The 113,628-nt window shown below is 70.8% G+C and carries 100 protein-coding genes and 1 pseudogene (1 of these 101 cut by a window edge); 33 read left to right on the forward strand and 68 right to left on the reverse strand.

Going from position 1 to position 113,628, the window contains the following annotated elements; translation table 11 throughout:
* The 5 genes and pseudogenes from ACWC2B_RS06715 to ACWC2B_RS06735 form a co-directional block, all read right to left on the reverse strand.
* Positions 1-10, reverse strand: the 5' portion of a protein-coding gene (locus tag ACWC2B_RS06715) for a hypothetical protein (RefSeq protein WP_450715351.1). 278 nt of this gene lie to the left of the window's left edge; 10 of the gene's 288 nt are visible here — the first part of the coding sequence; the start codon lies at positions 8-10; its stop codon lies beyond the left edge, outside the window.
* Positions 11-515: 505 nt separating this feature from the next.
* A pseudogene (locus tag ACWC2B_RS06720) lies at positions 516-1,275 on the reverse strand (helix-turn-helix domain-containing protein); the annotation flags it as partial.
* 27 nt (positions 1,276-1,302) lie between these two features.
* A complete protein-coding gene (locus ACWC2B_RS06725; RefSeq protein WP_450715352.1) occupies positions 1,303-1,635 on the reverse strand; it encodes a glyoxalase superfamily protein in 333 nt (110 codons plus the stop codon).
* A 282-nt stretch (positions 1,636-1,917) separates the two neighbouring features.
* On the reverse strand, positions 1,918-3,120 hold the full coding sequence (locus ACWC2B_RS06730; RefSeq protein ID WP_450715353.1) for an MBL fold metallo-hydrolase: 1,203 nt from the start codon (positions 3,118-3,120) through the stop codon (positions 1,918-1,920).
* Positions 3,121-3,241: 121 nt separating this feature from the next.
* On the reverse strand, positions 3,242-3,691 hold the full coding sequence (locus ACWC2B_RS06735) for a PPOX class F420-dependent oxidoreductase (protein WP_450715354.1): 450 nt from the start codon (positions 3,689-3,691) through the stop codon (positions 3,242-3,244).
* Positions 3,692-3,761: 70 nt separating this feature from the next.
* Between ACWC2B_RS06735 and ACWC2B_RS06740 the strand changes: the two genes are divergently transcribed.
* The 6 genes from ACWC2B_RS06740 (at position 3,762) to ACWC2B_RS06765 (ending at position 8,866) form a co-directional block, all read left to right on the forward strand.
* A complete protein-coding gene (locus ACWC2B_RS06740; protein WP_450715355.1) occupies positions 3,762-4,382 on the forward strand; it encodes a GNAT family N-acetyltransferase in 621 nt (206 codons plus the stop codon).
* Between the two features lie 26 nt (positions 4,383-4,408).
* Positions 4,409-4,615, forward strand: a complete 207-nt coding sequence (locus ACWC2B_RS06745; RefSeq protein ID WP_450715356.1) for a hypothetical protein — start codon at positions 4,409-4,411, stop codon at positions 4,613-4,615.
* A gap of 204 nt (positions 4,616-4,819) precedes the next feature.
* Positions 4,820-5,641: a polysaccharide deacetylase family protein gene (locus ACWC2B_RS06750; RefSeq protein WP_450715357.1), complete on the forward strand. Its 822-nt coding sequence runs from the start codon at positions 4,820-4,822 to the stop codon at positions 5,639-5,641.
* 36 nt (positions 5,642-5,677) lie between these two features.
* Positions 5,678-6,097 (forward strand): hypothetical protein, encoded by a 420-nt coding sequence (locus ACWC2B_RS06755; RefSeq protein WP_450715358.1) that lies wholly within the window; start codon positions 5,678-5,680, stop codon positions 6,095-6,097.
* Positions 6,098-6,427: 330 nt separating this feature from the next.
* Positions 6,428-7,699 carry a phosphatase PAP2 family protein gene (locus ACWC2B_RS06760; protein ID WP_450715359.1) on the forward strand — a complete coding sequence of 424 codons (1,272 nt, stop codon included), beginning with the start codon at positions 6,428-6,430 and terminating at the stop codon, positions 7,697-7,699.
* Positions 7,700-7,888: 189 nt separating this feature from the next.
* Positions 7,889-8,866: an NAD-dependent epimerase/dehydratase family protein gene (locus ACWC2B_RS06765; protein WP_450715565.1), complete on the forward strand. Its 978-nt coding sequence runs from the start codon at positions 7,889-7,891 to the stop codon at positions 8,864-8,866.
* Positions 8,867-8,998: 132 nt separating this feature from the next.
* Here ACWC2B_RS06765 and ACWC2B_RS06770 read toward each other — a convergent pair whose 3' ends face one another.
* A complete protein-coding gene (locus ACWC2B_RS06770; RefSeq protein WP_053724115.1) occupies positions 8,999-9,790 on the reverse strand; it encodes an SGNH/GDSL hydrolase family protein in 792 nt (263 codons plus the stop codon).
* A 215-nt stretch (positions 9,791-10,005) separates the two neighbouring features.
* Here ACWC2B_RS06770 and ACWC2B_RS06775 point away from each other — a divergent pair, with 215 nt between their 5' ends.
* Positions 10,006-11,184 carry an erythromycin esterase family protein gene (locus tag ACWC2B_RS06775; RefSeq protein WP_450715360.1) on the forward strand — a complete coding sequence of 393 codons (1,179 nt, stop codon included), beginning with the start codon at positions 10,006-10,008 and terminating at the stop codon, positions 11,182-11,184.
* Positions 11,185-11,239: 55 nt separating this feature from the next.
* Here the strand turns inward: ACWC2B_RS06775 and ACWC2B_RS06780 are convergent, their stop codons facing one another.
* The 7 genes from ACWC2B_RS06780 to ACWC2B_RS06810 all read right to left on the reverse strand — a co-directional run bounded on the left by ACWC2B_RS06780 (position 11,240) and on the right by ACWC2B_RS06810 (position 21,382).
* Positions 11,240-12,478: a S53 family peptidase gene (locus ACWC2B_RS06780; RefSeq protein WP_450715361.1), complete on the reverse strand. Its 1,239-nt coding sequence runs from the start codon at positions 12,476-12,478 to the stop codon at positions 11,240-11,242.
* Positions 12,479-12,801: 323 nt separating this feature from the next.
* Positions 12,802-13,773 carry a patatin-like phospholipase family protein gene (locus ACWC2B_RS06785; RefSeq protein WP_450715362.1) on the reverse strand — a complete coding sequence of 324 codons (972 nt, stop codon included), beginning with the start codon at positions 13,771-13,773 and terminating at the stop codon, positions 12,802-12,804.
* A gap of 13 nt (positions 13,774-13,786) precedes the next feature.
* Entirely contained in the window at positions 13,787-15,601 is a 1,815-nt protein-coding gene (locus ACWC2B_RS06790) for a peroxidase family protein (RefSeq protein ID WP_450715363.1), read from the reverse strand.
* Positions 15,598-17,514: a GMC family oxidoreductase gene (locus tag ACWC2B_RS06795; RefSeq protein ID WP_450715364.1), complete on the reverse strand. Its 1,917-nt coding sequence runs from the start codon at positions 17,512-17,514 to the stop codon at positions 15,598-15,600. The genes ACWC2B_RS06790 and ACWC2B_RS06795 overlap by 4 nt, the downstream gene beginning before the upstream one ends.
* The gene (locus tag ACWC2B_RS06800) at positions 17,511-17,927 is read right to left on the reverse strand and encodes a hypothetical protein (protein WP_450715365.1); all 417 of its coding nucleotides are present in this window, start codon (positions 17,925-17,927) and stop codon (positions 17,511-17,513) included. Before ACWC2B_RS06800 ends, ACWC2B_RS06795 begins: the two co-directional genes overlap by 4 nt.
* A 63-nt stretch (positions 17,928-17,990) precedes the next feature.
* On the reverse strand, positions 17,991-19,019 hold the full coding sequence (locus ACWC2B_RS06805) for a hypothetical protein (protein WP_450715366.1): 1,029 nt from the start codon (positions 19,017-19,019) through the stop codon (positions 17,991-17,993).
* A 269-nt stretch (positions 19,020-19,288) separates the two neighbouring features.
* The gene (locus ACWC2B_RS06810; RefSeq protein ID WP_450715367.1) at positions 19,289-21,382 is read right to left on the reverse strand and encodes an alpha-galactosidase; all 2,094 of its coding nucleotides are present in this window, start codon (positions 21,380-21,382) and stop codon (positions 19,289-19,291) included.
* Between the two features lie 160 nt (positions 21,383-21,542).
* On the opposite strand from ACWC2B_RS06810, the gene ACWC2B_RS06815 reads away from it, so the two are divergent.
* A complete protein-coding gene (locus ACWC2B_RS06815; protein ID WP_450715368.1) occupies positions 21,543-22,358 on the forward strand; it encodes a tyrosine-protein phosphatase in 816 nt (271 codons plus the stop codon).
* Positions 22,359-22,374: 16 nt separating this feature from the next.
* Here the strand turns inward: ACWC2B_RS06815 and ACWC2B_RS06820 are convergent, their stop codons facing one another.
* The 19 genes from ACWC2B_RS06820 to ACWC2B_RS06910 form a co-directional block, all read right to left on the reverse strand.
* Positions 22,375-22,542, reverse strand: coding sequence for a DUF6126 family protein (locus tag ACWC2B_RS06820; protein ID WP_450715369.1), 168 nt, complete (start codon positions 22,540-22,542; stop codon positions 22,375-22,377).
* Between the two features lie 15 nt (positions 22,543-22,557).
* Positions 22,558-23,151, reverse strand: coding sequence for a helix-turn-helix domain-containing protein (locus tag ACWC2B_RS06825; protein WP_450715370.1), 594 nt, complete (start codon positions 23,149-23,151; stop codon positions 22,558-22,560).
* A gap of 88 nt (positions 23,152-23,239) precedes the next feature.
* Complete coding sequence (locus ACWC2B_RS06830) at positions 23,240-24,706, reverse strand: aspartate aminotransferase family protein (RefSeq protein ID WP_450715371.1); 1,467 nt, start codon at positions 24,704-24,706, stop codon at positions 23,240-23,242.
* Positions 24,703-26,619 carry a 1-deoxy-D-xylulose-5-phosphate synthase gene (gene dxs / locus ACWC2B_RS06835; RefSeq protein WP_450715372.1) on the reverse strand — a complete coding sequence of 639 codons (1,917 nt, stop codon included), beginning with the start codon at positions 26,617-26,619 and terminating at the stop codon, positions 24,703-24,705. The genes ACWC2B_RS06830 and dxs overlap by 4 nt, the downstream gene beginning before the upstream one ends.
* A 50-nt stretch (positions 26,620-26,669) precedes the next feature.
* Positions 26,670-27,836, reverse strand: coding sequence for a flavodoxin-dependent (E)-4-hydroxy-3-methylbut-2-enyl-diphosphate synthase (gene ispG, locus ACWC2B_RS06840; RefSeq protein WP_450715373.1), 1,167 nt, complete (start codon positions 27,834-27,836; stop codon positions 26,670-26,672).
* Between the two features lie 4 nt (positions 27,837-27,840).
* Entirely contained in the window at positions 27,841-28,863 is a 1,023-nt protein-coding gene (hpnH, locus tag ACWC2B_RS06845) for an adenosyl-hopene transferase HpnH (RefSeq protein ID WP_450715374.1), read from the reverse strand.
* A 5-nt stretch (positions 28,864-28,868) separates the two neighbouring features.
* Positions 28,869-29,513 (reverse strand): phosphorylase family protein, encoded by a 645-nt coding sequence (locus ACWC2B_RS06850; RefSeq protein ID WP_450715375.1) that lies wholly within the window; start codon positions 29,511-29,513, stop codon positions 28,869-28,871.
* The gene (gene shc / locus ACWC2B_RS06855) at positions 29,513-31,507 is read right to left on the reverse strand and encodes a squalene--hopene cyclase (RefSeq protein ID WP_450715376.1); all 1,995 of its coding nucleotides are present in this window, start codon (positions 31,505-31,507) and stop codon (positions 29,513-29,515) included. The genes ACWC2B_RS06850 and shc overlap by 1 nt, the downstream gene beginning before the upstream one ends.
* Positions 31,508-31,614: 107 nt before the next feature.
* On the reverse strand, positions 31,615-32,724 hold the full coding sequence (locus ACWC2B_RS06860; protein WP_450715377.1) for a polyprenyl synthetase family protein: 1,110 nt from the start codon (positions 32,722-32,724) through the stop codon (positions 31,615-31,617).
* Positions 32,721-34,103 (reverse strand): hydroxysqualene dehydroxylase HpnE, encoded by a 1,383-nt coding sequence (gene hpnE, locus ACWC2B_RS06865; RefSeq protein WP_450715378.1) that lies wholly within the window; start codon positions 34,101-34,103, stop codon positions 32,721-32,723. Before hpnE ends, ACWC2B_RS06860 begins: the two co-directional genes overlap by 4 nt.
* A gap of 136 nt (positions 34,104-34,239) precedes the next feature.
* Positions 34,240-35,160 carry a presqualene diphosphate synthase HpnD gene (gene hpnD / locus ACWC2B_RS06870; RefSeq protein ID WP_450715379.1) on the reverse strand — a complete coding sequence of 307 codons (921 nt, stop codon included), beginning with the start codon at positions 35,158-35,160 and terminating at the stop codon, positions 34,240-34,242.
* Positions 35,161-35,186: 26 nt separating this feature from the next.
* Positions 35,187-36,080 (reverse strand): squalene synthase HpnC, encoded by an 894-nt coding sequence (hpnC, locus tag ACWC2B_RS06875; RefSeq protein ID WP_450715380.1) that lies wholly within the window; start codon positions 36,078-36,080, stop codon positions 35,187-35,189.
* A 419-nt stretch (positions 36,081-36,499) separates the two neighbouring features.
* On the reverse strand, positions 36,500-37,306 hold the full coding sequence (locus ACWC2B_RS06880; protein ID WP_450715381.1) for an ABC transporter ATP-binding protein: 807 nt from the start codon (positions 37,304-37,306) through the stop codon (positions 36,500-36,502).
* On the reverse strand, positions 37,299-38,180 hold the full coding sequence (locus ACWC2B_RS06885) for an ABC transporter permease (RefSeq protein WP_450715382.1): 882 nt from the start codon (positions 38,178-38,180) through the stop codon (positions 37,299-37,301). The genes ACWC2B_RS06880 and ACWC2B_RS06885 overlap by 8 nt, the downstream gene beginning before the upstream one ends.
* A gap of 55 nt (positions 38,181-38,235) precedes the next feature.
* A complete protein-coding gene (locus tag ACWC2B_RS06890) occupies positions 38,236-39,108 on the reverse strand; it encodes a glycosyltransferase family 2 protein (RefSeq protein ID WP_450715566.1) in 873 nt (290 codons plus the stop codon).
* A gap of 8 nt (positions 39,109-39,116) precedes the next feature.
* A complete protein-coding gene (locus ACWC2B_RS06895; protein ID WP_450715383.1) occupies positions 39,117-39,896 on the reverse strand; it encodes a CDP-alcohol phosphatidyltransferase family protein in 780 nt (259 codons plus the stop codon).
* A complete protein-coding gene (locus ACWC2B_RS06900; protein ID WP_450715384.1) occupies positions 39,874-40,935 on the reverse strand; it encodes an iron-containing alcohol dehydrogenase family protein in 1,062 nt (353 codons plus the stop codon). The genes ACWC2B_RS06895 and ACWC2B_RS06900 overlap by 23 nt, the downstream gene beginning before the upstream one ends.
* Entirely contained in the window at positions 40,923-41,660 is a 738-nt protein-coding gene (locus ACWC2B_RS06905; RefSeq protein ID WP_450715385.1) for a phosphocholine cytidylyltransferase family protein, read from the reverse strand. The genes ACWC2B_RS06900 and ACWC2B_RS06905 overlap by 13 nt, the downstream gene beginning before the upstream one ends.
* On the reverse strand, positions 41,657-43,462 hold the full coding sequence (locus ACWC2B_RS06910; RefSeq protein WP_450715567.1) for a DUF5941 domain-containing protein: 1,806 nt from the start codon (positions 43,460-43,462) through the stop codon (positions 41,657-41,659). Before ACWC2B_RS06910 ends, ACWC2B_RS06905 begins: the two co-directional genes overlap by 4 nt.
* 411 nt (positions 43,463-43,873) lie before the next feature.
* Here ACWC2B_RS06910 and ACWC2B_RS06915 point away from each other — a divergent pair, with 411 nt between their 5' ends.
* Both ACWC2B_RS06915 and idi read left to right on the forward strand, forming a co-directional pair.
* A complete protein-coding gene (locus ACWC2B_RS06915; protein ID WP_450715386.1) occupies positions 43,874-44,815 on the forward strand; it encodes a cation diffusion facilitator family transporter in 942 nt (313 codons plus the stop codon).
* Between the two features lie 115 nt (positions 44,816-44,930).
* Positions 44,931-45,533, forward strand: a complete 603-nt coding sequence (idi, locus tag ACWC2B_RS06920; protein ID WP_450715387.1) for an isopentenyl-diphosphate Delta-isomerase — start codon at positions 44,931-44,933, stop codon at positions 45,531-45,533.
* Here idi and ACWC2B_RS06925 read toward each other — a convergent pair.
* Positions 45,508-46,008 (reverse strand): ATP-binding protein, encoded by a 501-nt coding sequence (locus tag ACWC2B_RS06925; RefSeq protein WP_450715388.1) that lies wholly within the window; start codon positions 46,006-46,008, stop codon positions 45,508-45,510. The genes idi and ACWC2B_RS06925 overlap by 26 nt on opposite strands.
* Before the next feature lie 136 nt (positions 46,009-46,144).
* Positions 46,145-46,822 carry an HdeD family acid-resistance protein gene (locus tag ACWC2B_RS06930; RefSeq protein ID WP_450715389.1) on the reverse strand — a complete coding sequence of 226 codons (678 nt, stop codon included), beginning with the start codon at positions 46,820-46,822 and terminating at the stop codon, positions 46,145-46,147.
* Positions 46,823-46,899: 77 nt separating this feature from the next.
* On the opposite strand from ACWC2B_RS06930, the gene ACWC2B_RS06935 reads away from it, so the two are divergent.
* On the forward strand, positions 46,900-47,667 hold the full coding sequence (locus tag ACWC2B_RS06935) for an enoyl-CoA hydratase/isomerase family protein (RefSeq protein ID WP_450715390.1): 768 nt from the start codon (positions 46,900-46,902) through the stop codon (positions 47,665-47,667).
* Here ACWC2B_RS06935 and ACWC2B_RS06940 read toward each other — a convergent pair.
* Together ACWC2B_RS06940 and ACWC2B_RS06945 are read right to left on the reverse strand one after the other, a co-directional pair.
* The gene (locus tag ACWC2B_RS06940; RefSeq protein ID WP_450715391.1) at positions 47,639-48,277 is read right to left on the reverse strand and encodes a DJ-1/PfpI family protein; all 639 of its coding nucleotides are present in this window, start codon (positions 48,275-48,277) and stop codon (positions 47,639-47,641) included. The genes ACWC2B_RS06935 and ACWC2B_RS06940 overlap by 29 nt on opposite strands.
* Before the next feature lie 22 nt (positions 48,278-48,299).
* Positions 48,300-49,262, reverse strand: a complete 963-nt coding sequence (locus tag ACWC2B_RS06945) for a GlxA family transcriptional regulator (protein ID WP_450715392.1) — start codon at positions 49,260-49,262, stop codon at positions 48,300-48,302.
* Between the two features lie 122 nt (positions 49,263-49,384).
* Here ACWC2B_RS06945 and ACWC2B_RS06950 point away from each other — a divergent pair, with 122 nt between their 5' ends.
* Entirely contained in the window at positions 49,385-50,248 is an 864-nt protein-coding gene (locus ACWC2B_RS06950) for an SCO6745 family protein (RefSeq protein ID WP_450715393.1), read from the forward strand.
* 66 nt (positions 50,249-50,314) lie between these two features.
* Entirely contained in the window at positions 50,315-52,753 is a 2,439-nt protein-coding gene (locus ACWC2B_RS06955) for a Tex family protein (RefSeq protein ID WP_450715394.1), read from the forward strand.
* Positions 52,754-52,928: 175 nt separating this feature from the next.
* Here ACWC2B_RS06955 and ACWC2B_RS06960 read toward each other — a convergent pair whose 3' ends face one another.
* Positions 52,929-54,566: an ABC-F family ATP-binding cassette domain-containing protein gene (locus ACWC2B_RS06960; RefSeq protein WP_450715395.1), complete on the reverse strand. Its 1,638-nt coding sequence runs from the start codon at positions 54,564-54,566 to the stop codon at positions 52,929-52,931.
* A gap of 195 nt (positions 54,567-54,761) precedes the next feature.
* On the opposite strand from ACWC2B_RS06960, the gene ACWC2B_RS06965 reads away from it, so the two are divergent.
* On the forward strand, positions 54,762-55,535 hold the full coding sequence (locus ACWC2B_RS06965; RefSeq protein ID WP_450715396.1) for a thioesterase II family protein: 774 nt from the start codon (positions 54,762-54,764) through the stop codon (positions 55,533-55,535).
* Between the two features lie 86 nt (positions 55,536-55,621).
* Positions 55,622-56,548: an FAD-dependent oxidoreductase gene (locus tag ACWC2B_RS06970; protein WP_450715397.1), complete on the forward strand. Its 927-nt coding sequence runs from the start codon at positions 55,622-55,624 to the stop codon at positions 56,546-56,548.
* 1 nt (position 56,549) lies between these two features.
* Here the strand turns inward: ACWC2B_RS06970 and ACWC2B_RS06975 are convergent, their stop codons facing one another.
* Both ACWC2B_RS06975 and ACWC2B_RS06980 read right to left on the reverse strand, forming a co-directional pair.
* Positions 56,550-57,827, reverse strand: a complete 1,278-nt coding sequence (locus ACWC2B_RS06975; RefSeq protein ID WP_450715398.1) for a M14 family metallopeptidase — start codon at positions 57,825-57,827, stop codon at positions 56,550-56,552.
* A complete protein-coding gene (locus tag ACWC2B_RS06980; RefSeq protein WP_450715399.1) occupies positions 57,824-59,818 on the reverse strand; it encodes a Xaa-Pro dipeptidyl-peptidase in 1,995 nt (664 codons plus the stop codon). The genes ACWC2B_RS06975 and ACWC2B_RS06980 overlap by 4 nt, the downstream gene beginning before the upstream one ends.
* A gap of 213 nt (positions 59,819-60,031) precedes the next feature.
* Between ACWC2B_RS06980 and ACWC2B_RS06985 the strand changes: the two genes are divergently transcribed.
* Together ACWC2B_RS06985 and ACWC2B_RS06990 are read left to right on the forward strand one after the other, a co-directional pair.
* Positions 60,032-61,573, forward strand: coding sequence for a M1 family metallopeptidase (locus ACWC2B_RS06985; protein WP_450715568.1), 1,542 nt, complete (start codon positions 60,032-60,034; stop codon positions 61,571-61,573).
* A gap of 358 nt (positions 61,574-61,931) precedes the next feature.
* A complete protein-coding gene (locus ACWC2B_RS06990) occupies positions 61,932-62,957 on the forward strand; it encodes a LacI family DNA-binding transcriptional regulator (protein WP_450715400.1) in 1,026 nt (341 codons plus the stop codon).
* Between the two features lie 70 nt (positions 62,958-63,027).
* On the opposite strand, the gene ACWC2B_RS06995 is transcribed toward ACWC2B_RS06990, so the two are convergent.
* Together ACWC2B_RS06995 and ACWC2B_RS07000 are read right to left on the reverse strand one after the other, a co-directional pair.
* A complete protein-coding gene (locus ACWC2B_RS06995) occupies positions 63,028-63,891 on the reverse strand; it encodes an oxygenase MpaB family protein (RefSeq protein WP_450715401.1) in 864 nt (287 codons plus the stop codon).
* Between the two features lie 389 nt (positions 63,892-64,280).
* Positions 64,281-64,754 (reverse strand): F0F1 ATP synthase subunit B family protein, encoded by a 474-nt coding sequence (locus ACWC2B_RS07000; RefSeq protein WP_450715402.1) that lies wholly within the window; start codon positions 64,752-64,754, stop codon positions 64,281-64,283.
* A 173-nt stretch (positions 64,755-64,927) separates the two neighbouring features.
* Between ACWC2B_RS07000 and sph the strand changes: the two genes are divergently transcribed.
* Entirely contained in the window at positions 64,928-65,914 is a 987-nt protein-coding gene (gene sph, locus ACWC2B_RS07005; protein WP_450715403.1) for a sphingomyelin phosphodiesterase, read from the forward strand.
* A gap of 191 nt (positions 65,915-66,105) precedes the next feature.
* Here sph and ACWC2B_RS07010 read toward each other — a convergent pair whose 3' ends face one another.
* From ACWC2B_RS07010 to ACWC2B_RS07020, 3 genes are all read right to left on the reverse strand, one after another.
* Positions 66,106-66,288: a hypothetical protein gene (locus ACWC2B_RS07010; RefSeq protein WP_450715404.1), complete on the reverse strand. Its 183-nt coding sequence runs from the start codon at positions 66,286-66,288 to the stop codon at positions 66,106-66,108.
* Positions 66,285-66,590 carry a DUF6247 family protein gene (locus ACWC2B_RS07015; protein WP_450715569.1) on the reverse strand — a complete coding sequence of 102 codons (306 nt, stop codon included), beginning with the start codon at positions 66,588-66,590 and terminating at the stop codon, positions 66,285-66,287. Before ACWC2B_RS07015 ends, ACWC2B_RS07010 begins: the two co-directional genes overlap by 4 nt.
* 76 nt (positions 66,591-66,666) lie before the next feature.
* The gene (locus ACWC2B_RS07020; RefSeq protein ID WP_450715405.1) at positions 66,667-67,077 is read right to left on the reverse strand and encodes a hypothetical protein; all 411 of its coding nucleotides are present in this window, start codon (positions 67,075-67,077) and stop codon (positions 66,667-66,669) included.
* Between the two features lie 200 nt (positions 67,078-67,277).
* Between ACWC2B_RS07020 and ACWC2B_RS07025 the strand changes: the two genes are divergently transcribed.
* A complete protein-coding gene (locus ACWC2B_RS07025) occupies positions 67,278-68,027 on the forward strand; it encodes a MerR family transcriptional regulator (RefSeq protein ID WP_450715406.1) in 750 nt (249 codons plus the stop codon).
* A gap of 129 nt (positions 68,028-68,156) precedes the next feature.
* On the opposite strand, the gene ACWC2B_RS07030 is transcribed toward ACWC2B_RS07025, so the two are convergent.
* From ACWC2B_RS07030 to ACWC2B_RS07045, 4 genes are all read right to left on the reverse strand, one after another.
* Positions 68,157-70,343, reverse strand: a complete 2,187-nt coding sequence (locus ACWC2B_RS07030) for a 3-hydroxyacyl-CoA dehydrogenase NAD-binding domain-containing protein (protein WP_450715407.1) — start codon at positions 70,341-70,343, stop codon at positions 68,157-68,159.
* A 39-nt stretch (positions 70,344-70,382) separates the two neighbouring features.
* A complete protein-coding gene (locus tag ACWC2B_RS07035; protein ID WP_450715408.1) occupies positions 70,383-71,597 on the reverse strand; it encodes an acetyl-CoA C-acetyltransferase in 1,215 nt (404 codons plus the stop codon).
* A gap of 74 nt (positions 71,598-71,671) precedes the next feature.
* The gene (locus ACWC2B_RS07040; protein WP_450715409.1) at positions 71,672-72,814 is read right to left on the reverse strand and encodes an acyl-CoA dehydrogenase family protein; all 1,143 of its coding nucleotides are present in this window, start codon (positions 72,812-72,814) and stop codon (positions 71,672-71,674) included.
* Between the two features lies 1 nt (position 72,815).
* A complete protein-coding gene (locus ACWC2B_RS07045) occupies positions 72,816-73,964 on the reverse strand; it encodes a CaiB/BaiF CoA transferase family protein (protein ID WP_450715410.1) in 1,149 nt (382 codons plus the stop codon).
* Between the two features lie 272 nt (positions 73,965-74,236).
* On the opposite strand from ACWC2B_RS07045, the gene ACWC2B_RS07050 reads away from it, so the two are divergent.
* A complete protein-coding gene (locus ACWC2B_RS07050; RefSeq protein WP_450715411.1) occupies positions 74,237-75,418 on the forward strand; it encodes a saccharopine dehydrogenase family protein in 1,182 nt (393 codons plus the stop codon).
* A gap of 15 nt (positions 75,419-75,433) precedes the next feature.
* On the opposite strand, the gene ACWC2B_RS07055 is transcribed toward ACWC2B_RS07050, so the two are convergent.
* Complete coding sequence (locus ACWC2B_RS07055; RefSeq protein ID WP_450715412.1) at positions 75,434-76,135, reverse strand: endonuclease V; 702 nt, start codon at positions 76,133-76,135, stop codon at positions 75,434-75,436.
* A gap of 157 nt (positions 76,136-76,292) precedes the next feature.
* On the opposite strand from ACWC2B_RS07055, the gene ACWC2B_RS07060 reads away from it, so the two are divergent.
* The gene (locus ACWC2B_RS07060) at positions 76,293-76,712 is read left to right on the forward strand and encodes a GNAT family N-acetyltransferase (RefSeq protein WP_450715413.1); all 420 of its coding nucleotides are present in this window, start codon (positions 76,293-76,295) and stop codon (positions 76,710-76,712) included.
* A gap of 50 nt (positions 76,713-76,762) precedes the next feature.
* Positions 76,763-77,062, forward strand: a complete 300-nt coding sequence (locus ACWC2B_RS07065; protein WP_450715414.1) for a YciI family protein — start codon at positions 76,763-76,765, stop codon at positions 77,060-77,062.
* Here the strand turns inward: ACWC2B_RS07065 and ACWC2B_RS07070 are convergent.
* Positions 77,059-78,132, reverse strand: coding sequence for a WD40/YVTN/BNR-like repeat-containing protein (locus tag ACWC2B_RS07070; RefSeq protein ID WP_450715415.1), 1,074 nt, complete (start codon positions 78,130-78,132; stop codon positions 77,059-77,061). The two genes, ACWC2B_RS07065 and ACWC2B_RS07070, sit on opposite strands and share 4 nt — an antisense overlap.
* Before the next feature lie 346 nt (positions 78,133-78,478).
* On the opposite strand from ACWC2B_RS07070, the gene ACWC2B_RS07075 reads away from it, so the two are divergent.
* The 3 genes from ACWC2B_RS07075 to ACWC2B_RS07085 all read left to right on the forward strand — a co-directional run bounded on the left by ACWC2B_RS07075 (position 78,479) and on the right by ACWC2B_RS07085 (position 82,132).
* Complete coding sequence (locus ACWC2B_RS07075; protein ID WP_450715416.1) at positions 78,479-78,895, forward strand: SsgA family sporulation/cell division regulator; 417 nt, start codon at positions 78,479-78,481, stop codon at positions 78,893-78,895.
* 357 nt (positions 78,896-79,252) lie between these two features.
* Positions 79,253-80,893 carry an ABC-F family ATP-binding cassette domain-containing protein gene (locus tag ACWC2B_RS07080; protein ID WP_450715417.1) on the forward strand — a complete coding sequence of 547 codons (1,641 nt, stop codon included), beginning with the start codon at positions 79,253-79,255 and terminating at the stop codon, positions 80,891-80,893.
* A gap of 270 nt (positions 80,894-81,163) precedes the next feature.
* Positions 81,164-82,132 (forward strand): acyl-ACP desaturase, encoded by a 969-nt coding sequence (locus ACWC2B_RS07085; protein ID WP_450715418.1) that lies wholly within the window; start codon positions 81,164-81,166, stop codon positions 82,130-82,132.
* 57 nt (positions 82,133-82,189) lie between these two features.
* Here the strand turns inward: ACWC2B_RS07085 and ACWC2B_RS07090 are convergent, their stop codons facing one another.
* From ACWC2B_RS07090 to ACWC2B_RS07100, 3 genes are all read right to left on the reverse strand, one after another.
* Complete coding sequence (locus ACWC2B_RS07090; RefSeq protein ID WP_450715570.1) at positions 82,190-83,761, reverse strand: GMC family oxidoreductase; 1,572 nt, start codon at positions 83,759-83,761, stop codon at positions 82,190-82,192.
* Between the two features lie 256 nt (positions 83,762-84,017).
* Entirely contained in the window at positions 84,018-84,269 is a 252-nt protein-coding gene (locus ACWC2B_RS07095; RefSeq protein WP_398880258.1) for a WhiB family transcriptional regulator, read from the reverse strand.
* Between the two features lie 195 nt (positions 84,270-84,464).
* Positions 84,465-85,256 carry a VOC family protein gene (locus ACWC2B_RS07100; protein ID WP_450715419.1) on the reverse strand — a complete coding sequence of 264 codons (792 nt, stop codon included), beginning with the start codon at positions 85,254-85,256 and terminating at the stop codon, positions 84,465-84,467.
* A gap of 329 nt (positions 85,257-85,585) precedes the next feature.
* On the opposite strand from ACWC2B_RS07100, the gene ACWC2B_RS07105 reads away from it, so the two are divergent.
* Positions 85,586-86,638, forward strand: coding sequence for an SIS domain-containing protein (locus ACWC2B_RS07105; RefSeq protein WP_450715420.1), 1,053 nt, complete (start codon positions 85,586-85,588; stop codon positions 86,636-86,638).
* A 24-nt stretch (positions 86,639-86,662) separates the two neighbouring features.
* On the opposite strand, the gene ligD is transcribed toward ACWC2B_RS07105, so the two are convergent.
* Positions 86,663-87,679, reverse strand: coding sequence for a non-homologous end-joining DNA ligase (gene ligD / locus ACWC2B_RS07110; protein WP_450715421.1), 1,017 nt, complete (start codon positions 87,677-87,679; stop codon positions 86,663-86,665).
* Between the two features lie 55 nt (positions 87,680-87,734).
* On the opposite strand from ligD, the gene ACWC2B_RS07115 reads away from it, so the two are divergent.
* Entirely contained in the window at positions 87,735-88,811 is a 1,077-nt protein-coding gene (locus tag ACWC2B_RS07115) for an ATP-dependent DNA ligase (protein ID WP_450715422.1), read from the forward strand.
* Here ACWC2B_RS07115 and ACWC2B_RS07120 read toward each other — a convergent pair.
* From ACWC2B_RS07120 to ACWC2B_RS07185, 14 genes are all read right to left on the reverse strand, one after another.
* Entirely contained in the window at positions 88,797-89,963 is a 1,167-nt protein-coding gene (locus tag ACWC2B_RS07120) for a lytic transglycosylase domain-containing protein (RefSeq protein ID WP_450715571.1), read from the reverse strand. The genes ACWC2B_RS07115 and ACWC2B_RS07120 overlap by 15 nt on opposite strands.
* Before the next feature lie 20 nt (positions 89,964-89,983).
* Positions 89,984-90,817, reverse strand: a complete 834-nt coding sequence (locus tag ACWC2B_RS07125) for a hypothetical protein (protein ID WP_450715423.1) — start codon at positions 90,815-90,817, stop codon at positions 89,984-89,986.
* A gap of 36 nt (positions 90,818-90,853) precedes the next feature.
* Positions 90,854-91,381: a nuclear transport factor 2 family protein gene (locus ACWC2B_RS07130; RefSeq protein ID WP_450715424.1), complete on the reverse strand. Its 528-nt coding sequence runs from the start codon at positions 91,379-91,381 to the stop codon at positions 90,854-90,856.
* 46 nt (positions 91,382-91,427) lie between these two features.
* Positions 91,428-92,162, reverse strand: a complete 735-nt coding sequence (locus tag ACWC2B_RS07135) for a hypothetical protein (RefSeq protein ID WP_450715425.1) — start codon at positions 92,160-92,162, stop codon at positions 91,428-91,430.
* 25 nt (positions 92,163-92,187) lie between these two features.
* Positions 92,188-92,694, reverse strand: a complete 507-nt coding sequence (locus ACWC2B_RS07140) for a hypothetical protein (protein ID WP_450715426.1) — start codon at positions 92,692-92,694, stop codon at positions 92,188-92,190.
* Positions 92,691-93,983: an MCE family protein gene (locus tag ACWC2B_RS07145; RefSeq protein WP_450715427.1), complete on the reverse strand. Its 1,293-nt coding sequence runs from the start codon at positions 93,981-93,983 to the stop codon at positions 92,691-92,693. The genes ACWC2B_RS07140 and ACWC2B_RS07145 overlap by 4 nt, the downstream gene beginning before the upstream one ends.
* Positions 93,983-95,110, reverse strand: coding sequence for an MCE family protein (locus ACWC2B_RS07150; RefSeq protein ID WP_450715428.1), 1,128 nt, complete (start codon positions 95,108-95,110; stop codon positions 93,983-93,985). Before ACWC2B_RS07150 ends, ACWC2B_RS07145 begins: the two co-directional genes overlap by 1 nt.
* Positions 95,107-96,279, reverse strand: coding sequence for an MCE family protein (locus tag ACWC2B_RS07155; RefSeq protein WP_450715429.1), 1,173 nt, complete (start codon positions 96,277-96,279; stop codon positions 95,107-95,109). The genes ACWC2B_RS07150 and ACWC2B_RS07155 overlap by 4 nt, the downstream gene beginning before the upstream one ends.
* On the reverse strand, positions 96,276-97,280 hold the full coding sequence (locus tag ACWC2B_RS07160) for an MCE family protein (RefSeq protein ID WP_450715430.1): 1,005 nt from the start codon (positions 97,278-97,280) through the stop codon (positions 96,276-96,278). Before ACWC2B_RS07160 ends, ACWC2B_RS07155 begins: the two co-directional genes overlap by 4 nt.
* A gap of 191 nt (positions 97,281-97,471) precedes the next feature.
* Entirely contained in the window at positions 97,472-98,503 is a 1,032-nt protein-coding gene (locus ACWC2B_RS07165; RefSeq protein ID WP_450715431.1) for an MCE family protein, read from the reverse strand.
* Positions 98,500-99,753 carry an MCE family protein gene (locus ACWC2B_RS07170; RefSeq protein WP_450715432.1) on the reverse strand — a complete coding sequence of 418 codons (1,254 nt, stop codon included), beginning with the start codon at positions 99,751-99,753 and terminating at the stop codon, positions 98,500-98,502. The genes ACWC2B_RS07165 and ACWC2B_RS07170 overlap by 4 nt, the downstream gene beginning before the upstream one ends.
* Positions 99,750-100,553 (reverse strand): MlaE family ABC transporter permease, encoded by an 804-nt coding sequence (locus ACWC2B_RS07175; protein ID WP_450715433.1) that lies wholly within the window; start codon positions 100,551-100,553, stop codon positions 99,750-99,752. The genes ACWC2B_RS07170 and ACWC2B_RS07175 overlap by 4 nt, the downstream gene beginning before the upstream one ends.
* A gap of 4 nt (positions 100,554-100,557) precedes the next feature.
* On the reverse strand, positions 100,558-101,265 hold the full coding sequence (locus tag ACWC2B_RS07180) for an MlaE family ABC transporter permease (protein WP_450715572.1): 708 nt from the start codon (positions 101,263-101,265) through the stop codon (positions 100,558-100,560).
* Positions 101,266-101,399: 134 nt separating this feature from the next.
* Entirely contained in the window at positions 101,400-102,386 is a 987-nt protein-coding gene (locus ACWC2B_RS07185; protein ID WP_450715434.1) for an ABC transporter ATP-binding protein, read from the reverse strand.
* Between the two features lie 779 nt (positions 102,387-103,165).
* On the opposite strand from ACWC2B_RS07185, the gene ACWC2B_RS07190 reads away from it, so the two are divergent.
* From ACWC2B_RS07190 to ACWC2B_RS07215, 6 genes are all read left to right on the forward strand, one after another.
* Positions 103,166-103,798 (forward strand): hypothetical protein, encoded by a 633-nt coding sequence (locus tag ACWC2B_RS07190; protein ID WP_450715435.1) that lies wholly within the window; start codon positions 103,166-103,168, stop codon positions 103,796-103,798.
* Positions 103,799-103,926: 128 nt separating this feature from the next.
* Entirely contained in the window at positions 103,927-105,456 is a 1,530-nt protein-coding gene (locus tag ACWC2B_RS07195; RefSeq protein ID WP_450715436.1) for a DUF6801 domain-containing protein, read from the forward strand.
* Positions 105,457-105,586: 130 nt separating this feature from the next.
* Complete coding sequence (locus ACWC2B_RS07200) at positions 105,587-106,540, forward strand: hypothetical protein (protein WP_450715437.1); 954 nt, start codon at positions 105,587-105,589, stop codon at positions 106,538-106,540.
* Positions 106,541-106,768: 228 nt separating this feature from the next.
* A complete protein-coding gene (locus ACWC2B_RS07205) occupies positions 106,769-107,977 on the forward strand; it encodes a PucR family transcriptional regulator (RefSeq protein ID WP_450715438.1) in 1,209 nt (402 codons plus the stop codon).
* 165 nt (positions 107,978-108,142) lie between these two features.
* A complete protein-coding gene (locus ACWC2B_RS07210; RefSeq protein ID WP_450715439.1) occupies positions 108,143-112,078 on the forward strand; it encodes a Pls/PosA family non-ribosomal peptide synthetase in 3,936 nt (1,311 codons plus the stop codon).
* Complete coding sequence (locus tag ACWC2B_RS07215; RefSeq protein ID WP_450715440.1) at positions 112,075-113,493, forward strand: M1 family metallopeptidase; 1,419 nt, start codon at positions 112,075-112,077, stop codon at positions 113,491-113,493. The genes ACWC2B_RS07210 and ACWC2B_RS07215 overlap by 4 nt, the downstream gene beginning before the upstream one ends.
* The last annotated feature ends 135 nt before the right edge of the window (positions 113,494-113,628 follow it).

Consider the following 113,628-nt stretch of genomic DNA (forward strand, 5'->3'; position numbering starts at 1 on the left):
GCTCGTTCATTTCATCTCCGTTGGAGTGACTGGATGCGACCCGTGATAGATCGATTCCTTACGACCACGGAACTTAATACGCAATACTTACAAACCGTCCGATAACACGCCGAGTGTCGCCATACTGCTGAGGAAGCACCGTGAAGGCGTAACGCCCCCTGTTCGTCAAGCGCAGAGGCATCCAAGGCACGCCACCACCGCGCGCCTTGGATGCCTTTCTGCGTTCTACCGGTTCACATCATCGAGCAACGTCTGGATCTGACCGAGGTCCGCGATCAGGTATGAGCGGGATCCGGACCCGTTACGGAAGACCAGACACCATAGATCGTCCCGGTTGAGCAGGATCCGAGAAAGCCACGCCGTGGTGGGTCCCAATCGGAGTTTCCCTCCCTCCTGGCCTGCCTCGTAGATCACTCGGTCGATGACCTCTTCCACGTATCCCACATCGCCACGCACAACCTCCCGCCCTTGCAGCTCAACTCCCAGGGTCCTGCTGTCGTAGCGCCTCAACTCAGGCCGTAGAGCTTGTCCTTGCCCAGGTCGTAGGCGGCGAAGAGGTGCCGGACCCCGTGCGGGCGGGTGCAGGTCGCCCGCCGTCGGGGCCGGGGCTCGCGGTCGGGGTCCTTGTGTCGTCCGCCGCGCTCGGCCCACTGCCGTCCGGGGTGGGGCTGGAGGTTGAGCGGGCCGAACTCGTCCAGGCAGAAGATGACTTCGGGTTCGCCTTTTCGGGTATGACCTCGCCGTCGGCGATCGCGTAGAGGTGCTCGGCGCGGGCCTTCTTGGCGGCATAGTCCGGGTTCGTGGGAGGTCTTCCAGGTCTCTATGCGTTGAAAGGACACGCCCTCCTCGCGGAGCAGGACCCGAAGGCCCTCGTGGCTGATGTCGTCGACCACCCCCTCGGCGACCAGAAAGTCGGCCAGCTTGGCCAGGCTCCAGGCCGAAAAGGGCAGGCCGTGCTCAGCCGGCTTGGACTTGGCGATCTTCTTGATCTCCCGGCGCTCGGGCAGCGTGAAGGTCCTGGGCCGGCCGCCCTTGTACTTCGGGTAGAGCGAATCGAAGCCGTCGGTATGGAAGTTGTGGATCACATCCCGGACCCGATCGGGGCTGGTGAACGTCACCTCGACGATCTTCGCCACGGGCATGCCCTGCGCCGCCAGCAGCACCATCTGGGCCCGCCGCCAGGGTCACCACCGACCCGCTGCCTCTGCGGATGATCCGCAGCAGGCGCTGCCCCTCGTCGTCATCGATCTCGCGGACGCGTACTCGCTCAGCCACTTCCCTGCCGCGCACTGCCGGCGAGTGTCATTCCGTCGGCGTGCCGATCCGCAACCGGTTGCCGTCAGGGTCACGCAGCTCGATCTCACGCGCCCACGGAGCGTCCTTCGCCTGCACACCGAACTCGGAGGCGATGGCCTCGACATCGCGAACGCGGAGGTAGACCAACGTGTCGGGGCGGGCGTCGCCCTTGTGCTCCGACAAGAACAACCGCACCCCGCCCCGGGCGACCTCGACGAACGTGGGAAGCCCCGGTTCGAAGCGGTGTTCCCACTGCTTGGCGAAGCCAAGTCGCTCGTACCACGCGACCGCCGCCGCAGCGTCCTCGACGCGAAGAATGGGGATGGCTTCCTCGTCCATGGAGCCATCTTCGCAGACCGGGCCAACACGCGACTCTACTGATCTTTCATTCCTCGACCTTCACTCGTCGCATAGCGCTGCGTCTTGCGGCCCCACGAACCGAGTGCGAACAACGATGCGCGACGGCCCTGTTGTAACAGGCAAGGGTGTGAACTGCTGACACCGCTCGTTCGCTGTAGGTCTGGGCGGACCATCAACCGTTCGTACGAGCCGGTCACGCTCCTCACTGGTCATGTCGTTCCATAACCGCGCCACCTCATCGAGACCGCTCATGGCGCGACGTCACCTATCCCCAACAAGGTCAAGGTCGGCCTCTGAAGTGGTAGCCCGTGGGGTGAGCGCGCGGGCAGCGCTGCGCCAAGGATGGGCAATCGGCGCCGACACCGCTCGCCACCAAGCCTCGGCCGGCACCTCCCCAGCGGGCTCAAAAGGCTCGCCGGGCCGAGGAGTCGCTACGGCCTGCCCAACTTCCTGTGCTGCGTCCAGGGTCCACTCACCGGGTTCGGCCCACGCGTGCGGGGCGAGGTTGAAGGTTCCCCAGTGGATCGGCATGATCACGCCGTGCGGCCTGCCGCCCTGGAGGTCGAGGTGAGCGCGCAGGCCCTCGGCCGGAGTCATGTGAATGTCGGGCCAGAATTCGCTGTAGGCACCGATCTGGATCATCGTGGCGTCGAACGGGCCGTGCTCCGCGCCGATGTCCTTGAAGCCGCCGAAGTAGCCCGTGTCACCGCTGTGGTAGATCCGGTGCTCGGGGCCGGCCACCGCCCAGGACGCCCACAGGGTGTGCTGCTGGTTGCGCAGGCCGCGGCCGCAGAAGTGGCGGGCCGGGGTCGCGGTGAGGGCGAGCCCGTTGACCTTGACGGACTCGTTCCAGTCCAGCTCGTGGAGGCGGTCGGCGGGCACGCCCCAGTGTTCCAGGTGGGCGCCGACGCCGAGCGGCACCGCGAACACCGTGCCGGTTCCGGCCAGGGCGCGGATGGTGGGCAGGTCGAGGTGGTCGTAGTGGTCGTGGGAGATGACGACGACGTCCACCGGACCCAGCGCGGCCAGCGGCAGCGGGACGGGGTGCAGCCGCTTGGGTCCGGCGAAGGCGAAGGGGGAGCAGCGCTCGCCCCACACCGGGTCGAAGAGGACCCGCCGCCCGTCGATCTCGGCGAGCACGCTCGAATGGCCCATCCAGGTGAGCCGCAGCCCGGTGGGCGGCGGCTTCGCGATGTCGGCGAGGGTGGTCGGGTGGACCGGGATGGTGCCGGTGGGGGCGCGGCGTACGCGCTGCTCCTTCGCGAAGAACTGCTTCGCGAACTCCAGGGTCGAGCCCGATGGCCGGGTCCGCGCGCCCTCGGGGTTCTGGAACACGCCGTCCGCGAAGTTCGGCGAGCGGCGGATGCGAGCCATCCGCTCCCCCGCCGGGTCGGCGCCGAACGCGTCGGGCCGCAGCTCACGGAGTCTCGAACGAAGGGGAAGCAGGGAACCAGGGCCGGTCACGGCACCTCCTGGGGCTCGGGGTATTTCCATATTGTGCGACTGTTGCGGCCGCTGTGCTGGGAGCGTCACGGGCGGCCGCGGGCCGGCCGGGCCCCCGGCCGGCCCGCGGCCGCGGGACCGGTCAGGCCCCGCCCTGGCGCGGCTGGCCGTACGCCCGCTCCACGCGCAGCCGCAGCACGAGGCGCCGGTCACGGACCATGACGTTGCGGTACTCGTCCCAGTCGGGGTGCTCGCCGCGCACTTCCCGGTACAGGGCGACCAGTTCCTCGACCGTCTCGTCGTACGGGTCGGCGGCGACCGGCGTCAGGTCGGCGGTGCCCTCGGCCACCGTCCACGCCCAGCGGTCCTCGCTGGTCACGTGATAGCTCGCGCGGGGGTCACGGCGCAGGTTCCTGGTCTTGGCCCGGTCGTCGGTGAGCGAGACCTTGATGACGCCCTCGTCCGGGTAGTAGGCGTGGTTCACGTTGGAGAGCTGGGGCCGCCCGTCCCGTTTCAGGGTGACCAGGACGCCGCCGTCCTGCTCGGCGACCAGTTTCAGGAGCGCTTCCTGGGGTGCCTCGAATGCCGTCATGGCTGTGGAACGTGGATATGGGCGGCCGGATTCCCCGGAGCCGCCCGGCGGCGCCTGCCATGATGCGGGGATGATCACTCCGATACCTCCCGTGGTGCCCGCCGGCCGGATGGCCCGGCAGCAGCAGCCCTCCTTCGTCCTGCCCGGCGGACGTGAGCTGCGCCCCTGGCGGGAGTCCGACGCGAACGTTCTGGTGGCCTCGTGCCTGGATCCGGAGATCGTGAAGTGGAACCGCCCCGAGGCGCTGACGCCGGACACCGCCCGCGAGAAGATCGCCCGCTGGGGGCAGCGCTGGACCGAGGAGGCCTCGGCGATCTGGGCGATCTCGCGGCGCGAGGACGACCAGGCGGTGGGCCTGATCGGGCTCGGCGATCTCGATCTGCGGGGCGGCAGCGCGGAGTTCCTGTACTGGCTGCTTCCGTCCGGCCGGGGCAGGGGCGCCGTCCTCGACGCCACGCTGCGGGTCAGCCGGTGGGCGCTGGAGGAGCTCGGGCTGCACCGGTTGCGGATCTGCCACTCGGTGGGGAACCCGGCCTCGTGCCGGGTGGCGCAGCGGGCCGGGTTCGCCCTGGAGGGCACGATGCGCAGCGCCCTGCTGCACGCCGACGGCTGGCACGACGAGCATCTGCACGCCCGGGTGGCGGGCGACCCCTGGCCTGACGGGGCCGACCTCAACGGGCTCCCGTACTGACTCGTCGTTCCGTTGGGGTGTGCCGCATGCCCGTTCCTCTCGTCGTGCCCTCCTGGACCGATCACGTCACCGGCCGCCGCGGCCACCTCGTCCTACACCGCCTGATGCGCGGCGCGTCCAGCGGCTGCCCGCGCATCAGGCCTACGGGACGACCGCCGCGCGAGGCCGCCTACGCGCTCGCCGCCGCGACGCTGCCCGTGATCACGGAAGGGTCCGGTGGTACGTGCCGCTGATGGGCCCGGCTCCGCAGCGTCTCCCGCGCATCCCCGCAGGCCCGGACAGGTCCGGCTCGCCCCCGCCCCGGGGGCGCCCATCCCATTCCGGCCGCCTCCCACCTAACTATGCACTCGATGTATACACCTAGCGTATAGTCCGGCGGAGATCCTCAGCAGAAGGTCGTCGCGAACGGGAATCCCACCGTCGAGGAGAGCACCGCCATGCTCAAAAACAGCTCACGCCTGTCCAAGAACAGCTCGCGGCGCATCCGGTCCCGGGCCGCCGCATACCTGGTCGCGGCCGCCGCACTGTCCTTGGCCCTGACCGGCTGCGGCCAGGACTCCACCTCCCCCAAGGAGGCGCGCGGGCAGGCCGACGTCAAGTCCACCCACGCCGAGGCACACCTCAAGGCCGCCGGTACCGCGAACCCCGTGGACTGCGCCAAGGCCAAGTGCATCGCCCTGACCTTCGACGCCGGGCCAGGGCCGCACACGCCTCAACTCCTGGACATCCTCAAGGAGAAGAAGGTCCGCGCCACCTTCTTCCTGCTCGGCAAGAACCACGTGGACACCCACCCGGACACCGTCCGCGGGGCCGCCGCCGAGGGCCACGAGATCGCCAACCACACCTGGACGCACCGCCGCCTCGATCAGCTGAAGCCGTCCGAGATCCGCACCGAACTGGGCCGCACCCAGCAGGCGATCAAGGCTCTGACCGGCCACGAGCCGACGCTGATGCGCCCGCCTCAGGGCCGCACCGACGGCGAGGTCAAAGACGTCACCAAGGAGCTCGGCCTCTCCCAGGTCCTGTGGAGCGCCACCGCCAAGGATTACGCGACCACCGACAGCGCCGTCATCCGAAAGCGGATACTCGACCAGGCAGGCCGCGACGGCATCATCCTGCTGCACGACATCTACGACGGCACCGTGCCCGCCGTCCCCGGCATCATCGACGAGCTCAAGAAGCGCGGATACACCTTCGTGACCGTCCCGCAGCTGCTCGCGCCCGGCACCGCGGAGCCGGGCACCGTCTACCGGCCGTGACAGTCGAGCACGTACGCCCATGTGTAGGGTCGGCCCATGGCCAGAGTGCGGTTGGGCGTGGCGGAGTGGCGCGAGGAGATGCCGCGAGCCGCGGTCGAGCAGATCGAGGCGCGCGGGGTCGCCGCCGCGCGAATCCCAGACGTCGCCGCTTCGCCGGGCGTGAGCAACTCCCTTGTCCTGTACCCCTTCTCGATGGAGTCGACGGACTCGACGGCGGAGTGGCTGGTCGCGCGTTGGAAGACCGCCCCGACCGAGGTCATAGCCGAGGGCGCGACGGCCTGCGAGTTCGGCTGCGCGGGCCCGGCATGGCGCCTGGCCGCCCTCCTCGACGGACCGGCCGTGCCGATGAGCCCGTACCCGGGCTCGCTGTCGCGGGCAGCCACCCCGGCGGGGGCGGAAGACGTGGCGGCCCGCGAACTGGCCGTGTACCGCGCCGAGTTGACGGCAGCCCGCTGAACACGGTCATCCGGAGCCCCGCTCCCACCGCCGGACTCCCTCTCGCCCGGCACGCGGCAGCGCGTGCGCTCTGCGGGGATGCCGCGCGGGATCGCCCGGCGACGGTGCCACTCAAGACCAGCGAAACCCACGCACACCCCCCTCCGATAACATGATCCGACTCAGATTGATCGCCCGCAGCGTCCACCCTTCACGGAAACCATGCAATCGACCACGAAGAGTGACTCGCTTAGTCAACGTCTCACAAATCGGCGTCCAAACAAATCGGCCAAACCATTGATATCGCGAATAAATAGCAGAGTTACAGTTGCATGGCGTCAACCCCGGGTGATGCTGTGGGCCGCGGCAGGAGTGGTGGCCCTCGGATTCCTCATCGCGCTGGAAATTGCCGCCCATCATTACGGCCTGCCCGGGCCGATGACCAACCAGGCGAAAGAGGTGATACTCCCTCCGAAATCGGGACCGCTGCTGTACGCCAGTATGGCGTTGATGATGGTGGTGCTCACCTGGCGGGAACGGTTCATCGCCATCGGTGCCGCGATCGGCATCGACGTCATCTTCTTTCTGGTGCGGTGGGCGATCGACGCCAAGATGATGTTCGGCAACGGAGCGTTGTGGGTGATGCTCGGCTGCGCCGTCATCGCCGTCACGCGCCGCACCGGCCGGGAACGCATGCTGCTCCTGAAGGGCGTCGGCCTCGGCCTCCTGCTGGTGGCGGGCCGCAAGACCGGCGACACCTGGCTGCTCATCACGTCGAAGACCCGCCCGACGGTCCTCGACCAGTACGTGGCGACCGCCGATCACGCGCTGGGCGACCCGTCCTGGGTGGCGGGCCGCATCGTCAACGCCACCGGCTCGATCGGCGCGCACGTCCTCGACTACGTCTACATTCAGCTCGCCGTGGCCGCGGTCATCGTCGCGCTGTACCAGTTGCGCAACGTGGCGGCCGAGCGGCGCTTCCCGGCCCACCACCTGGTGCGCACCTTCCTGGTGATCGGCCTTCTCGGGCCGGCCATCTACATGATCTTCCCCGTGGTCGGGCCGATCTTCGCCTACGGCGCCGACGGCGGGCATTTCGCGGTGGCCAACCTGTGGCCGAACACCCCGCCGGGCGGTGGTGCTCCGCACCACATGGGATTCAATGAATTCACCCCGCGCAATTGCATGCCCAGCCTGCATACGGCATGGGCCACCACCATCTTCATTCATTCCCGCAAGGGCCCGCTCATTCTGCGGTTCGCGGGCGCTTTCTGGCTGATCGCCACGCTCGGCGCGACGCTGGGATTCGGTTATCACTACGGCACGGACATCATCGCGGGCGTGGTGTTCGCGCTCACGATCGAGGCGGCTCTGCGTTCGCTCGCACGCGGCTGGGACCGGTCCGGAATCCAGCTGGTCGCTTACGGCACGATCGTTTTCGCCGCGCTCCTGGTGTCCTATCGCTATCTGTCGGTGGAGATGGCCGATCATCCGTGGGTGTTCGGCCCCCTCCTCATGCTGGCGATGATCTCGGTAATCTACGGCTTCGTACGGACGACCAGACTGTGGGAGCCACAGGTCGCACCGGCACGGCAACCGGAGCTGCAACCCGAACTCGTCTGAGTCATCGTGCGGCAGGTGGTGGGCCGAGCGCTTACCGCCAGGGGACGGGAAGCTGAACGTGTACCGGCGAATACCTTCACTGTGCCGCGGGGCACGGTGAAGGTTCCCGGTTCACGGGATTACGCCCAGAGCAAGCAAGCGTTCCCCGCCCCTCCCCCAGCGGGCAGAGTGGCGATCATGAGACTGCTGATGCTGGGTGGAACGGAATTTGTCGGCCGGGCCGTCACCGAGGCGGCGCTGGCGCGCGGGCACGAGGTGACGGTCTTCCACCGGGGGCGGCACGAACCACCTGCCGGGGTGGTCTCGCTGCACGGCGACCGCACCGCCCCGGAAGGTCTCGCGGCGCTCGCGGACGGCGAGTGGGACATGGTCGTCGACACGTGGTCGCACGCCCCGGCCGCCGTCCGCGATGCGGCCCGGCTGCTCGCCGGACGGGCCGGGCGGTACGTGTACGTGTCGAGCCGCTCGGTGTACCCCGAGACGGCGCCGGCCGACGCGGGCGAGGACGGGCCGCTCGTGGACGGCTCCGCCGACGAGGCGGGCGAGGTGGCCTATCCGCAGGCCAAGCGCGGCGGCGAGCTGGCCGCGATCCGCGAATTCGGCGCGGACCGGGCCCTGTTGGTGCGTGCCGGGCTGATCCTCGGCCCGTGGGAGAACATCGGCCGGCTGCCCTGGTGGCTGAACCGTGCCGCGCGCGGCGGTGACATGCTCGCCCCGGGCCCGCGCGATCTGGGCATCCAGTACATCGACTGCCGCGATCTCGCGGAGTGGACCCTGGACGCCGCCGAGGCCGGCCTCAGCGGCCCGTACAACATCGTGAGTCCGCCGGGGCACGCCACCATGGGCACGCTCCTCGAAGCCTGCGTGCGGGTCACGGGCGACCGGGCCGTGCTGCGCTGGACCGACCCCGAGCCGATCCTCGCCGCCGGGATCGAGCCGTGGCTGCAACTGCCGGTGTGGCTACCGCCGGGCGAACAGCACGACAGGATCCACGGCTCGGCGGTGGCGAAGGCGGTCGGAGCCGGGTTGCGGTGCCGCCCCGTCGAGGAGACGGTCGCCGACACCTGGGCCTGGCTCGGCTCGATCGGCGGGACCGCGCCCCAGCGCCCCGACCGCCCCCGGGTCGGCCTCGACCCGCAAACCGAGGCGAAGGTGCTGGCCCGCTGACCGGCCCAACGCGACAAAGCCGGCCCCGCCGGGCCCCGGCGCAGCCCGTCGGGGCCGGTCGGCTGATCGCCGACGTCACCCAACAGGCCTGACAGCACCGCTCAGTGACGGTCCGTCAGGCCTGACGGTTCGTCAGAGCGGCAGCAGGTCCGGGCGCTTGGCCGAGACCTCGTCGCCCGAGGACTCGCCGCGCAGTCGCCGACCGATCCACGGCACCAGGTACTCGCGCGCCCAGTGGATGTCGTCGCGCCGCACCTCCAGGGTGCCCCGCGGCGGCAGCGGGGGCCACGGCTGGTCCGGGTCGGCCGGGACGTCGAGCCCGAGCACCTGGGCGGCGCGCAGCGCGACCCGGGTGTGCCCCTCGGCGGAGAGGTGCAGCCGGTCGCCGTCCCAGGCCCGCCGGTCCTGCACGGACTTGAGCGACCACAGGTCGAGCACCGGGCAGTCGTAGCGGTCCGCGATGGCCCGCACATGCCCGTTGTACGTGGCGATCTTGCCCCGCAGATGGCGGAGCAGCGTAACGCCCCGGGTGTCGAAGCCCGTGGTCACCATGACGGTGCCGACGGCCGGCTTCAGGTCGGCGAGGGCCCGCTCGAAGCGTTCGGCCACCTCGTCGGGGTCCGTGCCGGGCCGGATGATGTCGTTGCCTCCCGCGCAGAAGCTCACCAGGTCGGGCGCGAGCTCCTTGGCCCTGGGCACCTGGTCCTCGACGATCTGGTCGAGGAGCTTGCCCCGGACCGCGAGGTTGGCGTAGCGGAAGGACCCCTCCGGCCGCTGGTCTGCGAGTAGCACGGCGAACCGGTCCGCCCAGCCGACGAACGTCCCGTCCGGGCCGGGGTCGCCGACGCCCTCCGTGAAGCTGTCGCCGATCGCCGTGTACGACCCGAACGTGCCGCTGCTGAATGATCTCGAATCGTCTGCCACGAGTGCATATCTTTCACCCACGCAAGTGACCTACGCCACCGTAGGGAGGGGTTGACGGGGGGTGATATAGACCACCCGGTCAGTTTCCCAGGTCCGGGAATAGGCCAGGAGCACACCCACAACTGCCCCTCGGGGCTCGGACGTTCACGCCGCACGGGCACCGGGGCACAACAGCCCTTGACCTCAATCGCACTTCAGGTCGCAGGCTGAGCGGCATGACGAACGACAGCGCGCTTTCCCAGGCCTCCCTCCCTTCCCTTCCCCTCTCCGACGCCTCGCTCGACGAGCTGGCCGACAGGCTCGCCCACTCGGCGACGATCGTCGGCATCGGGGAGTCCACGCGCTTCTCCCGGGAGACCTTCGGCGTACGCGACCAGCTGTTCCGCCGGCTGGTCCGCCACCACGGGTTCCGGGCACTCGCCGTACAGGACAGCGCCGGTGTCGGCGCCGAGCTCGACCGGTACGTGCTCGGCGGCGAGGGCTCGGCCGCGGCCGCGCTCGACCACGCCTGGCGCCCCCAGCGCACCGTCGAGCTGGCCGTATCCCTTGAGTGGATCAGGGAGTTCAACCGGGACCACCCGCACGATCCCGTACGGATCTTCGGCGTGAAGCCCGCTCAGGCGGGGCCGGAGGATTACGACGCCGTCCTGGACCACGCCCGCGGGTCGGCTCCCGAGCGCCTTGCGGAGTTGGCGGCCCACCTGGACCCGATCCGGACCGCTCACCGGACCGATGAGCACGTCCAGCGCGCCCGGGGAATCCACCCGGGACGCCCTTTCGCCGAGCATGCCCGCGACGCGCTCGCGCTGCTCGGGTCGCTGCCCGGCGTCGGCGCGCACGACGACGTCCTGGCGCGGATGCGGCTGATCGTGGACTTCCATGAGCACAGCGTCGCCGGTCGGGGAAACTACGCGGGCGAGGCCGGTGAATGGGCCGATGTCATCGGCGACTTCCAGCGTCGGACCGGCCTGCGTACGGTCTACTGGGACGGCATCGCGCACACGTCGGCGGCCGAGACCGTTCTGGGCATGGCGCCCGAGCGCGGTCCGCAGCCCACCGTCGGCAGTGTGCTGCGGGGGCGCTACGGCGCCCGATACGTGTCCGTGGCCATCGGCTTCCACCACGGGGACCTGGGTTCCGTCGCCGTCCCGGAACCGGCCGGTGACCTGATCGACGCGCGGCTCGGGGAGGTGGAGCTGCCCGCGCACTGGCTGGACCTGCGTCTCGACGCCGTCCGCGGCCCATGGGACGGCCCGGCGAAGGCCCGTGTCATCAGCGGCGTCTACGACCCGTCCCGCGACGCCACCGGGTACCTCGCGGTCGACTCCCTGGCCGACGCCTTCGACGTACTCGTTCACATCCGCCAGGCGTCCCCGGTCCACTGGCTGCCGTGACGCCCAGAACGGCCGAAGGGGCCGCCGCGATGCGACGGCCCCCAGGGGAACCGGGTCAGCCCTTGAAGGCCGCGGTGCCGTTCGGGGTGCCGAGGCCGGTCGGGCCGTCGTAGCCCGTGCCCGCCTTGCACAGGTAGTCGCCGCAGCTGCCGTTGGCGCCGGAGGTGACGTCGTTCAGCGAGCCGGTGTGGGCGTAGGGGAAGGACGAGGGAGTGGAGTTCGCGCCGGGTGCGCCGGCGAGGGCGTACACGCTCGCGATGATCGGCGAGGAGGCGCTGGTGCCGCCGTAGACGTTCCAGCCGTTGGCCTGGTAACTGTCGTACACGGCAAGGCCGGTGGCCGGGTCGGCGACCGCGGAGACATCCGCGACGGCCCGCTTGGCGCAGCCGGTGTCCTTCTGCCAGGAGGGCTTCGGGTCGTACGCCGAGCAGCCGGAACCGGCGCCGCTGCCACCGGAGCTGGAGCCCCACACCGACTCGGACCAGCCGCGCGTGCTGCTGTCCTTCTTCAGCGAGGTGCCGCCGACGGCGGTGACGTACTGCGAGGCCGCCGGGTACTCGACGCCGTAGCCACTGTCACCGGAGGAGACGGTGATCGCGACGCCCGGGTGGTTGAAGTACTTGCTGTCCGCGGCGGTGTCGGCGGATTCCTCGCCGCCGCCGTAGCTGTTGGAGACGAACTTCGCGCCCAGGGTCACGGCACGGTTCACCGCGGCGCCGAGGTCGTCCATGTTAGCGGACTTGGCCTCGACGAGCAGGATGTGGCACTGCGGGCAGGCGGCGCTGACCATGTCGACGTCGAGCGAGATCTCACCGGCCCAACCCGCGTCCGCCGTCGGGTAGTTGGTGCCGCCGTCCTGGTCGACCTTCTTGAAGCAGCCGTTGGCGGTGGTGCAGGCGGGGAGCCCGTACTGCGAGCGGTAGGTGGCCAGGTCCGACTCCGCGTTCGGGTCGTCCTGCGCGTCGACGATGGCCACCGTCGCGCCGGCACCGCCGTCGGCCGGCAGGTTGTAGGCCTTCTGCAGGTCGGCGGGGCCGAGGCCGGAGGGGGCGGCGTCGGCGGTGATGCCTCTGTGCTGCTTGACGTCCGTACGTTCAAGGGCGAGGCAGTGCATCTGGCCCGGCTTGGCCGTCGCGCACACCTGCTTGACGTTGGAGGCGGGGTCGTCGGCCTGCTGGGCGGCGGCTGTGGGGGCCGCGGCGAGCAGACCGCCGGTGACGAGCGCGAGCAGGGAAAGCAGCGCGGGAGCGCCGCCGGCTCGTTGTCCGAACCTGGAGGTTCGTATGTGCTGCACGGTTCTTCCTCCATGGGGGGATCGTCCTGCCCTGGGACGGACGGGACGCGAAGAAACGTCGAGTGCATGACAAAGTGACGTTTGGGGACTGCCACCACGAGGAGTGGGGGCAGTCATGAACGTACCGACAGACAACACCGGTTGACAGGCGCCCCAAGGCAAAGGCTGTCTATTGCCTATGTGCGCAAGTGTGCCCCGCGTGAGGGAGCGGTGAAGAGATCAGGTCCGGCGGTCACACCACGTCCCGCTCATGGACGAACCCCCCATCTCTTTACGGGAGATGAGGGGTCGCTTCCCACTATGGCACTCAATTCGGTCGTGCGTCAGCCCTTCCAGCGTCCGAGGAATTCACCGGCCGCCTTGCGGCCCTGTTCCACGACCGCGTCCCGGGCCTCCGCGTCGATGCGGAAGTCGGTGATGCCGACGCCCGTGCAGTCCACCTCCACCGTGCGCTCCCGCACCCCGGGCCGGTCGAGCGACGTCTGGTCGCGGCCGACCAGGGCCGTCGTGACGACCTGTTCGAGGAGCGCCAGCGGCGGCCACATGACGCGCGCGGCGAGCGGCGCCAGGTTGGCGATCCCGGCCGGCAGATCGGGGATGATCCGCACGCCGAAGGTCGGCCAGCGCGACTTCTTGCCGTCCCTGCGGTCGAAGATGTCGACCGCGAAGTTGGACAGGATGCCGCCGTCCACGATCACCGAGGACTCCTTGGTGACCGGGTTGGTCAGGGCGCACGGCCGGAAGTAGAACGGGATGGACAGCGAGCAGCGGACGGCGTCCGCGACCTTCTGCTCCTCGGCCTTCAGCCCGAACAGGTGGTAGTCCCAGGGCAGTCGGAGCAGCCTGCCGCGCGTGACGTCGGTGGCGAGCACGACCAGTTTGTACTTCTGGTCGTCGGCCAGGTCGGCGTCGGCGCCCGGGTCGTCGGTGCGCAGATCGGCGAAGGTGGTGACGCCGAGTTCGGCGAGCTCCTCCTCGATCCACTCCCTGATCCAGTCACCGCGGTACGCGCCCCGCATGCCGAGCAGGGCCATGCCCTCGCTCACCAGCGGCACCCCGGGCGGCTGGCGGTCCGGGATGCGGCTCAGGTCGAGCCGGTCCATGATGCCGCGCAGTTCCTTGGCACCCACCCCGGCGGCGACCAGCGCCGCCGCGATGGCTCCCACGGAGGTGCCGGCGGCACGCGGGAAGGTGTAGCCGTCCTCCAGGAGGCGGATGACGGCGCCCGCTGATCCCAGGCCCCGTACGCCGCCGCCTTCGAGGACGACGTCGGCCTTGCGTTCACCGTTGGTCATCGCGGCGCCCCCTTCACTCCTGTCCGGCGACGTTCCACGGCGCGAACGCGTTCTTGAGTCCGGTGAGCGCGGTGCGCAGTTCGGGGTGGTGGCGCAACAGCACGCTCATCATGCTGTTGTCGTCGATCCACTTCAGGCCCGCCTTCGAGTACACCTCGGGGGTGTAGTACTCGGTGAAGAAGCGGTCGCTGTTGAGGCGCCGGGACGCCATCAGGATGAAGATGCGGAAGGCGGTGTCGCTGAACGCGAATCCCTTGGGGAGCTTCTCGGCGAACATGCCGACCGACAGGTCGACCTTCTCGATGTCGCCCTCGTACACCTTCATGATCTGCTTCGCCCACCGCGGGTTGTCGGTCAGGTCGTCGAAGCGCTCGGCGGGCTTCATGCGCAGCAGTCGGCGGAACTCGTTGTAGCGGGGGACGCCGAGTTCGCGGGAGCGCAGGATGTCGGTGGCGGCGAGGTCCTGGAGGTGGCCGTCGGGGCGCTCGTATTCCTGGAGGAACTTCGGGAAGTTGTGCAGGGTGACGAGCCCCGGGGGGAGCGTACCGAAGCTGTAGAGGAGGTCGGTGGTGGAGATGGAGCCGAGCACCTTGAGGGCTTCGGGGCCCGCGATGTCGCGGAACGAGGCGTTGCGCAGGGTGGTGTTGTCGTTGGCGGCGCGCAGTTCCCAGTCGTCGCGGATCAGCGGGTGCATCCGGTAGACGGCGGCGAACTCCTCGGTCAGCGCGTACGGCACGCCGTAGTGGTCGGTCTCGCCGCCCGGGATGCCGCTGATGACCTCGGACTTGCTGATCCGGCCGAACAGGTCGTGGACCCGTTCCCCGGCCAGGCCCCACCAGTTGGTGTGCAGCGCGGTGACGGTGGTGGGGTGGCTGATGACGGCGGGGGTCCACTCCACCGTGTGGATCTTGGCGAGGAGGGCGGCGTTGATCAGCCGGCCACGCTCGAAGAGCTCCTCGTCGTCCCACCCGGGGTAGGCGGCGTGCAGGTGGTCGCAGATCGCGTTGTGCTCGCGGGTGAACAGGCTCTGCATCAGGGCGAGTCCGAGCCAGAAGCCGGGCACGCGCGAGGGGTCCCGGGCGGGGTCGGAGGGGAAGGGCATCCGCTCGTCGTCCCACAGGTGGAGCTTGCCGAGCTGGCCGGTGCGCATGGCGCGCTGCTCGTCCTCGGTGCTGCCGTAGATCTGGGAGGCGTCCCACCAGTGCGAGAAGACGTTGATCCGGGTGTCGGGGGTGCCGGCCGGGGCGTGCGGATCGCGGGTGGGGTCGTCCATGGTCCGCATGATCTGCATGGGCCGCTCGGGCCACGGGTCGTCGTCCATCAGCGGCACGGTCCAGGGCCGGTCGGAGACTCCGGTGCCGTGGCTGAACCAGTCGCGGACCATGAACTGGAGCCAGGCGGCGACCAGGGAGTTGACCGAGTCGGCCGAGATGAAGGTGTCGCGGGTGAGCAGTTCGCGGCTGACCTTGCGCGGGTTGGGCTCGGAGAGCACGTCGGCGGGGCTGACCGGGGGGATCTTGTCGAGCGGGATGTTGCGGCCGAAGCGGGTGCCCGCCATGCCCATGCGAGGCTGGCCGAGGTCGTTGTAGCTGCCGTCGGCCGTGCGGTTGACCTTGAACGAGTCCTTGGGCGGGACCGGTTCGGGCACGTTCACCGCGGGGATCTTGTTGGTGTCGTGCAGGTTCTCCTGGCGGTAGCGGACGCGCAGTCCGAGGAGGGTGCCGAGGCCGAGCGGCAGCGGCAGTTTGTCCCAGCCGATCCTGGCGTCCAGGAAGTCCGCGATGCCTACGACGATTCGCCACGGCAACGAGGTGCGGTACGAGCTCATCGGTTCCCCCCTTGGGGCTGTCCTTGGGGCAGTGGTGGTGGCGCGTCGGCGAGGATCACGTCGCTCGCCTTCTCGCTGATCATGTAGATCGGGGTGGCGATGAAGAAGCCGGGGATGCGCGGGAAGACGGAGGCGTCCACGATGCGCAGCCGGTCGACGCCGCGGACCCGGAACCGGCTGTCGACGACGGCCGCGGGGTCCCCGTCGGCGCCCATCGGGCAGCTGCACGAGGCGTGGTGCCCCCAGGCCTCGTCCTGCACCCAACTCCGCACCTGGTCACGGGAGTTGATGTCCTTCCCGGGCCAGAGCTCCTCGCTGATCGAGTCCCCCGCACGGCGGTTCATGCCGCGGACGAATTCGACGGCATCCGTCATCGCCTCCAGGTCGACGCCGTCCTTGTCGGTGCCTTCGGCGAAGTAGTGGAAGTTCACCACGGGGGTGTCGCGCGGGTCGGCCGAGCGGAGCCGCACCGCTCCCCCGCTGTTGTGGGTGTGCGCCTTGAGGATCGCCCAGGTGAACCGGTCCTTGTGGCGCAGGTTCTCCTTGGAGTAACCGGGGTAGTAGCCGCGGAAGTCGGCGGGGAACCCGAACAGGAACAGGTCGGGTGCGTCCAGGCCGGGCCGTGACTTGCGGGTGATCCCGACGACCGAGCCGTTGCTGGTGTAGAGCCCCTCTCCGCGCTGCCAGGCCCGGTAGCAGCGGTCGGGGGTGGCACCCGGCTCCGGCGCGTGGAAGGTGCAGTCCTTGACGATCGGGAATTCCTTCGCCATGCGGCTGACGACGCCCACCTCGTAGCGGTCCTGGAGGTTGCCGCCGACGCCCTGGAGGTCGAGGCGTACGGGGATGCCGTGCCGCTCCAGCTCCTGGCGCGGCCCGATGCCGGAGAGCATGAGCAGCTGCGGGGTGTTGAAGGCGCCCGCGCACAGGATCACCTCGCGGCGGGCCGCCAGCCTTACCAGGGGCGGGAGTTGGGGCTCGTACGAGGCCGCCGGGTCGGCGCGGTAGGCGCGTGCGGTGTCGATGAACTCCACTCCGGCTGCCGCTCCCGCGTCGTCGAGGAGCACGCGGGTGACGAGGACGTCGGTGCGGACGGTCAGGTTGTCGGGGTGTGTGGTGCGGGCCGCCCGGATGCGTTCGCGGGCCGCGCTGCGCCTGCCCCGGTCGGTCGACAGCGGGATCTGCCACAGCCCTTCGAGGCCCAGGGTCTGCACCCGCCAGTCGTTGGGGTCGACGGCCGCGCCCAGGCCTTCGAGGGGTGAGAGCGGGCGGCCGAGGAAGTCGGCCAACTCGCCCTCGGCGGCGGTGAGGATGACCTTGAGGAGCTGCTTGTCCTGGACAATCAGGGCCGGGTCGGCGAGATGGGTGGGCAGCCAGCCGTCGAAGCCGTGCCTTGAGCGGTTCAGATACCGGTCGGAGACGAACGGAAGCGCCTTGAGGACCGCGGCGAGGAGTGGATTGGCGGGCAGCCGCTTGGGCCGGGGGCGGTAGCCGCAGCGCTCGATGCGCTCGAAGTAGCCGCGCATGGCCTCGGCCCGCCAGGACTGGTCGCCGGTCGCCTCGGCGATGGCGTCCCAGTCCCGGTTGTAGGGGTAGACCGTGATCATCGCGTGGTGTGCGGTGCAGCCACCGACGGCGCCCGCCCGCGGATAGAGGATGCCCTTGCCCGCGACCGCTTTGGTGTCGCGCTGGTGCTGCTCCTCGTTCGCGTAGTGGCGTACGTAGTAGTTCCAGCACTGGACCGGGTCCTCGGAGGCGTCCCCGTGGAAGGCGGGCACCAGGTAGTTGTCGTTCTCGTGCTCGCCGCCCGCGTCGATGAGGAGGACCTTCATGCCGGCCTCGGCCAGGTTCGCGGCGAGCGGGCCGCCTCCCGCCCCCGCGCCGACCACGATGTAGTCGTAGTCCGCGCCCGTCACTTCTTCTCCCTGGCCCCGTCGCCCAGCGCGCTGACGGCGAGCGCGGTGTTGGTCGCGGAGATCAACGTGGTCATCGCCGCGGTACGGGGCGGCAGCAGGCCCTTGATGCCGAGCATGGCGGCGGTCAGGGTGTCGGAGGCGTGGATGAGGACGCCCTCGCGGAGGTCCTGCTCCAGGCGTTCGCCGCGGTTGGTGAGCAGGTCGAGGCCGAGCAGGATGGTGCGGATCCCGAAGAGCCGGAAAGCGTACACGGCCGCGGGATTGGGTTCGGAGTCGCGGTCGAGGCGGTGGATGAGCAGGGCGGGCGCGATGAGGCCGGCCGCCCCGTTCAGGAGCCGGATCCCGGCGAGGCCGTACAGGGCCGCGGGCCGGGCGGTGCTGGTCGCTGCGGCCGATGCGCGTTTCTTCGGCATGGTCCACTCCCATCGAGGCGGAACGAGTCGTTGGCGGGGCGGCTCGGCGCGGGGCTTGGGCCCCTACTCCTGGCCGAGCCTGCGGGCGCTGCTCGCCCCGTAGGCCAAGTCGCGCGAACGGTTGAGGTTGCCGAGCGGCCGGAAGGCGTCCGTGGTGCGCCACGGCGTGAAGACGAGCTGCTCGACGCGGCGGGTGACGGCGGCGGCTTCGTTGGAGTCGAGGTCCTGGCGCGGGATGGTGAGCGTCGCGACGGGCACCGGCGGCGCCACGTCCTCGGGCCACTCCACCGAGGCGTTCTCCACCGGCGTGGTGGCCTCGTCCACGAAGCGCTGCAGGCACAGCTCGTACACGACGTCCCGCTCGCGCAGCCGGGCCGCGAGCTCGGTGCGCAGCCGGTGCTGGTCGGAGCGGTCGGGCTTCGGAGCCGGGGGCCCGCCGGGGCTGGGCCGCAGCTGGTACTGGACGGGGCCCGCGTCGCCCCACAGGATCGGGGCCTGGCTCCAGTACCGCTCCTGGGAGAGGCTGCCGATCTTGCGCGAGACGGCCTTCTGGAGGGTCTTGCGCATCCGGGTCGCGGCCGGCCTGCCGACCGCGCGCGGCAGCTTCACCAGGAAGCGGTAGGCGACCTGCGCGGTGCCGCTCGCACCCGCCATGACCTCGGAGAACTCGACGAACTCGCGGGCGTTGGCGGCGTGCGACGCGGGGATGTTGAGCATGAGGAGGTCGTGCCGTTCGTCGTCATCGACGACGATGCGCACGGCGATGCCCCGCAGGTCCTGCGCGGCGTCGGCGGCCGGCACTCCGGCCGCGTTCGAGTACCGCACGATGGCCGGGTACTCGGCGCCCGGCTGGACGAAGCCCTCGCGCAGGCTCAGGGGCAGATCGGTGTGGAAGCGCACCCGGGCGTTCTCGACCGCGATGGTCGTCTTGGCGTGGAACGCCCGGTCGGGGCCCGGTAGTCGACCGGTCTCCTGGTTGATGCGCTGGATCCGTACGATGCGCTGGGCGAGCTCCTCGAAGACCTTCCGCTCGGCCTCCGGGCTTCCTCCCTCGTACTGCTCGTACTTCTCGTGCTGCCAGGGATCGGTCATGGTCCGGCTCCTCCCAACCGTGGGCGGGGAGCAGCGACGCTACTCGGCACCGGGTGGGGCGGGATATGCCAGTTTCGGGCCTGTTGTTCGATCTCGGGCCGCTATTTGCATCGGCGTACAACAACCGGGACCGGCGCTGGCGGCCGGGGCGCGATGGGCTCCGGCCGTCCCGCGAGGTGGTCGGAGGCATCACCTTTACGCCTCAACTGCCCCACAGACCAAGGGGGTTGATGGCCGAGTCCAGTCATGCGGGGCACATGAGAGCGCTCTCATGCCCTGCGCAGCCGGAACACGGCCGCATCCAGGTCCCCGCGAAGCCCGGTGGCGAGCCCCCGATGGAGCAGCACGGCCCCGCTGTATACGGTCCCGGTCTCCGGGCACGCGTAGGAGGCGGCCGGATCGAGCCCGCGCAGCCTGACGGCGGGCGGCGGCTCCCCGTAGTGCTGGGCCTGGAGCCAGGCCAGTACGACGCTGTCGTCGCCCCGCGTGTACTGGACCGCGCCGAGACCGCCGCCGGGCGCCCGCAGCCGGTACTGGGCGCCGAGTTGCACGACCGGTCTGATCTCCTTGTACAGCGCCACCCAGTCGCGGGCCTCGGCGAGTTCGGCCGGGCTCCAGCGGGTCAGGTCGCCGCCCACGCCGAGCACCCCGGCCATCGCGCTCACGAAGCGGAAGCGGAGGCTGCTGACGCGCCCGTTGAGCTGGGTGTTGGGACTGTCGGTCACCCAGGCGGCCATGACCCGGGCGGGGTGCAGCTGGCTGAAGCCGTGCTGGATGGCGAGCCGGTCGAGGGGGTCGGTGTTGTCGGAGGTCCACACCTGGTCGGTGCGGGAGAGCACCCCGAGGTCGATGCGTCCTCCGCCGCCCGAGCAGGACTCGAAGGCGACGTGGGGGTGGGCGGCGCGCAGCCGGTCCACCAGCGCGTAGAACGCGTGCACATGCTCGACCCACAGCTTCTGCGGATACGGCTCCCCGGGCCAGCCGGCATCGGTGAAGCAGCGGTTGAAGTCCCACTTCACATAGTCGATCGGGGCGCTGGAGAGCAGCCCGTCCAGCTGCTCCCACAGATGATCCTGTACATCCTTGCGGGCGAGGTTGAGGACGAGCTGGTTGCGGAACTCGGTGCGGGCGCGGCCGGGCTGGAACTGCACCCAGTCGGGGTGGGCGCGGTAGAGGTCGCTGTCAGGGTTGACCATTTCGGGCTCGACCCAGATCCCGAACTGCATGCCCAGGCCGTGCACTTCGTCGGCCAGCGGCTTCAACCCACCGGGAAAGCGGGTGGAGTTGGGAATCCAGTCGCCGAGCCCGGCGGCGTCGTGGGTGCGCGCGCCGAACCAGCCGTCGTCGACCACGAACAGCTCGACGCCCATGTCGGCGGCCCGCCGGGCGAGGGCGCGCTGCTGGTCCTCGGAGATGTCGAAGAGGGTGGCCTCCCACGAGTTGTACAGCACCGGCCGCGGCTGCCCGGCGCGCGGGATCACATGGGCCAGCTGCCAGGCGTGCCACTGCCGGCTCGCTCCCCCGAACCCGGCGCCGCTCCACAGCCCGGCGAACACGGGCGAGGTGTACGACTCGCCGGGCGGGAGCAGCATGAGCCCCGAATCGTCGTATCCCGCACCGCCGTTGATCTGCACCCGGCCGTCGGGCAGGTGGTGGACGGCGATGCGCCAGGACCCCGACCAGCCGAGCGCGCAGCCGTACACCTCACCGCTCTCCTCGGTCGCGGTGCCGTCCGCGTCGAGGGCGACCCAGGGCAGGTGCTGGTGTCCGGTGTGCCCGCGCCGGCTGCCGAGCACCTTCTCACCGGGGGTGAGATCGGAGCGTACGAGACGGGACTCGGCGGCCCAGCGGCCGTGCAGCTGGGAGAGCCGCCACCCGTCGCGCTCGGGCAGTGTCCAGGTGGCGGCGTCCGCGCGCAGCAACTCCATTGCGCCGTCGGCCCCTTGGTGGCTTGCGGTCACCCAGCGCTCGACGACGTCGAAGCCGTCCCGCATCCGGTAGTGCAGGGTGAGCCCGAGGCCGTTCACGGGGTCGGTGAAGCGCAGCCGCAGTTCGTCGCCGTCGACGTCCGAGCCCGTGAAGTCCCAGGCCGTGCCCCGCGCCTCACCTGCCCTTACGGAGAGCGCGGGGCGCACGAAGCGGGGTCCCCCTTCCACCGGGTACTCCTCCAGTCCGTCCGTGCGGGACTCGAAGGGCCAGTGGGGTGCGAGTGGCTCGCGGGACAGGGCTGTCGCGGCTTCCATCGGGATCCGGGGGCCCCAGTGGAGGTGCAGCAGCTCGTCCTGGTCCGTGAGGTGCAGCGCATAGCTGCTGGTCCGCCCGGAAAGCAGCCAAAGGCGTCCGTTGTCACCGATCTCAATCATCCCGACCCCCAGATCCGCACATGTACGCACATGATCGGGGTGGGGAGCCACCCTGGGCAAGCCTGTGCGGCACACAGGAAGATGGTTGCCCCAGGAACGCATGTCGTATCGTCGACAGACGCGCAGGCCGCGCCATCAAGGATCGACGTCAGGAGTCCCCGTGACCCAGCAGATTCCACAGGTCCCCGCGACAGAGCCCGAGCTTTCGGGGGTGCGCAACTTCCGTGACGTGGGCGGGTTGCCGACCGTGGACGGGCTGCGGGTACGCGCCGGGCGGCTCTTCCGCAGCGGGCACCTCGCCCACGCCACCGAGGCGGACGCGGCCTACCTCTCCACCCTGGGCCTGCACACCGTCTTCGACTTCCGCAACGCCGGGGACCAGAAGCTGGAGGGGCCGGACATCGCGCTGCCGGGTGTGCGCAACGTCAACATCCCGATGACGGATCCGGCCGACGGGGCCGAGTTCTGGAAGATGGTCCGCGACGGCGACCTCGACGATCTGCGCTCCGCGCTGTCGGGGACCAAGGGCGCGGACCGGATGATCCACGTGTACCGCGAGATCATCACCCAGCGCACCGCCGAGCACAGCCGGGTGCTGCACGCGCTCGCCGAGGACAGCGTCCCCGCGCTGATGCACTGCGCCGCGGGCAAGGACCGGGCGGGCCTGTCGATCGCGGTGGCGCTGCTCGCGGTCGGCGTCGAGCGGGACGCCATCGAGGCGGACTACCTCAAGTCCAACGACCCGCACCGCCGCTACAAGGTGCGTCGCACCAGCACGTCCGCGGATGCGATGTCGCCCGAGGTGATGGAGCTCCTGAGCCCCCTCTTCGATGCCCGCGCGAGCTATCTGCACGCCGCGTTCGACGCCGTCGAGGAGACCTGGGGCACCACCGACCGCTACTTCTCCGAGGGTCTGAAGCTGGCTCCCGAGACCCGCGAGCGCCTGCGCGACCGGCTCCTGGACGGCGCGGTCTGAGCGACCGGAGCGGGCGCTAGTTCCCACCCACCTCGAAGAGCAGGTAGAGGAAGCCCGCGAAGAGGTGGCCGGCGACGAGGTAGGCGAAGAGCCGCACGACCAGGCCCCTGGGGAACTTGGTCTCCGCGGTCTCCTCGATGTTCTTGCGGGGCGCCGTCGCGGGCGCGCTCTCGTGCTCGGACATGTCGGGTCCGTCCTCTCAGCTGTGCGGGTGGTGCGGATGCGGATCGGGGCTCTGCAGCAGGGTGTGCACGAAGAGGAACTCGGCTCCGCCGTGCGAGGCGGCGGAGATCCGGTGCGGGGTGAGCGAGTCGAAGTGCGCGCTGTCGCCCGGGTCGAGTTCATGGGTGGCGTCCCCGAGACTGAGCCGGAGCCGCCCGGTCAGGACGTAGAGCCACTCCTCACCGGGGTGGACCCGGACGAGTTCGCGCTGGGTGCCGTACGGGACCTCGACGCGCAGCGCCTGCATGGCGCGGCCCGGGCCGCCGGTCTGGTGGTACGTCCAGCCGTCGGCCTCGCGCGGTGCGGCCCGTCCGGCCCGGATCACGGGCTCGCGCTCGGGCGGCATCTCACCGAGCAGCTCGGAAACCGTCGTACCGTAGATGCGGGCGAGCCCCAGCAGCATCGGCAGCGAGGGCTGGCGGGCGCCCGTTTCCAGCCGGGAGAGGTGCGCGGGCGAGAGGCCGGCTCGCTGGGCGGCGGCCTCCAGGGTGAGACCGCGGCGGCGGCGCAGTTCGCGCAGCCGCGTGGCGACGCCCGGGAGCGCCGCGACATCGTCGGCAGGAGTGCTCATGCACTCCATTCAGACAGGCCCTTGCCTCAGGGGCAAACTTTTTGCCTCTGAGGCAAAAACGCTGAGTCTTATCGGCCGGCGACAGCTCTTACCGGTTGGCGACCGCCTGCTTCACCAGGGTCCGGCCGAAGTCCCACATGAGTCCGCCCCCGCCGTGTGCGTCGTCCATGACGGCGGTGAACGCCCCGACGAACCGGTCGACCTCGCGCTCGGTGATGGTCAGCGGCGGAATCAGCTTGATCACTTCCAGGTGGTCGCCGGAGACCTGGGTGAGGATCCGGTGCTTCTGGAGCAGCGGCACGACGACCATCTGCGCGAAGAGGCCCTTGCGGGCGGCCTGGAGCATGGTCCAACGGCCGCGCAGCTTCAGCGAGTTGGGCCGGCCGAACTCGATGCCGATCATGAGGCCGCGGCCGCGTACGTCCGAGAGGAGCTCGTATCGGTCGGTCAGGGCGGCGAGCCGGGTGCGCAGCAGGTCGCCGACGGTGCGCGCGTTCTCGACGATCCCCTCGTCCTCCATGACCGCGAGCACGGCGAGCCCGGCCGCCATCGCCTGGGCGTTGGAGCCGAAGCTGGCCGAGTGGACCAGGACCCGGTCCATCGACGAGTAGACCTTCTTGAAGATCCACTCCTTGCCGAGGGTGGCGCCGACCGGCACATAGCCGCCCGAGAGCGCCTTCGCGACGCACACCAGGTCCGGTTCGACGCCCTGGTCGTGCTGGTAGGCGTAGAAGTCGCCGGTACGGCCGAGGCCCGTCTGCACCTCGTCGGCGATGAGCAGGGCCTTGTGCCGGCGCAGGAGGTCCTGCGCGGCGAGCAGATAGCCGGGCGGCGCCTCGTGGACGCCCTTGCCCTGGATCGGCTCGACGATGAGGGCGGCTACGTCGCCGCGCCTCAACTCCCTTTCCAGGGCGGCCAGATCACCGAGCGGCAGCGCCGTGTCGGGCAGCAGCGGGGCGAAGCCGTCGCGGAAGCCGGACTCCCCGTTGACCGAGAGCGAGCCCGTCGTCAGGCCGTGGAAGGCGTGCGAGCAGTACAGGATCCTGGGCTTTCCGGTGGCGTACCGGGCGAACTTGAGGGCGGTCTCGACGGCCTCGGTGCCGCTGTTGCCGAAGAACACCCGGTCCAGGTGCGGGCTGTGCGCGAGGAGCTTCTCGGCGAGCAGGCCGGGGAGCGGCTGGCAGTCGAACCGGGTCAGGTCCGCGAGCGAGGCGTCCAGGACGTCGTGCAGGGCCTTGCGGACGACGGGGTGGTGGCGGCCGAGGCCCATCACGCCGAAGCCCGCGAGCATGTCGAGGTAGTCGTTGCCCTCGGAGTCCCAGAAGTAGGCGCCTTCGGCCCGCTCGTAGACCTTGTCGAAGCCGATGGTGTGCAGCATCCGCGGGAGTTGGTGGTTGAGGTATCTGGTGTGCAGTTCGTAGCGTTCGGCCCCGCGCTCGGCGAGGAGCCGCGTCAGGTCGAAGCCCTTGCCCTGAGGGGCTTCGGGGGTCGGTACTGCGAACCCGTCGGCCTCGGGATCGGGTGCTGCGAAGCCCTGCGGCTCACCGTCGGTCATGCGTCGTTCTCCTTCTCGGCCGCCGCGGCGGCTTCCTCCGTGGCCGCGAGGGCGGCGCCGATCCGTCCCGCCACCTCCACCGGGGTGAGCCCGATGTCGGCGAGCACCTCGCCGCGCTTGGCGTGCGCGAGGAACTGTTCGGGGATGCCGAAGCCGCGCAGCGGCACATCCACTCCGGCGTCCCGCAGGGCCTGTCCGACGGCCCAACCGACGCCGCCGGTGCGGATGTTGTCCTCGACCACGGCGACCAGGCGGTGCCGCGCGGCCAGCGGGGCGAGCTGTTCGTCGACGGGTTTGACCCAGCGCGGGTCGACGACGGTACATCTGATGCCGCGCCCGGCGAGCAGCTCGGCGGCCTGGAGACATACCGGCGCGAGCACCCCGACCGCGACGAGCAGCACGTCGGCGGCTTCGTCCCGGCTGTCCCGACGCAGCACGTCCATGCCGCCGATCCTGGCCACGGCCGGGATGTCGGGCCCGACGGACTCCTTGGGGAAACGCAGCACCGTCGGCGCGTCGTCGACGTCCACAGCCTCGCGCAGTTGGGCCCGCAACTGGCCGGCGTCGCGCGGCGCGGCGATCCTCAGCCCGGGCACGACCTGGAGCATCGACAGGTCCCACATGCCGTTGTGGGAGGGCCCGTCGACGCCGGTCACCCCGGCCCGGTCGAGGACGAACGTCACCCCGCACCTGTGCAGCGCGACATCCATCAGGACCTGGTCGAAGGCCCGGTTGAGGAAGGTCGCGTACACGGCGACGACCGGGTGCAGGCCGCCGGTGGCGAGCCCGGCCGCGGAGACCGCCGCGTGCTGCTCGGCGATCCCGACGTCCCACACCCGGTCCGGGAAGCGCTCGGCGAACCTGCTGAGGCCCGTCGGGTGCAGCATGGCGGCGGTGATGGCGACGATGTCCGGCCGCTCGGCGCCCAGTTGGACGAGCTCGTCGCCGAACACGGCGGTCCAGGAAGGCCCGTTGGACGGAGCCAGCGGTTCACATGTCAAGGGGTCCATCGCGTTGACCGTGTGGAACCGGTCCGCCTCGTCGTCCAGGGCGGGCTGATAGCCGCGGCCCTTCTCGGTCAGGCAGTGCACGAGTACCGGCCCGTGGAAGCGCTGTGCCCGCCGCAGCGCCGATTCGACGGCCTCGGTGCTGTGCCCGTCGATGGGTCCGACGTACTTCAGACCGAGGTCCTCGAACATGCCCTGCGGGGCGAACGCGTCCTTGAAGCCCTTCTTCGCGCCGTGCAGCGACTCGTACAGGGGCCGCCCTACGACGGGGGTGTGCTGGAGCACGTCCTTGCCCCAGGCCAGGATCCGCTCGTAGCCGTCCGTGGTGCGCAGGGTGGCCAGGTGGTTGGCGAGCCCGCCGATGGTCGGCCCGTACGAGCGCTCGTTGTCGTTGACGACGATGATCAGCGGGCGGTCCCGGGCGGCGGCGATGTTGTTGAGCGCCTCCCAGGCCATGCCGCCGGTGAGCGCGCCGTCCCCGATGACGGCGACGACGTGGCCGTCCCGGCCGAGCACCTCGTTGGCCTTGGCGAGCCCGTCCGCCCAGCCGAGCACGGTGGAGGCGTGGCTGTTCTCGATGACATCGTGCTCGGACTCGGCGCGCGAGGGATAGCCGGAAAGGCCGCCCTTGGTGCGCAGCTTCGAGAAGTCCTGCCGCCCGGTGAGCAGTTTGTGTACGTAGCTCTGGTGCCCGGTGTCCCACAGGATGCGGTCGACCGGCGATTCAAAGGCCCGGTGCAGGGCGATGGAGAGCTCCACCACCCCCAGATTGGGCCCCAGATGGCCCCCGGTGCGCGCCACCGCCTGGATCAGGAACTCCCTTATTTCCTGGGCGAGTTCACCGAGTTCGGCCTGGTTCAGCGTTCGCAGGTCTTGCGGCCCCCGGATGTTCTCCAAGATCGTCATGCTCGGGCCCCCTCTTCCGAATCCTGTTCAGCCCACCATCACGCTCATGTTCAACGCACGGCGACGTCGGGCCGCCCCGACGTGATGCCGTCCTTCTCCATCTGCTCCGCGATCTTCATCGCCTCGTCGATCAGCGTCTCCACGATCTTCGACTCCGGGACCGTCTTGATGACCTCGCCCTTCACGAAGATCTGCCCCTTGCCGTTGCCCGACGCCACACCCAGATCGGCCTCACGCGCCTCGCCCGGACCGTTCACCACACAGCCCATCACCGCCACGCGCAGCGGAACCTCCATGCCCTCCAGACCCGCCGTGACCTCCTCGGCCAGCTTGTACACATCCACCTGGGCGCGCCCGCACGAAGGACACGACACGATCTCCAGCCGGCGCTGCCGCAGATTCAGCGACTCCAGGATCTGGATACCGACCTTGATCTCCTCGGCGGGAGGCGCGGACAGCGAGACCCGGATGGTGTCACCGATGCCCTCGGCGAGCAGCGCGCCGAAGGCCACCGCCGACTTGATCGTGCCCTGGAAGGCCGGGCCCGCCTCGGTCACCCCCAGGTGCAGCGGGTAGTCGCACTGCGCGGCCAGCTGACGGTAGGCGTTCACCATCACGACCGGATCGTTGTGCTTCACCGAGATCTTGATGTCGCGGAAGCCGTGCTCCTCGAAGAGGGACGCCTCCCACAGCGCAGACTCGACCAGCGCCTCCGGCGTCGCCCTGCCGTACTTCTTCAGCAGCCGCGCGTCCAGCGAGCCCGCGTTCACACCGATCCGGATCGGCGTGCCCGCGTCCTTCGCCGCAAGCGCGATCTCCTTGACCTTGTCGTCGAACTGCTTGATGTTGCCCGGATTCACCCGCACCGCCGCACACCCCGCGTCGATCGCCGCGAACACGTACTTCGGCTGGAAGTGAATGTCCGCGATCACCGGGATCTGCGACTTCCGCGCGATCGTCGCCAGCGCATCGGCATCGTCCTGCGTCGGACACGCCACCCGCACGATCTGACAGCCGGACGCCGTCAACTCGGCGATCTGCTGCAACGTCGCACCGATGTCCGACGTCCTCGTCGTGGTCATGGACTGCACCGAGACGGGTGCGTCCCCGCCGACCGCCACCGAACCGACCTGGATGCGCCGCGAGGGGCGGCGCACCGCCAGCGGCCGGGCCGGCAGCGCGGGGAGCCCCAGGGAGACCGGCTCTCCGAGGCTCACGACATCACCCGCGGTTTCCCTGGACGGTCTCGCGGACCGCCCGGAGCGACTCCTTCAGCGACCCCATGGTGGCGAGCACGGCGGTCGGCTCGTAGCCGCAGTGCGCCATGCAGTTCGCGCACCGGTCGTCCTTGCCGCGGCCGTACTTGTCCCAGTCGGTCTCCTCGACGAGCTGCCGGTACGTCGGCACGTACCCGTCGCTCATCAGGTAGCAGGGCCGCTGCCAGCCGAAGAGCGAGTAGTTGGGGATCGCCCACGCCGTGCACGGGAAGTCGGCCTTGCCCTCCAGGAAGTCCAGGAAGAGCGGCGAGTGGTTGAGCCGCCAGCGCGCCCGGTTGCCGCCGGCGAACGCCTTCTTGAAGAGCTCCCTGGTCTGCTCGACGCCCAGGAAGTGCTCCTGGTCGGGTGCCTTCTCGTAGGCGTACGCGGGCGAGATCATCATCTCGTCGACCTTGAGGTCGTCGTTGAGGAAGTTGAGCACCTCGATGATGGTCTGCGGGGTGTCGGTGTTGAAGAAGGTCGAGTTGGTGGTGACCCGGAAGCCCTGCCGCTTGGCCTCCTTGATCGCCTCCACGGCCTCGTCGAACACGCCCTCCTTCGCCACCGACTCGTCGTGCCGCTCGCGCAGCCCGTCGATGTGCACGGCGAAGGCGAAGTACGGCGACGGCTTGAACTTCTCCAGCTTCTTGCGCATCAGGAGCGCGTTGGTGCACAGGAAGACGTACTTCCTCTTTGCCACCAACTGCCGCACGATCTCATCGATCTGAGGGTGCATCAGCGGCTCGCCGCCCGCGATGGAGACCATCGGCGCACCGGATTCCAGGACCGCTCCGACGGCCTGCGCCACCGGCATCCGCTGCTTCAGGATCCCGGCCGGATGCTGGATCTTTCCGCAGCCCTCGCATTTCAGGTTGCAGGCGAAGAGCGGTTCCAGCTCAACGATCAGCGGGAACTTCTCACGCCTGCGCAACTTCTGTTCAAAGAGATAGGTCCCGACCCTGATGGACTGACGAAGCGGCATGGCCATCTGGCTCACCTCCTGGGGAGCAGCAAAGAACGGTGCCATTCAAAGAAAGCGGGAAGGACGGCACGAAGAACGCGGAAGGCTGATATTCCACCGCGCACCGTGCCAATCCGGACGAGTTCATGTTCTGGAGCGTCCACGACCACCCGGACGGCCGCAACCGGGCGCGATCCGGCCTGCTGGGCGGCCCACAGGGTGGCGGCGGACTCCATGTCCACCGCGATCGCCCCGGTCGCCCTCAGATCGGCCCGCTCGGGGCCCCGTACGACGTGGTCGGACCCGGTGAGCGGTCCGGTGTGGACGGTGCGGCCCGGCAGTGCCTCGGCGAGCGCCTTGGCCAGCACCTCGGTGTCGGTGCACACCGTGGTGCCCCGCGGGTCGCGGGTTTCCTCGGCGACGACCAGGTCCCCGGGGTGCATCCCGGGGACGAGGCCGGCGCAGAAGCCTGAGGCGATGACCGCCGCGTCGCGCATCCGGTCCGCGCCGAGCGTCTGGACGACGGCGCGCTCGGCGGCCTTGGGGCCCATGCCGCTGCGCAGCACGGTGACGGGCCCCGCCGAGTCGCCGCGGGCGCCGCGCAGCGCGAGCCGTTCGATGGTGAGTGCACAGGCGATCACCATCGGCACGGGCTGCGGGGCCTGGGGTGTGTCCATCAACTCCCCTTGGTGCCGCTGGGGGAGAACGGTTCTCCATGGACGTAGCGGCCGAGCGCGGTCAGCGGGAAGACCTGCCGGTAGAGGTGGTAGTTGATCGAGAAGTCCCGGGGGAACCCCGTGCCGGTGAAGTACGGCTCGTCCCAGGAGCCGTCCTCGCGCTGGGTCTCGGCGAGCCAGGCGATGCCGCGCTCGGCGGCCTTGCCGTCCCGCTCCCCCGCCGCGAGCAGCGCGAGCAGCGCCCAGGCGGTCTGCGAGGCGGTGGAGGGGCCGCGGCCCATCCATTCGGTCTCGCCGTACGAGCGCAGGTCCTCGCCCCAGCCGCCGTCGTCGTTCTGCACGGATTCCAGCCAGCCGACCGCGCGGCGGATCGCGGGGTGTGAGGCGGGGATCCCGGCTGCGGTCAGCGCCGGCACCACCGACCCTGTGCCGTATACGTAGTTGACGCCCCAGCGCCCGAACCAGGCGCCGTTCGCCTCCTGTTCGGCGAGCAGCCACTCGATGCCGCGCCGGGTGCGCGGATCGTGCGACTTTCCCTCGTAGGCGAGCATCTCCACGACGTGCGCGGTGACGTCGGCCGACGGCGGGTCGATGACCTCGCCGAAGTCGCAGAAGGGCAGCCGGTCGGGGAAGGCGCTGGTGTTGTCGGCGTCGAACGCACCCCAGGCTCCGTTCTTCGACTGCATGCCGAGGCTCCAGCGCACCCCCCGGGCGATCGCCGCATCGACCCGCTCCTGCCGCGGGTGCTTGACGCGGCGCAGCGCCAGGATCACCTCGGCGGTGTCGTCGATGTCGGGGTAGTTGTCGTTGTGGAACTCGAACGCCCAGCCACCCGGCGGGAGTTGAGGACGACGCACGGCCCAGTCGCCGGGCCGGGCGATCTCCTCGTCGAGCATCCAGTCGGCGGCCTTGACGAGGGCGGGGTGGTCGGCCGGTACGCCCGCGTCGGCGAGGGCGATGGCGGCCAGGCAGGTGTCCCACACCGGGGACTGGCAGGCCTCGATCATCCGGGCCCCGTCCTCGCGCCACACGGCGAACCGGTCCAAGGACTCCAACCCGGCCCGCATGACGGGGTGTTGGAGGTCGTAGCCGAGCAGGTGCAGGGCGATCACCGAGTACACGGCGGGGGGCTGGATGCCGCCCCAGCAGCCGTCGTTCTCCTGGCGTTCGATGATCCAGCGGGCGGCGCTGCGCATCGCGGTCCGGCGCAGTTTGCGGGGGGCCACCTTGTGGTAGGCGTGCAGCACCTTGTCCAGCCGCTGGAACGCGCCGTTCCAACTCGCCACCGGAGCAAGGGGTTTGACCGGATTGGGCCGTCGGGCGTCGGTGTGCAGCTCATCCAGCGCGAACGGTGCGGGCCGTACCGGCCGCTTGGCCGAGACCACCGTGAGCGGCACGATGGTCTGCCGGGCCCAGCAGCCGAAGTCGTAGATGTTGAGCGGGACCCACTTGGGCAGGAAGATCAGCTCGGGCGGCAGCTCGGGAAGGTCGTCCCACTTCCACCAGCCGAACAGGGCGAGCCAGATGCGGGTGAAGACCCGGGCGGCGGCGATCCCGCCCTGTGCTCTGATCCAGGCGGAGGCGCGGGCCATGTGCGCGTCCTCGGGCCGGTCTCCGGCCAGCCTGAGCGCGACGTACGCCTCGATGGTGGTGGACAGCTCTCCGGGTCCGCCGTAGAAGGTGGCCCAGGTTCCGTCGTCGCGCTGCTCGCCCCGGATGAAGAGGGCGGCCGCCCGGAGGGTCTTCTCGTCCTGGATCCCGAGGAACTGACGCAGCAGCAGGTCCTCGGCGTCCATGGTGACGTTGGTCTCCAGGTCGCCCTTCCACCAGCCCTGGGCGTCCTGCCTCGCCAGCAGGTGCTCGACGCCGCGTTCGGCGGCCTGCCGGGCGGCGTCGAGTACCGCGTCCGCGCCGGGGGTGACCCCGGTTGTTGCACTGGCCGCGGCGGCCCGGGGGCGCGGGGCCCCGGTGCTTCCGTCGGTCGTCGCTGTCATGGCTTCCCCTTCGTGCAGTAGCTACTTCTGCTGTGCTGGGGTCTCCGTCGGAGCGGGCCCGGTCTCCCGGGCCCTTCCGGCGACTGCGAGTCATATGGGAATGGTGATCATCTCTTTCGGACGACGACGAAGTCCGCCAGCGCCGTGAGCTGCGCGCGGACCTTTTCCGGCATGTCGACGGCGCCGAGCGCCTCGATCGCGATGGTGTGCTGCCTGCGGGCCTCCTGGGAGGTCCACTCGCGGCCGCCGGCCTCCTCGATCAGGGCGGCGCGGGTGGCGAACTCCGCCTCGGAGAAGCTGTCGAAGTCATTGCTCTTGGCGTCCGCGGCGAGCAGTTCGCCGAGCCGGGTGGAGGCCGGGCCGCCCGCGGCGAGCGCGGCGACGACCGGCAGCGACTTCTTGCGCTGGCGCAGGTCGCTCCAGGTCTGCTTGCCCGTGGCGTCCGGGTCGCCCCAGATGCCGAGCAGGTCGTCGACGGCCTGGAAGGCGAGCCCGAGGTGGTAGCCGTACGCCTCAAGGGTGTCGGCAGTGCGGTCGTCGGCGCCGCCGAGGACCGCGCCGATGGAGACGGCGCAGGCGAGCAGCGCGCCCGTCTTGTTGCCCTCCATCTCCAGGCACTCCTCGACGGTGACCCGCTCGCGGTGCTCGTAGGAGATGTCCTGGGCCTGACCGTCGATCAACTTCCTTGTGGCGGTGGTGAGTCGGCGGGTGGCGCGGCCCGCCTCGACCGTACCGAGCTCCAGGAGGACCTCGTTGGCGAGGGCGAACAGGGCGTCGCCGACGAGGATCGCCTGCGCCGGGCCGTGCACCTTCCACACCGTGTCGCGGTGGCGGCGCTGCTCGTCGCCGTCCATGAGGTCGTCGTGCAGGAGCGAGAAGTTGTGCACGAGCTCCACGGCGACCGCCCCCGGCACCCCTACCTCGGCACTGGCGCCCGCCGCCTCGGCGGAGAGCAGGGCGAGCGCGGGCCTGATGGCCTTGCCGCCGTCGCCGGCCGCCGGGCGGCCCTGGGCGTCGATCCACCCGAAGTGGTAGGCGGCGACGGTATCCATGGGAGCCGCGAGCCGGTCGACGGCAGCGCGCAGCTCCGGAGTCGACAGCGCGCGCCCCCGCTCCAGCAGGGCGGTGACGTCCACGGTGTCCACAGCCGGATTCGCCGAAGCCGAAGGCACAGTCGGCACAGTCTCTCCTCTTGTTCCAGTACTGCTAACAGTCATGCCGCCTCCTGAAGCGGATGAACATGGGGGCGGCCGAGGGTGGAGAGAGCGGCGCCGGCGGCGCTGAATCCGCTGCGCACGGCGCTCTCCATGGTCGCGGGCCAGCCGGTCGCGGTCCACGCGCCGGCCAGGTACAGGCCGTCAGCGCGGGTCCGCGCCGACGGCCGCAGCCGTCCGACGCCGGGGGTGGGGGCGAACGTCGCTGTCCGCTCCCGGGTGACGAAGAAGTCGAGGATCCCGGCGCCGCGCGCCGCGGGCAACAGCTTTTCCAGCTCCGGGAGATAGCGCGCGCGCAGTTCGGCCACGGGCAGGTCGATCTCGTCCTCGGCGGCCGACTGGGAGACGGCCAGATACTGCCCGTGGCCCCGGAGTCCCGAGGAGTCCGTCCGGTCGAAGACCCACTGCACCGGGCTGCCGAGCGCCGCGAAGAAGGGCTGCCGCAGGACCTTGCGGTCGTAGACGACATGGACGTTGAGGATCGGCGCGGTGCCGATGTCGAGCAGCTTGCCCGGATCCTCAAGCGCGCCGTCGGGCAGCAGATCGTAGGTCTCCCTCTGCGGTACGGCGAGCACGACGACCTCGGCGTCCAGCGTCTCGCCGGGCACCTCGACCTGCCAACTGCCGTCGCCCGTACGGGAGATGGCCTCGGCCTTGGTGCGCGTCTCGGTGCGCACCCCCGCCGAGTCGAGGGCCTTGCGGGCCAGCGTGTCGTGCAGTTCGCCGAGCGGCACGCGGGCCCAGCCGATGTCGGCGGCGCCCGGCTCGGAGAGCAGCCCGGTCTTGAAGACCATGGCGGCCAGGCCGAGCGAGGCGTGCGGCGCGGTGGCGTTCAGGGTCGCGACGCCCACCAGGTCCCACAGGGCCTCGATGGTGCGGTCCGACTGGCCGTGCCGGCCGAGCCAGGTCGCGAAGTCCACGCCGTCCAGGGCCGGGTCGGCCGGGTCGAGCTTCTTGAGCGCGAGCGCGGCGCGCCCGACGGAGGCCCGCTCGGCGAGCGACAGGTGCGGGTAAGTCGCCAGGCTCCGGGCCAGGTGCAGCGGTACGGGCAGCGCGTCGCGGCGCAGTCGGCCGAGCCGGGGGCCCCTGGGGTGCGCCACGTCGAGGACGGGGACGTCCAACTTGGCCTGGACCGGGGCGAGTTCGGCCCCGCCGACGCGATCGAGGAACCACCGGTAGGCGGTGCAGCAGCGCAGGTAGACGTGCTGGCCGTTGTCCACGGTGAGGTCGCCGCGCCGGAAGGAGAACGCGAGACCGCCCAGGCGCGGGCGGCCTTCGACGAGGGTCACGTCCAGGCCCGCGTCGGCGAGTTCGAGCGCCGCGGTGATTCCGGCGAGTCCACCGCCGATCACCACCGCGCGTTTGGGCTGCGCGTCGTTCATGCGCCCTCCCCTTCGGCCGCGCCGGCGCACTGCGCACGGCTGGCAGATGCAGTCAGGGACGCATCAAAGCGCCGGGAAGTTGCACGTCGGGCCTGCGTAATGGTCCTCAGCCCTTCGTCCGGGTGCGCGTGGTGCATCAGGCGCGCCTCCTGGCGGTCTGCCGGGACACATGCCGCGTGTCGAGACCGGACAGTCCGCGTACCGCGACGTACGCCTTCTCCCGTCCGGGCAGCGAGACGCGCCCGCGCAGCACCGCTTCCGGATCGCGCTCGATGCGGTCGAGCAGGCGCCGGTAGATGCCGGCCATGGCGGCGACGCAGGCGCCGCTGCGCCGGTCCAGCATGGGAAGCAGCCGGTAGCCCTCGGCGAACAGGGCCCGCGCGCGCCGCACTTCGAAGTGGACGAGCCCGGCGAAGTCGGAGCCGGGCGGCGGCACGGGGCCGTTGAAACCCGTCGAGCAGCCGAACTTGGCGAGGTCGTCGGAGGGCAGATAGGTGCGCCCGTTTCCGGCGTCCTCGCGAACGTCCCTGAGGATGTTGGTGAGTTGGAGCGCGAGCCCCAGCGTGTCGGCGTACTCCCCGGCGCGCTCGATGCCCGGCGCGCCCGGCTGTGTGCCGAACACGCCCAACGAGAGCCGGCCGATGGCGCCCGCGACACACCGGCAGTAGACCTTCAGGTCGTCCCAGGTCTCGTAGCTCTCGCCGTGGACGTCCATGAGGACGCCGTCGATGAGTTCGTCGAGCCCGCCGAGCGGGATCGGGAACCGGCGCGCCGCGTCCGCGAGCGCGACCGCCACCGGGTCGGTGTCGTCCTCGTCGACCCCGCCGTCGCGGATGCGCCCGAGCAGCGCCCGGGTCTCCTCCAGGCGCGACTGCTTGGCGTCGTCGGCCAGCGTGCCGTCGCCGATGTCGTCGACCCGGCGCGAGAACGCGTACAGCGCCGACATCGCCTGCCGCTTGTCGGCCGGCAGCAGCCTGATGCCGTACGCGAAATTGCGCGCCTGCTGCCCGGTCACGGCCTCGCAATAGCTGTATGCGGCCTGTACCGGTGCGGACATGGGTGTCTGTGCCTCCACTGTCCGGCTCACCCCTCTCTACGCGCTCTTCGCAAGACGGCTCCCACCTCGCGCATCAGCCTTGCCTTGGTGGGCTTGGGCGGTCCCGGGAGTACGTCGTGGCCGGCGGCAGCGACCGCGTCGAGCGCGGCGCGTCCTCCGGCCACGAATCCGGCCAGCAGCAGCTTGAGTCTGCCGTGGACGCTACCCACCAGAGGGGTGCCTTCATTCAGCAACGACCCGGCGCGTTCCGCCTCGAACGCGACCAGGGCACGCACCGAGGCGCTCCCTCGGGGGGCGGCCAGATCGGCCTGCGTGACGTGGAACCGCGACATGTCCTCGGCGGGCAGATAGATCCGGTCCCGCCCGAGGTCCTCCTTCACGTCCTGGAGGTGTTCGACGATCTGCAGCGCCGTGCAGATCGCGTCCGAGCGGCGGATGCGCTCCGGGCTCGCGGTGCCGGTGATGGCAAGCACGAGCCGCCCCACGGGGTTGGCCGAAAGCTCGCAGTAGGCGAGCAGTTCCTCGTACGTCTCGTAGCGCGCGACGCGCTGGTCCTGGCGGTTGGCCGCGATCAGCCCGAGGAACGGCTCGGGGGTCAGCGCGCAGCGCCGCACGGTGGGCTGCAGGGCCTTGAGGAGCGGGTGGTGCGGCGTTCCGTCGAAGACCCGGCGCAGATCCGTCTCGAAGGCGTCGAGCATCAGGAGCCGGTCGTCCGCGTCGGCGGGGGCCACGCCCAGGTGGCGGGCGTCGGCGCCGCCGGGGGCGAGGTCGCCGTCACCGATGTCGTCGACGAGCCGGGCGAAGCCGTAGACGGCCATCAGGTCGTCGCGCCAGGCGCGCGGCAGGAAGAAGGGGGCCACCGGGAAGTTCTCGTCCGCGGCCTTGTCGAGCGTGGCGCGCGAGGAGGATCCGGTGCGCACGTCCCGGACTGGGGTCACCGGGTACCGCCCGGCGCGGGAACGGCGGCCGTCCCTTTGAGCTGGAGATTTTCCGTAGCCATGGCCGTCACATCTCCCGTTCTACACCGCCGACCCAAAACATCCTATTTCGGACACGCCGCCTGACCTCCCCGGACGGGGTGGCCCGTCAGACGAGGAGCCCGGGGCGTATCACCCCACTTGCCGCGAATCAGCACCGGTACAGCTTACGTTGTACAACGGCCGACAACACGTCGGGGTGTTGCGAGCATTACAAGAACACTCCAATCCGGCCCAACCTTCCCCGCACACTGGCAACTTGACGGGATCTTGACTGTCAGGCCACACCATAGGACGCGGAAGCCCCTGCCGGGGTTGATCGACAGGGGCTTCGGTTGTGCGGTGTGCCGGATGACCGCGCGTCAGCGCCCGGACTCCTTCTGGTACGCCTTGACGACCTCGTCGGTCGGCCCGTCCATGAGGAGCTCGCCGCGCTCCAGCCAGAGCACGCGGTCGCAGGTGTCCCGGATGGAGCCGATGCTGTGGCTCACCAGGAAGACGGTTCCCGCGTGCTTGCGCAGCTCCCGGATGCGCTCCTCGGAGCGGATCTGGAACTGACGGTCACCGGTGGCGAGAGCCTCGTCGATCATGAGGACGTCGTGGTCCTTGGCCGCGGCGATGGAGAACCGCAGCCGGGCCGCCATGCCGGAGGAGTACGTCCGCATCGGCAGGGAGATGAAGTCGCCCTTGTCGTTGATGCCGGAGAAGTCGACGATCTCCTCGTACCGCTCCCTGACCTCCTCGCGCGACATGCCCATGGCGAGGCCGCCCAGGATCACGTTGCGCTCGCCGGTCAGGTCGTTCATCAGCGCCGCGTTCACGCCGAGCAGCGAGGGCTGGCCGTCGGTGTAGACCCGGCCGCTCTCGGGCGGCAGCAGCCCCGCGATCGCCCTCAGGAGCGTCGACTTGCCGGAGCCGTTGGAACCGATCAGACCGATCGCCTCGCCGCGGTACGCGGTGAACGACACGCCCTTGACCGCGTGCACCCGGCGCATGCCCCGGGAGGCGCCGCCGGTCTTGTCCCGCTTGACTATGCGGCTCAGGGCGGCGGTGGCGCTGCCCTTTCCGCCGCCGCCTCCGTTGACGGTGTACACGATGTGCACGTCGTCGCAGATGACGGTGGGGATCCGCGTCTCGACCGCGGTGCGGTCCTTGATGTCCTCAGCCACGGCCGTACCGCTCCTCAGCCTTCCAGAAGTACACGAAGCCCAGCCCGCCGACGACGACCGCCCAGCCGGCCGCGAGGGCCCACACGTGCGGGGGCAGCGAGTGGCCGCCGTAGCCGTCCATCAGGGCGTAGCGCGCCAGGTCCATGTAGACCGCGGCGGGGTTGCACTGAAGGATGTCCTTCAGCCAGTGCGGTTTGCCCTTGAGCACCGTACTGAGGCTGAACATCACGCCGGACGAGTACATCCACGTACGCATGATGAACGGCATCAGCTGCGCGAGGTCCGGCGTCTTGGATCCGAGCCGCGCGAAGATCAGCGCCAGACCGGTGTTGAAGACGAACTGCAGCGCGAGCACGGGGACGATCAGGAGCCAGGTCAGGCCCGGCATGAAGCCGGAGGAGACCACCACGATCATCAGGACGATCATGGAGAACAGCAGCTGCTGGAGCTGCTGGAGTGCGAAGGAGACGGGCAGCGAGGCGCGCGGGAAGTGCAGGGCCCGCACCAGGCCGAGGTTGCCCGAGATCGCCCGCACGCCCGCCATCAGCGAGTTCTGCGTGAAGGTGAACAGGAACACGCCGGTGACCAGGAACGGGATGTACGCGTCCGAGTCGATGCCCCGCTTCGCGTTCATCAGAACGCCGAAGATGAAGTAGTAGACCAACGCGTTCAGCAGGGGCGTCGCCACCTGCCAGATCTGGCCGAGCTTCGCCTCGCTGTACTGGGCGGTCAGCTTGGCCGACGAGAACGACAGGATGAAGTGGCGCCGGCCCCACAGCTGCTTGACGTAGGCGGAGAGCCCGGGCCGGGCTCCGCTCACCGACAGCCCGTGTTTGGCGGCGAGGTCCGCCGGGGACAGGGTTGTGTCACTCACAAGTGAAAACTTTCGTGTTCAAGAAGTACGCCCGATGGTCTCAGAGCCGAGACTCTCAGATGACGGGGGGACGGCCCAGCCGGGTGAGCTTGAAGACCGTACGCCACTTCATGGGGCGGCGCGGTCCGCAGGGCGTCGCCCAGCCCTCCTTGAAACCGCCGAACCAGGCCTTCAACGCCGGGCCCGATGGCTTGCGGGCCAGGGTCAGGAGGAGCCAGACCCCGAGGTAGACCGGGACGAGCGGTGCGGGCAGGTTGCGCCGGGCCAGCCAGACGCGGTTGCGGGCCACCATCCGGTGGTAGACCGCGTGCCGGGACGGGGCGGTCGTCGGGTGGTGCAGGACCATGTCCGCGCGGTAGTCGATCATCCAGCCGGCGTCGAGCGCCCGCCAGGCCAGGTCGGTCTCCTCGTGGGCGTAGAAGAACTCGTCGGGCAGCCCGCCGACCTCCGCGAACACGCGGGTCCGCACGGCGTTGGCACCGCCGAGGAAGGTCGTCACGCGCGAGGAGCGCATCGGGTCGGCGGCGCGCAGCCTCGGGACGTGGCGGCGCTGGGTGACGCCGGTCTCCGGGTCGGCGATCCGGAAGCTGATGATGCCGAGCTCCGGGTCGGAGGCGAAGGCTTCGCGGCACAGCTCGGCGGTGTCGGTGTTGGCCAGCAGCCCGTCGTCGTCGAGGAAGAGCAGCACATCGACCTCGGCGCCCGAGGGGCCGAACGCCTCGATGCCGACGTTGCGCCCGCCCGGGATGCCCAGGTTCTCCGGCAGCTCCACGGTGCGTACGCCCTCGGGGACGTCCGGGACCGGGGCGCCGTTGCCGACGACGACGACCTCGACCGGGTCGCCGTCCTGCTTGGCGACCGAGTCGAGCAGGGCGCGCAGCTCGGCGGGGCGGTTGCCCATGGTGATGACGACCGCGCCGACCTTCATCGGGGCGCTCACTTCAGCCTGCTGGAGGCGAGGACGGACACGAGGTGCAGCAGCGTCTGGAGCAGCGCGATGCCGGCGAGCACCGCGACGCCGAGGCGCGAGAAGTACAGGTCGCCACGGACCTGGTCCACGATCGCGAGGACCAGGATGAGCAGGGACGCCTCGATGCCGAGGACCAGACGGTGGAACTTCAGCGCGGCGGCGGCCCGGCGGGCCAGCGCCATGCCGGACGAGCGCGGTGTGGCCGCCGCGTCCTTGACCTGCGGCAGACCCGCCTGGTGCCGGGCGACGCCGACGAGGTCGGTCTCCGCCTTGATCAGGATGGCGCCGAGCGCCGCGAGCGTACCGAGGAACGCCCACAGCCAGTCGATCCGGCCGCCGCCCCACAGGTCGGCGGCGCGCAGGCCGAAGCCGACCAGGACCGCCGCGTCGCACAGGTAGGCGCCGACGCGGTCCAGGTAGACCCCGGAGAGCGAGAACTGCTTCTTCCAGCGGGCGACTTCGCCGTCGACGCAGTCGAGCAGCAGATAGCCCTGCACGGCCACGACGCCGAGGACCGCGCCCCAGATGCCCGGGACGAGCAGGGCCGGGGCGGCGAGCACACCGCTGAGGGTCATCAGATAGGTCAGCTGGTTCGGCGTGACCTTGGTGGTGACCAGGAGGCGGGTGATGCGCAGGGAGATCTCGCGCATGTACAGGCGGCCGCCCCAGTGTTCTCCGCTGACCCGGTCCTTCACACCCGCCGGGTGCACGACCGGGCGGAGCTCAGCTACGGATGGTCTTGGCATAATCGGCGTACGCGTCCCTGATCTGGTCGGTGGACAGGTCGAGGTGCTCAAGGATGGTGTAGCGGCCGGGGCGGGTCTGCGGGGCGAACTCGACGGCGCGGACGAACTCGGCGTCCGTGAAGCCGATTTCGCTCGCGAGCACCGGCAGGGCGTGCCTGCGCAGCACCTCGGTCATGAGGCCCGACTCCGCCCGCGCGCCGCGCAGGTACATCGCGAAGGCCGCGCCGAGACCGCACTGCTCGCCGTGACTGGCGGCGCGCTGCGGGAAGAGCAGGTCGAACGCGTGGCTGATCTCGTGGCAGGCGCCGGAGGACGGCCGACTGTCACCACTGATCGACATCGCGATGCCGGACATGACAAGACCCTCGGAGAGGGTGACCAGGAAGTCGTCGTCGCCGATGCCGCCCGGGTGGCGCAGGACCGCCTCGCCGGCGCTGCGCGCCATGGCGGCGGCCAGGCCGTCGATCGGCTCCTGGGTCTCCCGGTGCGAGAGCTCCCAGTCCGCGATCGCCGACAGGTTGGAGATCGCGTCGCCGATGCCCGAGCGCACGAAGCGCGGGGGCGCGTCCCGGATGACGTCCAGGTCGATGAGGATCGCCAGCGGCGTGGGCACGCCGTAGGAGCCGCGCCCGTTGTCGTTGTCCAGCGTGGAGATCGGCGAGCAGATGCCGTCGTGCGACAGGTTCGTGGCGATGGCGACCATCGGCAGCCCGACCCGGGCCGCCGCGTACTTCGTCACGTCGATGATCTTGCCGCCGCCGAGCGCCACGACCGCGTCGTAGCGCTTGCCGCGCATCGCGTCGGCGAGCTTGACGGCGGCGTCGATGGTGCCGCCCTCGACCGGATACCAGTCGGCGCCCGGCAGCACCGGGGCGAACTGCTCACGCAGTTTCCGCCCCGAGCCGCCGCTGATCGCGATCGCCAGCTTGCCGTTGGCCGAGATGCGCTGATCCGCCAGGACGACCCCGAGGTCGTCGAGGGCACCACGCCTGATGTCGACGAAGACCGGCGACGGGATCAGCCGGGTCAGTACTGGCACGCGATCTCACGGCCCTTCGCCAGGTCGTCGTGGTTGTCGATCTCGACCCACGACACCTCGCCGATGGGGGCCACGTCGACGGTGAAGCCGCGGTTCACGAGCTCCTGGTAGCCGTCCTCGTAGTAGAGGTCGGGGTCGCGCTCGAAGGTGGTCTTCAGGGCGTCGGCGAGCTCTTCGGCGGCCTCGGCCTCGATCAGCGTGACGCCGATGTACTCGCCGGTGGCGGTCGCCGGGTCCATCAGCTTGGTGATGCGCTGGACGCCCTTGCCCTCGGCGGTGATGACCTTCATCTCCTCGTCGGCGAGGCTCTTCACCGTGTCGAGGGCGAGGATGATCTTCTGGCCGTTGCCGCGCGCGGCGAGCAGGGTCTTTTCGACGGAGACGGGGTGGACCGTGTCGCCGTTGGCGAGGATCACACCGCGCTTGAGGACCTCACGCGCGCACCACAGGGAGTAGGCGTTGTTCCACTCCTCGGCCTTGTCGTTGTCGATCAGCGTGATCGCGACGCCGTACTTGGCCTCCAGGGCCTCCTTGCGCGCGTACACGGCTTCCTTGCGGTAGCCGACGACGACGGCGACTTCGGTCAGGCCGACCTCGGCGAAGTTCTTCAGCGCGATGTCCAGGACGGTGGTGTCACCGTCGACAGGCACGAGGGCCTTCGGGAGCGTGTCGGTGTAGGGGCGCAGACGGCGTCCGGCACCGGCTGCCAGTACGAGGCCAATCATGCTGTTTCTCCTTCGTCATGTACGGCAGGTGCTCCGGAGGACACCCAGAAGCGGATGGACTCCACGAGCACCACGAGCGCGATGGCCGCCGCGAGGGCGGTGAGCGCCAGGGTGAAGTCTGTGTCTCGCGTGGCGAGGACGGCGGCGAGCACCGTGACCACGAGCGTGCGGCCCTCGTGGCCGCCGATCAGTCGCACCAGCCATTGCGGCGGCGCGCCAGAGCCGCCCTTGATGCGGTAGACCGTGTCGTAGTGATGGTAGGCGACCGCCGCCACGAGGCCGAAGGCCGCGGGAAGGGCCCCGTCCACGTCCGAGCGGGCCGCCAGGATGAGGACCGTGCAGTATTCGGCCACCCGGAAGAGGGGCGGCACGAGCCAGTCGAGGGCGCCCTTGAGGGGGCGGGCGACGGCGAGGCCGGACAGGACGGCGTACAGGGCGGCCGCGCCGATCACCAGTCCGCTGCCGACGGGCTGCGTGAGCGCGGCGGCGATCAGCAGCAGCGCACCGACGGCGGCCACGACGGGGGCTCCCGGGATCCGGGGTGCCTTGGCGGCGGCCAACTGCGCGACGGGCCCGCTGTCCGCGAGGTCGGCGAGGGCCTGGGCCGCGCGGTCGGTGCAGGTGGCGCGGCGGGTCAGCGAGCGAAGGACGCGGCCCGCGGTGGTGTAGCAGGCGGCGAAGGCGCAGCCGATGAGCAGCGCGTAGAAGACGATGCGGGGTGTGGTGACGGCGGTCAGCACGGCGATCATCGCCCAGCGCTCGCCGATCGGCAGCACGATCATGCGGCGCACCCACACCGTCCAGCCGACCGAGTCGAGCTTGTCCGAGAGGGCGGCGGTGGGGCTCGTGTTGGCCGTGGCATCAGTGCCCACGACGTGCGCCTCGTTGAACGAGAAGTCCACGACATGGCGGCAGGTCTGGAGCACCATCGCGCCGAGCGCGAGGGCCCATACGTCATCGCCGCCCCGGGCCGCGCCGAGCGCGAGGCCCGCGTAGTAGGCGTACTCCTTGGCGCGGTCGAAGGTGGCGTCGAGCCAGGCGCCCATCGTCGAGTACTGGAGCGAGTAGCGGGCGAGCTGCCCGTCGGTGCAGTCCAGGACGAAGGAGAGGATCAGCAGCACTCCGGCCGCGACGAAGCCGCCGCGCGTCCCGGTCGCCGCGCAGCCGGCCGCGATCAGCGCGGTGATCAGCGAGGCGGTGGTGACCTGGTTGGGGGTGAGCCCCCGTCGGGCGCACCAGCGCGCGACGTAGCGGGAGTACGGGCTGATGAAGTGGGTGGTGAAGAACCCGTCGCGGGACTTCACGGCGTTCCGCAGCCGTACGGCCTCGTCGTCGACGGCGCCGATGGCCTGGGTCGCGGCGAGAGCGGCGGCGTCGTCCGCGGGGACGGTCGCCACGAGCGAGCCGAGCTCGGGGTGGTGCACCGCGACGCCGTCGGCCTCGATGGCCGCGGCGATGTCGTCGGTGAGCACGGAGCTCGTACGGATCCGGGCGGCGGGCGCTTGCGCGCCGCCGCTCACGGCGCGGGTGAGCGCCGGGCGGGCCTCGGCCTGGACGGTGAGGGCGCCGGGCACCGCGGCCGCCGGGAAGCGGGGGTCGGTCAGCGCGAGGCGCAGCGCGTGGACGTGACCGAGGAAGCGCGGGTCGACCAGGGCGACGCGTTCACCGGCCGGCACCTCGCCGAGCAGGCGGGGCAGGTCGTCGGGGAGGAAGGCGCTCTGCACGTCGAATCCCAGCGCGCGCAGATCGGGTCCGAGCTGCGATCCGGGCACCGGCGGACCGGTAAGGATGGCGGTCGACAGAACGAACTCACTCCTTGCGACTGACATGGCTGAAGTCCAACGGCTCGGCCCGGCACGGGGCGGGCGGCACGTCGGCAGAGGCTATCGGATGCGCGGAACCGGGAATTCACTGGCCGCTGGCGCTCACTGGGCCCGGCAGCGCCCGTTGCGGGGGCACCGCGATCATCATCGTCGATCAAGGGCGCAGCCCACAAACCGCGTTCGAACAACGCCGCCCGCGCGATCACGCGAACCGCCTCCCGGGGCGGGTCCGGTGATCGCTCCGACGCTCTGACCTGCAAGCATTTCCGCAGGTCAGAGCATATGACAACGGTGTTCAGTGCCGTGTTGCGGATACCCCCTACCCGTAGTTCACTGGCCCCTCGTACACAGACGTCGGGATTGATCGGAAACGGATCCGGGAGGGCCTTCATGGGGGCTGGGCACGACCACGGGCACACACACGGCGGGCCGCCGCCGACCGGCACCGCGGCCGCCGCCTACCGCGGACGGCTGCGCATCGCACTCGGCATCACACTGACCGTGATGGTCGTGGAGATCGTCGGCGGTCTGCTCGCGGACTCGCTGGCGCTCGTCGCGGACGCGGCGCACATGGCGACGGACGGCCTCGGGCTCGCGATGGCGCTGCTCGCCATCCACTTCGCCAACCGCCCGGCCGGGGGCAACCGCACCTTCGGGTACGCCCGCGCCGAGATACTCGCGGCGCTCGCCAACTGCCTGCTGCTGCTCGGGGTGGGTGGTTACGTCCTGGTCGAGGCGGTCTCGCGGTTCGTCGAGCCGGCCGACACCGCGGGCGGCACGGCGGTGATCTTCGGCCTGATCGGCCTGGTCGCCAACTCGGTCTCGCTGTCGCTCCTGATGAAGGGGCAGCGGGACAGCCTGAACGTGCGCGGCGCGTTCCTGGAGGTCCTCTCGGACGCGCTGGGCTCGGCGGCCGTCGTGATCGCCGGTCTGGTCATCATGACCACCGGCTGGCAGGCGGCCGACCCGATCGCCTCGCTGGTGATCGGCCTGATGATCGTGCCCAGGACCGTCAAGCTGCTGCGCGAGACCCTCAACGTGCTGCTCGAATCCGCGCCCAAGGGCGTCGACATGGCGGAGGTGCGGGCGCACATAGTGGAGCTGCCGGGCGTCGAGGACGTACACGATCTGCACGCGTGGACGATCACGTCGGGGATGCCGGTGCTCTCGGCGCACGTGGTGGTCAGCCAGCAGGTACTCGACTCGGTGGGGCACGAGAAGCTGCTGCACGAGTTGCAGGGGTGCCTGGGTGATCACTTCGACGTGGAGCACTGCACCTTCCAGCTGGAGCCGGGCGGCCACGCCGAGCACGAGGCGAAGCTCTGCCACTGACGCGCACGGTTCCCGGGGCCCCGCGTGGGGCAGGACATGCGGATGCCGGTCAATGGCGGACACGCCGCTTTTGTACGGCAGACTGGGCAGCCGAGGACCGAAGCGAAGGATGGTTATGCCGAGCACACCAGCCACCACGGCGAACAACTCGTCGAACGGGACCACGGGCGCCGCACCAGAGATCTTGCTCGAACTCGTCGACGAGAGCGGCAACACCATCGGAACCGCGGAGAAGCTCTCCGCCCACCAGGCGCCCGGGCAGCTGCACCGGGCGTTCTCCGTTTTCCTCTTCGACCCGGCGGGCCGGCTGCTGCTGCAGCGCCGCGCGCTCGGCAAGTACCACTCCCCCGGCGTCTGGTCCAACACCTGCTGCGGCCACCCCTACCCCGGCGAGTCCCCGTTCGCGGCGGCCGCCCGGCGTACGCATGAGGAGCTGGGCATCTCGCCGACGCTGCTCGCCGAGGCCGGCACGGTGCGCTACAACCACCCGGATCCGGACTCGGGCCTGGTGGAGCAGGAGTACAACCACCTCTTCGTGGGGCTTGTGCAGTCGCCGCTGCGGCCGGACCCGGAAGAGGTCGGCGAGACGGCGTTCGTGACGCCCGAGGAGCTTGCCGAGCGGCACGCCCGCGCCCCGTTCTCGGCGTGGTTCATGACGGTGCTCGACGCGGCGAGGCCCGCGGTCAAGGAACTCACGGGGCCCGACGCGGGCTGGTGATCCCCGGCAGCGGGGCCAGCGGGAGTGCGGCCCAGACGATCTTTCCGCCGTTCGCGGTCTGCTCGACGTCGCACACCCCGCCGGCCTCCTCGGTGATCTCGCGCACCAGGAGCAGGCCCCGGCCGCCGGTCTGGCCGCAGTCGGTCTCCAGGGCCCTCGGGCGGTAGGGGTGGTTGTCCTCGACGGACACCCGGATCCACTCGGCGCCGATCGCCACCTCGACGGCGACCTGCGGGGAGAGCAGGGCCGCGTGTCTGACCGCGTTGGTGACCAGCTCCGAGACGATCAGGAGCAAGCCCTGGATGAGGTCCTCGTGGGCGGGTACGCCCTGGCAGCGCAGCAGGTCGCGCACCGCGTGCCGGGCCTGCGGCACGGAGACGTCGACGGCGGGCGCGGTGAACCGCCACACGCCCTCGTACGGCAGCTGCCGGGCCGGAGCCGCAGGTTCGGGCGGCAGGCTCCCGCGGATCTCCATGTTCCGGCACCCACCCTCGCGGCTCGACAGCACACCCGTCTGCTGAAGAGTGTGTGGAGTGCGTTGGTCCGGACCGGCCGACTGAACAGAAGTCAGCATCTATCGCCGCTTTTTCGATCCCCGATGCAAGAGAAGGTCATCTCTCGGTCGGGTTCTGATCTCCCTCCGAGGGCTTTGCCATGGCTTGCGGGGGTGTCGGAGACATCGGAGGTGTGCTTGGCGCGGCTTCCGCGGGCGTCACGGCATCACTCACGAGAGTGACGATTCTGCGTCCGCTCAGTCCGATGGCGATCAGTCCGAGGCCGTCGAACAGCAGGGCCAGCGAGAAGAAGAAGCCGATGACGTACCGGCTGTTGCTCGGCCAGTTCGCGAGCACCAACACGCCCAGGAGCACCCCGAACGCCCCCTGCACCAGCGTCCAGCCGAACTGCGGCCCGCGCACCACCACACTGCCCACCAGGCGGAAGACCCCTCCGGTCAGGAACAGCAGCGCGGCGAACATCGTGAGCGCCTCGGCGCTTCCCTCGGGACGGCGGATGATCACCACGCCCGCGGCGAGGTTCAGCGCGGCGACCACGACGCCGAGCCAGAAGAAGCTGGAGCCGCGCGACTGGATCGCGTGCGCGAGGCCCACGAAGCCGCCGATGAGCAGCAGCCAGCCGAAGAGCAGCATGGTGGTGAGGGTGGCGAACTCGGTGTAGCCGAGGCCCACCAGTCCGGCTACTACCAGGATCGCCCCGAGCAGGGCGAGCAGACCGAAGCTCCGGCGAAGTTTCCTGCCCTCACGTCCGACGTGCTTGGTGGGTCCGGTCATCAGCGTCTCCTCATGATCCGCGTACGACGGCCCCCCTTGCGATCATAGGTTTCGGGTGCCCGGATAGCATCCGGCGCATGCAGCCCCAGCTGGAGCAGAGCCTCGCCGAAGGCGTCGCCACAGTCGTCATCAGCAACCCCGCCAAGCGCAATGCGATGACGTCCGCGATGTGGCGGGCGCTGCCGCCACTGCTCGAAGCCCTGGCCGCCGATCCGGACGTACGGGCGCTGGTGCTGACCGGGGCCGGGGACACGTTCTGCGCGGGCGCCGACATCTCGACGCTGCGGGAGCCCGGCGCCGACCCCAAGATGCTCGCGGTGCGGGCCGAGGAGGCGCTGGCGGCCTTTCCCAAGCCGACGCTGGCCGCGGTGCGCGGTCACTGCGTGGGCGGCGGCAGTCAGCTCGCGGCCGCCTGCGATCTGCGGTTCGCCGAGGAGGGCGCGTCCTTCGGCGTCACGCCAGCGAAGCTCGGCATCGTCTACCCGGCGTCCTCCACGCGGCGCCTTGTCGCGCTGGTCGGGCCGTCGACCGCCAAGTACCTGTTGTTTTCAGGTGAGTTGATCGGCAGCGAGCGGGCGCTGCAGGCCGGGTTCGTCGACGAGGTGCTGCCGGAGGGTGAACTGGGCAAGCGGGTGGCCGAGTTCACCCGCGTCCTGGTGTCGCGCTCGCAGCTCACCCAGGCGGCGGCGAAGGAGTTCGCGGACGGCAGGACCGACCGGGACGCCCACTGGGCCGAGCAGGAGCGCGGCAGCGGCGACACCGCGGAGGGCGTCGCCGCCTTCCTGGAGCGCCGGCCCCCGCGCTTCACCTGGAACCTCAGCCCTGAGGGAAGCCCTTCATCCTGAAGTGCTCCACCAGGTCGCCGGGCGCCTTGTCGGGCGAGCCCGCGTCGTAGGGCGGCTGCGGGTCGTACTCGATGAGGAGCTGCACGGCCTGGGCGTGCCGGTCCCCGGCGATCATTCCGGCCAGGGTCAGGCCCATGTCGATGCCGGAGGAGACGCCGGCCGCGGTGACGTACTTGTGGTCGAAGACGACCCGGTCCCCGGTCGGTGTCACGCCGAACGTCGCGAGGTGGTCGAGGGCGAGCCAGTGCGAGGTCGCGCGCCGCCCCTTCAGGAGCCCGGTGGCGGCCAGCAGCAGCGAGCCCGTGCACACCGAGGTCGTCCACGTCGAGGCGATGTCCGCGGTGCGGAGCCAGTCGATGAGCGGCCCGCCCCGCAGATGCGGCTCGACGGCCTCCGGCGGGGCGCCCGGCACGATCACGATGTCGGGCCGCGTCACCTCCGCGAAGGACTTCTCGGCGACCAGGGTGAGGCTCCCCCTGTCGTTGCGTACGGGCCCGGCCTGCTCGGCGACGAACACCGTCTCGGCACCGGGGAGCGGGCCGAGGGTCTCGTACGGGCCTATCGCGTCCAGGGCGGTGAAGCCGGGGTAGAGAGCGATGGCTATCTGCATGGGTTCGCCTTCTTACGGAGGGTTACGCGGGACTGGGGCGGAAGCGTCGGCGGTATTCGGCGGGGGCCGTGCCCAGCACCTTGACGAAGGCGCGCCGCATCGCCTCCGGGGTGCCGTAACCGGCCGCGCGCGAGACCTCCTGGACGCCGTCCGGGGTCTCTTCGAGGAGGCGGCGGGCGTGTTCCAGGCGGACGCGCTCGACGTAGCGGCCGGGTGTCGTGCCGGTCTCGGCGTGGAAGGCGCGGGCGAAGTGGCGCGGCGAGAGGCTGGCCCGCTGCGCGAGGGCCTCGACGGACAGGTCGCCGGCCGGGTGCTCGGTGATCCACTGCTGGAGTTCGCGCAGCGGTTCGCGCCGGGCCGTCTGCGCGGCGAGCTGGGCGCTGAACTGGGCCTGGTTGCCCGGGCGGCGCAGGAACACCACCAGGTTGCGGGCGACGGCCAGGGCCGTGTCCCTGCCGTGGTCCTCCTCCACCAGGGCGAGCGCCAGGTCGATGCCCGCGGTGACCCCCGCCGAGGTGGCGATGTTGCCGTCCCGCACGAAGATCGGGTCCGGTTCGACCTGGACCGCCGGGTAGCGGCGGGCCATCTGGGCGCAGAAGGCCCAGTGCGTGGTGGCCCGGCGCCCGTCGAGCAGCCCGGCCTCGGCGAGCAGCAGCGAGCCCGAGCACACGGAGACCAGGCGCCGGGCGCGGGGGCCGTGCACCCGCAGCCAGTCGAGCAGCCCGGGGTCGGCGTTGCGGGTGCCGTCGCCGCCGGGGACGAGCAGGGTGTCGGCCGGCTCGGCGTCCGCGAGCGCGGTGTCAGCCATGAGCCGCAGCCCGCTGTGCGAGCCGGCCGGAGTCCCGTCGAGCGAGGCGAAGCGCAGCCGGTAGGCGCCGGGATCCCCCAGGACGCGGCCCGCCCCGGCGAACACCTCGGCCGGCCCGGTCACATCGAGGCTCTGGACGTCGTCGAACAGGACGACCAGGACGGAGCGCTGCGTCATGCCTCCATCCTTGGACCGGGTCGCGATGGCCGCAATGACGAACACCCCACCTTTCCTGCCATCCTCCACCGGGTCCGACCCACCTCTTCACGGCGTACCGACCAGTCGGTAACGTGCCGGGTATGAGTTCTCTCCCGCCGCTCGCCGGACGCCACTGCCAGAGCCCCCTCAACTCGCTGCACGCCACGGTCTACTTCTCGCCGGACTTCACCAAGGAGCTCGCCGGGCTCGGTGTCGAGGACCGCAGCGCCGCCTACTTCGCCGGGCGGGCGGCCGCGATGGGGGCCGTGGGCCCCGGAGTTGTCGCGGCGACGTTCTACAACTTCCGGCACGACCTGATCGCCCGCCACCTGCCCGCGGTGTGGCGCACCGCCTCCCCCGAGGCCGTGCTCGCCGCACGCCTGAGGGCCGTCGACAGCACGCTGCGCCGACTGCTCGGCGATGAGGCGATCGCCTCCGACGAGATGGCGGAGGCCGCCCGGCTCGCGCTGCGCGCCACCGAGGGCTGCACCCGGCACGCCCGGCCCCTGTACGCCGCGCACGCCGACCTGCCCGTGCCCGAGCAGCCGCACCTGGCCTACTGGCACGCGGCGACGCTGCTGCGCGAGCACCGCGGCGACGGCCACCTCACCGCGCTGCTCGACCTGGACCTCGACCCGCTGGAGGCGCTGGTCAGCCACACCGCGACCGGCAAGGGCATGGTTCGCAAGTGGGTCATGGCCACGCGCGGCTGGGAGCAGCCGGACTGGGACGCGGCGGCCGGGCGCCTCCGCGAGCGCGGACTGCTCGACGGCGAGGGCGAGTTGACCGAGGCCGGCGTCGCGCTGCGCGCCGAGCTGGAGGACCGCACCGACCGCCTCGACCTCGCCCCCTACGAACTCCTCGGCGCGCAGGGAGTGGCCCGGCTCACCGAACTCGCCAAGGGCTTCCTGGTGGCGGCGGCCCTGGCGGGCGGCTTCCCGGACGGCCTCGTCGGCAAGGGCTGATCGTCGATTGTCGGTGCCGCCTGCCACAATGGCGCCTCAGGCTCAGCGAGAAGGCGGTACGGCAACGTGACGACGTCCATCGAAGGCAGGATCGCCGAGGAACTCGGCGTACGGGAGCGGCAGGTGAAGGCCGCCGTCGAGCTGCTCGACGGCGGGTCCACCGTCCCGTTCATCGCGCGCTACCGCAAGGAAGCGACCGAGATGCTCGACGATGCCCAGCTGCGCACCCTTGAGGAGCGGCTGCGCTATCTGCGGGAGCTGGAGGAGCGGCGCACGGCGGTCCTGGAGTCCGTCCGGGAGCAGGGCAAGCTCACCGAATCCCTTGAGGCGCAGATCCGGGCCGCCGACACCAAGGCCCGCCTGGAGGACATCTACCTGCCCTTCAAGCCGAAGCGCCGCACCAAGGCACAGATCGCGCGCGAGGCGGGCCTGGAGCCGCTCGCCGACGGTCTGCTCGGCGACCCGTCGGTGGACCCGCTCGCCGCGGCCGCCGCGTTCGTCGACGCGGACAAGGGCGTCGCCGATCCGGCGGCCGCCCTGGAGGGCGCCCGGGCCATCCTCGCCGAGCGGTTCTCGGAGGACGCCGACCTGATCGGCGAGCTGCGCGAGCGCATGTGGACGAAGGGCCGGCTCGCGGCGAAGGTGCGGGACGGCAAGGAGGAGGCGGGCGCCAAGTTCGCCGACTACTTCGACTTCACCGAACCGTTCACCGCGCTGCCCTCGCACCGGGTGCTCGCGATGCTGCGCGGCGAGAAGGAGGAGGTCCTCGACCTCGTCCTGGAGCCCGAGGAGCCGTCGGCGGAGCCGGGCCCCTCGACGTACGAGAACATGGTGGCGCGCCGCTTCGGCGTGGCCGACCGGGGGCGGCCGGGCGACAAGTGGCTTGCCGACACGGTGCGTTGGGCCTGGCGCACCCGCATCCTCGTCCACCTCGGCATCGACCTGCGGCTGCGGCTGCGCACGGCCGCCGAGGACGAGGCGGTCCGCGTCTTCGCCTCCAACCTGCGCGACCTGCTGCTCGCCGCCCCGGCCGGCACCCGGGCCACGCTCGGCCTCGACCCCGGTTTCCGTACGGGCGTGAAGGTCGCCGTCATCGACGCGACCGGCAAGGCCGTGGCGACGGACGTGATCTACCCGCACGTGCCCGCCAACAAGTGGGACCAGGCGCTGGCCAAGCTGGCAGCGCTCTGCCAGGAGCACGCGGTCGAGCTGATCGCCATCGGCAACGGCACGGCGTCCCGCGAGACGGACAAGCTCGCGGGTGAACTCATCGCCAAACACCCGGAGTTGAACCTCGCCAAGGTGATGGTGTCGGAGGCGGGCGCTTCGGTGTACTCGGCTTCGGCGTTCGCCTCGCAGGAGTTCCCGGACATGGACGTGTCGCTGCGCGGCGCGGTCTCCATCGCCCGGCGCCTGCAGGACCCGCTCGCCGAGCTGGTGAAGATCGACCCGAAGTCCATCGGCGTCGGCCAGTACCAGCACGACCTGTCAGAGGTGAAGCTGTCGCGCTCGCTCGACGCGGTGGTCGAGGACTGTGTGAACGGCGTGGGTGTCGACGTCAACACCGCCTCCGCCCCGCTGCTTTCGCGGGTCTCGGGCATCGGCTCGAACCTCGCCGAGAACATCGTGGCGCACCGCGACGCCAACGGCCCGTTCCGCTCGCGCCGGGCTCTGAAGGACGTGGCACGGCTCGGCCCGAAGGCGTACGAACAGTGCGCGGGCTTCCTGCGGATCCGCGACGGCGAGGACCCGCTCGACGCGTCCAGCGTGCACCCCGAGGCATATCCGGTGGTGCGGCGGATGGTGAAGACGACGGGCAGCGAGGTCGCGTCGCTCATCGGCAACACGGGGGTGCTGCGGTCGCTGCGGCCGGACGACTTCGTGGACGAGACCTTCGGTCTGCCCACGGTCACCGACATCCTGCGTGAGCTGGAGAAACCGGGCCGCGACCCGCGACCGGCGTTCAAGACGGCCACCTTCAAGGAGGGCGTCGAGAAGATCGGCGACCTGGAGTCCGGGATGCTCCTTGAGGGCGTCGTCACGAACGTGGCGGCGTTCGGCGCGTTCATCGACATCGGTGTGCACCAGGACGGGCTGGCGCACGTCTCGGCGCTGTCGAAGACGTTCGTGAAGGACCCGCGCGATGTGGTGAAGCCGGGCGACATCGTCCGGGTGAAGGTCCTCGACGTCGATGTGCCGCGCAAGCGGATCTCGCTGACCCTGCGGCTCGACGACGACGCGTCGGCGCCGGGCGGCGCGCCCAAGCGGGAGCGCGGCGAGCGGGGCGGCCAGAGCCAGGGTCAAGGTCAGGGCAACCGGCCCCCGCAGCAGCGGCAGGGTCAGGGCCAGCAGCGCCGTGGCAGTGGTGGCGGCGAGGCCCGTGGCGGCAGCCGTCAGGCGGGCGGCCAGGGCCGCAGCTCGGCACCGGCTCCCGCGAACAGCGCGATGGCCGACGCCCTGCGCAAGGCGGGCCTGCTGGACCCGAAGGGCCGCGGCGGGCGCTGAGGCACCGGTGAGGGGCGGGCGGTGACGGCCTCAACTGCCGTACGCCCGCCCCTCATTGACGGCGGGTCAGCTATCCAGGGCGACCGGGCCCGCCGTGACCGGCTCGGCGTTGCGACGAGTCTTCCGGGCCGCCCCGGTTCTCCGCAGCCGCCGCGCACGGCGGCCCGGGAGGGTGTCAGTGCTCGGTGACCTTCCCGTCCGCGACTTCCAGGCGGCGTGTGGTGTGGACGGCGTCGAGCATCCGGCGGTCGTGGGTGACCAGGAGCAGCGTGCCGGTGTACGAGTCGAGTGCGGACTCCAGCTGCTCGATGGCGGGGAGGTCCAGGTGGTTGGTCGGCTCGTCCAGGACGAGGAGGTTGACGCCACGGCCCTGGAGCAGCGCGAGCGCCGCGCGGGTGCGCTCGCCCGGTGAGAGCGAACCGGCCGGGCGCAGCACGTGGTGCGCCTTGAGCCCGAACTTGGCGAGCAGGGTGCGCACCTCGGCGGGTTCCGTGTCGGGGACCGCCGCGCAGAACGCGTCGAGCAGCGATTCCTCGCCCAGGAACAGGCCGCGCGCCTGGTCGACCTCGCCGACGACGACCCCGGATCCGAGCGTGGCCTGGCCGGCGTCCAGCGGCAGCCGGCCGAGGAGGGCCGCGAGCAGGGTCGACTTGCCGGAGCCGTTGGCGCCGGTGATGGCGACGCGGTCGGCCCAGTCGATCTGGAGCGAGACCGGTCCGAAGGTGAAGCCCTCGCGGTGCACCTCGGCGCCGTTCAGCGTAGCGACGACCGCGCCCGAGCGGGGTGCGGCGGCGATCTCCATGCGCAGCTCCCACTCCTTGCGGGGCTCGTCCACGACGTCGAGGCGTTCGATCATGCGCTGGGTCTGGCGGGCCTTGGAGGCCTGCTTCTCGCTGGCTTCGCTGCGGAACTTCTTGCCGAGCTTGTCGCTGTCGGTGGCCTTGCGGCGGGCGTTCTTGACGCCCTTGTCCATCCAGGAGCGCTGCATCTGGGCGCGGCCTTCGAGGGCGGAGCGCTTGTCCGCGTACTCCTCGAAGTCCTCGCGCGCGTGGCGGCGGGCGGTGGCGCGCTCTTCGAGGTAGGCCTCGTAGCCGCCGCCGTACAGGTTGATCTGCTGCTGGGCGAGGTCGAGTTCGAGCACCTTGGTGACGGTGCGGGCGAGGAACTCGCGGTCGTGGCTGACGACGACCGTGCCGGCCCGCAGCCCCTTCACGAAGGCTTCGAGCCGCTCCAGGCCGTCCAGGTCGAGGTCGTTGGTCGGCTCGTCGAGCAGGAAGACGTCGTAGCGGGACAGGAGCAGCGAGGCGAGTCCGGCGCGGGCGGCCTGGCCGCCGGAGAGCGAGGTCATCGGCTGGTCGAGGCCGGTGGTCAGGCCGAGGGACGCGGCGACCTCCTCGGCCCGCTCGTCGAGGTCGGCGCCGCCGAGCGCGAGCCAGCGCTCCAGGCTGTCGGCGTACGCGTCGTCGGCGCCGGGGGCTCCGTCGACCAGGGCCTGGGTGGCGGCGTCCATCGTCTCCTGGGCGGCGGCGACTCCGGTGCGCCGGGCGAGGAAGGCACGGATCGTCTCGCCGGGGCGCCGGTCGGGCTCCTGCGGGAGGTGGCCGACGCTCGCGCCCGGCGGGGAGAGACGCAGGTCGCCCTGTTCGGGGGTGTCGAGTCCGGCGAGCAGACGGAGCAGGGAGGACTTGCCCGCGCCGTTGGGTCCGACGAGGCCGATGACGTCACCGGGGGCGACCACCAGGTCGAGCCCGGCGAACAGGGTGCGGTCGCCGTGGCCGGCGGCGAGGTCCTTGGCGACGAGAGTTGCAGTCATGAGGTGACCGATCTTAAGCCGTCCCCCGGCCCGGCCCCGATCCCGCCCCGCGCCGCCGGGTGAGGGCCCGCCCGCCGAGATCCCCGCGGATCACAGCCCCGATGGCGAAAACCGGATGGATCTTGCGGGGCACGGTGCGAGACTCGTCGGCATGCGGCATCGCATCGACCCGCTCCCCCTGGAGGTTTGCACGCCATGAACACCGCCGTGTCGCCCCGCTGGCTCATCACCGGGGCGCCGCGCCCCGGCGCCCCCAAGCTCTACTGCTTCGCGCACGGGGGCGGCTCGGCCACGGAGTACCTCCGCTGGGGCCGTGAGATGCCGGGCGCCGAGTTCCAGGCCGTGCAACTGCCGGGCCGCGGCTCGCGGTACGGCGAGCCCGGGTTCGCCTCGATGGAGGCGCTGGTGGCGGCGTTCCTCGACGAGGTGCCGCTCAGCCCGGCGCCGTTCGCCTTCTTCGGGCACAGCCTGGGCTCCCTCGTCGCGTACGAGGTCACGCGCGCCCTGCGCGAGGCGGGCCGGCCGCTGCCCGCCCGGCTGGTCCTGTCCGGCTATCCGGCACCGCACCTGCGCCACGTGCGCGTCGACGATCCGCTGCACCACCTGCCCGACGACGAGCTCATCGAACGCGTCGCGGAGATCCACGGCGGCATCCCGCAGGAGGTCCTGGACTCGGCGGAGCTGCGCGAGCTGGTCGTCGGCGCGCTGCGGGACGACTACCGCGTTCTGGAGACGTACACCTGGCGGGAGACGGAGCCGCTGCCCGTGCCGATCACCCTGTTCGGCGGCAGCGACGACCACCCGCGCGAGCAGCTCGAAGCCTGGCGGCAGCACACCACCGCTGGTGTGACGGTACGTCAATTCCCGGGCGGGCACTTCTACTTGCGCGAGGAGCCCGCTCCGGTGCTGCGAGCCCTGGAGGAGGCACTGCGGGATCTCGGGACGCGGGCAGGGGGCTTGCCCCGCTGACCTTCCTCGGCCGCGCCGCTCGGCTGCCCGGTCCGCGTGAGGCAGGGCGCGGCCGACGGATCGAGCGCATGGGCTACCGTCCGGGCATGAGCAGCGATGTGATCGTGGTGGGCGGCGGGGTCATCGGGTTGACGACGGCGATCGTCCTGGCGGAGTCGGGCCGCCGGGTACGCGTGTGGTGCCGGGAGCCGTCGCGCGAGTCGACGTCGGCCGTGGCGGGCGGGCTGTGGTGGCCGTACCGCATCGAGCCCGAGGAACGGGTGGGCGACTGGTCGCTCGCCTCGCTGCGGGTGTACGAGGAGCTGGCCCTCAAGCCGCAGGAGACCGGGGTGCGCCTGGTCGAGGGGCTGCACGCCGGGGCGCGGCTCGACGGTCTCGGGCCGTGGGCGGCTCAGGTGCCCGGGCTCCGCCAGGCCCCGGAGGGACTGCGGGCCAGGCTTCCGCTGATCGACATGCCGACACACCTGAGCTGGCTCGAACAGCGGCTCGCCGACGCCGGCGGAACCGTCGAGGCGCACGCCGTCGACCGCCTCCCGGACGCGCCGCTCGTGGTCAACTGCACCGGACTCGGGGCACGTGCCCTCATACCGGACCCCCAAGTACGGCCCGTTCGGGGCCAGTTGGTGGTGGTCGAGAACCCGGGGATCCGCGACTGGTACACCGCGGTGGAGGACGCCGGCGAGGAGTCGACCTACTTCATGCCCCAGCCGTACGGGCTGCTCCTCGGCGGCACCGCACAGGAGGACGACTGGAACCTGGCGCCCGACCCGGCGACGGCCGAGCGGATCATCGCGCGCTGTGCGCGGATCCACCCCGAGATCGCGGACGCGCCGGTACTGGCCCACCGCGTGGGGTTGCGTCCGGTACGCGACACGGGCGTGCGGGTCGAGCGTCGACTCACCGCCCGGGGCGGGGTGTTGGTGCACAACTACGGGCACGGCGGAGCCGGAGTGACGGTCGCGTGGGGGTGCGCGGAGGAGGCCGCGGCACTCGCCACGACCCCCTCCGGCTGATTCAGCAGCGTTCGACGGGCTCGGCGGCCGTCAGGCGGTACTGGGCGCGACCGTCGAGCAGCAGCGGCACCAGGGCGCGCAGCGACTGGCGCAGCGGAACGAAGGCTCCCCCGTCGGCGGTGCGCTTCAACTGGACGCCGTGCAGGGTGAGTTGCTCCTTGACCTGGCCGTACTGGGCGGGGTTCAGGCGGTAGCCGCACGGCGGGTCGCGGAGGACCTCGGCGGGAGTCGGCGACGTGTTGTCGGCGCCGCCGAGATAGACGGGCCCCCGGTCGCGGTATCCGGCGACGCGCGCCGCGCCCGTGGCCGCCTCGACGCTTCCTCGGCGATCCGTCACGAAGTCGAACAGGCCGCCGAGTCCGGTCAGTTGGGACTGGACGCGGCGCCGGTTGTTGACGGCCGGGTCGGCCTTCTCCTCGTCCGTCATCGGATCCACCCGGCTCTCGATGAGCAGGGCGACGGCGTGCTTGATGCCCGCCGTGTTGCGCAGGATCCGCTCCTGGCCGTCACCGGCGACCTGCTTGACGGGGTCGCCGGTGACCGGGTCGGTCCAGATGCCGTAGGTGCCTGTGCGGTAGCCCGCGTCCCGCGCGGCGTCGCGGACGTAGTCGCCGGACAGCGTCCGCGCCTCCTCGTGCACCTTCGGGTAGGTGTTGAGGTTGCGCGGCCAGAGGTCGAACAGGTCCTTGTCGTAGTACTTGGGGGTGGCGCCGTACTCGTGCAAGTCGTAGACGACATCGGGGTGTTCATCCCGCAGGACCGACGCGGTGGCCCGCGCCTCGGCCGTCTTCAGCGCGATGTGATCGCGGTTGATGTCGGCGCCTTCGGAGTTCTCGCGGGTGTCGGCGGCCCGGCCGTCCGGGTTGGCGGTCGGGATGACCAGGACGGTGGTGCGCTCCAGGAAGCGGAGCGTGGCCCGGTCCTTGGTCAGAGCGAGGTCGCGGACCGTGGTGAGGCAGGCCTCGCGGCCTGAGGGTTCGTTGCCGTGCTGGCCGCACACGAGAAGTACGGTGCTGGACGTGTGCCGGCCGCCGATGCGCACCTCCTGCAACGGGCGGCCCTGGCGGGTGGTGCCGATCCGGCGCACCGAGGTCCGCTCGCTGAGCCGGTCGACGGCGGCGAGGAATGCCTGCTCCTCGGGCTGGCCGGTCCAGCGTGCCCCGTCACTGGTCTCGAAGCCGGTGCGGGGCTCGGTGGGGCGAGCCTCGGCGGGCGCGGTCGCCAGGGGGACGGCGAGCGCGGCCGCCGTCACCCCGAGCGCCACCAGACGCGCCTTCACCGGGGCACGTCCCCGGGCAGCCGCTGCGTCATGCGCGGAACCGGAACGCCCTTGGGCGCCGCCGAAGGGCCGCCGAGCTGTGCGTGCGTACCGGACGTGGCCCGTACGAACGCTCCGGCACCACCGACGAACGGCACCGTGGCGCCCGTTCGCGCGAGGTCCACGGTGAGCGTCGGCTTGCTCGTCGGAGGCTCGATGAGGCCATTGTCGGTGCCCGCGACGATCAGCGCGAGTCGGTGCCCGGCCGGTACGACGTGGTCGGTGGCGGCCAGGTCGAGCGTGATGGTGTACGGCTTGCCGGGCGTGAGCGGGACGCCCTTGGTGGCGGAGGCGTAGTGGCCGAGGTCGGCCCAGCCGCGGCTGAAGACGGTGTATCCGACGTCGGTCCTGTCGGCCGACGTCGTCAGGTAGCAGGAGCTGTCACCGGCCGTGCTCGCGCCCCAGCAGGTGCGGTCGGTGCCGGTCAGGATGCCTTCGCCCGACCCGGCGTAGTTGCGGACCGTGTCGGGCCCGAGGTCGACGAGGACCGCCGAGAGGTGGGCGCTGCTGGTGGTGGGTGTCGTAGTGACGGTCACCCGGGACGAGCCGGACACCCGCAGGTCCTTGGTGAGCGGCTGGGTGGCGAAACCTGCCTTGTCGGGGGTGGACTTGTCGATCGCCGCTGCCCAACTCGTCTCGTCCAGGGCCGGGTTGTCGGTGAACGTGGAGGTGGTTCCGGCCGGAGCGGACTTCAGCGAGAGCCCGCCGACACCCGGAGCCGGGCCGCTCACCGGATGCACCACGGTCGCGGCGGTGCCGGACGGCGGCCACGCCTTGTCGGTGCTCCACTGGTCGGGGTGGCGCTCGATGTCGGCCATGGGCCGGCGCTCGATGCCGTTGTCGTAGCCGAGCAGGTAGTGGTCGAACCACTGGTGGAGGGTGTCCACCCATGCGCCGCGCCGGTAGTCGAACGGGTCGACGTGGCCCGTCTGCGACAGCCAGATCTTCCGCTCGACCCCGTTCTTGGCGAGCGCGTCCCACCACTGGCCGAAGTTCTTCGTCCGCACGTTGAGGTCCTGCATGCCGTGCACCACGAAGACGCTGGCCGTCACGTCGTCGGCGTGGCTCACGTAGTTCCGGTCGGTCCACAGCTTCGTCCAGTCCCCGTTGCGCGGGGATCCGTCGACGAGCTTCTGCTGCGCCGCGGCGCAGCGGGCCCGGGCGTCCGGGCTGTCGACGTAGCCTGCGAGCTCGGCCGGACCCCCGTCGTAGAGCGCCGCGCCCTTGGCGAAGTAGTAGTCGTACCAGGACGAGATCGCGCTGATCGGCACGATCGTCCTGAGGCCCTCGACGCCGGTGGCGGCGACCCCGTTGGCGATGGTGCCGTCCCAGCTCTTGCCGATCATGCCGGTGCGGCCGTTGGTCCATCCGGCGGTGGCGCGCTGCGTGCCGGTACGTGTCGTGTAGGCGCGGGCCCGGCCGTTCAACCAGTCGACGACCGCCTTCGCGGACAGGACATCGGAGCGTCCGCCGACGTCGACGCAGCCGTCCGAGCGATTGGTTCCGGCCAGGTCCACGCCGACGAAGGCGTAGCCGCGCGGCACGAAGTAGTTGTCGTAGAACAGCGGCATCTGCACGACGTTGCCGTGGGCGTCGTACGTCTTGAGCTGGCTCTCGTTGCCGCGGCCGCAGCACGAGTAGTAGGGGCTGGCGTCCATGATGACCGGGATCTTGCGGCCCTGCTGGGCCGGTTCGCGCGGCCGGACGATGTCGACCGCGACCCGGTCGTTCTTCCCGTCCCCGTCGCCGTCCAGGCCGGTGTCGACCCAGACGGCCTCGCGTATCGCGTTCTCGTACGAGTAGACCGGCTGGCTTTCCCCGGCATGGGCCGCCTGGGCGCCCGCCGGGGCGAGGAGCACCGCCGCCAGGGCGGCCACGGCCGCGAGGACGAGCGATCTGAGGGATCCGAGGGATCTTGACCTGTGGCGGGTGCCCCGCGCGCGTATCGGCATGGGGCGGAAGGTACTCCGGTCAACTCCCACGCAAAAGAGGGCAGTCGAGGCACTTAAGCCAACGAAGCCGCACAAGTCAACATGTCGGCCGAATGGCGATCGTGTGACAGGAGGAGCCATGGACATGACTGGGACGGCCGGGGCTGAATAGGGTCCGAAGAGATCGTTCACCCTCGTTCACCCCACGACGACCATGACGACTTGGAGCTTTTTGTGCACCGCAAAATCATCGCCCCGAGCGTGCTCGCCGCCTCCCTTCTGCTGGTGATCCCGGCATCGGCCGCGGACTTCACTCCGGGCGCCCCGGGCATCGGCGACCCCTACTACCCGGCCAGCGGCAACGGCGGCTACGACGTCTCGCACTACGACCTGAAGCTCAGGTACCAGCCCGCCACCGACCTGTTGGAGGGCACGGCCACGCTGCTCGCCACCACCCAGCAGGACCTCTCCCGCTTCAACCTGGACTTCGGACTCGCCGTCAGCGAAGTGCGGGTGAACGGCACCAAGGCCACGTTCGCCACGTCGGGCAGCCACGAGCTGGAGATCACTCCGGCCACGCCGCTGCCCAAGGGCAAGTCCATCACCGTGGTCGTGAAGTACGCGGGCAAGCCCTCCGAGCTGAAGGTCGACGGCTGGACGGCCTGGCAGCGCACTCCGGACGGCGGAGTGGCGGCCCAGGAGCCGGACTCGGCGGTGTGGTGGTTCCCCTCCAACGACCACCCGCTGGACAAGGCAACGTACGACGTGTCGGTCAAGGTTCCCGACGGCACCCAGGCGATCAGCAACGGAGTTCTGCAGTCGCAGAGTTCGAAGCTGGGCTGGACGACCTACAACTGGCGCTCCAACAAACCGCAGGCCTCCTACCTGACGACGCTCGCGGTGGGCAAGTTCGACATCACCACCGACAAGACCGCGAGCGGGCTGCCGGTCCTCAACGCGTACAGCAAGGACCTGGGCGACAACGGCGACGCCGCGCGCGCCAGCATCGAGCGCTCGAAGGACGTCACGGAGTGGCTGGAAAGCGTCTTCGGCACATACCCCTTCAACGCGGTCGGCGGCTACGTACCGAACGTGCCGACCCACTTCGCCCTCGAAACGCAGACACGACCGTTCTACAGCCCGGCGCAGTTCGCCAACGGCTCCAACGTGTCCGTGGTCGTTCATGAGTTGGCGCACCAGTGGTACGGCGACGACGTCTCGGTCAAGGGCTGGAAGGACATCTGGGACAACGAGGGCTTCGCGTCGTACGCCCAGTGGCTCTGGTCGGAGAAGGAGGGTAACGGCACCGCGCAGGAGTTGGCGGACTGGGTGTACTCGCAGCACCCGGCCGACGACCCGTTCTGGACGGTGAAGCCGGGCGACCCGGGCCCGGACAAGCAGTTCGACGGAGCCGTCTACGACCGCGGCGCCGTGGCCCTCCAGGCGCTGCGCAACACGGTCGGCGACGCGTCCTTCTTCAAGATCCTCAAGGGCTGGCCGACCGAGCACGCCTACGGCAACGCGGCGGTGGGCGACTTCGTGAAGTACGCCGAGAAGATCTCGGGCAAGCCGCTGGCAGAGCTCTTCGACACCTGGCTCTTCCAGCCGGCGAAGCCGTCCAACTCGGCTGCGGCGAAGGCCCGGTTCGGCCCGCGAGCCGGGGTCACAGCGTCCCCGTCGGCCAAGCAGGGCGAGCAGGCCAGGCAGGCCAAGCCGGTGGAGCCCAAGTCGTGGAAGCAGATCGCCGCATCGCACTCGGTGCACGACCAGCACTGAGGTGACCAGCACTGAGGTGACCAGACCGAGATGACCAGGCGAGCCGGGGTGGACGAGGCGGAGGGACCCGCCAGATCGGGCGGATCAGGCGGATCGGCGGATCCCTTGAGCCCGTCCGCCCTGGCTCTTGGGTCACTGGGGGGGGCGCCGAGAGCGCTCTCACAGAATGGGGCGGGACTAGGGGCTTCGAGCCGTGAAGCGCCGAGAGCGCTCTCACGGCACGAGGGCGGGGCCAGCGCTTCCCGTCGTGAAACGCTGAGAGCGCTCTCTCCACAGAGGTTCGAGCACCCGATACGCTGCCCGGCAACGCAGTTCCGCCGAGGGGTCGTTGACGATCCGCCGATGAGGAGAACCTGCCTTGACCGAGCAGTACTTCGGGGTGCGGCCCACGCTTGAGGCCGTCGCGGCGCGGGCCGGGGTGTCGCGGGCCACCGCGTCGCGGGTCGTCAACGGCGGCACGGGGGTGCGGCCGCCCTTGGTCGACAAGGTGCGCCAGGCGGTGGAGGAACTGGGCTACATCCCCAATCAGGCGGCCCGTTCACTCGTCACCCGGAGGACCGGCGCGGTCGCCGTGATCGTCGCCGAGCCGGAGACCCGGTTCTTCACCGACCCCTTCTTCTCTCAGCAGATTCGCGGCATCAGCAAGGAACTGGCCGCCTATGACACCCAGTTGGTGTTGCTGCTCGTCGAAGGACCGGACGACTACGGGCGGATCTCCCGCTATCTGACGGGGGGTCATGTCGATGGAGCGCTCGCCTTCTCGTTGCACGACGAGGACCCGCTGCCCGCGATCACCCGCGGCGCAGGCATGCTGACGGTCTTCGGTGGCCGGCCCGGATTTCCGACGGCCGTTCCGTACGTCGATGCCGACAACCGGGGTGGCGCGCGTGAGGCCGTGCGGCATCTGCTCTCCCTCGGGCGCAAGCGCATCGCCCATATCGCCGGTCCGCTGGATCAGACCGCTTCGACCGACCGCCTCGACGGGTACCGCGACGTACTCCCGGAAGCCGATCCGGCGCTGGTGGTGGAAGGCGCGTTCACCGCCGAGAGCGGGGCCCGCGCCATGGCCGAACTCCTCGCGCGCCGCCCGGACTTGGACGGCGTGTTCGCCGGCAACGACCTGATGGCCTCGGGCGCCCTGCGGGTGCTGCGGGAGCGCGGTCGGCGCGTGCCGGAGGATGTCGCGCTGGTCGGATTCGACGACATGGCCTCGGTCGCGGAGGCCACCGATCCGCCGCTGACGACCGTGCGCCAGGAGGTCGAGGAGATGGGCAGGCTGATGGCGCGGCTGCTGCTGCGCGGGCTCGACCAGGGCGGCGCCGAGGTGTCCCCGCCCGCCTCGGTGATCACCCCGACGGTCTTGGTCCGACGCGCCTCGGCCTGAGGCCCTGGGTGTGAGAGCCCTGGACCTGAGAGCCCTGGGTTCCAAAAGCGGGCCTGCGGCGCGGGCTGCTTCATGAGCGAGCTGAGTGCCTGAACTCCGCCCTCGCCCGGCGGGCGAGCGGGAGGTAGCGCAGTCGCTCGGGCAGGACCGGCACGACCGCGCGCACCACCCGGCCGAAGCGGCGCAGCTTCCGCTCCTGCTCGTCCGTCCAGTCGAGGCCGATCGCCTCGCGCGCGTCCGGCGGCAGGAAGCCGATGGTGAGGAAGCGGCGGAAGCGCGCGAGGGGCGGCAACAGCACCGGCCAGAGCCCTCTCAGGAGGAGCCGCAGGAGCAGCGGGCCACGGTCGGGGGCCGGGACGGGGCGGTCGGTGGCGACGAGTTCCTCGACGACGGCGTTGGTACGTATCTCGTCGGCGAGGACCTTGCGGTAGTAGGGCCAGAACTCCTCGATGGTGCCTGGCATGTCCCGGTCGTTGATCCCGAGGATCCGGCCGACCTGGAGCCACTCCGCGTACAGCTTGCGGTGCTGGGCGTCGGTGAAGGGGCGGCCGATGTACTGCTGGGCGTGTGCGTAGACGGGGTATCCGGTGGCGTGCACCCACGCGTAGTAGGCGGGGGTGAGCGCGTGGTAGCGGCGGCCGGTGGCGTCCGTGCCCTGGATGGTCTTGTGGAGCTCCCGGAGCCGGCGCCCCTCCTCGGCCGCCTGCTCGCCTCCGTACACCCAGAGCTGGAGCGAACGCAGCGAGCGCTCTCCGCGGCCCCACGGGTCGGTGCGGAACACCGAGTACTCGTCCACGCCCGCGCCGACCGCGGGGTGCGCGACCTGCAGGGTGAGCGCCGCGGGCAGAGTGAGGAGCATCCTGATGTCTCCGGCCAGACTCCACAGCACGCCGCCGGGCGGGGGTGGCACGGGAGCGGCGTCGCGGCGGCTCATGGTTCTGGGCTCCCTGGGGCTGACGGGCCTGTGGTGCACTGCCGTGTTTGTAGGGATTCCAGTATGCAATCCCCCAGGTCACGGCGGCACGGAGGGTCCATCCAGGGAGCAGGCCTGCTGAAGCCACTGCCGCGCTCAGGGGCTCAAGAGCGCAGCTCTGCCGCAATCGCTGCGGCACATAGGTCCCTCCCTAGACCTGCCCCCCTGGCCCGGGGCTTGCCCCTAGCCCGGGACCTAGCCCGGGGCCTGACTCTGGCCCTGGCGAAGTCACCGCCGCCCCCGACGTGCCCCGGAGCACCCTCCCGCCAAGGCCACAGGGCCGCACATCAGGCGCAGCCCGCCCGCACCCCCGGCGAAGCCGTCTCGCCAGGGGCGCTCCGCGGATCGGCTCAGCGGTCGGCCGGGGTCGGGATCGGCTCGCCGAGGATGCGGCCGGCCAGTTCCGCGGCCAACTCCTCGACGTACGGGCGTAGTTCGACCTCAGCGGCCGCGCGGGCGGTGGCTATCCGCGCGGTGCCGGCGGCGAGGATCTCCTCGCGCTCACGGTTGCCCTCGGCGCGGGCCGCGGCTATCGCCGCCGCGCCCTCCTCCTTGGCCTGCTGCCTGATGCGGGCCGCCTCGTGCCGCGCCCCGGCGAGCTCCGCCTCGTACCGCGATCGCACCTCGGCGGCCTCGGCGAGGAGGGCTTCGGCCTCGCGCGAGCGGCCCGTCGTGAGAGCCTCGCGCTGCTCCAGCGTCCGCTTGATGCGGGGCAGCAGCACACCCGCCATGATCCAGAAGCAGAGCAGGAAGAGGGCCAGACCGATCAGGAGATCGGGCACCGTGGGATTGAGGGGGCCCACATTCATGGGGAGAAGCTTCACGCCTTGGCACCTTCTCTCGCGTACGCGCCCGTGGCCAGTGCTGCACGAGCGTTCGTACGCCTGATCGTACGGCAGGGGTAAGACAGTGGGCGCACGGAGGTTACCTCTAGGTAACCGCAGCTGCTTTGATGTGCGCGCCAGTCCAAATACCCACTCCAGACACAGGAGTTCACGTGCCGCACCCCTCGCTCCGCAAGGCCCCCGGGGCGGCCCTCGCCGCCGCGCTCGCTGCCGTCACGCTGGCGGCGGCCACCCCCGCTCCCGCTGCCGCAGCCGAGCCGCCCCGGCTGAAGGTGCTGACGTACAACACCTTCCTGATGAGCCAGAACCTGTACCCGAACTGGGGCCAGGGCCACCGGGCCCAGGCGATACCCGCCGCCCCGTTCTTCCAGGGCAACGACGTCGTCGTACTCCAGGAGGCCTTCGACAACTCCGCCTCGGACGCGCTGAAGCGGAACGCCTCCGCCCAGTACCCCTACCAGACCCCCGTCGTGGGCCGCGGCAAGGACGGCTGGGACGCGACCGGCGGGGCGTACTCCTCGACCACCCCCGAGGACGGCGGCGTCACCCTGCTCAGCAAGTGGCCGATCCTGCGCAAGGAGCAGTACGTCTACAAGGACGCCTGCGGCTCCGACTGGTACTCCAACAAGGGCTTCGTCTACGCCGTGTTGGACGTGAACGGCACCAAGGTGCACGTCGTCGGCACTCACACCCAGTCGACGGACTCCGGGTGTGGCACGGGCGAGGCGGTCAAGGACCGGGCCCTCCAGTTCAAGGCGATCAAGTCCTTCCTCGACGCGAAGAACATCCCGGCGAGCGAGGAGGTGATGGTCGCGGGCGACCTGAACGTGGACTCGCACGGCTCCGAGTACGCCTCGATGCTCGCCAATGGCGGCCTGGTGGGCGCCGATTCGCGGACTGGGCACCCGTACTCCTTCGACACCGCCGAGAACTCGATCGCCCACTACCGCTACCCCACCGACCCGAAAGAGGACCTGGACTACGTCCTCCACCTCGCGGGTCACGCGCGCCCGTCCGGCTGGAACAACAACGTGGTGAAGGAGTCCACGACGCCCTGGACGGTGAGCAGTTGGGGCAAGGACTACACGTACACGAACCTCAGCGACCACTACCCGCTCCAGGCGGGTCGCACGCCGTAGCCGACGGGTCCCCCGGCAACCCTGGCCGACCGGCACCCTCCGGCGGGCCGGGGCTACTGCCAGACGCACTGGTCAATGACGATCTGCGGGTCGGTGGTTCGGGGTGTGAAGTAGTCGCAGCCATCCGCGCCCATGGTCGAAGTAGAGGACGTGGGCACCGGCCGGGCGCGTGGACTGCACGGGTTCGACGCTCATTCCGGCCGTAGATCGCGGTCGGTGTCGATGCCCCGGAAATACGGGTCGGGTGCGGTGACAAGTTCGGCGCGGGCGGTGTCGGCCAAGGCGCGGGCTTCTTCGGGAAGACCGGCCCTGTTGTCTTCGGCTGACTTGGTCCAGTCGGCCTGCCAGGGCGGCCCCATGAAGTCGTCGGTCATTGACCTGGCTTCGCCTCTGCTGCCTCGCGTCGGATCTGTCCGGCTTCTTCGATGAGCGCTTTGGCGCGGGTGAAGTCGGCTTCGGCGCCGGCCTCGTCCTCCAGGGCGTGAACCCTGGCTTCGGTCTTCGGGTCGCGGGCGAGGGCGTATTCACCCCACCAGCGGGCCATGAAGGCGGGGACCGGAGCAAGGTCGTAGGCGTCGGCGATGTCCCGGCGCCAGTGCCGGTCGAAGTCGACCAGCAATTTCGGTGCGTGGGCGGCGATGGCGGCGCGGAGGGCCTTGGGGTTCCTCTCGGGCATGGGCGAGATGGCCTCCGGCCCGTCGAGGTGAGCGGTGCTGTTCACGAGCAGCGTTCCCTTCGTAACGGCGAGCGGGTCAGTCGGCGGCGATGAGGGCGATCGTGCCGGTCGCCGGGTCGGTCTCGTTCCTGGTCATGTGTTCCAGTTCCGTGCTGGTCACGAAGGTCTGCACGAGGTGCAGCCGTCGGGAGGCGTAGGCGGACAGGAGGAGTTCGGCGAGCATGCCCATGCTGCGGGCCGCGTCCGTTTTGGCCCGGCGCTTGTCCGCGGCCTTCCACGTCTTCTCGGCGCAGTAGCCCGAGCGCGCCTTCCGCTTGCCCGCGCCTTCGGAACCGAGTTCCGTGATGCGGCCGCTGGCGTAGCCCTCGAAGAGGAGAGCCAGCGTGCGGGCGATCGGCAGACCGTCGGCGTTGGCGCGCCGGTCGGCGTCCTTCCATACGTCCTCGGCCACCCAGAGCGATCGGCGGGGTTCATCGGGGGCGGGCATCGCGGATCTCCTCACACAGGCGGACAGGCCTATGCGACAGCAGCGCACTACGTATTTTTTGCCAGGCGAGGGGCACTTTCCCGTGTCCTGCCGGTATCCCCCATGGTCCCTATGCACCTATCGGTGAGACAGCAATACTGTTACACCGGATCGGACGCATATCAGGGCGTCCGAGGACACCGGGGAGGCGAGGCACTGCCATGGCGACGGAGACCGAGGAGCCGACACTCACGGTTGACGAGCTGGCCGCGCGGGCCGGGGTCACCGTGCGGACCATCCGGTTCTACGGCACCCGGGGGCTGCTCCCGCCGCCCGCGATCGGGCCGCGCCGGGTCGGGCACTACGGGCCCGCCCACCTCTCCCGGCTCGCGCTCATCGAGGAGTTGCAGCACCACGGGATGACGCTGGCCGCGATCGAGCGCTATCTCCAGCAGCTGCCGGCCGACCTGAGCGCTCATGATCTCGCCATCCACCGGGCCGTGGTCGCCTCCTGGGCGCCCGACTCGGCGGACGACGCGAGCCGCGCGGAACTGGAGCGGCGGGCCGGGCGTCCGCTGTCCGACGACGACATCGACCGGCTCGCCGCGATGAACGTCCTGGAGCGGATACCGGGGTCCCCCGACACCTTCCGCGTCGACCCCGGGCTCCTCGCGCTGGGCGTCCAGCTCCTGGACGTACCGATCGCGCACGAGACGATCCTGGCGGCCCGTACGGTGCTCATGGAACACACCCGCTCGGCCGCGCACGAGCTGACCCGGCTCTTCCGCGACGAGGTCTGGAACCCGTACCGGGAGCGGGAGTCGGACCCCGATCACGTCGAGGCGATGAAGTCGCTGTCCGCGCACATGCAGCCGATGGTGCTCCAGGCGCTCGTCACCGCCTTCCAACGGTCGCTGAAGGAGGAGCTGAGGGCGGCGTTCGGCCCGGTGGACGGGCGCCCCGGGGAGTGAGTCCCCGGGGCGCCCCCGCACGGGTGAGCTCCCTTGGCTACGTGCCCCGAAGGGGCGCGGGGAACTGCGCGACCAGCCCCCACCGGCCCGCGGATGAAGCCAGCCCTCCCACCCACCCCCGCGGAGCGCTTACGCGTCCTGGAACTTCTCGCCCCTCTCCGCCTTCTCCACGAGCAGGGCCGGCGGCTGGAAGCGCTCTCCGTAACGCTCGGCGAGCTCACGGGCGCGGGCCACGAAGCCGGGCAGGCCGCCCTCGTACCCGTTGATGTACTGGATGACGCCGCCGGTCCAGGCCGGGAAGCCGATGCCCATGATCGAGCCGATGTTGGCGTCGGCGACGGAGGTGAGGACGCCCTCCTCGAAGAGGCGGACGGTGTCCAGGGACTCCGAGAAGAGCATCCGCTCCTTCATGTCCTCGAACGGGATCTCATGACCCGGCTTCGTGAAGTGCTCGCGCAGGCCCGGCCACAGCTTGCCCCGCTTGCCGTCCTCGCCGTACTCGTAGAACCCGGCACCGCCGCTGCGGCCGGTGCGGCCGAACTCGTCGACCATGCGGTCGATGACCGCGTCCGAGGGGTGGCCGGGCCAGACGCCGCCCGCTTCCTCGATCGCGCGCTTCGTCTCGTTGCGGATCTTGCGCGGCAGGGTCAGGGTCAGCTCGTCCATCAGGGACAGGACCTTGGCCGGGTAGCCGGCCTGGCCCGCCGCCTGCTCGATGGACGCGGGCTCGATGCCCTCGCCGACCATCGCCACGCCCTCGTTGATGAAGTGGCCGATCACGCGGGAGGTGAAGAAGCCCCGCGAGTCGTTCACGACGATCGGCGTCTTCTTGATCTGGCGTACGAGGTCGAAGGCGCGGGCCAGCGCCTCGTCACCGGTGCGCTCACCCTTGATGATCTCGACCAGCGGCATCTTGTCGACCGGCGAGAAGAAGTGCAGGCCGATGAAGTCGGCCTGGCGCGAGACGCCCTCGGCGAGGCCGGTGATGGGCAGCGTCGAGGTGTTGGAGCACAGGAGCGCGTCCGGCTCGACGATGTCCTGGATCTCCTGGAACACCTTGTGCTTGAGAGCGGTGTCCTCGAAGACCGCCTCGATGACGGCGTCGCAGCCCGCAAGGGCCTGCGGGTCGGCAGTGGGCGTGATCAGGGCGAGCAGCGCGTCGCGCTCGGCCTCGGCGGTACGCCCGCGTGAGAGCGCTTTCGCGAGGAGCTTCTCGGAGTACGCCTTGCCCTTCTGGGCGGCTTCGAGGGACACGTCCTTCAGGACGACCTCGATGCCGGCCCGCGCGCAGGAGTACGCGATGCCCGCGCCCATCATTCCGGCGCCGAGGACCGCGACCTTGCGGACGGGACGCGGCTCGATGCCCTGGGGGCGGCTGACACCGGAGTTGACGGCCTGGAGGTCGAAGAAGAACGCCTGGATCATGTTCTTCGAGGTCTGCCCGGTGACCAGCTCGGTGAAGTACCGGGCCTCGATGGTGAGAGCGGTCTCGAAGTCGACCTGGGAGCCCTCGACGGCGGCCGCCAGGATGTTGCGCGGCGCCGGATAGGGCGCGCCCTGGAGCTGCTTCTTCAGGTTGGCCGGGAACGCGGGGAGGTTCGCGGCGAAGCGCGGGTTCGACGGCGTGCCGCCCGGGATCTTGTAGCCCTTGACGTCCCAGGGCTGCTGGGACTCGGGGTGCGCGTCGATGAACGCGCGCGCCTTGGCGATCATCTCCTCGCGCGTGGCGGCCACTTCGTGGACGAGGCCGTTCTCCAGGGCGCGCCGCGGGGAGTACTGGGTGCCCTGGAGGAGCACCTTGAGCAGGGCGTCCGTGATGCCCATGAGGCGTACGGTGCGAGTCACGCCGCCGCCCGCCGGGAGCAGGCCGAGCGTGACCTCGGGCAGGCCGATCTTGGAGCCGGGTGCGTCGAGCGCGACGCGGTGGTGGGAGGCGAGCGCGATCTCGTAACCGCCGCCCAGGGCCGCGCCGTTGATGGCGGCGACGACCGGCTTGCCCAGGGTCTCGATGCGGCGCAGCGACCGCTTGATGGCGGTGCCGGTGTCGAAGGCCTGCTGGGCGAGTTCGGGGCCGACCTGGATCATGTCCTTGAGGTCGCCGCCCGCGAAGAAGGTCTTCTTCGCGGAGGTGTAGATGATGCCCCGGATGGAGTCCTGGTTCTCGGAAAGAGCGGCCTCGGCGCGGTCCGCGATGGCCTCGATGGAGTCCTTGAAGGCCTGGTTCATGGTGTTGGCGGACTGGTTGGGGTCGTCGAGTACGAGGGTGACGACGCCGGTCTCGTCCTGTTCCCAGCGGATGGTGGTGCTTTCGGTCATGGCTCGGATTCTCCGTATGAGGGTGGCCGGGAGGGACGGTCAGAGACGCTCGACGACGGTGGCGATGCCCATGCCGCCGCCGACGCACAGCGTGGCGAGCCCGTAGCGCAGGTCGCGGCGCTCCAGCTCGTCGACGAGGGTGCCCAGGATCATCGCGCCGGTCGCGCCGAGCGGGTGGCCCATGGCGATGGCGCCGCCGTTGACGTTGACCTTGTCGAGGCTGAGGCCCATGTCCTTGACGAAGCGCAGCACGACCGCGGCGAAGGCCTCGTTGATCTCGACGAGGTCGATGTCGTCGATGGTCAGGCCGGCCTTGGCGAGCGCCTTGCGGGTGGCGGGCGCGGGGCCGGTCAGCATGATGGTGGGCTCGGAGCCGGAGACGGCCGCGGAGACGATGCGGGCCCGCGGGGTCATCCCGTAGCGCTCGCCGACGGCCTTGGAGCCGATGGCGACGAGGGCCGAACCGTCCACGATTCCCGAGGAGTTGCCCGCGTGGTGGACGTGGTTGATCTCCTCGACCCAGTGGTACTTCTGCAGGGCCACCGCGTCGAAGCCGCCCATCTCGCCGATCGCGGCGAACGAGGGCTTGAGGCCCGCGAGCGAGTCCGCGGTGGTGCCCGGGCGCATGTGCTCGTCGTGGTCGAGGACGACGAGGCCGTTGCGGTCCTTGACGGGGACGACGGACCGCGCGAACCGGCCGTCCTTCCACGCCTCGGCGGCCCGCTCCTGGGACATTTCCGCGTACTCGTCGACGTCGCGGCGCGAGTAGCCCTCGACGGTGGCGATGAGGTCGGCGCCGATGCCCTGCGGGGCGAAGTTGGTGTCGAAGTTGGTCATCGGGTCGGCGAACCAGGCGCCGCCGTCGGAGGCCATCGGGACGCGCGACATGGACTCGACGCCACCCGCGAGGACCAGGTCCTCCCAGCCCGAACGGACCTTCATGGCAGCCATGTTGACCGCTTCGAGACCGGAGGCGCAGAAGCGGTTCTCCTGTACGCCGGCGACCGTGTCGGGCAGCCCGGCGGCGATCGCCGCGATGCGGGCGATGTCGGAGCCCTGGTCGCCGACCGGGCCGACGACGCCGAGCACGATGTCGTCGATGACGGCCGGGTCCAGGCCCGGGAAGCGCGCCTGGATCTCGTGGATCAGGCCGACGACGAGGTCGATCGGCTTGGTCCCGTGCAGGGCGCCGTTGGCCTTGCCGCGACCGCGCGGCGTGCGGATCGCGTCGTACACATACGCTTCGGTGCTCAACGTCAAGCCTTTCGGATGAGGGTGGTTCAGGGTGGTTCTGGGGAGCGTGGTCGGCCGAGCAGGGGGCGGCCGGGTCAGCCGAACAGGGAACGGCCGATGATCTCCTTCATGATCTCGGTCGTGCCGCCGTAGATCGTCTGGATGCGGCCGTCCGTGAAGGCCTTGGCCACCCGGTATTCGGTCATGTAGCCGTAGCCGCCGTGCAGTTGGAGGCAGCGGTCGGCGACGCGCTTTTGCAGTTCGGTGGCCCACCACTTGGCCATCGAGGCGTGCACGGCGTCCAGTTCCCCGTTGGAGTGGTCGACGATGCAGCGGTCGAGGAAGGTGCGGGTGACGGCGCACTCGGTGGCCATTTCGGCGATCTCGAAGCGGATGTGCTGGAGCTTGGACAGCGGCCGGCCGAAGGCCTCGCGCTCCTTGACGTAACTGGTGGTGATCTCCAGGAGGTGCTCGGCGGCGGCGATCCCGGCGACCGCGATGCCCATCCGCTCCTGGGCGAGGTTGGTCATCAGATGGATGAAGGCGCCGTCCCGCTCGCCGAGGAGGTTGTCCTTCGGGACGCGTACGTCGTGGAAGAACAGCTCGGCCGTGTCCTGCGACTTCTGCCCGATCTTGTCGAGGTTGCGGCCGCGCTCGAAGCCCTCGGCGCCGCGCTCGACCACGATGAGGGACAGGCCCTTCGCGCCGCCCTCGGGAGTGGTCTTGGCGACCACGACGACCAGGTCCGCCAGGATGCCGTTGGAGATGAACGTCTTGGAGCCGTTCAGGAGCCAGTGGTCGCCCTTGTCCTCGGCGGTGGTGCGGATGCCCTGGAGATCGGAGCCCGCGCCGGGTTCCGTCATGGCGATGGCGGTGATCAGGGAGCCGTCGCAGAAGCCGGGCAGCCAGCGCCGCTTCTGCTCCTCGGTTGCGAGCCCGGTCAGATAGGGCCCGATGATGTCGTTGTGCAGGCCGAGCGCGAGGCCCGCCGCCCCGGCGCGGGTGAACTCCTCGGCGAGGACGGCGCTGTAGCGGAAGTCGGCCTGGCCGCCGCCCCCGTACTCCTCGGGCACGGCGAGCCCGAGCAGCCCCTGCCTGCCGGCCGCGAGCCACGCCTCGCGCGAGACGATGCCGTCCTTCTCCCACTGCTCGTAGTGCGGCAGGACCTCCTTGGCGAGGAAGGTGCGGACGGTCTCGCGGAACGCCTCGTGCTCGGCGCTGAAGATCTGCCGTTTCAACTCAAGCCTCCTGTACGGGAGTTGATGCCGGGCCTGCCGAGAGCCCCGGCAGGTCCCAGTCGCGGGCGACGTCCGCCGTGTCGGCGCCCGGCAGGGCGGGAGGCCTGCGGATGGATCCGGGGGTGGCGGAGAAGCGGGGTGCGGGCGCGGGCTGGGTGATGCCGCCGTGCCCGGTGAAGGTGGAGCGGGCCGCGAGGTGGGGGTGATGCGGCGCCTCCTTCAGGGACAGCACGGGCGCGACACAGGCGTCCGAGCCCTCGAAGACGGCCGTCCACTCCTCGCGGGTCCTGGTGCGGAACCGGTCGGCGATGGCGGTGCGCAATGCGGCCCAGCGGGCCAGGTCCTTGCGGGCGGGGGCCGCGTCCTGGATGCCGAGGAGCCGGATGAACTCGTCGTAGAACCGCTGCTCCAGGGAGCCCACCGCCATGTACTGGCCGTCCGAGGTCTCGTACGTGCCGTAGAAGGGGCAGCCGCCGTCGAGGAGGTTGGCGCCGCGCCGGTCCTGCCAGCCGCCGGCCGCCAGCATGCCGTGGATCATCGTGGCGAGATGGGCGGTGCCGTCGACGATCGCCGCGTCCACGACCTGGCCCGCTCCCCCGCCACGCGCGTGCTGGAGGGCGGCGAGCACGCCGATGACGAGGTAGAGCGAGCCGCCCGCGTAGTCGCCGACGAGGTTGGCAGGGACGGTCGGGCCCTCGTCCGGGCCGCCGATCATGCCGAGGGTGCCGGTGATGGCGATGTACGCGATGTCGTGCCCGGCCCGCTGGGCGAGGGGGCCGTCCTGGCCCCAGCCGGTCATCCGCCCGTACACGAGCTGCGGGTTGCGGCCGAGACAGTCCTCGGGGCCGACACCGAGGCGCTCGGCGACGCCGGGCCGGTAGCCCTCGATGAGGATGTCGGCGCGCTCGACGAGATCGAGGACCAGGCCGGGGCCTTCCGGCGCCTTGAGGTCGATGATCACGGAGCGCTTGTTGCGGTTGGTGAGGTCGTACGCCGGGTCGATGCCGAGGCCGATGCCGCCCGGACGGTCCACCCGCACCACGTCGGCGCCGAGGTCGGCGAGGAGCATGGCGGCGAACGGGCCCGGCCCGATGCCCGCCAGCTCGACCACGCGCACCCCGGCGAGCGGGCCGGTTCCTGTCGCTGCCATCAAGCCCCCAGCACTGTGACACAACTGATGTAACATCAACGATGCTAAGAACACGTTCCACTCCGCACAAGCCCCAATGAGCAACCGCTCAGCAGGCGCGGCCACCGCTCGGGCGCCGCTTGCCCCGATACGCCGGGCTTGACCGGCACCGCTCCGGCCGCTGATCACCGGACCCCGCAGGGCCGACTGCCCAGATCGTCGGCCGCACGCTAGCCTCACAACCCGGCATTGGCCGACGGCGTGACCAGGCAGCTCAAGTGCGGAGGCACACGGTGGAACCCTCGAAGCGGAATTACGACATCGTGCTGTTCGGCGCGACGGGTTTCGTCGGGTCGCTGACCGCCCAATATCTCGCGACCCACGCCCCCGAGAGCTGCCGCTGGGCGATCGCCGGGCGCAGCCTCGGCAAGCTGGAGCGGCTGCGCGAGCGGCTCGCCGAGCTCAACCCGTCGTGCGCCACCCTGCCCCTGGTCACCGCCGACTCCACCGACCCGGCATCGCTGCGCGCCCTTGCCGAGTCGGCGCGCGTCGTCGCCACCACCGTGGGCCCCTACGTCTGGTACGGCGAGGGCCTGGTGGAGGCGTGCGCCGAGGCGGGCACCGACTACCTCGACCTGACCGGCGAGCCGGAATTCGTGGACACGATGTACGTACGCCATGACGCGCGGGCCCGCGAGCGCGGCGCCCGTCTGGTCCACGCCTGCGGTTTCGACTCGGCGCCGCACGACCTCGGGGTGCTTTTCACCGTGCAGCAGCTGCCGACCGGGGTGCCGCTGCGGATCGACGGTTTCGTGCGGACCAACGCGACGTTCTCCGGCGGGACGCTGGCTTCCGCGCTGACCGCGCTCGGCCGCGGCGCGCAGACCGCGCGGGCGGCCAAGGAACGTCGGCTGCACGAGCCGCGCCTGGTGGGGCGGCGGGCCCGCGCCCCGCTCGGCGCGCCGCACTTCAGTAAGGAGACCGGCACCTGGGCGCTGCCCATGCCCACCATCGACCCGCAGGTCATCGCCCGCTCGGCGGCGGCCGACGAACGCTACGGGCCCGACTTCCGCTACCGGCACTTCGCCGCGGTGAAGCACCTTCCGGTGGCGATCGGCGGGGTGGCAGCGGTGGGTGCCGTCGCCGCCGTCACCCAACTCCCGCCCGCGCGCGAGTGGTTGATGAGCCGGTACGAGGCGGGGAACGGTCCGGACGAGGCGCGGCGGCGGCGTAGCTGGTTCACGGTGCGCTTCGTCGGCGAGGGCGGTGGCCGCCGGGTCTTCAGCGAGGTGTCGGGCGGCGACCCCGGCTACGACGAGACGGCGAAGATCCTCGCCGAGGGCGCCCTCAGCCTCGCCTTCGACGAACTCCCGGAGCTGGCGGGCCAGTTGACGCCGGCGACCGCGATGGGCCCGGCCCTGACCGAGCGGCTCCGGGCAGCCGGGATGCGCTTCCGGGTGGCGGACACGCGCTGAGCCCGTCAACTGGGGCTACGCGGCTGCCTGTTGGGCTTCCTTGAGCGCCCGGCGGCACAGCGAGTCGGCGTGCCGGGTGGACTCGGGGAGGCGGTAGCGCCGGGCGAGTTCGAGGGTGTGGGCACACGCGCCGTCGAGGCTCACCCGGTGGCCGACCGAGACGAAGACCGGTTTGGTGCCGTCCTGGGTGCGCAGGGCGCGGCCGACCTCGGCGCCGTCGTCGGCGAGCAGTGGCGAGCTGTCTCCGCGCCGGGGTCCGGGCTGCTCGTAGGTGAAGGTGAACGGGTTCTTGGCGACGCCCATGACGGGGAGCCCGGTGAGCACGCCGAGGTGGCTGGCGAGGCCGAAGCGGCGGGGGTGCGCGAGCCCGTATCCGTCGCAAATGACCATCCCCGGGCCGGAGCCCAGCCGTTCGAGGGCGGCGAGCACGGTGGGGATCTCGCGGAAGGCGAGCAGGCCGGGAACGTAGGGGAAGGCCACCCGGCCGACGGCCGTGGCCTCCTCGACCACCTCCAGGGTCGCCGCGTCGAGCACGACGGCGGCCGCGACGACGAGGTCCCGCTCGTCGTCGTACGCCACGTCGACCCCCGTGACGAGCCCGCTGCCCGGCGCCGGCCCCGGCTCGTCGAGCACGACCTTGCCGCGCAGCTCGTCCTGTACGGCCAGGGCGGCCGCCTCGCTGTCCGGCCAGGCGGCCGGAATCCCCGTGATCTCCATGGGGGCAACCCTAAGCGCGACGGCGCCGCGCCGGGGTGCGGAGCTCATGACCGCGGGCCGGTGGGGGCCGAGCGCACAGTTCCCTGAGAGCTGTGTCTGCCCTCCCAACTGGCCCAGCACTGGCGGATCCCGGCCCCCCATGCCTAACATGTAAGGTATGGGTGACGTGATTGACCATTACGAGATTCGGGAGGGCGTGCCCTCCCCCGAGACCTTTCGACACCTGCGCACCGTCGCGGGACTGTCCGACCGGTCGGCCGAGGCGATCGCCCTGGCACTTCCCAACACCTGGTACGGCGTGATCCTTTACGCGAACGGGGAGCCGATCGGGATGGGCCGGATCATCGGCGACGGCGGCACCGCGTTCCAGGTCACCGACATCTGTGTCCACCCCGCCCACCAGGGCCGCGGCCTCGGCAAGCGGATCATGGCCGCGCTGACGGCGGAACTGGAGCGCCGGGCTCCCGTCACCGCGTACGTGTCGCTGATCGCGGATGGCGAAGCACGCCGTCTCTACGGGCAGTTCGGCTTCGCCGAGACCGCTCCTGAGTCGGTGGGCATGGCCCGCGTGTTCTGAGAGCCCGTGACTCAGCCACGTCTGGAGCCATCGCGAGTAGCCTGGCGATCATGTTCATACTTGAATTGACGTACATCGTCCCGCTCGAACGCGTCGACGAGCTGCTCCCCGACCACGTCGCCTGGCTCAACGCACAGTACGAGGCGGGCGTCTTCATCGCCTCCGGGCGCAAGCAGCCGCGCGACGGCGGCGTCATCCTGGCCGTCGGGGACGATCGCGCGGCGATCGACCAGCTCGTCGCGACCGACCCCTTCAACGTGAATGACTTCGCCACGTACCGGATCACGGAGTTCCTGGCGACCAAGGTGGCTCCCGAACTGGCCGCGTATCAGCAGAAGTTGCCGGGCTAGTCGGCCAGCCGAGCCACCCTGCCCCGCTCCCCCGCGGCCCAGCACCCGCCGTCCGCCGTGCAGTCGACCGTGTCGTACGACCCGGTGTCGACGATTCGCCAGGTGCGGCCGCCGTCGCGTGTCAGGTCCGTGCCGGTCGGCCCGACGGCCAGCGCGGCCGAGCGGGAGTGGGGCAGCCAGGCGACGCCCGAGCGGTAGGCGGCGACCGGGGCGGCGGCCTGGCGCCAAGTGCGGCCGCCGCTCCCGGTGACGGCCGCCGCCCGCGGTGACGCCTGGCCCGCGCGGTAGTCGCCGCCGACCGCGATCCCGTGCATGCGGTCGCGGAAGGCGAGGCCGAACACCCCGCGGGCCGGGTCGCCGGCCGGGATGGTCGACTCGGCGGCCGTCCAGGTGAGCCCGCGGTCCGAGGAGTGCAGCACGCGGCCGGTGGCGCCGCCGCCCGTGGCGAGCCAGACGTCGCGCGGCCCGGAACTCACCAGGCACTGGCCGCTCGCGGCGAATCCCGCCTCACCGGGCTGCGCGGCGGGCATCCCCGCGTTGGGCAGAACTTTCCAGGACCGGCCGCCGTCGGCCGTGGACAGGATGCGGTACTTGCCGTCGACGGGGTCGCTCACCGCCAGGCCGTGCCGGGAGTCGAGGAAGGTCAGGCAGTCGTAGAACGCCTTCGGGTCGGTGTTGCGGAACGACTCGCTCCAGGTCGCTCCGCCGTCCTCGGTGCGGTAGACCCGGGACGCCTCGCCCTCACCGATGGCAAGCACGACGGCGCGCCGCCCGTCGAAGGCCTCCACGTCACGGAACTCCAGGCCACCCGCCCCGGCCGGTGACACGTTCTGCCAGCTGCGGCCGCCGTCGGAGGTCCGCAGGACCGTGCCCTTCGTCCCCGCGACCCAGGCCGTCGACCGGCTGACCGCCGCGAGCCCGCGGAAGCGCGCGTCGGTCTTGGTGTCCTTCAGTTCCCACCCCACGCTGCCGTGCCCGTGCGCCTGGGCCGGCACGGTCAGTGCGGCCGCCAGCGCCGCCCCGCCCAGCCCCGCCGACAGCATGCGTCTCGTCTTCCCCATGGACCTCATGGCGTCGGAAGCTAGCCCAGCCCACCTCACCCGTCCAGGGTGCCTACGCCACCGGCCCCGAGGAGCCGGTCCTCAAGACGTACGCGAGACGCGTCGAGCTGCGTCCGATGCAGCATCGCATCCTCGTCTATGCGCTGAAAAACATGAGTCGCGAGAGGCACGCATGAAGTTGTGTGGCTGTGGTGAGAACGGGAATCCGCCCTATTGCGAGCATTACGGGACGTGTGCCGAGGCAACGGCGATCGGCAGTGATGCAGGTCACGTGAACCGGCGGTGCACGGAACGCTGATTTTCGACGTCCTTCAGGGCGGCAGGAGAGAACCCCCGAGGTTGAGGGAGCAGGGCTTTGTCCACCGTCATCGAGCAGCCTGTCCAGGTACGCCTGATCGCGTCCGCACCCCGCATGGAGACCGTGCCCGCGACGCTGCGCTACGACCCCGAGGACCCCTTCGCCGTGCACATGGCGTTCCCCGCGCCGGCCACCCTCGAAGGCACCGAGGTCTCCTGGGAGTTCGCCCGCGAACTGCTCGAAGCGGGCATCGAGGCGCCCGCCGGGGTCGGCGACGTCCGGGTGCGGCCGTACGGCTACGACCGCACGGTCCTTGAATTCCACGCCCGCGAGGGTGTCGCCATGGTCCACATCAGGACGTCCGAGGTGTGCCGCTTCCTCAAGCAGGCGCAGCAGTTGGTGCCGACGGGTCGCGAGCACCAGTACCTCGACATGGACGGGGACCTCGCCGCGCTGCTGCGCGACGCCTGCTGACTCCGCCCTCCCCAGGAGGCAACCGCCTCCCGCACCGCCTCCGTTCCTGCCCGGTCGCGGCGGTGCACCGCCCTTCCACGTCGCCGGTCCCGCATCCCGCGTTTAATTGGTTTGCGGGACCGCGCGGCGGCGGCGTACCTTCATGACTGGCCCTGTTGTCGTCGAACGGAGTAGGACGTTGCTCGTCTGAGGCCCCTGAGACACCGTTACGCGCACTCCCTTCCGTGTCGCGCGCCCCGGTGTGACCTCTGCCTCCGAGCCATGTCCTCCACCACGACCAGGGCCTTTTTTCGTGCCCTGAGCGGTGTCTCAGAACCCCCGTTGCCCTCATTCCTTCCCCGCAACCGGGAGACCCGTATGTCAATTTCCCCCCCTCAGATCAGCTCGGCCGCGCTGTCCTTCGCGTGGCCGGACGGTACCCACGTCTTCGAGGACTTCCAGCTGTCGGTCGGCCCCGGCCGCACCGGCCTCGTCGGCCTCAACGGGTCAGGAAAATCAACCCTGTTGAAGCTGATCGCCGGTGAGCTCACCCCGACCGACGGCACCGTCAAGATCGCGGGCGAGGTCGGCTACCTGCCGCAGAACCTGGTCCTGGACACCGCCCTGCGGGTCGACCAGGCGCTCGGCATCGACGCGGTCCGCGCCGCGCTGCACGCCATCGAGGGCGGCGACGCGGACGAGCGGCACTTCGAGACGGTGGGCGACGACTGGGACGTGGAGGAGCGGGCCCGCGCCACCCTCGACCAGCTCGGTCTCGGCCGCATCGGCCTCGACCGCACGATCGGCGAGGTGTCCGGCGGCGAGTCGGTGCTGCTGCGCCTGGCCGCACTGCTCCTCAGGCGCCCGGACGTCCTGCTGCTCGACGAGCCGACCAACAACCTGGACCTGCCCGCGCGACAGCGCCTCTACAGCACGGTCGACGCCTGGAGCGGGGTGCTCCTGGTGGTCAGCCACGACCGCGAACTCCTCGACCGGGTGGACCGCATCGCCGATCTGCGCGAGGGCCAACTCGCCTGGTACGGCGGCAACTTCACGGCGTACGAGGAGTCGCTGCGGGCCGAGCAGGAGGCGGCCGAGCGGATGGTGCGGGTCGCCGAGGCGGACGTACAGCGCCAGAAGCGCGAACTGTCCGACGCGCAGGTCAAGTTGGCGCGGCGTCAGCGGTACGGGCAGAAGAGCTACGACAACAAGGTGGTGCCGAGGATCGTCGCGAACAACCGCAAGCGCGAGGCGCAGGTGTCGGCGGGCAAGCACCGCATCCTGCAGACCGAGCGCCTCGACCAGGCGCGCGAGCGGCTCGACCAGGCGGTGGAGCTGGTGCGCGACGACGAGGAGATCCGTATCGAGCTGCCGTACACCAAGGTGCATCCGGGACGCTCCGTACTGACCCTGCGGGAGCTCCAACTCCCGTACGGGGCAAAGGTGGAGGGCGAACTCGATGTGCGCGGTCCCGAGCGGATCGCGCTCGTCGGGCGGAACGGGTCGGGCAAGACGACGCTGCTCAGGACGCTCGCCGGGCAGCTGGAGCCGGTGGCGGGCGAGGCGGTCGTCCATGTGCCGCTGCGGTTCCTGCCCCAGCGTCTGGACGTGCTCGACGACGAGCTGAGCGTGGTGGAGAACGTGGCCCGCTACGCGCCGGGGGCGACCGACAACGCCATCCGGGCGCGGCTGGCGCGCTTCCTGTTCAAGGGCGCCCGGGCCGGCCAGCCGGCCGGGACCCTCTCGGGCGGCGAACGGTTCCGGGCGGCGCTCGCGGCGCTGCTCCTCGCCGAGCCCGCGCCACAGCTCCTGATGCTGGACGAGCCCACGAACAACCTGGACATGGCGAGCGTGCGCGCCCTCAAGGCGGCGCTGGACGCCTACGAGGGCGCGCTGATCGTGGCCAGCCACGACGTGCCGTTCCTGGAGTCGATCGGGGTCACCCGCTGGCTCCTCCTCGACGGCCGGCTCACCGACACCACGGCACAGGAGGTGAAGGGCGGGCTGCGGGTGCGGTAGGCACACACCCGCGAGGGGTTGGGGCCGGTGTCGGATCGACCGGCCCCAGCCCCTTGCCTCTTTTCCTGCCGCGCGGGAGTGAGATGCCTTTCGCGAGGTGAGATGACTCTCGTTCCGCCCCCGCGACCTGCCCATATAACAGAACGTAACCGGACGAAGAGGAAGGTGGGCTTGGCTTGGGCTTACGGCCGCCTTAACCTACGGTCTCGTAACCTACGGTCTCGTAGGTACGCCTGCCGTCCCCCTTTTCCGTCCCCCTGGAGCACCCCCGTGACGATCACTTCTCCCCACCTCGGCAGCTCGGACGCGTGGACCGACGCCCGGCTGCTGTTCGCGCTGGAAGAGGTAGTCGAAAAGGAGCTCAACCGGCACCTCAAGGTCGCCAAGGACTGGATGCCGCACGACTACGTGCCGTGGTCGGACGCGCGCAACTTCCCCGGTTTCTTCGAGGACGGCGAGGCCTGGGACCCGCAGCAGTCCAAGGTCACCGACCTCGGGAAGATCGCCCTGGTGGTCAATCTGCTCACCGAGGACAACCTGCCCAGCTACCACCACGAGATCGCCTCGCTGTTCGGCCGCGACGGCGCCTGGGGCACCTGGGTGCACCGCTGGACCGCCGAGGAAGGCCGCCACGGCATCGTGATGCGCGACTACCTGCTCGCCTCGCGGGCGGTGGACCCGGACAAGCTGGAGCAGTTCCGGATGGCGCACATGAGCGAGGGTTTCGAGTCGGACAACCGGCACTCGATGCTGCACTCGGTCGCCTACGTCGCCTTCCAGGAGCTGGCGACCCGGGTCTCGCACCGCAACACCGGGCACCAGTCCGGCGACCCGGTCTGCGACCGGATGCTGGCGCGGATCGCGACCGACGAGAACCTGCACATGGTCTTCTACCGCAACCTGCTCGGCGCGGCCTTCGAGATCGCCCCCGACCTGACGATGCAGTCGGTGCGCGACGTCGTCGTGAACTTCCGGATGCCCGGGCACGGCATGCCGGGCTTCGAGCGGGCGGCGGCGCAGATGGCGATCGGCGAGATCTACAACATGCGGATCCACCACGACGACGTGCTCCAGCCGGTCCTGCGCTACCTCAAGGTCCTGGAGATCGACGGGCTCGGCCCCGAGGGCCTCAAGGCTCAGGAAGAGCTGGGCATGTACATGGGCGGGCTCGACAGCGAGGCCGCCAAGTTCGACGAGAAGCTCGCCGCGCGCAAGGCGCGGATGGCCGCCCGCCGCTGACCGTCGGGCCCGTGCCGGGCGGGTGCGGGAAACCGCGCCCGCCCGGCATCGCCATGCTCAGCGGGCGTCCTGCCGGATCATTTCCGCGGCCTGCTCGGCGATCGCCACCGTGGGCGCGTGGGTGTGCCCGCGGGTGATGCGCGGCATGACCGAGGCGTCCACCACGCGCAGGCCCTCCACTCCCCGGACCCTCAGTCGCGGGTCGGTGACCGAGCCCTCGTCGCTGCCCATGCGGCAGGTGCCGACCGGGTGGTACAGCGTCTCGGCCGCCTCCCGAACGCCCTGCGCGAGCCGCTCGTCGTCGACGGTGCCCGGGTAGGGCCCCATCGGTCCCGAGACGTACGGGGCGAGGGCGGGGTGCGCGAAGAGTTCCTCCGCCCTGCGGATCCCGGCCATGAGGCGGGGCAGGTCCTCGTCGGCGGTGAGGTAGCCGGGGTCGATGCGGGGCGCGGTGGACACACCGGTGCCCGCCAGGTCGATGCGGCCCTCGCTCGCGGGCTGGAGCAGGATCACGCCGATGGTGAGCCCGTGTTCGGTGACCGGGGTCAGGCCGTGGTTGACGAACGGCCCCGGCGCGTACACCAACTCGATGTCGGGGGCGGCCAGTTGGGGGTCGGTGCGCAGGAAGGCCGCGGCCTCGCCGACGTTGGACGTGAGCGGGCCCCGGCCGCGCAGCAGGAAGCGGGCCACGTTGGCGAGGGAGTCGGCGCCGGTGAGGCTGACGGGCTGCGCGCAGCGCACGGTGACCGCGTACGACAGGTGGTCCTGGAGGTGGCGGCCGACCTCCGGGGACGCGGCCCGCACGGGGACGCCCGCGGCGCGCAGCCGCTCGGGGTCGCCGATGCCGGACAGCATGAGCAGGTGGGGCGAGCCGATGGCGCCCGCGCTGAGGATCACCTCGCGGCGGGCGGTGAGCGGATCGGGCAGCCCTTCGGCGGTGATGCCGGTGACGCGGGAGCCGTCGAACCGGAGCCCGCTCACCCGGACGTCGGTGAGGACGTCCAGGTTGGGGCGGCGGGCGGCGGGTTTGAGGTAGCCGTCCGCGGCGCTCCAGCGGCGCCCGTCGCGCTGGTTGACCGGCGTGATCGCACAGCCCGAGTGGTCCGGGGCGTTGAGTTCGGGCAGTTCGGGCAGGCCCGTCCCTTCGCAGGCGGTGAGGAACGCGGCGGTCGTCCGGTTCGGGTCGCGCTGCGGTGAGATGAAGAGCGGGCCGTCGGTTCCGTACACCGTGCCCTCGGCCGTGGGTCCCGTCCAGCGCTCGGCTCGCCGGAAGTAGCGGACGAGCCGGTCGTAGGACCATTCGGGCCCGGCCGCGGCGCCCCAGGCGTCGTAGTCGTCGCGGTGGCCCCGCACCCACATCATGGCGTTCATCGACGACGAGCCGCCGAGGGTGTGGCCGCGCGGCCAGTACAGCTCGCGGCCGCCCAGCGCCTCCTGCTTGGCGGTGGTGAAGTCCCAGTCGTAGGCCGTCTTGAAGAGCTTGGGGAAGGCCGCCGGGATGCGGATCTCGCTCTTGCGGTCGCGCGGGCCGGACTCGACCAGCGCCACCCGGACGGTCGGGTCCTCGGAGAGCCGCGCCGCGACGACACATCCCGCGGATCCCGCGCCCACCACGATGTAGTCGTACATGCCGCTGCCCGCTGTTCCCCGAGTGTTCAACTCGGCCCCCTTTTCCCGCAGTTGTAGGTGCGGGGCCAGCATGGACCGCCCGGGCGGCGCGGCGCCAGGGGACGTCGGGCGATCCGACGCGATCGGCGGGGGCGGGCCCGGGTCCGGGCGTGGCTCGGGGTCGGGGTGTGGTCCCGGGGGCCAAGGTGCGGCCCGGGGTCGGGGTGTGGCCCGGGGTCCGGGCAGGGTTCACCGGCCGAGGTCCGGGCGCGCCCGGTCAGCGCTGCCGGGTGCGCTGCAGGGTCAGCCGCTCCTTCTCGGAGAGGCCGCCCCACACCCCGAATCGCTCGTCGTTGGCCAGCGCGTACTCAAGGCAGGCCTTGCGTTGCTCGCACGCTCCGCAGAGCTGCTTGGCCTCCCGCGTCGAGCTGCCCGGGGCGGGGAAGAAGAACTCGGGCCCCGCCTGGGCGCACAACGCGGTCTCCTGCCAGGCGAGTTCCGGGCCGATGGCGATGGTGTCGTTCAGCATGCTCCAGAGGCTGCCGGGCGCCGATCAACGTCCGGTCAACGAATGTTGAACGCCAGAGTTGATCGACTCCGGCCCTGCCCGTGCACTCGGAGTCGATCACCACCCGGCACCACTCACGTCCTCGGCGTTGATCGGCGGCCGGCACCCCCACTTCCCCGGAGTTGATCGGCGCCCGGCACTGCCCACGGCACCTGCCTACGCCGTCGGCATCGCGCTCTTGATGATGGCGATGCGCGCTCCGTGCGGATCGGCGAGCTTGGCGAGCCGGCCCACGCCATCGATGTCCACGGGCGCCATCCGGACCGTGCCGCCCAGCTCCTGCGCCCTGGTGGCGACCGCGTCGGCGTCGGCGACTTCGATGTACGGCATCCAGTACGCCCCCGCCCTGGCCTCCAGCGGGTCGCTGTCCAGCGGAACGATGCCGCCGAACATCGAGTCGGGACCGGCGGCCGCGGGGTTGACGGTCGTGTAGGTGCCGCCCGGGAAGGACACCTCGGAGGTCTCCCAGCCGAACACCGCGTGGTAGAACCCGGTGGCCGCCTGGACGTCCGGGGTGGACAGCTCCACCCAGGCCAGCGTGTCGATCTCGTTGGCGGCCTGCATGCCGCTCATCTGTTTCGGCTGCCAGGTGGCAAACCCGACGCCGGCCGGGTCCCGGAAGTACGCGCTGCGGCCCAGCTCCATGACGTCCATGGGCGGGACGACGACGGTGCCGCCGTCCCGCTCGACGGCCTTGGCCGTGGCGTCGACGTCCGGCGTCTGGAAGTAGATGTTCCAGCCGGGATCACCCTGCTCGGCGCTGACGGTCATGCCGCCCGCGATGGTCCTGCCCGCGGCCTGGAACGTGCCGTACCCGCCGATTTCCGGGCCGCCCTGCTGGAAGGTCCAGCCGAAGACTCCGGTGTAGAACGCGGCCGCCGCGTCCAGGTCGGGTGTGCCGAGGTCGAACCAGTTGGGAGAGCCCGTGACATAACGGGTGGTGAGCATGGTCAGCCCCTTCGTGTGTCCCGTTGTCCTGCCATCTTGAGTCTCGCACCGGGCACTGACAATTCGGGCCGGAGGCGTTCCGGGACGCTTCGGCGGGCGCCGGCCGGTACGTCGAGGCGGTCGCGGCCGGCGAGGACCAGGCCGCCGAGGGAGATGCCGCCGACATATCCGCCGACGCACCTGCGGACACTCCCGTGCGCTCCCCCGGCGCCATTCCCTCCGGCGCCGCCCTGGAGGACGATCCGGCCTCCTAGGCCTGACGTTCCGCCCGCTCCTCCATTTGGTGCTCCCGCCGCCCGCACGCGGCGGGCCTACGAAGGGAACTCTTCATGTCCGGATCGCGTATCACCTTCCTCGACGGCCAGAGCGGTCAGCCGCAGGCGCTTGAGCGCGTGATGGCCCGGGTGCGGCGGCAGCTCGACGGCCCGGCCCTTGACGGGTTGCGCGCGGCCAAGCGGCCGCTCCTGGCGGGGATCGGCGCCTCGTACGCGGCGCTCGCCGTTCCCCTGGAGGTGCTCCGCGGCCACGGCGTGCCCGCCCAGCGGGTGCTCTCCAGCGAGATCGAGGACGGGCTGCGCGGCTTCGACACCGATCTGCTGATCGGGGTTTCGCAGGGCGGCCGCAGCTCGGACACGATCGCCGCGTTCAAGGCGGCCCAGGGCCTACCGACGCTCGCCGTTCTCAATGTCACCCCCTCTCCGCTCGGCGAACTCGCCGATCTGACCGTGGACATGGGCAACGAGCCCGACTCGTACGCCTCGACCATCGGCTTCACCGCCGCCGTCGTAGCCCTCGACCTGATCGCCGGAGCCGTCGCGGGCCGCGCGGACGACCCGTGGGACGGCATCGCCGCTCACGCCGAGGCCGTCCGGGCCCGCGCGGCCCGGACGGTCGGCGCCCTTCGCTCGCGCGCGGCCCGCTGCGTGGCCGCCGACTGCGTTGCCTCCGGCGCCTCCCGGGTCAGCGCCGAGGAGGCGGCGCTGCTGCTTCGCGAGGTGCCCCGGATGCCTGCCGCGGCCTCGGTCACCCGCAACTACCTGCACGGCGAGATGGAGTCGGCGGGCAACACGCTGCATCTGGTCTTCGGTGACGGCCGCGAGGTCGAACTGGCCCGCTCCCTGTCGGCGGCGGGCCATCTCACCCTGCTGATCACGACCCGGGACGTGAAGGCGGCCGACAGCCTCGGCGTCGTACGGCTCCCCCCGTGCCCACCGAGCGCCCGGGTCGTCCTGGAGACGGTCGTGGCGCAGGAGCTGGTGGCGGCGCTCAGCGACGAACGCGACGTGCCCATCGAGTCGTTCGTGTTCGCCAACGACGACACCAAGGAGGGCGGCGTCGACGCGGCGGACTTCGAACTGGCCTCGCCCGTAGCGGCGGTCTGATCCGGAGGGGGCACAGGCTCTGACCTACTTCTCCTTCGCGGCGCGGCTCGGCTGCACCCGCTTGGGCTCCCCCGGCATCTTGGGGTAGTCCGGCGGGTACGGCATGTCGCCGAGCGCGTGGTCGCGCTCGTCCCGCGCGGCGAGTTCGAGGAGCGGCTCCAGGCCGAAGGCGTGGTCGTCCATGTCCGCGTGCAGATCGCCGAGTTCGGCGTAGCGCGCGGGCATGGTCCGCAGGTCGAAGTCCTTGGGGTGTACGTGGTCGAGCTCGTCCCAGCGCAGTGGCGCCGAGACCGGGGCGTGCGGCTTGGGGCGTACCGAATAGGCGGAGGCGATCGTGCGGTCGCGGGCCGTCTGGTTGTAGTCCACGAAGATCCGCTCGCCGCGCTCCTCCTTCCACCAGGCGGTGGTGACCCTGCCCGCCATGCGTCGCTCCAGTTCGCGGCCGACCGCGATGGCGCAGCGCCGCACCTCGGTGAACGTCCAGCGGGGCTCGATGGGAATGAAGACGTGGATGCCCCGGCCGCCGGACGTCTTGGGCCAGCCCGTGATCCCCAACTCCCCGAGCAGCGCCCGGAGTTCATGGGCGACCGGCACCGCGTCGTCGAAGTCGGTGCCGGGCTGCGGGTCGAGGTCGATGCGGAGTTCATCGGGGTGGTCGGTGGCCTCGCGCCGTACCGGCCAGGGATGGAAGGTCAGACAGCCGAGCTGGGCGGCCCACAGCACTGCGGCGGGTTCGGTGGGGCAGATCTCGTCGGCGTGGCGGCCGCTGGGGAAGGCGATGCGGGCGGTGGGGATCCAGTCGGGGAGGTTCTTCGGGGCCCGCTTCTGGAAGAACGACTCGCCGTCGACGCCGTCGGGGTAGCGCTCCAGGGTGGTGGGCCGGTCGCGCAGGGCGCGCGTGACGCCGTCGGCGACCGCGAGGTAGTAGTTCGCCACGTCCAGCTTGGTGTAGCCGAACTCCGGAAAGTACACCTTGCCCGGATTGGAGAGCCGCACGGTCCGCCCGCCGACCTCCAGCTCGATCGCCTCGCCCTTGCCCATGCAGGCCACGGTAGGCGGAGGGCAGTAATGCCGCATATCGGTAAGAATCGGTTGTATGGATCTCCCGGTGATGCCGCCCATGAAGCCGATGCTCGCCAAGTCCGTGGCGAAGATTCCGCCGGGGATGCAGTACGAGGCGAAGTGGGACGGGTTCCGGGCGATCGTGCATCGCGACGGCTCGGAAATCGTCATCGGCAGCCGCAACGGCAAGCCCCTGACCCGCTACTTTCCCGAGCTGGCGGCCGCCCTTGAGGAGCGCTTGCCCGAGCGCTGCGTGGTGGACGGCGAGATCGTCATCGCGCACGAGGGGCACCTCGACTTCGATCGGCTCACCGAGCGCATCCACCCCGCCGCGTCCCGGGTGAAGCTGCTCGCCGAACAGACCCCGGCGAGTTTCATCGCCTTCGACCTGCTCGCCCTCGGCGACGCCTCGCTGCTCGACACCCCGCTGGCCGAGCGGCGCTCGCTCCTGTCCGAGGCATTGAAGGACGTCTCGCCACCCGTTCACCTCGCTCCCGCCACCACCGACATCGAGGTGGCCCAGCGATGGTTCGAGCAGTACGAGGGTGCTGGGCTCGACGGGGTGGTCGCCAAGCCGCTCGATCTTCCGTACCGGCCCGATGCCCGGCTCATGTACAAGATCAAGCATGAGCGCACGGCGGACGTGGTGGTGGCCGGATACCGCCATCACAAGAGCGGCCCGGTGGTCGGCTCGCTCCTGCTCGGCCTGTACGACGCCGAGAGCGCTCTCCAGCACGTCGGCGTGTGCGCGGCCTTTCCGATGAAGCGCCGTGCGGAACTGATCGACGAACTCACGCCGCTGCTGATGGAGGACCCGGTGGCCGAGGGGCACCCGTGGGCCGCCTGGGCCGAGGAGGCGGCGCACGAAAGCGCCCGCCTTCCGGGGGCGACCAGCCGCTGGACCGGCAAGAAGGACCTGTCGTGGGTGGCGGTGCGTCCTGAGCGAGTGGTGGAGGTGGCGTACGACCACATGGAGGGCGACCGGTTCCGGCACACCGCGCAGTTCCGCCGCTGGCGCCCGGACCGCTCCCCCGAAAGCTGCACCTACGCGCAGCTGGAGGAGCCCGTCCGGTACGACCTCGCGGAGGTGCTTTCGTCAGGGGGTGGGTGAGGGGCAGCCCGGTGTGGGCGGTGTGCCGGTGGGAGCCGGTGTCGTCGGCGCGGTGGGCGATCCGGTGGGGCAGCCCGGCAGACTCGGGCTGCCCGACGGCGACGGCCCGGGGCTCGCACTCCCCGACGGCGAGGGACTCGGGGAGCCGGAGGGGGTCGAGGAGGGTGAGGGGGACGGCGAGTGCGGGGGCGGCGACGCGGACGGGCTGCCGCCGGGATGCGCCGGGACGGAGGCGGAGGGTCCGCTGCTCGGCTGGGGGCCGATGATGATGCCACCACCCTGCTTTCCCCCGTGGTCGGCGTCGATCTGCGGTGCACTGCCCGCGCCCGGCGTGGTCGGCAGCACGCCCTTCCCGTCCGGCACGGCATGGGTGCCCCGGCGGTAGAACTCCAGCCATGCCAGGACCGTACGCAGATAGTCGGTGGAGTGGTTGTAGCTCAGCACCGCCAGGTCGAGATCCGCCGGGACCGACAGATCGCGGGAGTCCGCGCACAGGTAGACACCGGCGGCGAGTGCTGCGTCGAAGATATTGTTGGGATCTTTCCGGCCGTCACCATTGCCGTCCTGGGCCCAGGTTGACCAGGTGGAGGGGATGAACTGCATCGGTCCGACCGCGCGATCGTAGTGGGAGTCCCCGTCCAGGGTGCCGTGGTCGGTGTCTGCGATGTCGGCGAATCCCGCGCCGTTGAGCACCGGCCCCAGGATGGGTGTGAGGGTGGTGCCATGTGCGTCGACCCGCCCGCCGCCGGCGTGCCCGGACTCCACCTTGCCGAGTGCGGCGAGGAGTTGCCAGGGCAGACGGCAGCGGGGTTCCGTGTTCCGCAGCCGCGCCTCCGCCTGCTGGTACGCGGCGAGAACGGTGGCCGGGATGCCCTCCTGCGTCCACACCGGGTCGATCACTCCCATGGTGGGCGGCGCGGCCGGCAGCCGTGGGGAGACCAGCGGCGGGAGCTCGGTGTGGTACGAGCCGTCGGCCGGAGGCTGTTCGCGTACGGCGCCGGACGGGGCGGCCGCGGGCTCGTCCGGGCGGGGCGGCCCGGCGTGCAGGAGACCGGGGGCCTGCGAGGCGGTGAGCGCGGCCATCACGACGGCGGCGACCGCCGTACCGGCGAGCCCGCGCCGAAACCGTCTCCCTCCCGGCAGCCGCGCCATTATCGGGAGCTGCGGGGACTTCACGATCCCTGCCCGAAGGTGTCGATGTCGGAGATCTGCCAGGTGGCACCACTCCCCCGCACCATGTCGACGGTGAACATCGCGCCGGCATAGGTCGTTTCGGGCTTCTTGCCCGCCGTCCGCGTGCTGCTCTGGTCGGCGTAGACGAGAACCCGGGCGCGAGAGCCGTCGATCATCTCCACGCCACTCTCGGTCACGGTGGTCGTCAGCACCAGCTTCTGGTCCTTGGCCTGGGCCCGCACGGCGGCCAGCATGTCGTGATGCTTCTGAACCGCCTTGCCCGTCAGGAGAGTTGAGGCTGCCTTGTCGGAAGCCGAGGTGTCGGCGTAGTTGTAGGAGAACAGCGCGGCGACGTCCTTGGCGGTCCGCCCCTTGACCTCGCTGGTACGGGCCGGATCGGCGAGGGCGGCGTTCCGCGCGGCCGGATCGGAGCGCAGGGAATCGGCCCGGGTGGCGGCGAGTGCGGCGAAGGCCCCGAGCAGGACGATGAGTGCGCACAGGACAACGGGGGCTCGGACGGAGACCAGGCGGAGGAGACCGGAGAAGCGCCGCTTGAGGAAGCTCCCCTTGGCGAAGGGCCGCTCGACGGACGGCCGGAGGGCGGCGGGCAGCCGGCGGCGCGCCGCCCCCGGCGATGACGGGGTCGCCTTCGCCGGTGGCAGGGCCCCCCTCCCCTCTGAACTAGCCTTTCCCTTAAGGGAGTTCGTGCCCTTCTGGGCATGGGCGGCGGCTCTCCTCCCGCGCTCCTCCGGGGGTGTCTCCGTGGCCACGCGGGCGGCACCGGCGTTCGCCAGTCGGCGCTGACGGTTGACCAGGTGACGGGTCGTCGACATATGAGGCTCCTGCTCTGTCCGGCAGCCAGTAGGGGGTCAGTTGGCCGCACTGTTGCCGACCGGCGCCTGGCCGAGGGCACTGAGCTTCCAGCCGCCGGGCGTACGGGTGAGTTCGCCGAGCATCCGACTGTCCTTCGCGGCAGGCTTCCCCTTCGGCGCCTGCACGGTGATCCGCAGCGCCACCATCACCCTGGCCCGGCCGGCCCTGTCGTCGAGCTCAGTGACCGCGCCGTCGAGCACCTTGGCGGTGGTGACGGTCTGCGCCTGCCGCACCTGCTTCTCGAACTCGCCCCGCCCGTCGGAGAGTTGCTGGCGCAGATCGCCGGTGGTGGAGTCCTGCCACATGTCGAGACCGTGGGCCAGATCCTTGTGGTCCAGGGTGGAGAGGTTCTGCACGGCCTGTTCGCCGGCCGCGAGGACCTTGTCGCGCGAGGCGGCATAGGCGGCGGAGTCGTCGTGCGCCGCGCCGTACCAGGACCAACCCGCCCACACCGCGAATCCGCCCGCAAGGAGGGTGAGCACCATCGCGGCGATGAGCAGGGGCTGGATCGTCATGCGTGCCATGTTCTTCGTGATCCCTCTCGCAGGGCCCGGCGACAGCGGGCGTGCCCTAACGGGCTCGGATGTCGGTGATCTGCCAGTGCCCGTCGGTGAGTTGGGCCGAAATGGACAGCTGGGCGGCAGCGGTGGTGGCCGGCTTTCCGTCGCGCTGGGCCCGCTGGTCGAGGAAGACGAGCAGCTCCGCCGTGCCGTGGGTCAGCCGGGTGACTCCGGCTCGTACGACATGGGTGGTGAGGCTGAGCTTCTGCTCGGCGACCCGTTGCTTCAACTCCCCGAACAGGGCGGCGTATTGACCGGCGGCCCGCCCGCCGAGCAGCTCCTTCGCCGCGTCCTCGGTGGCGCGGGTGTCCTGGGGTACGTACGAGAAGACCTTGCCGAGCGTGTTGCTGACGTCGCCGATGACCTGGGTGGTGGCTGAGGCGTCGGTGAGCGCGTGGTTGCCGGTGGCTGCGGTGTGCGTCAACTGCCTTGCCTGGAACAGGAGTCCGGCTCCGGCGAGAAGAAGCATCAGCACGCAGCCGAGGGTGAGGGCGCGACCCAGGCGCTTGGTGGGACGTGGGGGTGCGGTTTCGGCGGGGCCGTCGGGATGGGGTTCGGCGCCTGATGCGCCGTCTGCGCGGGAGGCCGCCTCATCGGCCCGCCCTGCGGCGGTGGCCGATGCGCTGGCGTACCCCTCCCCGGCGGGGGGCTTGCCGTCGACGCCGGAAGCCCCGTCGCCGCCCGGGATCGCGGCATCGTCACCGGGCTCCGGCTCGGACGCCGCCTTCAGCTCTGCTGTGCTCACGTTGCTGCTCCCTCTCGGTCCGGCGTCAGGGGGCGGTGACCGGGACCGCGCTGAGTGCCTTCAACTTCCAGCCGGATGCGGTGCGTTCGAGCGCCGCCTCCAAGCGCTTGCGGTCGGTGCTGGCCGCTCCGCCCGCCGGGGTGAGCTGGACCTGCACGGTCGCGATGAGCTTCGCCGTGCCGGAGCGGTCGTCGAGTTCGGTGACGGCGGCATCGGTGACGCTGCCGCGCGCCGAGGTAGTCGGCTTCCCGGCGCCGGTACGGCGGAGCTCGTCGTGGAGTGGGCCCGTCGAGGCGTCGAGCCAGGTGCGCAGCGCCGCGTCGGGGTGGGCCGCGTCCAGCGTGGAGAGCGCCGCGATCTGCGTGCGGCCCGCCTTCAGGGCGGCGTCGCGCGAGGTGGCGTACGCGACGGTGGAATCGTCCCGCGCGCCAAGGTACGTCCATCCCGCGAAGGCGGCGAAGGCGAGCGAGATGGCGAGTGCCGCCACCACGAGTGCGAGGCGAAGTCGGGGTCCGCCATGGATCCGGATCACGGCCGTCCGTCCTTTCCGCCTGCGCCAGGTCGCAGACCGAGCAGTCCGGCCAGGTCCGAGGGGCCGCCGCTCGGCAGCGCGGGCAGGGCCAGGGCTCCGGAGAGTGCCGACGACGGGACCGCGGGCGCGACGGATTGCATCGAGGGAAGTGCCCCTGGCTGGGCGGGAGTTGGGACCGGCCCGCCGGTCGGCGCGTGCGCGGAGCCGCGGACGCCGGTGCCGCTGCTCGCGGGCGCGGCGCATCTCGCCTTGGTGTTGAGGTTCGGCGTGTCGAGGGTGTCGAGGCCGTTGCGGTAGACCGTGCCGCCGTATCCGTCGGTGCACGGGAGCGGCGCGAAGAACGTGACCGCCATGCCCAGATGGGCGCCCTTGGCGTCGATGGCGGTGGCACCGGCGGCAGCCAACGGCGGTAGTTTCACGAGGAGTTCCTCGATTCCGCGCTGCCGGGTCACGGCCAGGTCCGCGGTCGTGAGGAGGTTGGCGAGGACCACGCTGATCTGCGGGTTCAGATCCCGGAGCAGCCCGCTGATCTGGCCGGCGGCGTCGGGCGCGGCGGCGATGAGGCGGCGCAGATCGATGTCCGAGCCCTTCAGCGTGGCGGCCAGGCGCTGCGCCCCCGACGCGAAGCTCTTGATGGCCTGCCCCTCCTCGGCCTGGGTGCTCAGTACGGTCTGGCCGTCCGCGAGCAGCGTCGTCGTGGTGGGCAGCGCCTTGTCGGCGGCCTTCACGAAGTCGGTGCCGTTGTCGAGCAGCACCTGAAGGTCGCCGCCGCGCCCTTCGAAGGCCTTGCCGAACTCGTCGACGACGGTGCGCAGCGAGTCCAACGGCACTGATGCGGCAAGGTCGTTGACACTGGTGAGTACGGTCGTGACGGGCGCCGGGGTGGAGGTGTCGTACTGCTCGATCTCGCCTCCGTCGCCCAGATATGGCGCCCCGGAGGAGGTCGGCCGGAGGTCGATGTACTGCTCGCCGACGGCGGACAGGTTGGCCACCACCGCCTTCAGGCCGCTCGGGATGGGCGGGGCCGAGTTGTCGATGTGCAGCTCGGCCTCGACCCCGTCGTCGGTGAGCCCGATGGGTCCGACCCGGCCCACCGACACGCCCCGGTAGGTGACGTTGGAGTGGGTGAACAGGCCGCCGGTCTCGGCGAGATGGACCTTCACGGTGTAGTAGTCGCGGAGGCCGACGTAGTGGCCGACGTCGGCGTACCGGAGCCCTGTGTAGCCGAGCACCAGCACTCCGATCACGAGGAACGCGACGTTCTTGAGCCTCGTCGCCAGGGTCAGCATCAGCGCGTCCCTCCCGCGCTGCCGACGGACGGCAGGCCGAGTGGCGCCTTCCGCTCGGTGGCCGCCGGTGCGGGCGGTGTCGTGAGCGGCGGGATGACCTGAGTGCCGGGCGCGGCCGTCACATCGAGGTAGACGTTGAAGTAGTCGCCCTTGACGCCGCGCAGCACCTCGTCGGTGAACGGGTAGGTGACAAGGACCTGGAGCGAGTCCGGCAGGTCCTTGCCGGAGTCCGCGAGCGCCTTCAGCGTCGGTGAGAGCGCTTTCAGATCGGCCACCATGTCGTCCTTGCTCTTGTTGATCGTCGAGACGGCGACCGTGGAGAGGGTGTCGAGCGACTTGAGCATCGTGAGGAGTGAACCCCGCTGGTCCTCAAGGACTTTGAGGCCTGGGGACAGTCCGGTGAGCACCGTGCCGACCTGCTGTTTGCGGGTGGCGAGGGTGGCGGAGAGCCGGTTCACCCCGTCGAGCGCGTCGGTGATGTCGGTGCGGTGGCCGTCCAGGTCGGTGACCAGCGTGTTGACGCGCTGGAGCATGGACCGGACCTCGGGTTCGCGGCCGCCGATCGCCTTGTTGAGTTCGGTCGTGATGGTCTTGAGCTGGTTGACGCCGCCCCCGTTGAGCAGCATCGAGAGCGCTCCCAGGACCTCCTCGACCTCGGGGTTGCGATTCGTCCGCGCGATCGGGATGGCGGCACCGGGCCCGAGGCGCCCCTGCCCGGTCTCCTTGGTCTCCTTCGCCGGCCCCGAGAGCTGGACGAACTTCTCGCCGAGGAGGCTGGACTGTTCCAGCTGGGCGTACGCGTTGGCGGGCAGCTTCACGTCTCCCCTGATCCGCATGGTGACCTGGGCGGACCAGCCGTCGGGGGCGAGCGACACCTTGGTGACCCGGCCGACCGCGACATCGTTCACCTTCACCGCGGCCTGCGGGACGAGGCTCAGTACGTCGGCGAAGTCGGCGGTGATGTCGTAGGGATGGCTGCCCAGGTCGGCGCCGCCGGGCAGCGGGAGCTGGTCGATCCCGGAGAACGACGGCACCGAGCAGCTGCCGAGGGTGAGGGTCAGGGCGACGACGACCGCGACACCGACGCCCACCGCGGCGCCCGTCCGCCGGGCTATGCGCGCCTTCATCCCTGGCCCCACTTCTTCGCCGAGGGGGCGGAGGTGGCGCCCTGCGAGACGCCTGGGGTGGCGCCCTTCGCGGGGTCGGCCGCCGTTCCGTACACGGTGCCGACCGGAGGCAGTGGCAGCGTTGGAAGCGCTCTCAGGCGGGCTTGCGGCACCGGCACGAGGCCTGATCTGCCCGCGATCGCCGGGTTGAGCGGGAAGACGATGTCGCCGCCCATGCTGATCTCGTTGATGTTGCCGCGGCCGTCCAGGGTGCGGTGCGCCGGGTCGTAGGCGTTGAGAGCGTTTCCGGCGGCCAGGGGCGCGGTGTCCAGGGCCTCCGCGAGCGAGGCCCGCTGGTCGACGAGGATCCGGGTGAGCGGGGCGAGCTTGTCGACCTCGGCCTTGAGGCTGCCGCGGTTGTCCTGGACGAACGTCTTGACGTTGCCGAGCGCGGTGCCGAGTTCCTTGAGCGCGCCCGCCAGATTGTCCCTGTTGTCGGCGAAGAACGAGGTCACATCGGCGAGTTGGTTCTGCGCGTCGCGCACCGCGCCGTCCTTGTTCTTCAGCATGGTGGTGAATGTCTGCAGGTACGACAGGGTGGCGAAGAGGTGCTCGCTGCTGCCGTCCAGCGTCTTGGCCGCCTTGCCGAACTGCTCGATGGAGTCGCCGATCGCGGCGCCGTTGCCGCCCAGGTTCTTGGCCCCGGTGTCGAGCAGCCCTGAGAGCGCTCCCGAGGCGTTCACGCCACTGGGTCCGAGTGATTTGCCGAGTTCGGTGATGGAGGCGTACAGCTGGTCGACCTCGACGGGGGTGGCGTTGCGCGAGGCCGGAAGTTCCGCCCGGTCGGCGATCTCGGAGCCGCCCGTGTAGGCCGGGGCGAGCTGGACGTACCGGTCGGCGACGACGCTGGGCGAGACGACCGCGGCCCGCGCGTCCTTGGGCACCCGTACGCCCCGGTCCAACGTCACCACCACCTTGACCTGTCGGCCCTGCGGAGTCACCGAGTCGACCTCGCCCACCTTGACCCCGAGGATCCGCAGGTCGGACCCGGGGTAGATGCCGACGGCGTGATCGAAGTATGCGGTGATCCGCTTGCCACCCGGGTCGGCGAACACGCGCAGCCCGCCGAGCACCGTCGCGGCGATCACCACGAGGGCCAGGACGATCGTGAGAGCGCGTCGTCGGCTCATGGGTAGCCTCCGTTCTTCGGCGGCATGCAGCCGTGGTCCGGAAGCGACTTCGCCGGCAGATAGTTCCTGGGGACGAGCCCGCAGATGTACGTGTCGAACCAGCGGCCGTTTCCGAGGGTGTTGCCGACGAGCCGGTAGTAGGGACCGGCCAGGGCGAGCGTGCGGTCGAGGCCCTGCTGGTTCTTCACGAGGACATCCGTGACGCGCCCCAACGCCGTGAGGGTGGGCTTCAGTTGGGCCGAGTTGTCCTTGACGAGGCCGGTGAGCTGGCTGCCCAGGCTCCGGGTTCCGGTGAGAAGCGCCTGGATGGCGTCGCGGCGCTGCTTGAGTTCGCCGAGGAGCAGTCCGCCGTCGTCGATGAGGGTCTCGAAGCTGCTCTTCCTGTTGGCGAGTGTCTTCGTCAACTCCTCGCTCCCTTTGAGGAGTTGGGCCAACTGCGTGTCGCGCTGGGACACGGTCCTGGACAGCGCCGAGAGACCGGTGACGGCGGTACGCACTTCGGGGGGCGAGTCCTTGAAGGTGTCGGAGATCGTCTCGAAGCTCTTGGCGAGCCGCGCGGTGTCGATGTCGCCGATCGTGTTGCTGAGCCCCTCGAAGGCCTGGGTGACGTCGTACGGGGAGGTCGTGCGGGCCAGCGGGATGCGGCTGCCCGGGTCCTGCCTGCCGGTGCCGAGCGGGTCGATGGCCAGGTACTTCTCGCCGAGCAGGGTCTTGATGGCGATGGCCGCGGTCGAGGCGTCACCGATCCAGGCGTCCTTCACCTTGAAGGTGACCTTCACCTTGGCGCCGTCCAGCGAGACGCCGCTGACCTCGCCGACCTTGACCCCGGCGATCCGTACCTCGTCGCCGTCACGCAGCCCGGCGGACTCGGAGAAGTCGGCGCTGTAGGTCGTGCCGCCGCCGATGAACGGCAGCGCGTCCGCGTGGTAGGCGGCGACGCCGATCAGCGCCAGGAGCACCAGCCCCACCAGGCTGACGGCTACGGGGTTGCGCTCGCTCATGGGCTTGAGGCGGGGGCGCTTCACCCTCGGTCGCCGCACCGGTGGACGCTTCAGGGCGGGGCGGTTGAAAGTGGGGCGCTTGACGGTAAGGCGCGTGGCACGCTTCAGCGTGGGGCGCTTCAGCGTGGGGCGCTTCAGCGCGGGGCGCGGCAGACGAAGGGCGGTCCGGGGCCGGCGCGGTGTGGGGAGTCTCATCCCTGGCACCTCGAATCGCTGACCGGGATTCCGGTGGGCGGCGGACTGCCGTCCTCGGTCGTCACGCCGGACACCTTGGCCTCACAGAGGTAGAGGTTGAGCCAGGATCCGTACGACGCGATCCGGGTGATGGCCCGCATCTTGTCGGGGGTCTTCCGCAGGAAGTCCCCGATCCTGGGAGCGCTCTCAGCGAGGGTGGAGGAAAGCCGGCCGAGCTGCTTGATGTCGTCTTTGAGCGGGGCCCGGCCGTCCTCGAACAGTCCGGCGGTGACCGTGGTGAGGTCTCCCATCGCGGCGACGGCCTCGCCGAGCGGCTTGCGGTCGCCCGCGAAGCCGGAGACGAGTTGCCGGAGCGTGACCACCAGGTCGTTGAAGCCCGCTTCACGGTCGTTGACGGTGGTCAGGACGGTGTTCAGGTTGGTGATGACCTCGCCGATCACCTTGTCCTTGGCCGCGACCGTCGTGGTCAGTGAGCCGATGTGTTTCAGCAGGCTGTCGACGGTGCCGCCCTCGCCCTGGAGCACCTGCACGATGGAGCCGGCCAGCTGATTGACGTCCTTGGGTGAGAGCCCCTCGAACAGGGGCTGGAAGCCGTTGAAGAGCTGGGTCAGGTCGAGGGCAGGTGTGGTGCGCTCCACCGGGATGGTCGCCCCCGGCGCGAGCGTCGCGCCGACCTCGCCGGTGCCCCGGCCCAGTTCGATGTACCGCTGGCCGACCATGTTGAGGTACTTGATCGACGCGGTGGCCGTGCCCGGCATCGTCCGGCTGCGCCGCACGGAGAACGTGACCTGCGCGAGCCGTCGGTCGACGACCTCCACGCCGTCGACCTGGCCCACCTTCACCCCGGCGATGCGGACGCTGTCGCCCTCGACCAGACCGGTCGTGTCGGTGAAGCGCGCCTTGTACGTCCGGGTGTCGCCCATCCCGGTGTTGGCGATGGACAGGGCGAGCACGGTGGTCGCGAGCGCGGTCACCAGGATGAAGACGAGGGACTTCACGAGCGGGCCCGCGATGCTGCGGCGCTTCACTTGATGGTCACCTCCGTCCCCCTCAGGGCGGGCCCGACGAGCAGACTGCTCCAGTTGGGCAGGGACTGCGGGGCCTGTCGCAGACCGGGCGCGAGCAGTTCGTTCACCAGCTCGTTCTCCTGCGGCGAGTTCGCCGGCCCGAGCCCGGTGTCGGAGGCGGTCGCCGTATTCGTGAGAGCGCTCTCGGCGGGCAGCGGGGCACCGAGGTACGGCACCGGGTAGCAGTGCGGGCCGCCGCTCGCCGTGTACGCGGGGTTGTCGCGTCCGGCGACGTACTTGCCGAGCGAGGGCACGGCCTTGACGGTGACGTGCAGTCCGGGCTGATCCGTGCCCTTGCCGAGCGCCTTGTCCATCGCGGGGACGAACCCGGCCAGGGTGCGCAGGGTGCAGGGGAAGGACGAGGAGTACTTGGCGAGGAGCTCCAGGGTGGGTCGGCTCACCTCGCTGAGCCGGATGAGGTTGTCCTTGTTCTGTTGGAGGAAGGCCGTGAGGTCCTGGGCGGTCTTCGTCGTCTGGCCGTAGACGCCGAGGAGTTGGGTCTGTTGGTCGACGAGGGTGCCGGTGGTGGTCGTGGCGTCTGTGAGCGCTCTCAGGACGTCGGGGGCGGCGTCGCTGTAGATCCGGGAGACCTTGACGAGCTGCTTCAGGTCGGCGTTGAGGGTGGGCAGGTCGGGGTTGAACTTCTTCAGGTGCGCGTCAAGGGTGACGAAGGTGTCACCGAGCCGGGAGCCGCGGCCGCGCAGCGCCTGCGCGACGGCGGAGAGCGTCGCCGACAGCTTGTCCGGCTTGACGGCGGTGAGCATCGGCAGGACGTTGTCGAGGACCTGCTCCAGCTCGATGGCGTTGCGGGACCGGTCCTGCGGGATGGTCGCGTCGGCTGAGAGCGCTCTCGTCGACGGGTTCGGCGGCGCCACGAGCGCGACGAACCGTTCGCCGAACAGCGTGGTCGGCAGCATCTGCGCCCGCACGTCGGACGGGATGTGACTGCGCTTTCCGGGGTGGAGGGCGAGGGTGAGTCTCGCCCCCTCGCCGTCGGCGCTGATGGTGCGGACCTCGCCGACGACGACGCCGCGCAGCTTCACCTCGGCTCCCGGGTGCATCTCGTTGCCGACGCTGCTCGTCTCGACGGCGATGGTGTCGGAGCGCGTGAAGTCCTTGTCGTACACGGCGATCGACAGCCATACGAGCAGCGCGGGGACCAGCAGGAAGACGGCTCCGGCGAGGCGTCGGCGGACCGTCGGGGTGTTCATCCGGCCACCTTCACTGTCGTGGTGGCACCCCAGATGGCCAGCGAGAGGAAGAAGTCGGTGACGGCGATGAGGACGATCGCGTTGCGGACCGAACGCCCCACCGCTACGCCGACCCCGGCTGGTCCGCCCGTAGCGCGGAAGCCGTAGTAGCAGTGGGCCAGGATCACCATCACGCTGAAGATGAGCACCTTGAGGACGGAGAGAAGGACGTCGGTCGGCGAGAGGAACAGGTTGAAGTAGTGGTCGAAGGTTCCTCGTGACTGGCCCTTGAAGACGACCGTGGTCATCCGGGACGCGAAGTAGGAGCTGAGCAGCCCGATCGCGTACAGCGGGATGATCGCGACGACTCCGGCGATGATCCTGGTGGTGACGAGGTAGGGCAGGCTGCGTACGCCCATGCCTTCGAGGGCGTCGACCTCCTCGTTGATGCGCATCGCGCCGAGCTGGGCGGTGAAGCCGGCGCCCACGGTGGCGGACAGGGCGAGTCCTGCGACGAGCGGGGCGATCTCGCGGGTGTTGAAGTAGGCGGAGACGAAGCCGGTGAAGGCGGCGGTGCCGATCTGGTTCAGTGCGGCGTAGCCCTGGAGGCCGACCACGGTGCCGGTGAACAAGGTCATGGCGATCATCACGCCGATGGTGCCGCCGATGACGCCGAGCCCGCCGCTGCCGAACGCGACCTCGGCGAGCAGCCGCTGCACCTCCTTCGTGTAGCGCCGCAACGTGCGCGGGATCCACAGCAACGCCTTTACGTAGAAGGCGAGTTGGTCGCCGGAGCGGTCGAGAAGGGTGAAGAGGGCCATCGGGTCAGCCGCCCTTCGGGGGGACGATCTGGAGGTAGATCCCGGTGAGGACCATGTTCACGAAGAACAGCAGCAGGAAGGTGATGACGACGGACTGGTTGACCGCGTCGCCGACGCCCTTGGGGCCGCCGCGCGGGTGGAGTCCGCGGTAGGCGGCGACGATCCCGGCGAGGAACCCGAAGATCAGCGCCTTGATCTCGCTGACGTACAGGTCGGGAAGCTGGGCGAGCGCCGAGAAGCTGGAGAGGTAGGCGCCCGGGGTCCCGCCCTGCATGATGACATTGAAGAAATAGCCGCCGAGGGTACCGACGACGGAGACCATCCCGTTGAGCAGCACGGCGACGAACATGGTCGCCAACACCCTTGGTACGACGAGGCGTTGGATGGGCGAGACGCCCATGACCTCCATGGCGTCGAGCTCTTCGCGGATCGTACGGGAGCCCAGGTCGGCGCAGATCGCGGAGCCGCCGGCGCCCGCGATGAGCAGCGCCACGATGAGCGGGCTCGCCTGCTGGATGACGGCGAGGACGCTGGCGCCGCCGGTGAAGGACTGGGCGCCGAGCTGCTGGGTGAGCGAGCCGACCTGGAGCGCGATGACGGCGCCGAACGGGATGGAGACGAGGGCCGCCGGCAGGATGGTGACGCTGGCGATGAACCAGAACTGCTCGATGAATTCCCGCAGTTGGAAGGGGCGCCTGAAGACCGCCCGCATGACGGCGGCGGCGAGCGCGAAGAGCTGCCCGGTCTGGCGGAACGCGCCGAGGCCGGGGAGCGGGCGGCGGGTAGGCGGAGCCGGTGTCGGGGATGACGGTGTCGGGGGCGGGGGGTTTCTCTCGGCCTCCATCGTCACGGCGTCGCCTCCCGGGCTGCCGGCGCCAGGCCGTTCTCGATGGCGCGGCGGGCCGCGTGCGGCAGTTGGTCGAGCATGGACATCACCCGCAGCTTGCGGCGCAGCACCGCCTGGCGGGCGGGCAGACCCGGCGACGGCTCCAGTTGCGCGGGGATTCGACGCGGAGAACTGCCCTTCTCCAGCGGCGAGTTGATCTGTTCCAGGGCGAGCGTCGCGGCGTCCTTCTCCTCGGACATGCCGATGGGGCCCTCGCGGCGCCCGCTGAGGAACTGGGCGACGACCGGCTCCTCGCTGGTGAGGAGCACCTCGCGCGGGCCGAAGGTGACGAGGTTGCGGCGGAAGAGCATGCCCATGTTGTCGGGCACGGTCGCGGCGATGTCGAGGTTGTGGGTGACGATCAGCATCGTCGCGTCGATCTGGGCGTTCAGGTCGATCAGGAGCTGCGAGATGAAGGCGGTGCGGACCGGGTCGAGCCCCGAGTCCGGCTCGTCGCAGAGAATGATCTGGGGGTCGAGCACCAGGGCGCGGGCGAGTCCGGCGCGTTTGCGCATCCCGCCGGAGATCTCCCCGGGCAGCTTCCCCTCGGCGCCGAGGAGGCCGACCATGTCCACCCGCTCCATGACGATGCGGCGGATCTTGGACTCCTTCTTGCGGGTGTGCTCGCGCAGCGGAAAGGCGATGTTGTCGAAAAGGGACATCGAGCCGAAAAGGGCACCGTCCTGGAACATCAGGCCGAAGAGTTTCCGGGTCTCGTAGATGTCCCGCTCGGGGCTGCTCACCATGTCGATGCCATTGATGAGGACCCGGCCGCGCTCCGGTTTGAGCAGCCCGATGAGCGACTTGAGGAAGACCGTCTTTCCGGTGCCGGAGGGGCCCAGCATGACGCTTACTTCTCCCGCGGGCAAGGTGAGGGTGACGTCCTGCCAGATGTTCTGCTTGCCGAAGGACTTGGTCAGGCCTTCGACCACTACTTCAATTCCCATCCCACCTCCAGCAGGCACATACGGAGTGACGCGAGGGCACCGAGGGACGCACGGTAAGGTGAGCAGCGGCGCCGAAACAAGATCCCGGACAGCCACATCGGTGAAATCCCTTTTCCTTGTCACTCGTTGACAAGTTTCCAAGTCGGCCTGGCGGACGACTGCGCCGAAAATGAGCAGTTGTGGGCGGCCGCGAATTAGCGGGGGCGCCGCGGCCGAGGGGAGCTGAGCCGCGCCGCCCCCGCCCCGGGCAGCGGTCCCCGGCCCGGAATCAGGGACGGGCCAGGGCTTTCGCCCGTGCGGCTCCCGGCCTTCGGGGGCGCGGCCGGGAGGGACGTCGGCGGACCGGACGCGGGTGAGCGGACCGGACCGACCGCACACCGGACGCTACGGCCGGGTAATCTCGCTCTGCAATACCGGTTCCGGAAGTTTTCGCGAGCCCGCGCCCGGACGTCGGTGACTTGTCATCACCGCAGTGGTTTCGCTCCGGAAGTTGTCATCCGGTGAGGGGTTTCACCTGTAACCAGCCGTCCGGACATTCTTCATGGGGAGAGAACCGGGAACTTTGGCGCGAATGGCTTGGAGGGCACGGCTGTATTGCGCACCAATCGACAAGAAAAACCGGCCGGTTGCTCATCCAGGGCACAAGAACGGGCCTTGCTCGGCACACTCTTGACCGGAAGGATTGTGCACCGATGTTTCTCGCAAGTAACGTCCGCATCGTCACGGATCGTACGTGGCCGAATCCGTACCCGTAGCTGGTGAAATCGGAGGAATTTACTGTGCGAAGCACCCTGGGAAAGCTTGCGTTGGTATGCGGCGCCGCGACGGCCGCATTCGCTCTGGCGACCGCGCCCGCCCTGGCGGCGGCGCCCACGAACTGGGTGATCGGCCCCGACTCGCCCGAGAGTTTCACCGCCGCGTCCACCAATGTCGTCCTTTCCGTCAACGGCATCGACATGACCTGTACGTACTCGGACGCCGGGGGCACCGTCCAGAGCGCCACCGGCAACCCGGCGGCGGTCGGCAGCATCGACCCGGCGCACTTCGGCAGATCGGGTGAACCGTGCACCAGCTTCCTCGGTGCGGTGGACACAGTGGCGAACACCCCCTGGACGCTGAACGTGACCGACTACGACGCGGGCAGCGGCGTCTCGCAGGGCTACATCTCCAGCGTCAACGCCCGTGTATCCGTGGCTACTTGTGCCTTCACCGTGACCGGCACCGCGCACGGCACCTACACCAACTCGACCGGTGACCTGGCGATCGCGGCCAACCCCACCGAGCTGACGGTCTCGGACCCGACGGCGGGCTGTTCCGGGGTGGTGGCCGCGGGTGACCACCCGACGTTCAACGGCGACTATTTCGTGGTGGTCAGCGGCACCAGCACGCACCCCACCATCGTCGGCTCGTAACGTCGCATGATGCATCGCGTACGCCCGGGACCGGCGGGCCGGGCCCCTGGCCGGCCGGTCGGTCCCCCAGCTGCGGCGCAGGCGCCGCCGGCCGTTTCGAGGAGCTGACGAGTGGAGCTGAACGCGACGTGACAGGCACCCTGGGCCCGGTCGGCCGGTGGCGGAGCATGCGCGGGCGGGGCGCGGTCGCGGTGGCCACCGTGGTCCTGGCCGGGATCGTGCCGGGCGCGGACGTGGCCGTCGGCGACCAGCGGGTGAGCACCGAACTCGCCTACAGCTGCGCCTTCCCGGGCGGGGCTCGACCGGTGAAGGTCGGGGTCGGCGCCGGGTTTCCCGACCGGGCGGCTCCGGGCGCACCCATCCGGCCCGCCGAGGTCACGACATCGGTGACGCTGCCCGATGCCGCGGTCGCCGAGCTCACCACCCTCCACGCGGCCAAGACCGGCGCCACCACCCGCCTGACGACCGAGGTGGCCCAGAACGGCGCCACCGCCCCGGCGCTCTGGCAGGGCACCGCCCCTTCCGTGCCGCTCACCACGACGGGCGGCGCCGCACTCCAGGCGACCGGCGAGGTCCCCACCGTCACCGCGAACAGCCCCGGCGAGCTCACCGTGACGGCGGCGGGCCTCACCCTCGACTTCAGCCCCGTCACCGCCGAGGGCGCCGCCACCGCCCCCGCCATCCTCTCGGTGACCTGCACACTCACCCCCGGCGCACCGGCCCTGCTCGCCAAAGTGCCCGTAGACGCGGCCGGTTCCTCACCCACCCCGGCCCCCGGCGCCTCGGCGACGGCCCCCGCGACCGGCGGACCGCGACAGCCCTCGCCCGGCGGCGGCCCGAAGGTCGTCCCGCCGAAGGCGCAGGGCTCCCCGCCCGCCGCCGCGCCCGAGTGCCGGGGCGACACCGCCAACCCGGTCGCGCTCGCCGCGTACACCACCGGATACTCCAACGCCACCAAGATGAGCGGCGCCTCCCTGATCCCCGTCTTCTGCACCAAGGTCGTCCAGGGGCCCAGCCGGCTCAAGCGCATCGAGGTCAGGCCGGGCGTCTTCGAACTCCATCTGCTCCAGACCTCGGCGGGCCGGCTCGACTACCAGGGCCGTGCCCAGACCCCGCCAGGCCCGGCGACGTTCCTCACCTTCGGGTTCATGCCGACCACCGCCACGATGACGCTGGAGGAGACCGGGCCCATGGTCATCGACTCGGACCTCAACAACACCGCGGGACACGGCGAGACGTACATCAGGATCCCGCTGGTGCTGCGCATCTCCGAGGTCAAGGTCAATGGGACACCCCTCGACGTCGGCCCCAACTGCCGTACCACCAGATCCCTTTACTCCGATGACCCGGACCCGGCGAAGAACACCAAGGACCACGTGGTCCTGCTCGGGAAGCTCAAGAAGGGCACGGACACCGTCTGGCGGGGCTACTCGCTCTCCCGGGGCGGACCGCTCGACGGCTCCGTGACCATTCCGCCGTTCACCGGCTGCGGGGTGGGCGAGGACCTGAGCCCGCTGTTCACCGCGTCCGTGTCCGGGCCCGCCAACACCGTCAAGCAGAACCAGGGGGCGCCGTGCGCGTCCGGCATCCCGGACGACCCCGCGAAGCTCTGCACCCCCGACAAGCAGCCGACGAACGTACCGCTGCCCCTTCGTTGAGAACCACGGCGGTGCCAATTCGGCCAACTCTCCTGCTGCACACGGCTGTTGCCGCGCCGCCCAAACCCGTACCGGACATCCGTACAGGACGTCACGAGTCGAGACGTTGACGTCGAGAGGGGAAGACCTCATGAGACCCAGACCCGCATCCACCCGTCTTCGTGCGGGACTGCTTGCCACCTGCACGGCCCTGACCGTCATGGGGACCGTCGGTCCGGCCGCCGCCGACTCCGCTCCGGCGACCCGACTCGGGGGCCAGTGGGCCCCGTTCACCCGCTGCCCGGTGGACGACCCGGCGATGCTGGCCGCCGACGGGCGCGCCGAAATCGCGCAGTGCATCGCCTCCCACGCGGCGAGCGGCTCCATCAAGCTGGGCAGCACCGAGGTCGCCACCGGCGCCAGCGACCTGCAGATCGGCGTGGTGCAGCACACCGGCGGCGCGCCCACCCTGATCGCACCGGCCGGCGGCGCGCTGATCGCCGACTCCGCCGACATCCCGGGCGGACTGCTCGGCCTGATGTGCCCGAGCGACATCCCCGTGATCGGAGACATCTGCCGGCAGATCACCAACAGCACCCTCAACCGGGTCACCGCGACCGTCGAATCGGCCGGTGCGCCCACCGACTTCAACCTCACCGCGGGTGCCACCTCCGGGCGGCCGATCATCGCGCTCCCGGTCCGCGTCCACCTCCAGAACCCGTTCCTCGGCGGCTCCTGCTACATCGGCTCCGCCGCCCACCCGATCGTGCTGCGCCCTCAGAACATCACTGCCCCGGCCCTCGGCATCAAGCGCTTCGACGGCGACGGGACGCCCAATACCGCGGGTGTCATGAACCGCCTCGCCCTCACCGGAGCGAGCCAGACGGACACGACGTTCGCGGTGCCCGGTGCAAGCGGTTGCGGACTCGCCGGGCTCCTCGACTGGGCCGTCAACCTCAAGACGGGACTGCCCTCGGCGGCCGGCAGGAACAGCGTCGTACTGGACAGCGCCTCGACCCACCTCGCCGGTCTGAACGCCCCCGGGACGGTCGTCCCGAACGACGGCAAACTGCTCTCCCAGTACTGGCATTCAGCTGCGCGGTAACCCTCGCCCGCCCTCACCCGACGGCTGCCCGTGCGTGCTCCCGCCGGGCCGCGCCCGAATCGGCCGACAACCGATGCCCCATGAGTGGAACGCCGCCCCAAGTGTTGTCCCTCACACGGGAGTTGTTCTAGGTTCAGCAGTCCGCGAAAGGTACGCACCTGTCGGTCGGTGGGAGCGCTTTCTCCCTCGGCCCTCCCCCGCCGGGCGCCGTAGTGCAAGGGGAGTGAGATGCCCGCAGCCGCGCAATCACCGGACATCCAGGAGCCGCTGGGGCCGCTCCCACAGGAGTTCGCCGCGATCATGCGGCCCGAACTGCCGGGCCTGCTCAAGGAGATCGGCGCCGAGATCACCCGCGCCTACCCCGAGTACGCCCGGCTGCTCGAAGGACCCTACGGCGAGGCGATCCGGGTCGGCGTGGAGCAGAACCTCGCCGTCTTCGTCGACCAGGTCGCCTCCCCGAGCGCGCCCTCCACGCTGCGCGACGAGATGTGCCGCCGCTTCGGCCGGTTCGAGGCGTACGAGGGCCGGAGTCTGGACACCCTCCAGGGCGCCTACCGGCTCGGCGCCCGGGTGGCGCTGCGCCGGGCCAAGAAGATCGGCCGACGCTACAAACTCTCCCCCGCGCTGATGCTCAGCTTCGCGGACGCGCTCTTCACCTACGTCGAGGAGTTGGAAGTGCTCTCACGCGAGGGCTATCTGGAGGTCACCTCGTTCTCCGGGGAGCGCTCGGACGCGCTGCGAAGACGATTACTGCATCTGATCCTGGCCGGGTCCCCGGTGCCGCGCGCGGCGATCGCCGAGCTCGCCGACCGGGCCCACTGGCCGCTCCCCGAACGGGTCACGCTGGTCGCGCTCCGATCCGGCGGTGAGCTCACGCGGGCGGCGTTGGACAACGATGTCCTGATCGATCCGGGCGAGCCGCTTCCGCATCTGCTGGTGCCGGGCCCGGTCGACGACATACGAAGACGGATGCTGGACGCGGCCCTGCACGGCTCGTGGGCTGCGGTCGGACTTGAGGTGCCCATCGGCGATGCGTCCGATTCCCTGCGCTGGGCCCGTCAGGTCCTCGAACTCGCCGCGTCGGGGGTCATCGACAACGACTTCGGCACGCTGTACTGCGAGGACCACCTCGTCACGCTATGGCTGCGCTCCGACCCGGCGCTCCTCGAACACCTCGGCCGCCGCGAGCTCGCGCCGCTCGACGCGCTGACGCCCGGGCGGCGCGACCGGCTCATCGAAACCCTGCGGACCTGGCTCGCGACCCGGGGTACCGCCGCCCAGATGGGCGAGCTGCTTGACGTGCACCCGCAAACCGTGCGCTATCGGATGCGCACCCTGGAGTCCGTCTTCGGCGAGCGCCTCACCGATCCCGAACACCGGTTCGCCACCGAACTAGTGCTACGCGCAAGGGACCTGAGCCACCGGGATCGGCCTTGAACTTGCCCCGATCGGCGCCATAATCATCCGATTCACTTCGAAAACAACGGATAAATATCGTCAAGTCCCAAGGCCGGAGCGAACCCGCCGCTGGATATGCCCGTCTGGATGGGCGGATGTCCGAAGGATGTCCGTACCACCCGCACTACGCCAGAGGCATACCGTATGTCTTCGCATCTGCCGGCTGTCTTCCGCGGCGCCGCCGCCCCGCACCCCCGCACCCTGCTCGACGTACTGGACGCGACGGCGGCCGCCCATCCGGGCGCACCCGCACTCGACGCGGGCGGCGAGAGGCTCACCTACCAGGACCTGTGCGACCGGATCACCGAACGCGCCGTGCGGCTGACCCGCCACGGCATCGGCCCCGGCGACCGGGTCGGCGTCCGGATCCCGTCCGGCACCTGTGACCTGTACCTCGCCATTCTGGCGGTCCTGCTGTGCGGCGCGGCGTACGTGCCGGTCGACGCGGACGATCCCGAGGAGCGCGCGGCGACCGTCTTCCACGAGGCGGGGGTGTGCGCCGTGATCGAGGCCGACGAGCGCATACTGCCGGGGCCCGTGGCGCCGCTGGCCGAGCGCTGGCGGCCCGCGTCGCCCGACGACGACGCCTGGATCATCTTCACCTCCGGTTCCACAGGGCTCCCCAAGGGCGTGGCGGTCACCCATCGTTCGGCAGCCGCGTTCGTGGACGCAGAGGCCCAACTCTTCGTCAGCGAACGGCCGTTGGGCCCCGGCGACCGGGTGCTCGCCGGGCTCTCGGTCGCCTTCGACGCCTCGTGCGAGGAGATGTGGCTGGCCTGGCGGCACGGCGGGTGTCTCGTTCCGGCGCCCCGCTCCCTTGTGCGGGCGGGCCACGAACTCGGGCCCTGGCTGATCGAACACGGCATCACGGTGGTCTCCACGGTGCCCACACTCGCAGCCCTCTGGCCGGACGAGGCGCTCGACGAGGTCCGGCTCCTGATCGTCGGCGGCGAGGCCTGCCCGGGCGCGCTCGCGGACCGGTTCGCGGTCAAGGGCCGCGAGATGTGGAACACCTACGGCCCCACTGAGACGACCGTGGTGGCGACCGCCGCGCGCATGCTGCCCGGCGAGCCCGTCCGCATCGGACTGCCCCTGGCTGGCTGGGAGTTGGCGGTCCTGGACGCGGCCGGCGAGCCCGTTCCCTACGGCGGCGAGGGCGAGCTGGTCATCGCGGGCGCGGGCACCGCCCGCTACCTCGATCCCGCCAAGGACGCCGAACGGTTCACGCCGCTCCCCCTCCTCGACACCCGCCGCGCCTACCGCACCGGCGATCTCGTACGGGCCGACGCGGCCGGGCTCGTCCACCTCGGGCGGACCGACGACCAGGTCAAGGTGGGCGGGCGGCGGATCGAACTCGGCGAGATCGACGCCATGTTGAGAGCGCTTCCCGGCGTGCGCGCGGCGGCCGGAGCGGTGCGCGGCACTCCGGCCGGCGGCCAGGTCCTGGTCGGCTACGTGGTGCCCGAGCAGGGCGGCTTCCGCGCCGACCAGGCCCGCGGCTTCCTCGCCGAGCGCCTGCCGGCCGCCCTGGTGCCGCTGCTGGTCGAGGTCACCGAACTGCCGACCCGCACCTCGGGCAAGGTCGACCGGGACGCCCTGCCCTGGCCGCTGCCCTCCCAGCGCGGCCCCGCCGGCGACGCCGCCGAGGACGGCTCCACCGCGTGCCGCCTCGCAGGGGCGTGGGAGCGGATGCTGGGCGTGCGCCCCGAGCCGGACAGCGACTTCTTCGCGCTCGGCGGCTCCAGCCTGAGCGCGGCCCGGCTCGCCTCCGAGCTGCGCGAGCACTACCCCGGGGTGTCCGTCGCCGACCTCTACCGCCGCCCCGTACTGCGCGACATGGCCCAGCACCTGGAATCCCTCGAAGGCCCGGCCGCCGAGGCCCGGCCCGTGCGGCCGGTACCTCGTGGCGCCGGGGTGGTCCAACTCCTCGTCACAGCAGGGCTGTTCGGGATCGCGGGCCTGCGCGGTCTCGTCGGTCTGGCCGCGCTCGACAACCTGTTGGGATGGCTCGCACCGCAGGCCTGGGCGCCGCACACCTCCTGGTGGTTCGTGACCATCGGCACGCTCCTCCTGATGAGCGCGCCCGCCCGCTTCGCGATCGGCGGCGGGGCGGCGCGCCTCCTGACCCGGGGCGTCAGGCCCGGCGCGTATCCGCGCGGCGGCCGCGTCCACCTGCGGCTGTGGACGGCCGAGCGCGTCGTCGCCGCGTTCGGCGTCGCCTCCCTGCTCGGCACGCCGTGGGCCCGGCTGTACGCGCGTTCGCTCGGCTGCCGGGTCGGCCCCGGGGCCGCCCTGCACGCCATGCCCCCGGTGACCGGCCTCGCGACGATCGGCCGGGGTGCGAGCGTGGAGCCGGAGGCCGACATCAGCGGCTGGTGGCTGGACGGCGCGACCCTGCACATCGGCGCGGTCCGCGTCGGCGACGGCGCCCGGGTCGGCCACCGCAGCACCCTGATGCCCGGCGCGGTCCTCGGCGCGGACGCCGAACTGGAGCCGGGCGCCTGCCTGGACGGGCAGGTACCGCCCGGCCGGCGCTGGCTCGGCTCACCGGCGCGGCAGGCCGAATCGTACGAGCGCGCCGCCGGCACCGGCTGGCCCGCGCCGCGCCCCGAGCGCTCGCGCCGCTGGGCCGCCGCGTACGCGCTCTCCCTCATCGGCCTGCCTATGCTGACGCTGCTGTCCACCGGGCCCGCGCTGGTCGGGGTCTACTACCTGGTGCGGTCCTGCGACACGCTCTCGGCGGTCGCCGTGCGCCTGCTGCTCGCCGCGCCGCCCATCGCGGTGGTCACCACCGTGTTCTCGATGCTGACGCTCGCCGCCCTGGTCCGGATCCTCGGACGGGGTCTGAAGCCCGGCTTCCATCCGGTGTGCGGCGGCGTCGCCTGGCGCGCCTGGCTGGTGACCCGGCTGCTCAACGGCGCCCGCGGCAGCTTCTTCCCGCTGTACGCGAGCCTCGCCACCCCGGTGTGGCTGCGGCTGCTCGGCGCCAAGGTGGGGCGGCGCGCCGAGATCTCGACGGTGCTGCCGCTGCCCTCGCTCCTGACGGTCGAGGACGGCGCGTTCCTCGCCGACGACACCCTGGTCGCACCGTACGAAATCCGGGGCGGCTGGCTGCGGTTGGGGACGGCGACCGTGGGGCGCAGGGCCTTCGTCGGCAACTCGGGCATCGTCGGCCCGGACCGGCGGGTGCCCGACGGCGCGCTGGTCGGCGTGCTGTGCGACGCGCCCGCGCAGAGCGAGCCGGGCAGTTCGTGGCTCGGCCGGCCCGCGCTTCCGCTGCCGAGGGTGCCGGCCGCGGCCGACCCCGGCCGCACCTTCGAACCGTCGCGGGGACTCGTGCTCGCCCGGTCCGCGGTCGAGCTGTGCCGGGTACTGCCGCTGATGTGCTCGGTTCTGCTCGCCGAGGCCGTCCTCGTCGGCGAGCAGAGCGCTCTCAACCGGGGCGGGCTGCCGCTGGCCGCCCTGGCCGGGACCGTGCTGCTCGTGGTCGCGGCCGCGGTGGCGGGGCTCACGGCGACCGCCGCGAAGTGGATCCTGGTCGGCCGGTTCGAGGCGGGCGAGCATCCGCTGTGGTCGTCCTTCGTGTGGCGCAACGAGCTGTACGACACCTTCGTCGAGTCCCTCGCCGTGCCGTGGATGGCGGGCTCCTTCACCGGCACGCCGGTCCTCAACTGGTGGCTGCGCAGCCTCGGCGCGCACATCGGGCGCGGGGTATGGCTGGAGACGCACTGGCTGCCGGAGACCGATCTGATCACGCTGGGGGACGGGGCGAGTGTGAACCGGGGTTGTGTGCTGCAGACCCATCTCTTCCACGACCGGATCATGCGCCTGGACACGGTTCGGCTCGCCGAGGGCGCGTCACTCGGCCCGCACAGCATCGCGCTGCCCGGCACCGACGTCGGCGCCCGGGCCTCGGTGGGTGCCGCCTCGCTGGTGATGCGCGGCGAGAGCGTGCCGCCGGACACCCGCTGGGCGGGCAACCCCATCGCGGGCGAGCAGTCGTCCGAGGCCCAACTCCCCATGCATCAACCAATGGTGACGATCCGTCAGGGAACCTCTCGGGAAGGGAGCGCCGCATGACCCGGTGCACGCGGCGGTCGCTCGTCCGGGTCGCCGCCCTGTCCGCCCTCGGCGGTCTCGCCGTGGCGGACGAGGTGACCACCGGCCGCAGGGACCGTTATTTCCCGCAGCACGGCTCGTACGGCCACGACACGCTCGCCTACGACCTGCGGATCGCCTACGACTCCGTCAGCGGTCAGCTCGCGGGCACGGCGCTCATCCAGGCCGTCGCCCTGCGGCCGCTCGACCGGGTCGAGCTCGACCTCTCCCGGCTCAGCGCGCACACGGCGCACGTCGACGGCAGGGCCGCCCGCATCCGCCAGCGGCAGGGCAAGCTGTATGTGACGCCCAGTCAACCCGTCGCCGCGGGCGAGCTGTTCACGACCAAGGTGCGGTACGGCGGGCGGCCCGGGCCGATCCGTTCGCCGTTCGGGAGCATCGGCTGGGACCGTACCGGCGACAGCCACGACGGCACCCTGGTCGCCTCGCAGCCATTGGGGGCGCCGTCCTGGTTCCCGTGCAACGACCGGCCCGACGACAAGGCCGCGTACACCTTCCGGGTCACGGTGCCGCGCGATCGGCAGGCTCTCGCGAACGGGACGCTCACCGAGTGCCGCAGCGAGGGCTCCACCGATGTGTGGACCTACCACCACCCCGGCCCCATGGCCACCTATCTGGCAGCGCTCTACACCGGCCGCTTCCAGCACGACAGCGTGCTCGCACCGGGGCCGCCGGGCGGCCGACCGATCCCGGTGCACAACGCCTATCCGTCCCGCATCGCCGAGGCGGCTCGGCACGATCTGGGCCGCCAGCCCGACATGCTGCGGCACTTCTCGGAGCTGTTCGGGCCGTACCCGTTCGAGGCGTACGGGGCGGTCGTGGTCGACGCGGACCTCGCCGCACCCGTCGAGAACCAGACCCGCTCGGTGTTCGGCCGCAACCACATCGACGGGCGGCGGGGCTGGGAGACGCTGGTGGCCCACGAGCTGGCGCACCAGTGGTTCGGCAACAGCGTGGGCATCCGCGAGTGGCGGCACATCTGGCTGAACGAGGGCTTCGCGACGTATGCCGAGTGGCTGTGGTCGGAGCACATCGGCGAGGACAGCGCCGACGAGATCGCCCAGCGCGAGTGGCGGAGCCTCGCGCGGCGCGGCCAGAACCTGCGGCTCGCCGAGCCGGGCCCGCGCCGCATCTTCGACGACCGGCTCTACAACCGGGGCGCCTGCACCCTGCACGCGCTGCGTCTGACGCTGGGCGACGAGCGGTTCTTCGCGGTGCTGCGCGGCTGGCACGCGGCACGGCGCGGCCGGATCGGCGACACCGCCACCTTCATCGCCCACGCCGAGTCCACGGCCGGGGAGCCGGTCCGTCCGCTGCTCCATGCCTGGCTCTACGACAAGGGACTCCCGGATTTCCCGACGAAGACGGCCAGTTGACGGCCGATTGTCGTGAGGCCGATCGGCACGGCTCGCTCGTGCCGGTCGCTCGCGCGGCTCGCTCGTGCGGCTCGGCCTCCTTCGCGAGCGTCGGGCGGCGCCCTTCGGGACCCGGCTCGTTCCATCGTCCGTAAC

The organism is Streptomyces sp. NPDC001415 (assembly GCF_053597395.1).

Excerpts from the sequence above, each read along its gene's own strand:
- ACWC2B_RS06725 (WP_450715352.1), bottom strand. The coding sequence starts at position 1,635 with ATGGACGAGGAAGCCATCCCCATTCTTCGCGTCGAGGACGCTGCGGCG.
- ACWC2B_RS06735 (WP_450715354.1), bottom strand. The coding sequence starts at position 3,691 with ATGACGGCATTCGAGGCACCCCAGGAAGCGCTCCTGAAACTGGTCGCC.
- ACWC2B_RS06740 (WP_450715355.1), top strand. The coding sequence starts at position 3,762 with ATGATCACTCCGATACCTCCCGTGGTGCCCGCCGGCCGGATGGCCCGG.
- ACWC2B_RS06745 (WP_450715356.1), top strand. The coding sequence starts at position 4,409 with ATGCCCGTTCCTCTCGTCGTGCCCTCCTGGACCGATCACGTCACCGGC.
- ACWC2B_RS06750 (WP_450715357.1), top strand. The coding sequence starts at position 4,820 with ATGCTCAAAAACAGCTCACGCCTGTCCAAGAACAGCTCGCGGCGCATC.
- ACWC2B_RS06755 (WP_450715358.1), top strand. The coding sequence starts at position 5,678 with ATGGCCAGAGTGCGGTTGGGCGTGGCGGAGTGGCGCGAGGAGATGCCG.
- ACWC2B_RS06760 (WP_450715359.1), top strand. The coding sequence starts at position 6,428 with ATGCTGTGGGCCGCGGCAGGAGTGGTGGCCCTCGGATTCCTCATCGCG.
- ACWC2B_RS06765 (WP_450715565.1), top strand. The coding sequence starts at position 7,889 with ATGCTGGGTGGAACGGAATTTGTCGGCCGGGCCGTCACCGAGGCGGCG.
- ACWC2B_RS06775 (WP_450715360.1), top strand. The coding sequence starts at position 10,006 with ATGACGAACGACAGCGCGCTTTCCCAGGCCTCCCTCCCTTCCCTTCCC.
- ACWC2B_RS06785 (WP_450715362.1), bottom strand. The coding sequence starts at position 13,773 with ATGACCAACGGTGAACGCAAGGCCGACGTCGTCCTCGAAGGCGGCGGC.
- ACWC2B_RS06790 (WP_450715363.1), bottom strand. The coding sequence starts at position 15,601 with ATGAGCTCGTACCGCACCTCGTTGCCGTGGCGAATCGTCGTAGGCATC.
- ACWC2B_RS06800 (WP_450715365.1), bottom strand. The coding sequence starts at position 17,927 with ATGCCGAAGAAACGCGCATCGGCCGCAGCGACCAGCACCGCCCGGCCC.
- ACWC2B_RS06805 (WP_450715366.1), bottom strand. The coding sequence starts at position 19,019 with ATGACCGATCCCTGGCAGCACGAGAAGTACGAGCAGTACGAGGGAGGA.
- ACWC2B_RS06810 (WP_450715367.1), bottom strand. The coding sequence starts at position 21,382 with ATGATTGAGATCGGTGACAACGGACGCCTTTGGCTGCTTTCCGGGCGG.
- ACWC2B_RS06820 (WP_450715369.1), bottom strand. The coding sequence starts at position 22,542 with ATGTCCGAGCACGAGAGCGCGCCCGCGACGGCGCCCCGCAAGAACATC.
- ACWC2B_RS06825 (WP_450715370.1), bottom strand. The coding sequence starts at position 23,151 with ATGAGCACTCCTGCCGACGATGTCGCGGCGCTCCCGGGCGTCGCCACG.
- ACWC2B_RS06830 (WP_450715371.1), bottom strand. The coding sequence starts at position 24,706 with ATGACCGACGGTGAGCCGCAGGGCTTCGCAGCACCCGATCCCGAGGCC.
- dxs (WP_450715372.1), bottom strand. The coding sequence starts at position 26,619 with ATGACGATCTTGGAGAACATCCGGGGGCCGCAAGACCTGCGAACGCTG.
- hpnH (WP_450715374.1), bottom strand. The coding sequence starts at position 28,863 with ATGGCCATGCCGCTTCGTCAGTCCATCAGGGTCGGGACCTATCTCTTT.
- ACWC2B_RS06850 (WP_450715375.1), bottom strand. The coding sequence starts at position 29,513 with ATGGACACACCCCAGGCCCCGCAGCCCGTGCCGATGGTGATCGCCTGT.
- shc (WP_450715376.1), bottom strand. The coding sequence starts at position 31,507 with ATGACAGCGACGACCGACGGAAGCACCGGGGCCCCGCGCCCCCGGGCC.
- ACWC2B_RS06860 (WP_450715377.1), bottom strand. The coding sequence starts at position 32,724 with ATGACTGTTAGCAGTACTGGAACAAGAGGAGAGACTGTGCCGACTGTG.
- hpnE (WP_450715378.1), bottom strand. The coding sequence starts at position 34,103 with ATGAACGACGCGCAGCCCAAACGCGCGGTGGTGATCGGCGGTGGACTC.
- hpnD (WP_450715379.1), bottom strand. The coding sequence starts at position 35,160 with ATGTCCGCACCGGTACAGGCCGCATACAGCTATTGCGAGGCCGTGACC.
- ACWC2B_RS06890 (WP_450715566.1), bottom strand. The coding sequence starts at position 39,108 with ATGAAGGTCGGCGCGGTCGTCATCACCATGGGCAACCGCCCCGCCGAG.
- ACWC2B_RS06895 (WP_450715383.1), bottom strand. The coding sequence starts at position 39,896 with ATGCCAAGACCATCCGTAGCTGAGCTCCGCCCGGTCGTGCACCCGGCG.
- ACWC2B_RS06905 (WP_450715385.1), bottom strand. The coding sequence starts at position 41,660 with ATGATTGGCCTCGTACTGGCAGCCGGTGCCGGACGCCGTCTGCGCCCC.
- ACWC2B_RS06915 (WP_450715386.1), top strand. The coding sequence starts at position 43,874 with ATGGGGGCTGGGCACGACCACGGGCACACACACGGCGGGCCGCCGCCG.
- idi (WP_450715387.1), top strand. The coding sequence starts at position 44,931 with ATGCCGAGCACACCAGCCACCACGGCGAACAACTCGTCGAACGGGACC.
- ACWC2B_RS06925 (WP_450715388.1), bottom strand. The coding sequence starts at position 46,008 with ATGGAGATCCGCGGGAGCCTGCCGCCCGAACCTGCGGCTCCGGCCCGG.
- ACWC2B_RS06930 (WP_450715389.1), bottom strand. The coding sequence starts at position 46,822 with ATGACCGGACCCACCAAGCACGTCGGACGTGAGGGCAGGAAACTTCGC.
- ACWC2B_RS06935 (WP_450715390.1), top strand. The coding sequence starts at position 46,900 with ATGCAGCCCCAGCTGGAGCAGAGCCTCGCCGAAGGCGTCGCCACAGTC.
- ACWC2B_RS06940 (WP_450715391.1), bottom strand. The coding sequence starts at position 48,277 with ATGCAGATAGCCATCGCTCTCTACCCCGGCTTCACCGCCCTGGACGCG.
- ACWC2B_RS06945 (WP_450715392.1), bottom strand. The coding sequence starts at position 49,262 with ATGACGCAGCGCTCCGTCCTGGTCGTCCTGTTCGACGACGTCCAGAGC.
- ACWC2B_RS06950 (WP_450715393.1), top strand. The coding sequence starts at position 49,385 with ATGAGTTCTCTCCCGCCGCTCGCCGGACGCCACTGCCAGAGCCCCCTC.
- ACWC2B_RS06960 (WP_450715395.1), bottom strand. The coding sequence starts at position 54,566 with ATGACTGCAACTCTCGTCGCCAAGGACCTCGCCGCCGGCCACGGCGAC.
- ACWC2B_RS06965 (WP_450715396.1), top strand. The coding sequence starts at position 54,762 with ATGAACACCGCCGTGTCGCCCCGCTGGCTCATCACCGGGGCGCCGCGC.
- ACWC2B_RS06970 (WP_450715397.1), top strand. The coding sequence starts at position 55,622 with ATGAGCAGCGATGTGATCGTGGTGGGCGGCGGGGTCATCGGGTTGACG.
- ACWC2B_RS06980 (WP_450715399.1), bottom strand. The coding sequence starts at position 59,818 with ATGCCGATACGCGCGCGGGGCACCCGCCACAGGTCAAGATCCCTCGGA.
- ACWC2B_RS06995 (WP_450715401.1), bottom strand. The coding sequence starts at position 63,891 with ATGAGCCGCCGCGACGCCGCTCCCGTGCCACCCCCGCCCGGCGGCGTG.
- ACWC2B_RS07010 (WP_450715404.1), bottom strand. The coding sequence starts at position 66,288 with ATGACCGACGACTTCATGGGGCCGCCCTGGCAGGCCGACTGGACCAAG.
- ACWC2B_RS07015 (WP_450715569.1), bottom strand. The coding sequence starts at position 66,590 with ATGCCCGAGAGGAACCCCAAGGCCCTCCGCGCCGCCATCGCCGCCCAC.
- ACWC2B_RS07020 (WP_450715405.1), bottom strand. The coding sequence starts at position 67,077 with ATGCCCGCCCCCGATGAACCCCGCCGATCGCTCTGGGTGGCCGAGGAC.
- ACWC2B_RS07025 (WP_450715406.1), top strand. The coding sequence starts at position 67,278 with ATGGCGACGGAGACCGAGGAGCCGACACTCACGGTTGACGAGCTGGCC.
- ACWC2B_RS07030 (WP_450715407.1), bottom strand. The coding sequence starts at position 70,343 with ATGACCGAAAGCACCACCATCCGCTGGGAACAGGACGAGACCGGCGTC.
- ACWC2B_RS07045 (WP_450715410.1), bottom strand. The coding sequence starts at position 73,964 with ATGGCAGCGACAGGAACCGGCCCGCTCGCCGGGGTGCGCGTGGTCGAG.
- ACWC2B_RS07055 (WP_450715412.1), bottom strand. The coding sequence starts at position 76,135 with ATGGAGATCACGGGGATTCCGGCCGCCTGGCCGGACAGCGAGGCGGCC.
- ACWC2B_RS07060 (WP_450715413.1), top strand. The coding sequence starts at position 76,293 with ATGGGTGACGTGATTGACCATTACGAGATTCGGGAGGGCGTGCCCTCC.
- ACWC2B_RS07065 (WP_450715414.1), top strand. The coding sequence starts at position 76,763 with ATGTTCATACTTGAATTGACGTACATCGTCCCGCTCGAACGCGTCGAC.
- ACWC2B_RS07070 (WP_450715415.1), bottom strand. The coding sequence starts at position 78,132 with ATGAGGTCCATGGGGAAGACGAGACGCATGCTGTCGGCGGGGCTGGGC.
- ACWC2B_RS07080 (WP_450715417.1), top strand. The coding sequence starts at position 79,253 with ATGTCAATTTCCCCCCCTCAGATCAGCTCGGCCGCGCTGTCCTTCGCG.
- ACWC2B_RS07090 (WP_450715570.1), bottom strand. The coding sequence starts at position 83,761 with ATGTACGACTACATCGTGGTGGGCGCGGGATCCGCGGGATGTGTCGTC.
- ACWC2B_RS07095 (WP_398880258.1), bottom strand. The coding sequence starts at position 84,269 with ATGCTGAACGACACCATCGCCATCGGCCCGGAACTCGCCTGGCAGGAG.
- ACWC2B_RS07100 (WP_450715419.1), bottom strand. The coding sequence starts at position 85,256 with ATGCTCACCACCCGTTATGTCACGGGCTCTCCCAACTGGTTCGACCTC.
- ACWC2B_RS07105 (WP_450715420.1), top strand. The coding sequence starts at position 85,586 with ATGTCCGGATCGCGTATCACCTTCCTCGACGGCCAGAGCGGTCAGCCG.
- ligD (WP_450715421.1), bottom strand. The coding sequence starts at position 87,679 with ATGGGCAAGGGCGAGGCGATCGAGCTGGAGGTCGGCGGGCGGACCGTG.
- ACWC2B_RS07115 (WP_450715422.1), top strand. The coding sequence starts at position 87,735 with ATGGATCTCCCGGTGATGCCGCCCATGAAGCCGATGCTCGCCAAGTCC.
- ACWC2B_RS07120 (WP_450715571.1), bottom strand. The coding sequence starts at position 89,963 with ATGGCGCGGCTGCCGGGAGGGAGACGGTTTCGGCGCGGGCTCGCCGGT.
- ACWC2B_RS07125 (WP_450715423.1), bottom strand. The coding sequence starts at position 90,817 with ATGTCGACGACCCGTCACCTGGTCAACCGTCAGCGCCGACTGGCGAAC.
- ACWC2B_RS07130 (WP_450715424.1), bottom strand. The coding sequence starts at position 91,381 with ATGGCACGCATGACGATCCAGCCCCTGCTCATCGCCGCGATGGTGCTC.
- ACWC2B_RS07145 (WP_450715427.1), bottom strand. The coding sequence starts at position 93,983 with ATGCTGACCCTGGCGACGAGGCTCAAGAACGTCGCGTTCCTCGTGATC.
- ACWC2B_RS07150 (WP_450715428.1), bottom strand. The coding sequence starts at position 95,110 with ATGAAGGCGCGCATAGCCCGGCGGACGGGCGCCGCGGTGGGCGTCGGT.
- ACWC2B_RS07155 (WP_450715429.1), bottom strand. The coding sequence starts at position 96,279 with ATGAGCCGACGACGCGCTCTCACGATCGTCCTGGCCCTCGTGGTGATC.
- ACWC2B_RS07160 (WP_450715430.1), bottom strand. The coding sequence starts at position 97,280 with ATGAGCGAGCGCAACCCCGTAGCCGTCAGCCTGGTGGGGCTGGTGCTC.
- ACWC2B_RS07170 (WP_450715432.1), bottom strand. The coding sequence starts at position 99,753 with ATGAACACCCCGACGGTCCGCCGACGCCTCGCCGGAGCCGTCTTCCTG.
- ACWC2B_RS07175 (WP_450715433.1), bottom strand. The coding sequence starts at position 100,553 with ATGGCCCTCTTCACCCTTCTCGACCGCTCCGGCGACCAACTCGCCTTC.
- ACWC2B_RS07180 (WP_450715572.1), bottom strand. The coding sequence starts at position 101,265 with ATGCGGGCGGTCTTCAGGCGCCCCTTCCAACTGCGGGAATTCATCGAG.
- ACWC2B_RS07185 (WP_450715434.1), bottom strand. The coding sequence starts at position 102,386 with ATGGGAATTGAAGTAGTGGTCGAAGGCCTGACCAAGTCCTTCGGCAAG.
- ACWC2B_RS07200 (WP_450715437.1), top strand. The coding sequence starts at position 105,587 with ATGAGACCCAGACCCGCATCCACCCGTCTTCGTGCGGGACTGCTTGCC.
- ACWC2B_RS07205 (WP_450715438.1), top strand. The coding sequence starts at position 106,769 with ATGCCCGCAGCCGCGCAATCACCGGACATCCAGGAGCCGCTGGGGCCG.
- ACWC2B_RS07210 (WP_450715439.1), top strand. The coding sequence starts at position 108,143 with ATGTCTTCGCATCTGCCGGCTGTCTTCCGCGGCGCCGCCGCCCCGCAC.
- ACWC2B_RS07215 (WP_450715440.1), top strand. The coding sequence starts at position 112,075 with ATGACCCGGTGCACGCGGCGGTCGCTCGTCCGGGTCGCCGCCCTGTCC.